Source organism: Phormidesmis sp. 146-12, assembly GCF_052939495.1.
In genome coordinates this window covers 1-86,015 of the sequence record NZ_JBJPHS010000019.1, presented here as the reverse complement: position 1 = coordinate 86,015, position 86,015 = coordinate 1, and the positions used below count along the sequence as shown (strand labels likewise).

General features: G+C 47.9%; 84 protein-coding genes and 2 pseudogenes. 39 read left to right on the top strand and 47 right to left on the bottom strand.

The features are described 5' to 3' along the window. From ACKFKF_RS11250 to ACKFKF_RS11195, 12 genes and pseudogenes are all read left to right on the top strand, one after another. Positions 1 to 457: hypothetical protein (locus tag ACKFKF_RS11250; protein WP_446867791.1), on the top strand; the 457-nt coding region annotated here is incomplete at its 5' end. A gap of 158 nt (positions 458 to 615) precedes the next feature. After that, the gene (gene ffh, locus ACKFKF_RS11245) at positions 616 to 2,109 is read left to right on the top strand and encodes a signal recognition particle protein (protein WP_446858848.1); all 1,494 of its coding nucleotides are present in this window, start codon (positions 616 to 618) and stop codon (positions 2,107 to 2,109) included. 172 nt (positions 2,110 to 2,281) lie between these two features. Beyond that, on the top strand, positions 2,282 to 2,569 hold the full coding sequence (gene rpsP, locus ACKFKF_RS11240) for a 30S ribosomal protein S16 (protein WP_446858849.1): 288 nt from the start codon (positions 2,282 to 2,284) through the stop codon (positions 2,567 to 2,569). After that, a complete protein-coding gene (locus tag ACKFKF_RS11235) occupies positions 2,562 to 2,945 on the top strand; it encodes a KH domain-containing protein (RefSeq protein WP_446867790.1) in 384 nt (127 codons plus the stop codon). Before rpsP ends, ACKFKF_RS11235 begins: the two co-directional genes overlap by 8 nt. A 265-nt stretch (positions 2,946 to 3,210) precedes the next feature. Further along, positions 3,211 to 4,164 (top strand): PhoH family protein, encoded by a 954-nt coding sequence (locus tag ACKFKF_RS11230; RefSeq protein WP_446867789.1) that lies wholly within the window; start codon positions 3,211 to 3,213, stop codon positions 4,162 to 4,164. Positions 4,165 to 4,174: 10 nt separating this feature from the next. After that, positions 4,175 to 4,966, top strand: a complete 792-nt coding sequence (locus tag ACKFKF_RS11225) for a class I SAM-dependent methyltransferase (RefSeq protein ID WP_446858852.1) — start codon at positions 4,175 to 4,177, stop codon at positions 4,964 to 4,966. Between the two features lie 137 nt (positions 4,967 to 5,103). Beyond that, positions 5,104 to 6,264 (top strand): glycosyltransferase family 4 protein, encoded by a 1,161-nt coding sequence (locus ACKFKF_RS11220; protein ID WP_446867788.1) that lies wholly within the window; start codon positions 5,104 to 5,106, stop codon positions 6,262 to 6,264. A 95-nt stretch (positions 6,265 to 6,359) separates the two neighbouring features. Continuing rightward, complete coding sequence (locus ACKFKF_RS11215) at positions 6,360 to 6,920, top strand: Uma2 family endonuclease (protein ID WP_446867787.1); 561 nt, start codon at positions 6,360 to 6,362, stop codon at positions 6,918 to 6,920. Between the two features lie 76 nt (positions 6,921 to 6,996). Further along, complete coding sequence (leuD, locus tag ACKFKF_RS11210; protein ID WP_446867786.1) at positions 6,997 to 7,602, top strand: 3-isopropylmalate dehydratase small subunit; 606 nt, start codon at positions 6,997 to 6,999, stop codon at positions 7,600 to 7,602. A gap of 151 nt (positions 7,603 to 7,753) precedes the next feature. Further along, positions 7,754 to 8,251 carry a gluconokinase gene (locus ACKFKF_RS11205; RefSeq protein WP_446867785.1) on the top strand — a complete coding sequence of 166 codons (498 nt, stop codon included), beginning with the start codon at positions 7,754 to 7,756 and terminating at the stop codon, positions 8,249 to 8,251. A 55-nt stretch (positions 8,252 to 8,306) separates the two neighbouring features. Continuing rightward, positions 8,307 to 8,600 carry a type II toxin-antitoxin system HicB family antitoxin gene (locus ACKFKF_RS11200; protein WP_446867784.1) on the top strand — a complete coding sequence of 98 codons (294 nt, stop codon included), beginning with the start codon at positions 8,307 to 8,309 and terminating at the stop codon, positions 8,598 to 8,600. Between the two features lie 36 nt (positions 8,601 to 8,636). Beyond that, positions 8,637 to 8,819, top strand: a pseudogene (locus tag ACKFKF_RS11195) (type II toxin-antitoxin system HicA family toxin); the annotation flags it as partial. Between the two features lie 39 nt (positions 8,820 to 8,858). Here ACKFKF_RS11195 and ACKFKF_RS11190 read toward each other — a convergent pair. Beyond that, on the bottom strand, positions 8,859 to 9,341 hold the full coding sequence (locus tag ACKFKF_RS11190) for a CYTH domain-containing protein (protein WP_446867783.1): 483 nt from the start codon (positions 9,339 to 9,341) through the stop codon (positions 8,859 to 8,861). Between the two features lie 80 nt (positions 9,342 to 9,421). Next, complete coding sequence (locus ACKFKF_RS11185) at positions 9,422 to 10,402, bottom strand: carbohydrate kinase family protein (protein WP_446867782.1); 981 nt, start codon at positions 10,400 to 10,402, stop codon at positions 9,422 to 9,424. A 217-nt stretch (positions 10,403 to 10,619) separates the two neighbouring features. Here ACKFKF_RS11185 and ACKFKF_RS11180 point away from each other — a divergent pair, with 217 nt between their 5' ends. The 5 genes from ACKFKF_RS11180 (at position 10,620) to ACKFKF_RS11160 (ending at position 13,952) form a co-directional block, all read left to right on the top strand. Continuing rightward, positions 10,620 to 11,987 carry a tetratricopeptide repeat protein gene (locus tag ACKFKF_RS11180; protein ID WP_446867781.1) on the top strand — a complete coding sequence of 456 codons (1,368 nt, stop codon included), beginning with the start codon at positions 10,620 to 10,622 and terminating at the stop codon, positions 11,985 to 11,987. A gap of 20 nt (positions 11,988 to 12,007) precedes the next feature. Continuing rightward, positions 12,008 to 12,166 carry a tetratricopeptide repeat protein gene (locus tag ACKFKF_RS11175; RefSeq protein ID WP_446858921.1) on the top strand — a complete coding sequence of 53 codons (159 nt, stop codon included), beginning with the start codon at positions 12,008 to 12,010 and terminating at the stop codon, positions 12,164 to 12,166. Positions 12,167 to 12,217: 51 nt separating this feature from the next. Further along, positions 12,218 to 12,484, top strand: coding sequence for a hypothetical protein (locus ACKFKF_RS11170; protein WP_446858860.1), 267 nt, complete (start codon positions 12,218 to 12,220; stop codon positions 12,482 to 12,484). Between the two features lie 293 nt (positions 12,485 to 12,777). After that, positions 12,778 to 13,269 (top strand): TspO/MBR family protein, encoded by a 492-nt coding sequence (locus ACKFKF_RS11165; RefSeq protein WP_446858861.1) that lies wholly within the window; start codon positions 12,778 to 12,780, stop codon positions 13,267 to 13,269. A 263-nt stretch (positions 13,270 to 13,532) separates the two neighbouring features. Continuing rightward, positions 13,533 to 13,952, top strand: coding sequence for a peptidylprolyl isomerase (locus ACKFKF_RS11160; protein WP_446867780.1), 420 nt, complete (start codon positions 13,533 to 13,535; stop codon positions 13,950 to 13,952). A 109-nt stretch (positions 13,953 to 14,061) separates the two neighbouring features. Here the strand turns inward: ACKFKF_RS11160 and ACKFKF_RS11155 are convergent, their stop codons facing one another. Both ACKFKF_RS11155 and ACKFKF_RS11150 read right to left on the bottom strand, forming a co-directional pair. After that, positions 14,062 to 14,343 (bottom strand): hypothetical protein, encoded by a 282-nt coding sequence (locus ACKFKF_RS11155; protein ID WP_446867779.1) that lies wholly within the window; start codon positions 14,341 to 14,343, stop codon positions 14,062 to 14,064. A 268-nt stretch (positions 14,344 to 14,611) separates the two neighbouring features. Then, the gene (locus tag ACKFKF_RS11150) at positions 14,612 to 15,313 is read right to left on the bottom strand and encodes a M15 family metallopeptidase (RefSeq protein ID WP_446867778.1); all 702 of its coding nucleotides are present in this window, start codon (positions 15,311 to 15,313) and stop codon (positions 14,612 to 14,614) included. 86 nt (positions 15,314 to 15,399) lie between these two features. On the opposite strand from ACKFKF_RS11150, the gene ACKFKF_RS11145 reads away from it, so the two are divergent. Genes ACKFKF_RS11145 through ACKFKF_RS11135 form a run of 3 tightly spaced genes read left to right on the top strand, consistent with a single transcriptional unit; the run spans position 15,400 to position 17,933 of the window. Continuing rightward, positions 15,400 to 16,155, top strand: a complete 756-nt coding sequence (locus tag ACKFKF_RS11145) for a prolipoprotein diacylglyceryl transferase (protein ID WP_446867777.1) — start codon at positions 15,400 to 15,402, stop codon at positions 16,153 to 16,155. A gap of 39 nt (positions 16,156 to 16,194) precedes the next feature. Further along, a complete protein-coding gene (locus tag ACKFKF_RS11140; protein WP_446867776.1) occupies positions 16,195 to 17,619 on the top strand; it encodes a radical SAM protein in 1,425 nt (474 codons plus the stop codon). Further along, positions 17,619 to 17,933, top strand: a complete 315-nt coding sequence (locus ACKFKF_RS11135; protein WP_446867775.1) for a hypothetical protein — start codon at positions 17,619 to 17,621, stop codon at positions 17,931 to 17,933. Before ACKFKF_RS11140 ends, ACKFKF_RS11135 begins: the two co-directional genes overlap by 1 nt. A 12-nt stretch (positions 17,934 to 17,945) precedes the next feature. On the opposite strand, the gene ACKFKF_RS11130 is transcribed toward ACKFKF_RS11135, so the two are convergent. The 4 genes from ACKFKF_RS11130 to ACKFKF_RS11115 all read right to left on the bottom strand — a co-directional run bounded on the left by ACKFKF_RS11130 (position 17,946) and on the right by ACKFKF_RS11115 (position 21,571). Further along, complete coding sequence (locus ACKFKF_RS11130) at positions 17,946 to 19,115, bottom strand: tetratricopeptide repeat protein (protein ID WP_446867774.1); 1,170 nt, start codon at positions 19,113 to 19,115, stop codon at positions 17,946 to 17,948. 464 nt (positions 19,116 to 19,579) lie between these two features. After that, on the bottom strand, positions 19,580 to 20,152 hold the full coding sequence (locus ACKFKF_RS11125; protein WP_446867773.1) for a dihydrofolate reductase family protein: 573 nt from the start codon (positions 20,150 to 20,152) through the stop codon (positions 19,580 to 19,582). A gap of 105 nt (positions 20,153 to 20,257) precedes the next feature. Continuing rightward, the gene (locus ACKFKF_RS11120) at positions 20,258 to 20,665 is read right to left on the bottom strand and encodes a hypothetical protein (protein WP_446867772.1); all 408 of its coding nucleotides are present in this window, start codon (positions 20,663 to 20,665) and stop codon (positions 20,258 to 20,260) included. Between the two features lie 33 nt (positions 20,666 to 20,698). After that, positions 20,699 to 21,571 carry an AraC family transcriptional regulator gene (locus tag ACKFKF_RS11115; protein ID WP_446867771.1) on the bottom strand — a complete coding sequence of 291 codons (873 nt, stop codon included), beginning with the start codon at positions 21,569 to 21,571 and terminating at the stop codon, positions 20,699 to 20,701. A 189-nt stretch (positions 21,572 to 21,760) separates the two neighbouring features. On the opposite strand from ACKFKF_RS11115, the gene ACKFKF_RS11110 reads away from it, so the two are divergent. From ACKFKF_RS11110 to ACKFKF_RS11095, 4 genes are all read left to right on the top strand, one after another. After that, positions 21,761 to 22,393: an FMN-dependent NADH-azoreductase gene (locus tag ACKFKF_RS11110; protein WP_446867770.1), complete on the top strand. Its 633-nt coding sequence runs from the start codon at positions 21,761 to 21,763 to the stop codon at positions 22,391 to 22,393. Between the two features lie 99 nt (positions 22,394 to 22,492). Beyond that, the gene (locus tag ACKFKF_RS11105) at positions 22,493 to 22,981 is read left to right on the top strand and encodes an anthrone oxygenase family protein (RefSeq protein WP_446858874.1); all 489 of its coding nucleotides are present in this window, start codon (positions 22,493 to 22,495) and stop codon (positions 22,979 to 22,981) included. A 238-nt stretch (positions 22,982 to 23,219) separates the two neighbouring features. Then, entirely contained in the window at positions 23,220 to 23,453 is a 234-nt protein-coding gene (locus ACKFKF_RS11100; protein ID WP_446858875.1) for a helix-turn-helix domain-containing protein, read from the top strand. A 53-nt stretch (positions 23,454 to 23,506) separates the two neighbouring features. Then, positions 23,507 to 23,713, top strand: a complete 207-nt coding sequence (locus ACKFKF_RS11095) for a hypothetical protein (protein WP_446867769.1) — start codon at positions 23,507 to 23,509, stop codon at positions 23,711 to 23,713. 111 nt (positions 23,714 to 23,824) lie between these two features. Here ACKFKF_RS11095 and ACKFKF_RS11090 read toward each other — a convergent pair whose 3' ends face one another. From ACKFKF_RS11090 to ACKFKF_RS11075, 4 genes are all read right to left on the bottom strand, one after another. Beyond that, the gene (locus tag ACKFKF_RS11090; RefSeq protein ID WP_446867768.1) at positions 23,825 to 24,166 is read right to left on the bottom strand and encodes a DUF3991 domain-containing protein; all 342 of its coding nucleotides are present in this window, start codon (positions 24,164 to 24,166) and stop codon (positions 23,825 to 23,827) included. 12 nt (positions 24,167 to 24,178) lie between these two features. Continuing rightward, a complete protein-coding gene (locus tag ACKFKF_RS11085; protein ID WP_446867767.1) occupies positions 24,179 to 24,526 on the bottom strand; it encodes a hypothetical protein in 348 nt (115 codons plus the stop codon). A gap of 96 nt (positions 24,527 to 24,622) precedes the next feature. After that, entirely contained in the window at positions 24,623 to 25,621 is a 999-nt protein-coding gene (locus tag ACKFKF_RS11080; RefSeq protein WP_446858878.1) for a DUF389 domain-containing protein, read from the bottom strand. A 163-nt stretch (positions 25,622 to 25,784) separates the two neighbouring features. Continuing rightward, complete coding sequence (locus ACKFKF_RS11075) at positions 25,785 to 25,985, bottom strand: hypothetical protein (protein ID WP_446867766.1); 201 nt, start codon at positions 25,983 to 25,985, stop codon at positions 25,785 to 25,787. A 160-nt stretch (positions 25,986 to 26,145) separates the two neighbouring features. Between ACKFKF_RS11075 and ACKFKF_RS11070 the strand changes: the two genes are divergently transcribed. After that, a complete protein-coding gene (locus ACKFKF_RS11070; RefSeq protein ID WP_446867765.1) occupies positions 26,146 to 26,466 on the top strand; it encodes a cation transporting ATPase C-terminal domain-containing protein in 321 nt (106 codons plus the stop codon). A 73-nt stretch (positions 26,467 to 26,539) separates the two neighbouring features. On the opposite strand, the gene ACKFKF_RS11065 is transcribed toward ACKFKF_RS11070, so the two are convergent. The 10 genes and pseudogenes from ACKFKF_RS11065 to ACKFKF_RS11020 all read right to left on the bottom strand — a co-directional run. Further along, positions 26,540 to 27,886, bottom strand: a complete 1,347-nt coding sequence (locus ACKFKF_RS11065) for a DUF2254 domain-containing protein (protein ID WP_446867764.1) — start codon at positions 27,884 to 27,886, stop codon at positions 26,540 to 26,542. Next, positions 27,883 to 28,875 carry a mechanosensitive ion channel family protein gene (locus ACKFKF_RS11060; protein ID WP_446867763.1) on the bottom strand — a complete coding sequence of 331 codons (993 nt, stop codon included), beginning with the start codon at positions 28,873 to 28,875 and terminating at the stop codon, positions 27,883 to 27,885. Before ACKFKF_RS11060 ends, ACKFKF_RS11065 begins: the two co-directional genes overlap by 4 nt. Before the next feature lie 86 nt (positions 28,876 to 28,961). Then, on the bottom strand, positions 28,962 to 29,537 hold the full coding sequence (locus tag ACKFKF_RS11055) for a hypothetical protein (protein WP_446867762.1): 576 nt from the start codon (positions 29,535 to 29,537) through the stop codon (positions 28,962 to 28,964). Between the two features lie 74 nt (positions 29,538 to 29,611). Then, entirely contained in the window at positions 29,612 to 30,454 is an 843-nt protein-coding gene (locus ACKFKF_RS11050; protein ID WP_446867761.1) for an ion channel, read from the bottom strand. A 74-nt stretch (positions 30,455 to 30,528) separates the two neighbouring features. After that, positions 30,529 to 31,377: a formate/nitrite transporter family protein gene (locus ACKFKF_RS11045; RefSeq protein ID WP_446867760.1), complete on the bottom strand. Its 849-nt coding sequence runs from the start codon at positions 31,375 to 31,377 to the stop codon at positions 30,529 to 30,531. A gap of 2 nt (positions 31,378 to 31,379) precedes the next feature. Beyond that, a complete protein-coding gene (locus tag ACKFKF_RS11040; protein WP_446867759.1) occupies positions 31,380 to 32,300 on the bottom strand; it encodes an S-layer homology domain-containing protein in 921 nt (306 codons plus the stop codon). A gap of 155 nt (positions 32,301 to 32,455) precedes the next feature. Then, the gene (locus ACKFKF_RS11035; RefSeq protein ID WP_446867758.1) at positions 32,456 to 32,803 is read right to left on the bottom strand and encodes a YsnF/AvaK domain-containing protein; all 348 of its coding nucleotides are present in this window, start codon (positions 32,801 to 32,803) and stop codon (positions 32,456 to 32,458) included. A 54-nt stretch (positions 32,804 to 32,857) separates the two neighbouring features. Continuing rightward, a complete protein-coding gene (locus ACKFKF_RS11030; protein ID WP_446867757.1) occupies positions 32,858 to 33,286 on the bottom strand; it encodes a PRC-barrel domain-containing protein in 429 nt (142 codons plus the stop codon). 17 nt (positions 33,287 to 33,303) lie between these two features. Beyond that, positions 33,304 to 33,546 carry a glycoside hydrolase 100 family protein gene (locus ACKFKF_RS11025; protein ID WP_446867792.1) on the bottom strand — a complete coding sequence of 81 codons (243 nt, stop codon included), beginning with the start codon at positions 33,544 to 33,546 and terminating at the stop codon, positions 33,304 to 33,306. 159 nt (positions 33,547 to 33,705) lie between these two features. After that, a pseudogene (locus ACKFKF_RS11020) lies at positions 33,706 to 33,885 on the bottom strand (hypothetical protein); the annotation flags it as partial. Between the two features lie 48 nt (positions 33,886 to 33,933). On the opposite strand from ACKFKF_RS11020, the gene ACKFKF_RS11015 reads away from it, so the two are divergent. The 3 genes from ACKFKF_RS11015 (at position 33,934) to ACKFKF_RS11005 (ending at position 35,105) form a co-directional block, all read left to right on the top strand. Beyond that, positions 33,934 to 34,065, top strand: a complete 132-nt coding sequence (locus tag ACKFKF_RS11015; protein WP_446867756.1) for a hypothetical protein — start codon at positions 33,934 to 33,936, stop codon at positions 34,063 to 34,065. Between the two features lie 85 nt (positions 34,066 to 34,150). Further along, positions 34,151 to 34,297, top strand: coding sequence for a hypothetical protein (locus ACKFKF_RS11010; RefSeq protein WP_446867755.1), 147 nt, complete (start codon positions 34,151 to 34,153; stop codon positions 34,295 to 34,297). Positions 34,298 to 34,706: 409 nt separating this feature from the next. Continuing rightward, entirely contained in the window at positions 34,707 to 35,105 is a 399-nt protein-coding gene (locus tag ACKFKF_RS11005; RefSeq protein WP_446867754.1) for a hypothetical protein, read from the top strand. 75 nt (positions 35,106 to 35,180) lie between these two features. On the opposite strand, the gene ACKFKF_RS11000 is transcribed toward ACKFKF_RS11005, so the two are convergent. The 11 genes from ACKFKF_RS11000 to ACKFKF_RS10950 form a co-directional block, all read right to left on the bottom strand. Next, on the bottom strand, positions 35,181 to 36,404 hold the full coding sequence (locus tag ACKFKF_RS11000; RefSeq protein WP_446867753.1) for a glycosyltransferase: 1,224 nt from the start codon (positions 36,402 to 36,404) through the stop codon (positions 35,181 to 35,183). Next, positions 36,401 to 37,798, bottom strand: a complete 1,398-nt coding sequence (locus ACKFKF_RS10995; protein ID WP_446867752.1) for a phthiocerol/phthiodiolone dimycocerosyl transferase family protein — start codon at positions 37,796 to 37,798, stop codon at positions 36,401 to 36,403. The genes ACKFKF_RS11000 and ACKFKF_RS10995 overlap by 4 nt, the downstream gene beginning before the upstream one ends. A gap of 28 nt (positions 37,799 to 37,826) precedes the next feature. Beyond that, positions 37,827 to 39,209 carry a thioester reductase domain-containing protein gene (locus ACKFKF_RS10990; RefSeq protein ID WP_446867751.1) on the bottom strand — a complete coding sequence of 461 codons (1,383 nt, stop codon included), beginning with the start codon at positions 39,207 to 39,209 and terminating at the stop codon, positions 37,827 to 37,829. A gap of 27 nt (positions 39,210 to 39,236) precedes the next feature. Next, a complete protein-coding gene (locus ACKFKF_RS10985) occupies positions 39,237 to 39,590 on the bottom strand; it encodes a phosphopantetheine-binding protein (RefSeq protein WP_446858899.1) in 354 nt (117 codons plus the stop codon). Positions 39,591 to 39,802: 212 nt separating this feature from the next. Then, on the bottom strand, positions 39,803 to 41,446 hold the full coding sequence (locus ACKFKF_RS10980) for a PfaD family polyunsaturated fatty acid/polyketide biosynthesis protein (protein WP_446867750.1): 1,644 nt from the start codon (positions 41,444 to 41,446) through the stop codon (positions 39,803 to 39,805). Between the two features lie 133 nt (positions 41,447 to 41,579). Beyond that, positions 41,580 to 47,510 (bottom strand): PfaB family protein, encoded by a 5,931-nt coding sequence (locus ACKFKF_RS10975; RefSeq protein WP_446867749.1) that lies wholly within the window; start codon positions 47,508 to 47,510, stop codon positions 41,580 to 41,582. Positions 47,511 to 47,560: 50 nt separating this feature from the next. After that, positions 47,561 to 49,300 carry an SDR family NAD(P)-dependent oxidoreductase gene (locus tag ACKFKF_RS10970; protein ID WP_446867748.1) on the bottom strand — a complete coding sequence of 580 codons (1,740 nt, stop codon included), beginning with the start codon at positions 49,298 to 49,300 and terminating at the stop codon, positions 47,561 to 47,563. Positions 49,301 to 49,325: 25 nt separating this feature from the next. Next, positions 49,326 to 50,066, bottom strand: coding sequence for a hypothetical protein (locus ACKFKF_RS10965; RefSeq protein ID WP_446858903.1), 741 nt, complete (start codon positions 50,064 to 50,066; stop codon positions 49,326 to 49,328). Positions 50,067 to 50,074: 8 nt separating this feature from the next. Continuing rightward, positions 50,075 to 54,922 carry a beta-ketoacyl synthase N-terminal-like domain-containing protein gene (locus tag ACKFKF_RS10960; protein WP_446867747.1) on the bottom strand — a complete coding sequence of 1,616 codons (4,848 nt, stop codon included), beginning with the start codon at positions 54,920 to 54,922 and terminating at the stop codon, positions 50,075 to 50,077. Between the two features lie 305 nt (positions 54,923 to 55,227). Further along, positions 55,228 to 55,515, bottom strand: coding sequence for a hypothetical protein (locus ACKFKF_RS10955; RefSeq protein ID WP_446858905.1), 288 nt, complete (start codon positions 55,513 to 55,515; stop codon positions 55,228 to 55,230). A gap of 626 nt (positions 55,516 to 56,141) precedes the next feature. Beyond that, positions 56,142 to 57,476, bottom strand: coding sequence for a ParB N-terminal domain-containing protein (locus ACKFKF_RS10950; RefSeq protein WP_446867746.1), 1,335 nt, complete (start codon positions 57,474 to 57,476; stop codon positions 56,142 to 56,144). Positions 57,477 to 57,864: 388 nt separating this feature from the next. Between ACKFKF_RS10950 and ACKFKF_RS10945 the strand changes: the two genes are divergently transcribed. From ACKFKF_RS10945 to ACKFKF_RS10930, 4 genes are all read left to right on the top strand, one after another. Next, positions 57,865 to 58,944 (top strand): hypothetical protein, encoded by a 1,080-nt coding sequence (locus tag ACKFKF_RS10945; protein ID WP_446867745.1) that lies wholly within the window; start codon positions 57,865 to 57,867, stop codon positions 58,942 to 58,944. Between the two features lie 146 nt (positions 58,945 to 59,090). Continuing rightward, positions 59,091 to 60,197, top strand: a complete 1,107-nt coding sequence (locus ACKFKF_RS10940) for an efflux RND transporter periplasmic adaptor subunit (RefSeq protein WP_446867744.1) — start codon at positions 59,091 to 59,093, stop codon at positions 60,195 to 60,197. 19 nt (positions 60,198 to 60,216) lie between these two features. Further along, a complete protein-coding gene (gene devC / locus ACKFKF_RS10935) occupies positions 60,217 to 61,389 on the top strand; it encodes an ABC transporter permease DevC (RefSeq protein WP_446867743.1) in 1,173 nt (390 codons plus the stop codon). 18 nt (positions 61,390 to 61,407) lie between these two features. Further along, positions 61,408 to 62,100 (top strand): DevA family ABC transporter ATP-binding protein, encoded by a 693-nt coding sequence (locus tag ACKFKF_RS10930; RefSeq protein WP_446867742.1) that lies wholly within the window; start codon positions 61,408 to 61,410, stop codon positions 62,098 to 62,100. A gap of 303 nt (positions 62,101 to 62,403) precedes the next feature. Here ACKFKF_RS10930 and ACKFKF_RS10925 read toward each other — a convergent pair whose 3' ends face one another. Both ACKFKF_RS10925 and recQ read right to left on the bottom strand, forming a co-directional pair. After that, positions 62,404 to 65,139, bottom strand: a complete 2,736-nt coding sequence (locus tag ACKFKF_RS10925; protein WP_446867741.1) for a DUF3352 domain-containing protein — start codon at positions 65,137 to 65,139, stop codon at positions 62,404 to 62,406. Positions 65,140 to 65,625: 486 nt separating this feature from the next. Continuing rightward, positions 65,626 to 67,878: a DNA helicase RecQ gene (recQ, locus tag ACKFKF_RS10920; RefSeq protein ID WP_446867740.1), complete on the bottom strand. Its 2,253-nt coding sequence runs from the start codon at positions 67,876 to 67,878 to the stop codon at positions 65,626 to 65,628. A gap of 479 nt (positions 67,879 to 68,357) precedes the next feature. Between recQ and ACKFKF_RS10915 the strand changes: the two genes are divergently transcribed. Then, positions 68,358 to 68,864 (top strand): SAM-dependent methyltransferase, encoded by a 507-nt coding sequence (locus tag ACKFKF_RS10915; RefSeq protein WP_446867739.1) that lies wholly within the window; start codon positions 68,358 to 68,360, stop codon positions 68,862 to 68,864. Here the strand turns inward: ACKFKF_RS10915 and ACKFKF_RS10910 are convergent. After that, positions 68,861 to 69,130 carry a hypothetical protein gene (locus ACKFKF_RS10910; protein ID WP_446858914.1) on the bottom strand — a complete coding sequence of 90 codons (270 nt, stop codon included), beginning with the start codon at positions 69,128 to 69,130 and terminating at the stop codon, positions 68,861 to 68,863. The two genes, ACKFKF_RS10915 and ACKFKF_RS10910, sit on opposite strands and share 4 nt — an antisense overlap. Before the next feature lie 322 nt (positions 69,131 to 69,452). Here ACKFKF_RS10910 and ACKFKF_RS10905 point away from each other — a divergent pair, with 322 nt between their 5' ends. Continuing rightward, positions 69,453 to 70,322 (top strand): hypothetical protein, encoded by an 870-nt coding sequence (locus ACKFKF_RS10905; RefSeq protein WP_446867738.1) that lies wholly within the window; start codon positions 69,453 to 69,455, stop codon positions 70,320 to 70,322. Positions 70,323 to 70,602: 280 nt separating this feature from the next. Here ACKFKF_RS10905 and bioF read toward each other — a convergent pair whose 3' ends face one another. The 4 genes from bioF to ACKFKF_RS10885 all read right to left on the bottom strand — a co-directional run bounded on the left by bioF (position 70,603) and on the right by ACKFKF_RS10885 (position 73,788). Then, entirely contained in the window at positions 70,603 to 71,760 is a 1,158-nt protein-coding gene (bioF, locus tag ACKFKF_RS10900) for an 8-amino-7-oxononanoate synthase (protein ID WP_446867737.1), read from the bottom strand. Beyond that, entirely contained in the window at positions 71,757 to 71,975 is a 219-nt protein-coding gene (locus tag ACKFKF_RS10895) for a hypothetical protein (RefSeq protein WP_446867736.1), read from the bottom strand. The genes bioF and ACKFKF_RS10895 overlap by 4 nt, the downstream gene beginning before the upstream one ends. A gap of 21 nt (positions 71,976 to 71,996) precedes the next feature. Further along, the gene (locus ACKFKF_RS10890) at positions 71,997 to 72,362 is read right to left on the bottom strand and encodes a DUF1823 family protein (protein ID WP_446858919.1); all 366 of its coding nucleotides are present in this window, start codon (positions 72,360 to 72,362) and stop codon (positions 71,997 to 71,999) included. A gap of 508 nt (positions 72,363 to 72,870) precedes the next feature. Next, positions 72,871 to 73,788 (bottom strand): cobalamin-binding protein, encoded by a 918-nt coding sequence (locus ACKFKF_RS10885; RefSeq protein WP_446867735.1) that lies wholly within the window; start codon positions 73,786 to 73,788, stop codon positions 72,871 to 72,873. 105 nt (positions 73,789 to 73,893) lie between these two features. On the opposite strand from ACKFKF_RS10885, the gene ACKFKF_RS10880 reads away from it, so the two are divergent. After that, the gene (locus ACKFKF_RS10880) at positions 73,894 to 74,169 is read left to right on the top strand and encodes an acylphosphatase (protein ID WP_446858538.1); all 276 of its coding nucleotides are present in this window, start codon (positions 73,894 to 73,896) and stop codon (positions 74,167 to 74,169) included. Between the two features lie 198 nt (positions 74,170 to 74,367). Here ACKFKF_RS10880 and ACKFKF_RS10875 read toward each other — a convergent pair whose 3' ends face one another. From ACKFKF_RS10875 to ACKFKF_RS10860, 4 genes are all read right to left on the bottom strand, one after another. Beyond that, complete coding sequence (locus ACKFKF_RS10875) at positions 74,368 to 75,510, bottom strand: restriction endonuclease, SacI family (RefSeq protein ID WP_446858539.1); 1,143 nt, start codon at positions 75,508 to 75,510, stop codon at positions 74,368 to 74,370. Continuing rightward, on the bottom strand, positions 75,453 to 76,328 hold the full coding sequence (locus ACKFKF_RS10870) for a DNA adenine methylase (RefSeq protein ID WP_446867734.1): 876 nt from the start codon (positions 76,326 to 76,328) through the stop codon (positions 75,453 to 75,455). The genes ACKFKF_RS10875 and ACKFKF_RS10870 overlap by 58 nt, the downstream gene beginning before the upstream one ends. 249 nt (positions 76,329 to 76,577) lie before the next feature. Continuing rightward, a complete protein-coding gene (locus ACKFKF_RS10865; RefSeq protein ID WP_446867733.1) occupies positions 76,578 to 77,744 on the bottom strand; it encodes a pyridoxal phosphate-dependent aminotransferase in 1,167 nt (388 codons plus the stop codon). Positions 77,745 to 78,110: 366 nt separating this feature from the next. Next, a complete protein-coding gene (locus tag ACKFKF_RS10860; RefSeq protein ID WP_446867732.1) occupies positions 78,111 to 79,193 on the bottom strand; it encodes a class I fructose-bisphosphate aldolase in 1,083 nt (360 codons plus the stop codon). A gap of 165 nt (positions 79,194 to 79,358) precedes the next feature. Here ACKFKF_RS10860 and ACKFKF_RS10855 point away from each other — a divergent pair, with 165 nt between their 5' ends. Continuing rightward, a complete protein-coding gene (locus ACKFKF_RS10855; RefSeq protein WP_446867731.1) occupies positions 79,359 to 79,730 on the top strand; it encodes a VOC family protein in 372 nt (123 codons plus the stop codon). Positions 79,731 to 80,101: 371 nt separating this feature from the next. Further along, positions 80,102 to 80,293, top strand: coding sequence for a DUF2949 domain-containing protein (locus ACKFKF_RS10850; protein WP_446858544.1), 192 nt, complete (start codon positions 80,102 to 80,104; stop codon positions 80,291 to 80,293). A gap of 33 nt (positions 80,294 to 80,326) precedes the next feature. Here ACKFKF_RS10850 and ftsE read toward each other — a convergent pair whose 3' ends face one another. The 3 genes from ftsE to ACKFKF_RS10835 all read right to left on the bottom strand — a co-directional run bounded on the left by ftsE (position 80,327) and on the right by ACKFKF_RS10835 (position 83,083). Continuing rightward, positions 80,327 to 81,043 (bottom strand): cell division ATP-binding protein FtsE, encoded by a 717-nt coding sequence (ftsE, locus tag ACKFKF_RS10845; protein WP_446867730.1) that lies wholly within the window; start codon positions 81,041 to 81,043, stop codon positions 80,327 to 80,329. Positions 81,044 to 81,047: 4 nt separating this feature from the next. Continuing rightward, positions 81,048 to 81,881 carry a WecB/TagA/CpsF family glycosyltransferase gene (locus ACKFKF_RS10840; protein ID WP_446867729.1) on the bottom strand — a complete coding sequence of 278 codons (834 nt, stop codon included), beginning with the start codon at positions 81,879 to 81,881 and terminating at the stop codon, positions 81,048 to 81,050. Positions 81,882 to 82,435: 554 nt separating this feature from the next. Beyond that, on the bottom strand, positions 82,436 to 83,083 hold the full coding sequence (locus ACKFKF_RS10835) for a hypothetical protein (RefSeq protein WP_446867728.1): 648 nt from the start codon (positions 83,081 to 83,083) through the stop codon (positions 82,436 to 82,438). A 243-nt stretch (positions 83,084 to 83,326) separates the two neighbouring features. On the opposite strand from ACKFKF_RS10835, the gene ACKFKF_RS10830 reads away from it, so the two are divergent. Both ACKFKF_RS10830 and ACKFKF_RS10825 read left to right on the top strand, forming a co-directional pair. Next, positions 83,327 to 84,676, top strand: a complete 1,350-nt coding sequence (locus ACKFKF_RS10830; protein WP_446858553.1) for a CHAT domain-containing protein — start codon at positions 83,327 to 83,329, stop codon at positions 84,674 to 84,676. A 479-nt stretch (positions 84,677 to 85,155) separates the two neighbouring features. Next, positions 85,156 to 86,015, top strand: an 860-nt coding sequence (locus tag ACKFKF_RS10825; RefSeq protein ID WP_446867727.1) for a sigma-70 family RNA polymerase sigma factor, incomplete at its 3' end; no start/stop codon positions are given.

Below are 86,015 nucleotides of genomic sequence, written 5' to 3'. Positions count from 1 at the left end.
GAATTTACTGTCCTCTCTTGCATTCCGGCTTCCTAGTTTTGTCAGTCAAGCAGGTCTATTCTCTGTTACCTTACCCGATGGAGTTCAAGATAGAGTCCGGGCGCAAAGCAGTCCGCCACAGAGCGCACTTGACAAGCTAACAGACCACTACTTCTACAGAGTTAATGTTGGGCTGAGGCGCAAGATTCGATCTGGTGATTCTATTTATATCCAGGAGTGGCAAGCGATTCAAATTAGGCTAAAAGGGAACTTGATTGAAAATGGAGACTGTGGCGATGGCAAGGTTACCTTTCAGTGGGTATTGCCCATTCGTCTGCTAGACAGTGTTGCAGATGGGGTGCTTTATAGTCGTTATCCCAATCTTAAAGGGCGCAAGATTCGAGGAGACGAGACGAGCTTGATCAGCGAATGGAACTCAATTCGTCAGGCAATCTCTGAGGTGCATCAGTGTTATTGAGCGCAATTGATACGCCTGATCCTGTGGAGGCTGTTCAAACATCTTTCAAGTTTCGGCAGCGATCGAGCAGAACACGCTAATCTAAATAAATGAGCATTTTTTACGGTTGCTCTATCGTATTCTTCTGAAAAAGCCGATCGCCTGCCCCTACTTGAATTATGTTTGACGCTCTCGCCGACCGCTTAGAACAAGCCTGGACAAAGATTCGAGGTCAAGACAAAATCTCGGAATCCAATGTAAAAGACGCTTTGCGGGAAGTTCGTCGTGCTTTGCTCGAAGCCGATGTCAATCTACAAGTCGTCAAAGATTTTGTCGCTGAAGTGGAGCAAAAAGCCCTCGGCGCACAGGTGATTTCGGGCGTTCGTCCTGATCAGCAGTTTATCGAAATCGTCTACAACGAACTGGTCGAGGTGATGGGGGAGGCGAACGTTCCCCTGGCTGAGGCGACGACCAAACCGACGATCGTTCTCATGGCAGGTCTGCAAGGAACTGGAAAAACCACCGCCACCGCCAAACTTGCTCTGTATTTGAAGAAAGAAGAATTCAAAACGCTATTGGTGGCAACGGATGTCTACCGACCCGCGGCGATCGATCAGCTTGTCGCATTAGGGAAACAAATCAACATTCCCGTTTTTGAATTGGGCAAAGATGCCAACCCCGTCGAGATTGCGCGTCAGGGGGTCGAACGAGCCAGAGCAGAAGGCTTTGACTTTGTAATCATTGACACGGCGGGTCGGCTCCAAATTGACGAGTCGATGATGGGCGAACTTGCTCAAATCAAAGAAACCATTCAGCCCCACGAAACGCTGTTAGTCGTCGATGCGATGACGGGGCAAGAAGCCGCTAACCTGACGCGCACTTTTCATGAGCAGATTGGCATCACGGGCGCAATTCTCACCAAGATGGATGGGGATACCCGCGGTGGTGCGGCCCTGTCAGTGAGACGAATTTCTGGGCAGCCGATCAAATTTATTGGGGTTGGCGAAAAGGTTGATGCGTTGCAGCCGTTTTATCCCGATCGCATGGCTTCCCGTATTCTTGGCATGGGCGACGTACTGACGCTGGTCGAAAAAGCCCGCGAAGAAGTCGATTTTGCCGAAGCCGAGAAAATGCAGGAGAAAATTCTCTCTGCCAAGTTTGACTTTACCGACTTTCTCAAACAGACTCGCTTACTCAAAAATCTGGGATCTTTGGGTGGCGTTCTCAAAATGATCCCCGGTATGAACAAACTGAGCAGCGAACAACTCCAGCAAGGAGAAACGCAGCTTAAAAAAGCAGAAGCGATGATCGGCTCGATGACTGTGCAAGAGCGCAAAGATCCCGATCTGTTGGCTAGTTCTCCCAGTCGTCGTCGTCGGGTCGCTAAAGGATCGGGCTTTGGGGAGAAAGATGTCAGCGATCTGGTGAGCAACTTCCAAAAAATGCGGAACATGATGCAGCAGATGGGTCAGGGCAACTTTTCTGGAATGCCCGGAATGCCTGGGATGGGTGGCGGAATGCCCGGAATGGGCGGCGGAATGCCTGGAATGGGTGGTGGCAATCCCTACGGCCAGGCCCCTCCTCCCGGCTGGCGCGGCTATCCTGCAATGGGCAACCCTGGCAAAAAGAAGAAAAACAAAGACAAGAAAAAGAAAGGATTTGGCAATCTGTAGCGACCCCTTGCGGGTAACTTGAAGAGATCGCTTCCCTCAAATTAAGAAACCGCGATCGGGCTGTGATAATATGGATAGTCCATGATCTTTTCAGTGCAGATTATCGAATTGCCCCAAGCAAACCGTTAATCGACTCTCAACTTAGTAATTCACAGGAGTTCACTTTCTTAGCATGATCAAACTGCGATTAAAGCGATATGGCAAAAAGCGTGAAGTCAGCTACCGGATCGTAGCCGCGCAAAGCACCACCCGACGCGACGGTAGACCCCTTGCGGAGCTTGGCTTTTATAACCCCAGAACCGATGAAACCCGGCTGAATGTCCCCGCAATTTTGGATTGGATCAGCAAAGGCGCACAACCGACTGAAACCGTCCGGAGCATTCTCAGAAGAGAAAACGTCTTTGCGACCGCAAGCAGTGAGCCAGTGAGTGAACCCGTCAGTGAGCAGGTCAGTGGCTGATAATTCTTCTATTCATCCTGACTATGCGGGGCTGGTCACGTTTTTGGTGAAGCCCTTTTTGGAGGCACCAGAGTCTCTCAGAGTAGACTGCGAAGTTGTGGCAAATCGATCGCGGGTTTGGGTTCGGTTGGCGTTTGACGGGTCGGATAAAGGGCGTGTGTTTGGTCGCGGTGGGCGCAATATTCAGGCGATTCGATCGGTGCTAGAAGGTGTGGCAAAGGCGGCGGGCTATTCTGCTGTTTTAGATATTTTTGGCAGTCAGAGCGATCGAGAGTCTGACTCTGAAAGGCCTTCAGTCGGGTCACGCGGCGAAGCTCCGTCTCGATCAACGGCTCCCAGAAGTGTGCCAAAACCTCGCCCCAAGCTGAGTGAGTAAACGCTGCTTAAAGTCGATCGACGTTCGCAAGGGCGCAACCTATAAGAATTGAAAGAAGGCACCTGAAATGTCTACATTAAGACAGAAATTCGGGTGTCTTTAACGTTTTAATTTCCGGTTTGAAGGGTTAGTACCTCATTAAGAGAGGGATGAGGGGTGAGAAAACTGCTGTCATCGGTTCAGAGATGTTAGTATCCCTCACTTCATTCCTGACAGACTAGTAGTTTGAGTTCCTATTGTCGATTACAAAACTTTTAGAATCTGCATGGTAGACACTTTAACCGTCCAATTGCCCAGTATTGAAAGCGCGATCGCTCTCTCAGGAACCCAGGAAGATAACCTGAAGACGTTGGCTCGTCAGACAGGAGCAGCGCTGGTTTTGCGGGGTCAAGAGTTGCTGATTTCTGGAACTGCTAATCAAGTGGAGTTGTGCCATCGGTTGATTCAGGCGCTTAAGGATTATTGGACTCAGGGCAAGCCGATTACCAGCGTTGATATTCTCACGGCTCGTCAGGCATTGGATACCGATCGCGAAGACGAACTGCAAGACCTTCAGCGAGATATGCTGGCGCGGACTCGACGCGGAGATGCGATCAGAGCGAAGACATTTCGGCAGCGGCAATATATTCAAGCGGTGCGGACGCATGATTTGACGTTTTGTATTGGGCCAGCAGGAACAGGAAAAACCTATCTGGCGGCGGTTTTGGCGGTTCAGGCACTATTGGCTAATGAATACGAACGGTTGATTTTGACTCGTCCGGCGGTCGAAGCGGGAGAAAAGTTGGGCTTTTTGCCAGGAGACTTGCAGCAGAAGGTCAATCCTTATCTGCGACCGCTGTATGATGCGCTGTATGAATTTGTCGATCCTGAAAAAATTGCAGGCTTGATGGAGCGAGGTGTAATCGAAGTGGCTCCGATCGCTTACATGCGAGGCCGCACTTTAAACAACGCCTTTGTGATCATTGACGAAGCACAAAATACAACGCCAGCGCAAATGAAAATGTTACTGACGCGCATCGGGTTTAAATCCAAAATGGTCGTAACGGGCGATTTGACACAGACTGACTTGCCCTACAATCAAACATCAGGGTTGGGAATGGCAGAACGAATCTTACGATCGGTGGATGGCGTAGCGTTTTGCAATCTCTCAAAGGCAGATGTGGTGCGTCATCCACTGGTGCAGAAAATCGTGGAAGCTTACGAAAAGTTTGAGAGTTAGACGGTAAATTATGGATGCGTACAAACAGCGAGTTGCCAACTTCTACAATTCCAGAACTGATTACGATAATGAGGTGACTCGCGAACGGGCCCTGCGTCTGATCAACTATGCGCCCCCTCAGCCTGGACAGCAGATTTTAGATGTAGCCACTGGGACAGGAACCGTGGCGATCGCGGCCTCTCAAATCGTGGGTGCTGATGGACATGTGATTGGGATTGACATCGCTACGAATCTGCTGAATCTAGCAAAACAGAAATCAGTTGAGTTACAGAATATTGAATGGATTGAAACGGACGCTGAGACGATCGAATTTGCACCGGATCAATTCGACGGGATTTATTGTTCATATGCGATCGTACTGCTTGCTGATATTCCGTTAGCATTACAAAAATGGTTTCGTTATCTAAAATCACACGGGGTTTTAGCATTCACCAGTTTTTCTGAAACGTCCTTTCTCACGCCTGCAATTAGTCAGGCCTGTGACCGCTGTGGTATTTCCCTTCCCAATCTCCACATTCCACTTGGAACGCCTGAAAGAATTCGTCAACTACTGGGTGAAATAGGGTTCCATGCGGTTGAAATTCATACCGAGCAACGAGGAACTTACCGGAGTCTTGAGGATGCTAAAAGTCGTTGGAATGGTCAATTTTGGCTACATCCAGACGATCCATTCGTAGCGCTAGAGTCGGATCGCATTCAACAGCTTAAACATGAATTTGATGCGATCGTCGAAACTCTCGTCACTGATCAGGGCGTGTGGGATGAAGCCACGACCTTTTTTGTGGTTGCTTACAAGCTTTAATGAAATTTTAGTGCAGTCTATGTGGTTCTTGTCCAACTGTTAGCAGATCCCTGTATAACTTCAGATAAGTAGGAGGTTCTAAAACGGCGGTTGCACGATAAAGGTTGCACGATAAAGCTTGCACTAAAGGTTGCACTATGAAAACGAAGATTTTCTTGGTTTGTTCTGGCTTGGGGAATGTGCAGCGAGGCTACGAATCCTTTGCGCGAGAATGCTTTGATGAACTGTCTAAAGAATCGTCGATCGACATCACGCTATTTAAAGGCGGCGGATCGGCGGCAAAAAAAGAAATTTCCTTGTGGAACATTCCTCGCAAAAGCTGGATTGGCATTCAATTAGGGAGACTTGTTTTGGCGATCGGAGAACGGGTAAGAGGACGACGCAACTACGACGCATACTACGTTGAGCAGGCAGCCTTTACCCTGAGTCTTTTGCCCCATATTCAACGCCACAAGCCGGACATCATTTACTTTAGCGACGATAGCATTGGCAACTTTTTGGGCGTTTGGCGGCGATTAACGAAGCAATCTTACAAGTTGATCTTTTGCGATGGCGGGCCGATGTCTCCGGCTGCTCCTCGCTGTGATCACGTTCAACGGTTAGCGCCTGCCCATTTTCAACTCGCTCTCGATCATGGTGTGCCTGCTGATACGCAAACGCTGCTTCCTTTGGGGTTCAATATTTCCCGTGATTTGTGTCTGCTGACGGCGACCGAAAAAACAACATTACGCCAGCAGTTAAATCTGCCTACTGATCGTCCTTTGGTGCTGTCTGTCGGAACCATCGATCGCTCCCACAAGCGCATGGATTATGTGATTCAAGAAGTCGCAAGCCTGCCTGAGCCACGTCCTTATTTGCTATTAATGGGGCAACAGTCTTCAGAATCCGTCGAAGTCATTCAGCTTGGAAAGCGTCTGCTAGGCGACAATTTTGAGGTGAGAACGGTGGCGTTGAGTGAGATTGATCACTACTACAAAGTTGCAGATTGTTTTGTGCTGGCTTCGGTGTCAGAGGGCTTTGGGCGAGTGCTGGTTGAGTCGATGGCGTATGGCTTACCTTGTTTGGCGCACGACTATGAAGTGACACAGTTTGTCGTTGGTAAGGAAGGCTATTTAGCTGATTTTAGTCAACGTGGAATGCTTGCCCAACAAATCACTCAAGTATTAGCAAACCAGGATTTTGAGCAGTACCCCTTGCAGGTAACTCGGAGCGACCGCCGTCATCAAAGCGTTTACGATCGCTTCTCCTGGGATACGCTGCGTCCAAAGTACCTGGAAATGTTTAATAAAGTGCTGTGATGCAGAGTTGAACGATAGAAATAAGAACAGTAATGAAGCAGAATTAGCAGTCTATTGACACGGATCAAAAGCAAAAAAAGATTGGTGAATGACATTTGAGAGATACAGAGGGTGATGTTCAGTGTGAGTATCTGATCTACGCTCGCACATCTTTGAGAGGTTATTTTCGGGAGCGATCGGATGTCTCCTACAAAACCTGGGAAGAAGGAGACAAACCGCCCGACTTTGTTCTAGAAATCACGTCGAAATCAACCCGCAGTAACGATCAGGGCGCAAAAAAAGGAATCTACGCATTCTTGGGCGTTCGCGAATATTTTCAATATGATCCCACAGGTGACTATCTCGTTCCTCAACTACAAGGATTACGGCTTGACGAAAGTAATTACTATCCCATTCCATCTAGCGTTGTTGAAGGTGATGTAATTTCTATTCACAGTGACACTTTGGGGTTAGATTTGCGCGTCAATTCTAGTGGTGAACTTCGCTTTTATGATCCAACAACGGGTCAAAAACTGATGGCGCATGAAGAGTTAGATCAGGCACTTCGAGAGACAGAAGAACGGGCAAATCAGGAAGCGGCGGCTCGACAAGAAATGGCAGCGCGTTTGGCAGAAATGGAGGCGAAATTACAAGAGCTACAGGGAGATAGTCCCTAAGTTTGCAGTTCTAACAAATGCTAAAAGTGAGAAACTAAAAGTGAGAAAATAGACAAATTGCAGCAAAGAGTGGATTATGGTTAGCGAAGTGAAGACAGTTTCAGGGCGTGGGATTCCGCTGGTGGGCAACGACATTGACACCGATCGCATCATTCCCGCTCGATTTTTGCGTTCTGTAACCTTTGATGGGTTGGGTGCAGCGGTGTTTATTGACGATCGCACTCAGGCAAACGGTCAGCATCCCTTTGATCTGCCGCAGTATCAAGGCGCTAAGATTTTGGTCGTGAATGGAAACTTTGGCTGTGGCTCTAGTCGAGAACATGCACCACAAGCGATCGCTAGATGGGGCATTCGGGCGATTGTAGGTGAGAGTTTTGCCGAAATCTTTTTTGGAAACTGTGTGGCGATGGGTATTCCCTGTGTGACGGCTGATTCCAGCGTGACGAAGCAGCTACAAGAAATTCTCACTGACAATCCGCAGGCTGAAATTAAGGTGGATTTGGAAACATTACAGGTGACGAGCGGCGAATTTGAGGGCGCGATCGCAATGGGTGACGGAGCGCGAATGATGCTGACTTCTGGAACGTGGGATGCTTGCGGTCAGCTAGTCGCTCAGAAAGATCAAATCCAGAAAACGGCTGCTAACCTGCCTTATGTGACCTGGAGCAAAATAGCGGCTTAAGAGGGATGAGGGATGAGGCAAAATAGACTTGTTTGTGAGTTTCGGTAAGGTGGTCAAGAAGAAATAATTGCCTTCTGGAAGTTTTTGCCACTCATGAGAACGAAATCGTTCACTTTTCATCCCTCATCCTTCATCCCTCATCCCTCAAGCTATGGTGATTCTTCTAGTTGGTGTAACGGCTTCTGGTAAATCGACGATCGGGCTAATGTTGGCCAACATGCTCGACTGGAATTTTATTGATGCTGACTATATGCACTCGATGGAACATATTCACAAACTGATGCGGGGCGTGCCGTTGACGGATGACGATCGCCAGGTGTGGTTAGAATGTCTTCAAGATGCAGTTGAGTATAGTTTGCGAGAAAACAGCAATTTAATTTTGGCGTGTTCGCTGCTCAAAGCCAGCTATCGAGATCGGCTACGGCTGGATAACAATGAGGTCAAGATGGTTTATCTCAAAGGGTCTACACAACTGCTGCGACAACGCTTTCGCGATCGTAAACCGCACTTTATGTCGCCTTCGATGTTGTCTACTCAATTGGCGACGATCGAAGAACCTCACAACGCTTATGAAGTCAACATCGACCAATCTGCCGAAGAAACCGCCCATCAGATTCTACTCATGCTCGACTTGTGGGATCGCAATTGATCGATTCGTTATATTCCTGGTCTTGATAGGTCGATTACAATTGTGGCAGAGGTAGTTGAAATGGTGCGGACATTCCCGCTCATGGGTCTTTATAGATCTACGCAAAACGATTACCGCCATTGTCCAGTCGGGCGAACAGGGTGGTTATGTAGCTGAATGCTCAGAGGTCGCCGTTGTCACCCAGGCTGACACGCTTGATGAGTTGGTGAGTAATCTACAAGAGGCGGTTGCTCTACATCTAGAAGACGAAGATACTGCTGCCCTTGGTTTGGTTGAACAGCCTGCTCTGGTTGTTACGTTTGAGCTACTACCAGCCTGTGCCCAAGCTCAAAAGGCTTTCAGGAACTGAGGTGATTCGCATCTTTAGCCAGTTGGGTTTGAAGTTTACAGTCAAAAGGGGAGCCACGTTAAGTTGCGTCGGGTTGGCGACGATGGCAATGAAACTTTCACAATTCCAAACCATCGAGAACTAGATGCAGGAACCTGCAAGGCTATTTTTCGCCAGGCAAGCCAGTACGTTCCTGAAGCAGAACTGTATCCGTACTTCTATAGACTAAGAGAAGACTAAGGGAAAATGAGCAGATTGCCGTGTGTGGGCGATTGTGCTTTAATCAGATGTTTTTATTGACCAGCGGCTAAAGGGATGTTTTGATAAGTTGGAATTGTAGTAGCGCGGATCGTGGGAAACGTCTTCGCCGATCCAGTCGGGACGGTCGATCGCTTGCTCTGCGTTCTGTAATTCGACTTCAGCAATGATCAATCCCTGGTTTTCTCCTAAGAATTCATCGACTTCCCAAACTAAGTTTCCTAAACTGATCTTATAGCGATATTTTTCGATTATCGGAGGTTCGCAGAGTGTGTTTAACAGTTCATTCGCATCAGTGATCGAAATCTCATATTCAAATTCTGCTCTAGCGATTCCTTTGGTATCTCCTTTGATGGTTAAGAATCCTTGATCTCCAGCCACGCGAATTCTCACCGTTCTTCCCGGTTGACTGATGATGTAGCCCTGACGGTACAACACTCCGGTGGCTAGTGTGCGCCAGCGATCGTTCTTGACTAAAAACTTTCGTTCAATTTCAACAGCCATACTCAAATGACGAGAGATAAATTATTACTGACAATCTTTAAGTTAAACAGTGATTTCTGCTTTTTGCCTCATTCATCCCTTTATTTACCTTGCATATACAAAAACGCATCGACTTCTGCGGCAGTGGGTTGGGCATCGATCGCACCCGATCGAGTGGTCGTCAACGCTCCCGCAGCACTGGCATACGCAACGACTTGTCTCGCAACCTCTGGATCACTCAAACTGTGAATGCCTCGCTGACAAAGCTGATGAACAAACCCCGCTACAAAACTGTCTCCGGCTCCCGTAGTTTCTTCGACATCGATTTCAAAAGCGGGAATTTTGCCTTCGTTGTCGCCCAGACAGTAAGCAGCACCCTGTTCGCCAGCCGTGACCAATACGCCTTCTAGCGTACCAATCCGATGAGCGATCACGCCCGGATCGGTTGTGCCAAACAGCCATTGGGCTTCTTCGTCGGCTAGTTTGAGAAAGTCAACTCGCTTGATCAATTCGTGAATCATCGGCGGGGCCGCGTTTTGATCTGACCAGAAGACGGGTCGCCAATTGACATCTAAAACCACTTTGACAAAAAATTGTTCTGCCAGTTCTAGTGCACGCGCGATCGCGGCTCGACTGTCAAAATACGCGAGTTCTAATGTGCCCAAAACTAGAAAGTCGGCTGATTCAAATAATGCAGAAGGCAACTGACTAGCTTGGAGATGCGTGTCTGCAAATTCTGCTGAGTTGCGCTGGTCTCCGAAGGCCACAAAACTACGATCGCCTGTTTCCGATCGCAACACCATGACCGTTCTAGTTGGCGCAGTCGGATGATACTGAATGCCCGTCGTGTCTACCGGAATTGAATTAAGCAACTCGACCAGCGATCGCCCCATTTCATCCTGTCCTACACAGCCGACAAACGCTGAAGGAGTCCCTAATTTTGGCAATGCACAAGCCACATTTGCCGGAGCGCCTCCCGGATATGATGTCCAAGAATCGACGGCTTCGAGCGATCGACCGGGCTGATTGGAGATGCGATCGAACAAGATTTCGCCTAGACAAATGACACGGGGATGAGTCACGGCAGTTCCTTTGCGAATAGTATTTTTATACTGTGCAACTTACTTATACAGAAGGATGAATCTTACAATCGAATTTGCTGGATTGATTTAACAAACGCCCCTCCCATAAGGTAGATTTCTCAAAAGTTTCTTGAGCCTACGAGAAATCACACAGATCTTCTTTTTCTCAGTGGTAAAATTTTTCTCGATAGGTTGTCTTTGAATCGGCGAAGAACTCATGCTTCAAAAGCTCACGGTCTCAGTGCTGTTGGTCGGTCTGCAATTGGGGTTGATGCCCGGTCTTCTCTCGGCTGCCCCAAGGCCGCGTCGATCGCCTGCTGCCCTGCCGCCTTCGAGACTCTTCATTCCTGCTAGTTCTCTCTGTACCTTGATGCGCCCGATTCGTCCTCTGAGTCTTCTCTCTTATCGAATGCCATCGCTTTTGGCAAATTCCGCGGACGAACCTTTGGCATCTGTTGCGGTGCAGTATGCTGCGATCGCGCAAGTCGATAGAGCGTTGGGGGTGATCACTTCAGTCAAAGATCCGTTTTTGAAGGCGACAAAGCTGGTCGAGATTGCGAATCTTCAACCGCCGCAAGCAGCCCGTTCTACGTTGGCTCTGGCGCTCAAAACGGCTCGATCGCTCAAAAATAATTATGACTACGATGCTGCGATGATTGAGATCGCTCAGGGCTATGTGACGGCGGGTGACTTTAAGACGGCGATGCAGTTGGCACGATCGCTCAAAGAGAATGCTTCGAGGGTAGAGGCTTTGACCCAAGTTGCACTCAAATCGGCTGCGGTGGGGCAATCCGATCAGGCAAGGCAAGCCATTCTAACGATTTCGGGCCGTGATGCTCAGGAGACAGCAATGAATCAATTGGCGCTCCAGTACGCTAAGGCAGGGGACTATGAGCAAGCCTTTAGAGTCAGTCGATCGCAGCGTGACGGTGCTCATCGTAGTACGTTGTCAGATCTGATGTGGGCAGCTTTGGATTCTGGTAAAACAAGCCAGTTTGCTCAGTTGATTGAGTTGGAACGTGATGATTGTGCGAGATACGAAGCGGCGGAAAGTGCAGCACGAGGGCGGCTATTTTTGGATAAGTCTGACAGATCTGACCAAGTCAAGCAGCGGTTGTCTTTGGCAGTGACGATCGCTCAGAGCATTCAAGACTCTAATCTTAAGGAGAATGTGTTGGCGACGATCGCGGCTGAATCTGCCAAACAAGGTCAAATCGAATCGGCACTACAAATTAGCCAAACGTTACCAGACGGGTCTCGTAAAGATCAGGCATTGGTTGAGATTGCGCGACACTACCTCAAGCTCAATCAGCCTGATACAGCGTTAAAGATTGCAAATACAATCAAGACTTCTACGCTTCTAGCGACGCTTCTTCCTGAGATTGCCAAGCGCTACACCCAAGCCGGACAACCCGAAAAAGCCTCTCCTCTCCTCTCACAAGCATTAGACCTCGCCAAATCAATCAACGCCTCCCCATTCGCGTCTCCCATTCCCTCACCTCGCATTCCCTCATTTCCCACCAATCCAATCATCTCTCCCATCCCCCCTGCCCCGTCGCTCCGAGAGTCCCCGCCCCTCAGATAGCCCCGATCAGCTTATGAAATCTGGCAGTTCTCTACGACAGCCTGAATCGACTGGATGAAGCAAAGCCCCTAATACCCAGAACCGTCGCAATTTTTGATCGTACCCTCGGACAGGATCATCCCCACGCCACAAGTGCCCATCAATGGTGGCAAGCCATTCACAACCCCAAACATCCATAAACTCTCAAACACGGCTGATACACTAAAAACATCCCTTACTGGTTCAAACTGATGGACTTCTACACCCTCGTCTTGAGACAAAGCGCAGGCCATTGGGTCGCCCTATGTCTCGAAAATGGCATCGTTGGGCAGGGAGACACTCAAGACACCGCCATTCAAAAGCTCAAAGCAGCGATCGACTCCCTTCAAATGGTCGATGAGTCAGACAAAGATATTTACTCAGAACCCGTCTCCATCAGAGCATTGCATGAGTTTCTAAACATCGGCTCTCAAGAACCAACCTCAGAAACTTATGAATTACGGGCTGTCTATGCCTAAGAACATCCCTTCACTCTACTGTCGAACCGTTGAAGACCAGAAAAGGATTGTCCCGATCGATAGTCGGTGCAGGTGAAATGTCTCCAGCTTATGTATTGAGAATCTTCAGACAATTTGGTTTCACAGACAAGGAAACCGAAGAACTGCTGGCCTAATGCTGTTTGGTTTTTGCAAATTGAATTGCGGATCAAAAGCGTTCTCTAGAAGCATCAAGAGACGAGAACGATCGCTCTCAAGATTGATGATCGCGCTGGAAGAACTCTGACACAATAACGCTGGATGGCAAAAAAGTGATGTCGTCTGTTCTTTTTGGGCTGAGAATTATGATCAAGTCGTGGATGGTCATCGGACTCGTAACGTTTTTGGTGGCGTTGGGCGGTAGTCTTCTCAGTCCCAAAGATATCAAATGGTTCAATCGCTTGCGCCGCCCTCGCTGGCTGACGTTTGAGAAGCTGATTCCTGTGATTTGGACGATTGTCTTCATTTGCGGTGCATGGTCAGCCTACAGTGTGTGGGAGCAGACTCAAAGCTGGCCCTTAATGGCGTATTATCTGCTGGTTGAGATTGCAATTATTCTCTATTCCCCGGTCATGTTCCGAACGCGCAGTTTGAAAGTAGGCACCTTCATTGGGGGATTAGGGTTTTTGCTGGGAATCCCGCTCACGCTTCTCGTATGGCAAGTTTCAGGCTGGGCTGCTTTGTTGTTAGTGCCTTATTTATTGTGGAGTCCGATCGGCACCTACACCACCTGGGAAATGAGCAAACTCAATCCTGAATCTGCTTGAGAAAACATGAATTTGATCTGGTTTTTTCTGCTTCGTTGTACAACGCTTCTGCCCCCCAACCCCCCAATCTGGGGGACTTTAAGAGGAGAGGAATTTGGAGGCAATCTAAATCTGTAATCAAAACGGAAGCTTCCTCTAATTGATATTAAGAAAGTATTGAGAAGCCTAACTCATCCCTCATCCTTCCTCGCGCAGCGGAACGCTGTTCTCCCTCATCTCTCCTTAACGTTGTAGGATCAGAAAGTGCAAAAAAGGAGCAACATATGACTCGCGCAATCATGGAAACGGACAAGGGCACTATTCATATCGACATGTTCGATGCAGATGCTCCCAACACGGTTCAGAATTTCGTCGATTTGGCCAACAAGGGCTTCTATAACGGGCTTAATTTTCACCGGGTCATTCCCAATTTTATGATTCAAGGCGGCTGTCCTCAAGGGACTGGAACGGGCGGCCCTGGCTATGAAATCAACTGTGAAATCAACAAAAATAAGCATCTGGCGGGTACGTTGTCGATGGCTCACGCAGGACGCAACACAGGCGGCAGTCAATTTTTTATCTGCCATTCGCCTCAGTCTCATCTAGACGGAAAACACACCACCTTTGGGCAAACCCAGGATATGGATGTCGTGAATGCAATTCGTCAAGGTGACAAAATTATCTCAGTGAAGATCGAAGCCTAAGAGACGCTTGGGTTTTGGAGGATGAGTTAAACCGCAGATCTCACCTTTCAGAACCCAAAGCTGATCTCCCAAACGCTAACAGCTCTCACCATTTGGTGATCCACCCATACTAAAAACCACGCTTCAAGGCGGATTCGCATTCCTGGTAGATCAGGAAGACGCGATCGAACCCCTGCCACCTGAGCCACATTCCGAACTTTGCTAAAACCTTAGCATTCAGAGTTGTTCCAGTCTTTTCCAAAAACAGCCCTATCAACGGTGCAGCAGCTTTAAAGACTAGGAGAACGAACTGCTTCGGAAGATTAAACTGTTTGAGCCGCATTAGCTTCTCATCGACCGAGGTTTTCAGCCGTTTTGTGCGCCAAACTTTGATCAATTCCCTTGCTTTCATCGGATTCCCCTGAGTGGTCTGGTAAGCAATCAGGGTTTTATATTCCAACGCATCCAGCGGATGGAATCCTTCTCCTGATCGGGGGTATAGAACAATTTCATTGTTGTCGTTCAGGTGCCCGCCATAACTTGCTTGGAGAGAAAGATTGCAGTCCAGTTTTAGCCTGCCTCACGAAGAATTAAAATAAACAAGGTGTTTTCTTGACTAAATCTTTAATATTTTCTGCGAGTTTTACGGGGTTAATGCAAAAGGCGCTTGTTCAACGTTCTCAAACTCGCCCATATTTGGCGGTCAATGGTCGGGTCGAGGTGTCTTGACCCATCAGCCATGCCCAAATCTGATCGCCGTAAGAGAAATGCCACCATTCATTCCAGTGTTGTTTGAATCCAGACGCGAGCATTACTTTCTCAAGCAGTTGGCGATGTTGATGATATTGTTGTTCTTTATAGTCAGTACTATTTGCAAAATGATTGGGGTGCGATCGCTCCGAGATTTCATCGATCGCTGAACCCAGGTCGATCGTGTCTCCTAATTCATCAATTAAAGTAATATCGATCGCGGCTCCCGTACTGTGAGGCGGTGGCATTGTGGGATCAAGGTTTGGGACTGCCCAGAATTGATAGACTTGCTGAAAAATTTCTTGACGCTGCTCATCGGTCAGGCTGGCTGGATCTAAACTTCTGGATTGCACAAGTTCTAAAAAAGTGTAATCCACCATGAATTGTTGAACCGCAACCGGACGGTAAGCATCAAAGATTTGAAGTTGCCAACCGGAATGGATTTTTTGCAGCATTTTTTGAGCCGTGAGCAAGCGATCGACCACTCCCTGACGCAGATAAAAGGGCGATTTTTCTCCATAAGGCGCACCCAATTTTTGATAAGGATGAGGCGACACAAGCGAGAAATTAGCTGGAATCGCAACTAGAGGTTCGCTGCACTCTACGATCGCAACTTGCTGATAAGGCTTCATAGAAAGCATAAAAGAGTGTGACAAGTCGGCTGCTTTTGGGTCTGAGTCGCGTATAGTTTAGCAGTCTTCTGTCATTCAAAATCAGCGTGAATTTTCCTGTTTATATCTGGGGTATTCATCCACATTTTTTGTTTGAGACGATCGCTTACAGTGTCGCTCTGCGTCTCAGTTTGCGAAATTTTCGGAAGGACATTATTCCCGCTACTCAAAGAAGTTCGATCGTCGTCGGTGGATTAGTCGGTGCATTGATCGGCGCAAAGCTGCTCGTCATTTTGCAACACATTGATTTATTTTGGCAACATCAAGAACAATTCTGGTTACTGTTGCTACAGGGTAAAACGGTGGTGGGTGCGCTGATTGGTGCAGTAGCAGGCGTTGAACTGATCAAGAAAATTATCGGGGTCAAGCAATCGACTGGAGATGCCTTCGTTTATCCGTTGATTTTGGGAACGGCGATCGGGCGCATCGGCTGCTTTTTAACTGGGTTAAGCGATCAAACCTATGGCACTCCCACCGCGCTCCCGTGGGGCTTTGACTTTGGAGATGGGATTCTCCGTCATCCCACTCAGTTATACGAGATTGCATTTCTATTCGCGTTGTTAATATTTTTGAAGTGGCGTTGCCAACGGCTCTCGCAAAGCGATGCGCGCTTCCAATCAGAATCCGGTGATTTGTTCAAGTTTTATATGATCGCTTATTTAAGCTTTCGCTTTCTCATTGACTTCATCAAACCTGATTTCCACCCCGTTCTCAACCTGAGCGCCATTCAAATCGCCTGTCTATTCGCTCTCTTATGCTACCGAGCCACGATTCCCAAGTTATTCCAATTCTCAAAACTATAACCTCCCTCATCCCTCATCCCTCATCCCTCATCCCTCATCATGCCTACTCGCCCCTACCTCTTCTACGCTTTAACCAATAGTGTTTGCTCGAAGTGTTTAACGAAAGTCGAAGCAAAAATTATTTTCAGAGATGAGAATGTTTATTTAGTCAAACACTGTCTAATTCACGGTCAAGAAGAAGTTTTAATTGCTGACGACATTGACTATTACAAACAGTGTCAAGAGTTTATTAAACCAGGAGATATGCCGCGCAAATTCAATACACCAATCCGGTATGGCTGTCCTTATGATTGTGGGCTATGTCCTGATCATGAACAGCATAGTTGTTTGACCTTGGTGGAAGTGAGCGATCGCTGTAATCTTTCTTGTCCGATCTGTTATGCAGACTCCGGGGCTGAAGAGTTTTCCTCTGCGAATCAACCGCGTCAACATCGCAGTCTACAACAAATTGAACAAATGCTAGACAACGTGGTTGCGAATGAAGGAGAACCGGATATTGTACAAATTAGCGGTGGTGAACCGACGATTCATCCAGAGTTTTTTGAAATTCTAGAAATCGTTAAGCGCAAGCCCATTAAACACTTGATGATTAATACCAATGGCGTGAGAATTGCGACCGATCGTGCCTTTTGTGAACGCCTCAGTCAATACATGCCGGGTATCGAAATCTACTTGCAGTTTGATAGTTTTGAAGCACAAGCCTTGAAAGAATTGCGAGGAGCAGACTTAAGAAATATTCGCGAGAAAGCGATCGCTAACCTCAATGAATTCAAGATTTCAACCACGTTGGTCGTCACGCTTAAAAAAGGATTGAATGATCACGAGATTGGCAAGATTATTGAATACGGACTACAACAGCGATGTGTGAGAGGTGTCACCTTTCAGCCCATTCAAGCCGCTGGAAGACTGAAGGATTTTGACCCGAAGCGCGATCGCTACACCTTGACCGAGGTTCGTCGTGCCATTTTAGAACAAAGTCCTCACTTTCAGCCCAAAGATTTGCTGCCTGTTCCTTGTCATCCGGACTGTTTGGCACTGGCATACGCGCTAAAAGTTAACGGTAAAGTGATTCCTTTAACTGGGTTACTCGACCCTACAGCGTTTTTAGAAGTGATGCCAAACTCAGTTTTATATGAACAAAATGAAGACCTGAAAAAACAGATTTTCAAACTTTTTTCAGCCAGTCATTCTCCAAGTTCTTCGGCGACAACTTTAAGACAGCTTTTGTGTTGTTTACCGATGCTGCCAGTGCCGTCAGGAATTACCTATGAGAATGTGTTTCGAGTGATTATTATGCAGTTTCTAGATCCGTTTAACTTTGACGTGCGATCGGTCAAGCGTTCCTGTATTCACATTGCTCACCCTGACGGTAGAATCATTCCTTTTGATACTTACAATATGTTTTACCGCGAAGGAAGTGTAGGTTATCCTCTCGTCTCAAATCGACTTCAGGAGCAAGTGTAATGTCACAGCAAAGCGAATTGAGAGATATTGTTGGAGGAGTTTTTCTGGCATTTGGACTCAACATTCTAGCAGTTATTTTCTTTGTAGGAATGGCAGCGCTGTTTACAAACCTTCAACTCCCTTCAATTCCAATTATTTTTGTGTACTTGACCTTTGGAATCGGATTATCTCAGTTAATTTATATTGTCCCGATCGCCGTTCGATTTGCGAGAAGACAACAATGGGGACGCATGAAAGGCGTGATCATCGGTGCAGTAATCACAGCTTTATTGAATGGGAGCTGCTTCTATATTATTGGAGGAATGCGTTTCTAAAACTGATTTCTTCTAACATTCAATTAGCTTCTTGAACTGTTCATTTTCTCGAAGCTGCTCAAAAGAAGGGTCAGTTTTTGCAACTTCTTTAGCTCTTTCTGGATTCAAATTAATGGCTTGTTGAAGACTCTCGATCGCTAACTCAACTTCACCCTGCAAGGCATAACATCTAGCCTTACCAAACCAGGCCGAAAAGAAATCTGATTTGATAGAAGTTGCCTTTTCGTAAGCGGTGATCGCTTCTCCATTCCGCTGTAGTTTTGCAAATGCAACCCCTTTTCCAAACCATGCTTCTGAGAAATCTGATTTGATTTGAGTGGCTTTTTCGTAAGCAGCGATCGCTTCTTCTATCTTCTGCAATTTTGCCAGGGCTGCCCCGCGACTAAACCAGGCTTTTGCGTTGTCAGGTTCAATCTGGATGGCTTTGTCATAAGAAGCAATCGCTTCCTCAAATCGTCCCTCAAAATAGAAAGCTTTGCCCTGCTCAATGTAGTCGTGAACTGTGAAAGAAAGCTGAGAGTTTTGTGATTTTAACCATTCAAGCTGTCTAGTTAAAGTTTGAATTTTCTGCTGAGTTTCAGGTGTGGTCGAGTCTCGAACTAGAGAAGGGGTGATTTGGGAAAGTTCTTGAATGATCTGATCTTTCTCTTTTTGAGTGTCTGAAAATAGACTTTTTAGTTGAGATAACTGATCTTCAAATTCAGCTTTTAACTTTTCAATCTCCTGTTGAAAGACTTCTGTTTGTTTCTTAAATTCTGCTGTTACTTCTGCTTCAAGCTGTTTGTGAACTTCTTCCTGAACTTGTTTCTTAGTCTCATTAATAATCTGATTGACCACACTACGACGAATGAACCAAACACCCACCGCAATTAACACAGGCAAAGCTGTTAATACCCCCAATAAAACATTCAATAAAGTTGTTGTATGTCCAAACGCTCGATCGACTTCTTCTTGAATCTGCGTCCGAATCACAAAGCTCTTTTCTAAATCATCTTCCACCAACTGTTGAAGTTGTCTGTCTTCTCTCAATCGCTCCAGTTTTTCCCAAAATGAGTTGTAAGTGGGCGACGGAGCCGTTAATTGAGGAGGCGGTGAAGACGCTGCCAACGCGGTGCCCGTCCAGAGGCAAAAAGTTAGAACTACGATCGCACAAGCTACTTCAACTTGAGCCTTAATCCTCATCACTTATCCTCAGATCGTCACTCCTTAAGATAACCTGACCGTCCATCCGATCGCTTGATTATTTTTTAGCATCTTCAGCAAAAATGCGACCTGCTCATCAACAAACCAGGATATTTTTCTGAATTCGACCATTCAAATTTCTTTTCTTTTATTAAATATCATCATAATTTCTAGCAGATGAATCCTCTAATTTTTGCTAGAGCCGCACTATGACCGCCCCTAAACTTTTCTGAGTCTCCCCGCCCAATTTCAGATTCGGCTGCCCCAAAGCGTCAGGAACAGTGCTTGCCCGATCTCAAGGAGCCACCCTCTGACGGCTTGCGATGGGTGCGGGTCGAGCAGTGGCTAGCCGCCAAATCGTTAGCAGAAAACACCAAGCGCTCCTACACGAAAGAATTGAAGCGATTTTGGCGATTGAACCAGTTGGAGCACAACCCCATTTGGAGCAGGATATAAACTTTTTCTTAATGATTTATCTGATAATGCAGCAACATGAACCCATTGTTATAGATTTGGCTGTGGGTAAGTTTTAGCGAAGTCTGTGTAACAACACCCGAAAACAGGGGAATGCCTGAGCCGAGTAGAATGGGATGCACCTTCAAAATCAACTCGTTAATTTCTGGAAAAAGTATTGTTGCTAGATTGCCACCACCACACAGCCAAATATTCTGACCTGGTTGCTGCTTCAATTTTTTGATGAATGCTATGGGGTCGGATGAGACAAGTTCGATCGCTGAGTCTGGGCTGTCTTTTAGGGTTTGAGAAATTACATACTGTTTCATCTGTGGATAAGGATTGCTAATTCCTTCTTTGAGTCCAATTTCATAAGTCCTGCGTCCCATCAACACGGTATCAAAGTACTGATTGTCAGCCGTGATGCCAAGTTTATCCCGAACGTGACCCGGAATTGTCTCAGGAAAGGTAGTCAGCAGATCGGCGACATGTTCTCCTTCCATCAGAAAAAAGTCATAGGAATCGTCTTTGCGGGCGATGAAGCGATCGACGGTACAAGCAATGTAATACTTCAGTTCACGCATTCTTAATGTCCTCCAGAAGGAAGGGTTCAAGATCTGAATTAGCTAAATATTCAGCCTTTGTCATACTACAAGATACTACAATACAGCATCCCTCTCAAACTGCTTCTAAAAAAACTTAACCTGTCGCTTTTGCCTCCCTCGTTTCTTGGTTAAGATCAGTCCTGTTAGCTGCCCTTCAAACACATCAACCGCAACAATCTGTTTGAGATAGGGATATCGATACCGTCGCTTGTGTAGGTCTGATCCCTTTAGCGAAGCCAACAGTTGGTATTCATTTGGAGCTAAGTAAAGGTTGGTAATGTGGGCGTGACGATTAGAGTCACTCATGGCTTGTTTTCGAGCAAACTTCTGCTGAATCAATTGTCCATCCGGCGTGGTAATCGTGCGTAGGCGCAGGTGAGTATCTAGAAAATAGACATCCTGTATCCGACGATAATCATGCTCTAAGCTCAGGTCGAGGGGTAAACTTTTAATCAAAAAGCGGCGTTCGCGCTCAATATAGCCATACTTCATAACCTCCCACTCCCTTTGAGATATAGCTATCCGCTATCTGACTCTGTAAGCTTTTGGTGTTATCCCAGTCGCTCGCCGAAACTGTTTACTCAGATGGCTGTGACTGTTAAATCCACACATCAAAGCAATGTCCAGAATCGATTGATTGCTCTGTTTTAACAACTGCTTTGCGCGTTCGATTCGTTGTTGAAGCAGGTATTGGTGAGGAGACGTTCCGATCGCTTGCTTAAATAAATGGCTGAAGTGAAATTGACTCATCTCTAGCAACGCCGCCAAATCTGCCAGCTTAATCGCTTGATCGAGATGATCATTGATGTAATCTAAGACTTTTAGAAGTTGCCGCTGAGGTAAGCCCCCGCTGTAAATCGGTAATGCAGGTTTGACCGCCGCATATTGTCTAAGGAGATGGACTGCCAGAACATTGGATAGCGAGTCGATGTAGAGCCTGCCGCCTAAATTGTCTTGTTGAAGTTCAGTGAGTAACATCATGCCGATCGCTTCAATCTGCGGATCGCGCGTCCGAAATTCGGGCAGCAACTCCAAGCGTTCGCAATCTCTCTCTAGGCTTTCTCTGGCAACGTTTTGAATAAATTGAGACGCAATCCGAATATGCAGGTAGTGGTCATCTCCCTCCCAACGCGCAAAAAACGGCATCTTGGCAGGCGTGATAGAAATGTCACCTTTTCCATACAGGCTCGTGTGGGTTTTGCCTCCTTTGATCTGTAGAAAGCGAACGGGACGAGTAGCAAGCGACAGACAAATCGTGTGTTCATCGCTGTAATAAGTTTTTCCTTCCCCCGGCGGATGTTGAAATTGTTCGACTAGAATGTTTTCCCAACCTTGATTTCGGCTAGATAAGAGGGGTGGGCAGCCACATTCGAGCTGAGGTGTCACAGGATTTTTCATGATGCAATCCTAATGCGTTTAGTTCTGATTGTATTCACTTTTTCAGGCTTTCCATCAAGCAGGCTGAAAACCATTTAGCGCAAAGCGCAAATCCGAAGGAACCGCAAGATTTTGATAGTGGCACAGGAATCAGATAGTCCCGCTCAAAATGATTGCCTAAGCTGAGAGAGTAATCCATCAGGAGAACCTATGGCACATCTATTGCATCTTGATTCGAGTCCTAGAGGAGAGCGCTCTCATTCGCGTAAACTCACGAGAGAATTTATCGAACAATGGAAACAAATTCATCCAACCGCTACCGTCACCTATCGAGATATCGGTCGTAATCCTATTCCTCATGTGGATGAACCCTGGATTGCTGCTGCTTTCACACCCCCTGAACAACACACACCTGAGTTGCAGAAAGCTATTTACTTCAGCGATCGGCTCGTAGATGAATTTTTAGCGGCTGACATCTATGTGATGGGCGTTCCCATGTACAACTTCAGTGTTCCCAGTGGATTCAAGGCTTACATTGATCAAATTGTCCGAGTTGGACGCACCGTTGCCTTTGAACCCGATGATCGTGCCAATGCTTTTAAGCCACTCGTGTTAGGTAAGAAAATGTTTATCATCGAAGCACGAGGTGATTCTGGCTTTCAGCCTGGTGGTCGCTACGAGAAGATGAATCATCATGACCCTTATCTTGTTACTGTTTTTGGGTTTATAGGCATCACTGATATCACCTTTATTTATGTTGAAGACGACGAATACGGCGGGCAAAAGTTGGCAGAGTCAATTGCATCTGCTCGTACTCAAATTGCTCAACTGGTTGGAGGATAGCGCAATGCAGTAACCTTTAATAGCGGCTGCGATCGCTTAATCAGATTGTTCAGCAAACGATTACTCAGTTTGAACTTACAGTAAGCCGTAGGAGAGTTTATGGAAATCCCTCACCCCTTGCTTTTTGGATTGAAGCTGTTCTCGGTGCTAGGTTGTGGACTAATCGCAGGAGTCTTCTTCGCCTTCTCAACCTTTGTCATGAATGCTCTGGCTCAACAGCCGACCGCATCCGGGATTGCCACTATGCAGTCGATCAATATCACGGTAATTAATCCCTGGTTCATGACCGTATTCCTGGGAACAGGCGCAACTTGTATTTTTCTAGCCATTTCCTCAATGTTGAAGTGGCAGCAGCCAGGGACAAGCTACTTGTTGCTCGGTAGTCTGTTCTATCTGGTTGGTACAATTGGAGTCACGATCGCCTGCAATGTTCCATTAAACGATGCCTTGGCAGTGGTCAAACCCGACAGCCCAGAAGGGACAACCCTATGGACTAAATACCTGGCTAACTGGACTTTCTGGAACCACCTTCGGACAATTGCAGCATTAGCGGCAGCGATATTGTTTACGGTTTGCGGGGTAAAGTGATTGCGTCAGACAAGCTGATATCGCTATCCCATTTGAGTTGTGAGAATTCTGTGGTTAGTCCTTAGTGATTAGTGGTTGGTCGTCAATTAATGGTTGAGAATGAATCACTAAGAACGGGCTATTTCAAGATTCTTACAACTAATTTAGGATTGCTATAGTAGTCCTAAATTAGTTGTAAGAATTCTCCAAGGAAGTTAAGCTATTGCACAGTTTAACTTCTGATGCAGCGAAGCGACCGATGGAAGAGCTAATTGCGATGATTCAAAGCAATCCAGACCCGCGTGAACTGAAGCGGGCACTGGCGGTGCAGATGGTCTTACAGGGGTACACCTATTTTGCGATTCAAGACGTGTTGCAGGTTTCAGTCGGTTTCATTAGCAAGTCGAAACAAGCCTTTGAAGCAGCGGGAGCAGATGGATTAGGGCGACGATTCAAACTTTTCAGCGAGGCGACCTTCTGGAGACACGGATGATCCAGAGTGCAAAACCACGCTATAACGTTCGTAAGAAGTAGGGAGGAATGACGATGCAAGCCCCTGAACAAGTCCGTGAACATCTCAGCCCTGAAGTCGCTCAAGCATTCTTAGACGGGTTGCCGGAAAAAATTAAACTTGGACTGATGACGTATGCAGCTCAAGTCAATTTTCCGATCGAAGCGGTGATCGAAATGGCGATCGCTGGATTTCTAGACGAAGATGCGGTGAATTTTCCAGGCTGCAACCCCGTCGGTTGACACCGTAGTTGAGTTTGACGACTTCTCTTTTTCCAAGACCGCTAGAGAGATGGCATCGATCGGGGATTTGATCAAAATCACTCGATTGACTTCGCCATTCGCTGATCGCAACTAAAACCATCCATTCTCACGAGACGAACCAGGAGCCAATCCATGAAAGGCGTGTTCTGTATAGCGTGTGCCGCGCAGACTTGCACCTGTGGCTTCATGACGTGACCAGGCTTGGTCGTTGTGTCGATCGCTATGCCGAAGAAAAACAGCATTGCGATGATCATCTGCGTAAATTAACCCTGTGTTGTGAAAGCGATCAACCCAAGTTGCAGGTAGCCCTCGTGTTTCAACAAGGTACTGTCGCACGGTTGCCCAATGGTCTTCGTTTCGGGGCGGCAATTCGAGTGGACGAGGCTCTTTTTGTACTGAAGAGGATTGAAACTGAACAGGAGCGGATAGCATTTGCCCTGAAAGCTACTGAACTGCCTCCTTGAACTCAATTTTGCGAACGTGCATGACGAGATCGATCGCACCTCCACCACCTTTATCAGCTAACCAATCCATGAATTTTCCGTCATTGATGCTAATTGTGTGACTTGCATCTTTCCACTTGTTCTTGTCGCGTCGGTCTTTCTGAAGTCCCAAACTGGCTGCTACGGCTTCTAAATCAAAATTTCTCACTTCATTGGCGAGGGCTGCAATGTTGATCGAATTTGCTTGGTTAGTTTCTGGGTGCGATTGAATTGGGGAAGCAGGAGGTATGGCTGGCTTGTTGGCAGCCTCAATTTCTGAATTGCGTTCTGTTGTATTGGATGCACTCAAGCAAGTGTTCTTGGGTAATCCGACTATCCCTCAACCTGAGTAGTTACGTTTGAAGTTCGAGAGATGCAAGGAGAACCAGACTAATCGATCGACTGCTTACTGTTCCGAACGGCGCACTTCTTCAATTTGACCGACTTCAAAAATGAGCGTGAAAGGCTGCCTCATTTCTCGACTAATAAATTCTTCTAAAAGCTGCACTTGTCGGGGAGTAACAGGTTCTCTTGCTCGTACACTCAATCGGACGATCGGCGGCTGTGAAAGCCAATCTACATCGGTTCTGAGTAGTTCGAGCCGTTGAAACGTGACAGTGCGATTTAGTAAAGCTTGCTGCAAGTTAGTCCGTAGTTGTGCTTGCTGAATCAAACGGGCAAAGCTTACTCCCAAAGGAATTAACAGAATTACGGTTAGAAGCGTTGCCCACGTTAATGCTTTTCGGGCATGGCGAAATCGGGTATAGCCTGCAATCAGAAACGTCAGCATACAAGATAATGTGATGCCAAGTAAGTTGGTCAGATAGAGCAGAGTTGCTCCAAGGCTGAGTGACCAGTCTGATGCTGCTAATCCTAAGCCAATGACACAAACTGGAGGCATTAGGGCAACCGCGATCGCAGTTCCCGCTAAACTGCCCGCAATCTTTGGTTCAACCTTGGCATAGCCACTAATGCCACCTGCTGCGACTGCAATTCCTAAATCCAGCAATGTCGGTTCTGATCGCGCTAAAATCTCGCTTCCATAGCTCGGTAAGGCAACAAGCACACCCAATAGCCAGGAAATTACAATGGCGAGTAGAGTTCCGATCGCGACTGAAATTGCACCTTGACGAAACAAAGAGAGATTTCCAATCAAGGCACCTAGCGCGAGTCCCCGAATTGGCAACATCAGCGGCGCAACGATCATCGCCCCAATAATCACAGCAGTGCTGTTGGAGAGCAGTCCAAACGTTGCGATCGCACAGGAACTGACGATCAGAATTAAGTAAACCTCATCAGACTTTGATTCCGCCATCAAATCTGCCACAAACTGCTGAACTTGCGGAGGATCACGCCGTTTACGACGAGACTGTCTAAAGCGATCGCGGATATTTTTCAGCACCATTGAATTTGCTACAAAGAGTCTGATGAAGATTAAAGGCGACCTTCCTAACATTTTTCATCTAGCATAGGTTAGATTCAAAGGAGGTACTTTTCGCAACTGCTCGGTGCCAAGCAGCGTCGCCCGCACTTGATCAACTACTGAATTGGAGTGGTCGCGCATTGGGTCAAGACTTCATCCATTCGCTTCCGGTAAAATGCTGGAAAAATCGAACCAGCGCCTGACGATATACCTGTGGATTAACCAGCAACATCAATGTCAATACGACAACAACGACGAATTCAAACGCCGCGTTAATGGAATTTGCCAGGAAATCAAATGCGTATCTTGATAAGTTTGCGACGATCGCTTGTAGTCGAGTAATCAACCAGTCGGAATCTGAAGGGTTAGGAATATGTTCAGCAACATTATTCTCAAACCAGTCGATGCTCTGCTCAAGGGCTAATTAAACGTAAGATGCCGCAAACCGCCCTCACCCAGAGGGACTTTGAATCTAGCTCCTTTCTCCTTGGGAAGAAGGGTTGGGAATGAGGGTCTTCTCTTTAATTCCACCCAGCTACTTAGTAGCAGGTCGGATTGTTTATCTGTTGAGCATTAGTCAACTAGGAGCGACTCTATTTGCGAAACTTCGAGGAAGAAAAGCACTGGCTTTCAGCGATACTCGCACCATTATTTTTGGCGTTGGGGGCACGATCGTCTTACAATTCGTCTTCAGCCAGTGGAGCATGATGAATGTGTTATTTGGAACCGCATCACTAAATCTCACGCAATGGCTGATCTGCCTTCTTCCAGCACTGCCGATGATTTCAGTGGCGCTTTTGGTGAATCGGATTGACCGATTTGATTAACAGTGAATTCCGGAAATGATGAGAGTATCGCTAGAGCTAACTTCGACATTCTGGATTCACAGGCTTCATTTCTTCAAAGTTGCCTCAGTTCAAGTTCAGTTGCTTTCGGGTCTAATGTGGCTAAAGCCTTCTGATACTGCTTTTCGACCTGGGTGCGATCGTACTCTTCAGACAGTCCTTCCTGACTTCCTCGCCAAACCATTTCCGCATGGTGACGTAAGACTATCCGTTGCTTCGGGCTTTTGGTATAGGTAGCGACTCGTGCGATCGTATCTAACAATTGAATCAACACTGTCGAATCGGATTGCCCATACTGACGAATCTGAGTAAAAGCACGATCTACTAGAAACTCGAACTGCACAGGCTCTACAATCACTCGTAAATTGCGATATTTATCATAACGGTAGGGCGAGGGAAAATCCCGTTGAACCAGTTGACTTAAGCCTGCTCCTAGACGATCGAGACAGCGAATCGCAGTGAACGGATCATTGATTCCTGGAGAAAGTGCCCGCGAAGCAATTTCTACCAACTGCTCAATTGGAAAAGCAATATCCTGCTTTTCTGTCCGTTCTTGACCCACGATAAAAGCTTTGTTGATCTGCTTCGCTAACTTAGAAGAAAGATGCTCTTGTGGGTAGATCAAAGCGAGCGGACTTCCTTTAATCAAATAACTACCAGGCTTTGCTTTTAGGCACAGTAATACATCTGATTGACACGCAATTTTCATTAATTTTTCATCGTCGATCAGTTGTAAATAGCCTTTGTGAGTCGATTTAACCAGAGTCGATCGCTGTTCAAACTGTGCTGGGATTTCTCCAGCGTGATGCTGTGAGTCTTCTAAGCTATATCCAATCTGTTGAGGAAACAATCGATCGATGGTCTGTTCTAGTTCATCACTTACCGTTGAAATTACGGAAGAAGCTTGAATGATGGTGGAAGCGTGATGAATAAAATAGATTAAAACAAGGGTACTAAAAATCGCTAATCCCATCCCAACGGTGATAGAAAGCTGCGGTAAAAACTGATCAAAGTCTTCTCCTCGGATATTTCGCAACACCAGCAGGCAATAAAGAAACGTGCCAATGAACGTTCCTAAAACAAATTGATTGCCAACATCATGCATAAAATTACGCAGCAACCGAGGGCCAAAGTTGGATGAAGCAAGCTGAAGCGCCACGATCGTAATTGAGAACGCTGTTCCTGCAACGGTTGCCATTGCTCCTGCAACAGTCGAAAGCATCGATCGCGCGCCAGCAGGACTGCCTGTGTACAACCACCAAAATCCTGGAGCCTTGCCGATCCAATCAATATAAAGCAGAATCAATGCCAGCACTGCCATGAGGACTGCAATTAACGTGGGTAGGAACCAGTAGCTAGATTGCAGCGAATCCCACAGTTTCGTTAGCTTCGTATTTTTCATGAATCTTTTGGAGGTTGATGCCCATTGGATGACTGCTGTGCAAGATGTTGCAATACACGACTAATGTTTCGAGGTTTGGGGGCTTGCTGATTTCGACCCACTAGCCAGCCTTCTCGTTGTCGAGTACGATCTCCATCCGTTTCTTCAGTTTGGTCATGAAAGAGGATTTGCTGAGTTGGATAAGGCAAATCGATCCCATTTTCAATGTATAGCTTCTGTTTGATGGCGATGAGTACCTGATCACGAGAGGTTAAGTCATCAATCCGACGAGGGGGCGAAATCCACCAGCGAACCCGAATATTGACCGCACTCTCACCAAACCCAACGACCAAAACATCAGGCGCAGGTTCTTTAAGAACTTCATTCACACTTGCGATCGCTTCTAGCATCAGTTGTTTTGCCAGATGGATATCGTCTCCGTATCCAATACCAATATCGTATTCCATCCGCCGATGCTGCAATGCAGTGTTAACGGTGACGGAATTCGTAAAGAGTTCAGAGTTAGGAATCACAATGCGGCGATTGTCATAGGTTCTAATCGTTGTTGCACGAGTTTCAATCCGTTCAACGGTTCCTTCAAAATTCTTAAAAACAATCTGATCATCAATTTGGAATGGCTCTGTCAATAAGATTAAAATTCCAGATAGAAAATTTTGTAGAATATCGCGAAATGCAAACCCGATCGCAACCCCACTAATTCCAAGAAGCTGAACAAGATCACCTGCTCTTAGCGACGGAATGACGATCGACAATGCAACAAACAATCCGACAAGAACAATAGACCCTTGCGCCAGTCGTCCTAAAACCAATCCTAGATTTCTAGCGCGGCGGCGATTTTCAGTCGCACGTCGAACAATGCGCTTGATGCTTCTACCAACGAAAAAGAAAATGGCAAAGACAACGATCGCCAGGACAATATTAGGCAGCAAAGCTAGAAAGCCGCTCACCATCTCTTGCAGCTTGCTCCAGATCGCAGATAATTCGATCATGATTGCTTGTTCAGCCCTCTCTAACTTCGCCCCGATAATAGAGTAGCAAGCTGAACTTTCCATCTATCTTTAGTTCTTCGTTAAGGCTAAGGTGCTTCTAAAACGGTTACATTGACTAGTGGAGTTACATTAAATCCTTGGTTTAGTAAGCGAGTTTGAATCGTTTGAGTTAAGCGATCGCGGATTTGCTCAGAAGAAGCAGGATTGTTTGTGTCACGCTGCACATAGACTTCAGCCACCAGCGGAGCAATCAGCATTGCAGCAACCAGTAGATAGCTCGTATTCGTGTAGAGTCCAATCCACACGACAATCCCGGCAACTGCGGCATACGCCAGAAAACTTCGCCACGATCCCACGCTTTGCAGCCCAGATAAGAAGATCTCGATCGGGCTGCGAGATTGAACATTGGTGACTTGCTGCGGAGCTTCAGATGCGGGAGGGCGCAATGCAATCACGCCCGTTGGCAACAAAGTAATATGGGCTTCTGGTAACTCTTCTAGCTGGGCAAGGAGATCTTCGACCTGTCGATTAGAGACGTGAAGGATGATTAGCTCGATCGCTCGTTCCATGCTTTGAGCTTCCGTCTTTGAAACATTGACTGCCTCACAAGACTTTGCGATTTGCAGGACTGCCTCCCCTTGCCCTTGTGGTACTTGAACCATTAGTTGGCGCATGTCACTCCTGATCTACATCTTCAGAATCCTTTCAACTCGTTTTTGAAGTAGGTAATCTAAGATTATTGTTGCGAATCGGTTTGATCACGCAATGCATTAACCACTTGATGAGTGCGAGATAAGCTTTGAATCTCGGTTCGCAGTGCAGCAATTTCTGTGTGTAAAGCTTGGATTGATTTTGTCCCAGCAATCTCAGCTTGCTCATCTTCGGCATCTCGACCGATAAAGAAGGTAGCAAGCGTAGCTGTCACATACCCAAAGATGGCAAAACCATACACTGCCAATACAAAGCACAAAATACGGCCCTCCGGCGACTGAGGAAAATAGTCTGACCCGATCGAGGTCATCAGCATCGCAGTCCACCATACAGCAGTCCCATAGCTATCTAAGCCGTTCGGGATATCTCGCTCAAAGGCATACATGCCCGCAGCCCCTATCAAAGTGACGATCGTCGTTGAAGCCACAACATAGCCAAATCCGCGCCGTCGAAAACTAGCACTCAGCGATCGCATTCCTCTCGTGGTACGAGTCATTACACCTAATAATCGCATTCCTCGCACTGCCCGCACAGATCGTAGCGCCTTCACTACCCGTACAACTCGCAAGGTGCGGAGCGCAGGTAAAACCAACGAGTAGACCGTTAACCAGTTTCGCTGAAGATAAACACGCTTATAGGGGGCTAGAGCAAACTCTAATAAAAAATTAAAAATAAACAGAATCCAAATCGTAATGCTAATAACATCGAAAAATGGATTGAGTCCCCAAATAAGTTCAACAACAAATAAAGCGAGCCACACGAAGCTTAACGCTAGCATTGGCAGATCAAGCCAAGCTTCTAGCTGTTGGAGCATTTCGCTTCGGGCTTGCGATAGAGATTGTTCTGCTGGCGGTTGTGAGGGGTTCATAATACTCTATTGGCGGTGCAACCAATTCAACAACTCTCTGTAGAGTGATCCCATCGGGGTGAAACTTGACGCGACTAATCTTCATAGCGCGCCACTTGAGCATGATTGAGCGCAGCAACCAGCGAAACTCCACCAATAATATTACCTAGCAGTGTTGGCATCAAGAAATGCCCAAAATACTGTGCCCAAGTCGCTGTGCCAGTCATGACCAAGTAAAGGACTTCAACCGATCCAGCAATGCTGTGTGGAAACTCAGCTAATCCGACTAAAGATGTAATGAGGATAATCACCCAGAACTGAGAAGCTTCTGCCGATGGCAGTAGCCAAACCATTAACGCAATTAACCATCCAGCAAAAACTCCCTGGCATAACATTTCTAGTGTTTCACCTTTGAGAGCTTCTAACCCAATTTCAGTAAAGGTATGTTGTACCTCGGTTGAAAACATATCGATGTTTCCAATCACGATCGCAAATAGCGCCGCACCCGTTAGATTGCTCAACAACACAATCGACCACAGTCGCAAAACCTGCAAAAATGCCGCTCGACTCGGTTGAGAAAGAAGCGGCAAGATTGCTGTCAAGGTGTTTTCCGTAAACAGTTGCTGGCGACCCATCACCACGATCACAAAGCCAACGCTATAACCGAAACTCGCCACGATCGTACTCCAAGACTGATCCGGCAAATTTGCCCGCAGCAAGCCTTGAGCCACCAGTGAAAAGCCCATCGATAATCCAGCCGCTAATGCAGACCACGCCAGTGCTGAGACTGGGCGACGCAGTTGATACTCTCCTTCAAGGCGAATGGTTTCATGAATCATCAACGCGCTTGGACGCAGACGTTCAACGATCCCTTGGCGCTCCCGTAGACTCAATCCGATTTCTTGCTGAAATCGCTCCTCCGCAGGTGAATTGCTAACAGTCATAATTAGCGTTGTCCTGCAATATACTGAGCGGCAGATGGATTAGAAATGGGTTCAACTCGACCCTGGCTCACTAAGGCTTGATGAATTAAAGCTGCCATTTCCCCACGAGTCGCGGGCTGATTTGGATTTAGAACTCTAACATTCGGATGATTGACTATGATTCCGGCTCGTGTTGCAGCAGCAACCTCATTGACTGCGGACTGCGGAATCTGGTCTGCATCCTGATAGTACTCATTCACTAGAGCAGAAGGTGATTGAGGTTTAGGTTGATTCGTTGCAGTTGGGGTCGCAGCTTTGATCTGAGTTGCGGCTGCCGCAGCAGGGCGAATAAACGGTGCTAGAAGCATCGTTGACGCGATCGGGAGCATGAATCCTCCTCGTCTAGCAGGTTGCGAGCGAGTTGCTTGATTCGGGGCAGTGGGAGCCGCAGATTGTTGAGGGATCTGTGCTGCCTTTTGCAATTCTAAATTTCTTGCCAGTGCAGTAATAGCTTCTACTCTAGTAACAGGCTGAGTCGGACGAAAAGTACCGTTTGGATAGCTAGAGAGAAATCCAGTTTCATACGCCTCTTTAATTGCAGACGATGCCCAATACCCTTGAGGCACATCGTTGAAATCGCTGCCACTGGAAATACTTCGTTCCTTGTTCTGATCAAACGCACTGCGAACGATCGCGGCAAATTCATCTCGCTCAACAGGACGATTTGGACGATAAGTACCGTCTGGATATCCTGTAATAATGTTACGTTCAGCTAACTGGGCAATGAAGGGTTGCGCCCAGTGGTCTGAAGTATCTGGAAAGTTTGCGTTCTGAGCCGTAGCCGAATTCGACAGCAAAGCGGCGAAGGGTACGATTGTAGCTGTTAAGACTCCGATCGTAATCGCTCCGATCTTTGCTTGGTTAGTTAACTTCAGTTTTAACATGGTATGGCTTTCACGTTTCGTTGCTTGAAGACTAGCTTCTCTTAGTAAAGCATTCCTCCATCAGTAGGATGAAGTCAATACCCTAAAAACGGATACGGTAGAGGCTTGCACTTATTCGCACAAACCCCTACGCCGATTACCCAGAAAGTCTGCTTTTAATGTTCAACGATCAGTTGTCCTTGTGTATCAACATCCAGTTGTTCACGACGAATCGGTTCTTCTGCGGTCACGGTGTCTTGTTCAACTTCTTTTCGCACTCGCACTTCTTCCTGTACAAAGCCTTCTTTGCGAATGTCAGGCGTTTCTTCGTACACATTCATGTGAGCGACTTCTCCTTCTCGGAACGCCGCATCGCTAGGGTCGATCGTGGTTGGTTGAGTTGGAGTGGTTCGAGCAGTTGTGGTTTCGACGTGCTTGCCGATCGAGACTTCTCCCGTTTTCTGACGCTTTTTGCTGGCAATCAGGCGTTCTTCGTAGAGCTTCAGTCCTTGGTGATTGCTCAAATCATATAGGTCTGCATCGTCTTCGTAGCGGTAGGTATCTGAACTACGAGGCGATCACGTTTTGGAGGTTTTTTGCTTGCTTTGATCTTTCGCGAGTCCAGGTGTCAGACCAATCAGGCGATAAACGTTTCGCACCTGTTCTTCGTAGTTGTAGCCGATCTTGTCCAACTCATCGTAGTTTGGCAATTCTTCAACTTGTTCTTTGGTCATGCCACTGACGTAGATGCGGTTGTCACTGTTGTCAACATTAGCGCGGCCCACGGGAAGTAAAACTTTTTTGCCAAACACCCAGAAGCCAGTATCAACAACAAAATAGCGGATACGCCCATCTTGAGCATCAACTAAAATGTCATGAACTGAGCCAACTTTGTCGTTTCCATCTGCGTAAACGCTAAAGTTCTTTAGGTCATCGATATCGAAACCATCGCTCGTGGATGTGCTGCGATAGTCTGGATAAAATTCTTTGAATTTCATCAGTGCCATTAGATTGTCCTCTATGTTTAGATGTGTTGCGTTAGGGAAATAGTGAATTGCACTATCTTTAGTGTTGAAAGCGAATGTGACTCGAAAGTGACAAGCTCAGAAAATGATGTTCGTAGTTGAAAAGTAATCAAATTGAGATGAGCCGGATTGCTCATTAGTTCTTTCGCTGCTATCAGTCCCGCGATACTCCAAGTTTGGTGCAATCGTGCTTTTTTACCAATCAAATGACCCGATCGACCATAGCGCTTGGATGACTGGATGACTGGATGACTGGATGACTGGATGACTGGATGACTGGATGACTAGCCAGGTGATGCTGACTACAATTCGTCCAACTCAGGAATTGTAGGACTTCTCTTAATATGCTTTTAGGCATTATTTAAGCGTTTTAGAAAACTGTCTCAGTTCAAGCAGGGTAACTACTCAGGTTGAGGGATAGTCGGATTGCCCAGGAACACTTGCTTAAGTGCATCCAACACATTTAATCCTTGCTTCTTGAGCGTGGAAATATAGCCGCGAATGCGACCAAACATTTGCGCTCCTTCGACTGAGCGAAACCCACCAGATATCTTCTGTTTCAACTTCATCATCCGAAAGTCCACCAGAAGAAATCGACCAAAAAGCCTAACTAGCATACCATTTATAGCGTGATTAGCGCAGAGCGCAACTCCAAAGGAAGCGTAGCGAGAGAAGAATTACAGCAATCTCCAGCCTTGACTCCTGAAGCTGCGATCGTAATCGAGCAACTCTGGAACCACTTCGAGCAAACCGGAACTTAGGAACTTGAGGGTGAACAGGATTACAATTTTCGGGTTGAGAACGGTTGGCTTCTGGTTGTTCCAAAGGAGCCTTCGGAGGAAGTTGTTGCGATCTAGTCGAGATGGGCAAGTCCAGTCTAGCTTTGAGCCAGAGCGGTATGGACATTTCATGGAACGATGTGCGATCGCCGCTGACAATAGTAAAGTTTCCGCTTGTGAGAAAATTAACGCCCAGCAACGAGAGTTAGGTTAGTCACTACGGATTGACTTTTTATGTTATTGATTGGCTGTAACTCTGAAGTCGGGTGCTGTCGCTCATTCTTCTTGCAGGTGATCAAAGGGGGAGAAGTAGCTTGGCAATAAACGATCTTATTTAATTCACGATCCTAAGCACCGAATTCTCACCACTCAAACAGGATTTCTATAGTAATCATGGAGAAAATGATTAGTCATAAAAAGTAGTGTCTGTGACTGACTGCTTTTAGTAATTTCTGGTAATATACGATCATAAATGCACGATGCTTATCGGCTAGTGTCGCTGACTACCTTCGGCTCGATCTACCCATCCCGAAACAACCTTTTCTCAATTTTCACCGCTCCAAAACGTTGAGTTAGCCCAATTTATTGAGCTTGATTTGGCATCCTAACTTAAGGAGATGATAATGCTCAATCGTTCTCACGGACTTCTACCTCTGATTGCCTTCGGCATTTTAGCACTGGTTGCAGCAACGATCGTTCATGCGAGTTCTAAACCTGTTGCCTCACAGTGGACTAATGAATCCGCGACTAATGTTACATCCCAAGTTAATCCACAAGCTAATCCACCTCAAACTATGAACCCAAACAACAGTTCTTCCGGCTCCTCCAACACTGGCACCACGACCTCCTCGTGGAACAATCCCTGGGGAAGTGGTCAGGTCATCACCAATCCAGACGGTAGCACAACCACCACCTGGAACAATCCCTGGGGAAGTGGCCAGGTTACAACCCACCCAGACGGCACCACAACTACTATCTGGAACAATCCCTGGAGCCGAGGTCAAACTGTTAGCCCCCGCTGACCAAAATTTGAAGTCGTCCAAAACACCATAGAGTAAAGATTCCTGATTGATTGACTGAATTTTAATCTACTAGCGTCAGCTAAAAGGAATTTCTACTTCTGTAGGTTGGGCAGCAGATTGACCAAAGAGAACCTGAATGCTTTTTGGGGCACTGATTTGATAGATGATCCCTTGCCATTTGAGTGTTTTCGTCAGCAAAGCCGCTATAAATACTCCAGTCTGAACGAACTGAGCAAAAGGAATGGCAATTGAACATCGAGCGATCGCGCCCATAGAAATACCAGTTCGTTCTCCCTTTGCCCGCACAACTCCCCGCTGCAACAAGCTAACCAACACCGCAATCATCACCGTGTAGAATGCTAACCCAGACCCCACCCAAATCAAGGCTGACCACTGACCTGTTAGCGCCGCGATCGCAAGTAGAATTATAGCTCGTCCAATCACCAGAGTATTAATCACACTGGCAATCAAAGTGCCCCACCAAGCTGAATGATAGAGCCGAACCATCACCATCTGACGAGTTGCCCAACACCAAAAGCTAGAGAACTTACAGGCTTGAGACTGAATCATCATCACCGAGGGCACAAATTGAATGCGTTGCTTTCGTTGTCGTAAAACACGATGCAAAGGCACCACATCAGAAAGCGCATGTTTCCAGATTTCTAGTAGGTTAGTTTGATCAATTAAATCAGTTTTGAAAGCGATCGACCCACTCCAGGGAATCTGATTAAAGTACATCATCACCACATTAGACGCATTCCATAAGTAGCGGAACGCATTCCCCATTTGACCTTCAGGGCTATACCAACTGTTTCCGGTCGTTGCTCCAATGCGATCGTTCTCTAAAGGAGCCACCAGTTCTCGGAGCCAGGTAGAATGTGGAATCGTATCAGCCTCAATCAGTGCCACAACTTCACAATCAGAATCGAGAGATGCGATCGCCTGAAGCAGTTGGCTACACTTGAGACTACAAGTTTCTAACCGCTCGTTGAGAACCTGTACTTGAGCGATCGTAGATTGGCTGATAATTGGCGTAATCACTTCCCAAACCGGATCAGTAGAACTTTCTACTACGATCAGCACCGTATAGTTGGGATAATCTTGGTAAAGCAAGCCTTCTAGACAGTCAGATAAGCTGCGATCAACTCCCCGCAAACAAAGAACTACCGTTACTTTAGAAGCAGATAACTCTCCTAACCGAGCAGGCTTCAAGCGTTGGACGAATAGAACAGTGAACAGAATTTGAATTAGAGTTAGAATTACTAAACTAAAAAAGACGCTAATGGCAAGTTCGGTCATAGCTGCTCACTAATGGATGCTTTGAAACGGTTTGGAAGGACAGGCTGACAGGCTTCAGATAAATAGGTCAGGGTGCTGTCAGCTAGTTGCTCAACAGTTTCTTGACTCAGTGACGGTTGGGCAAACATGAAGTTTAAGTTTATTTTGCCTGCATAGGTAGACACACTGGCGGAAAGCGATCCTGCGTAGAAGATATTGGAAACCGTGAAGTGAATATTTTCTAGCTCAAATGAACCATATTGTCTAGGAACTGTAATCTGACCCAAATTTGTCAAGAAGACAGTCGAATTAACTTCGTCAGGGTGCGATAGATAGTACTCGGTAAAGAATTTGGATGTTAGTGGAAAGCGAAAAATATGTCCCCATTTAATATTAGATTGTATGTTGCGCTTAACCTGTTGGGCGAGGTTCCAGAGAGATGTTTTAGCAGCGATCGTATGGTAAGTAATCACCGAGGTCACAAACAATCCGAGTTGGCGGTCGTCAGCGCAGTTTTTGAGTCGTCTTCTCAAGTCGATCGCAGACTGACAATTGACACAAATCGGGCGGTTGCGATCGGGCGTGATCTTTTCAGCCGCCGCTAACATCATCGCCGCCGCCAAAGCACTGTGAACCGTCGTTTTCTTCTGCTGACAGTGGTCGATAATCTTTTGAGTCAGGGCGTGATCTATCTGACGACAAATCAACCCAGTTGTGCGATCGCTCAGGGAAGTAGACTCCTCTAAGGGAATATGTTCTGGACGATGTTTGAGACGCTGAACTATCAACCCCAAGCCAAAAAGAATTGCATTCAATCTGCCCAACCAACCCCTTGTCCAGGCTGGTAGAAATGACTCCAGAGCAGGCAGTAGAGGCGCTCTAACGACTTCGATCGGCTTGCCTTCTGTGACTTTCTGGCAATAAATTAAAAGCTCTGAATGCAGACGAACACAGGATAAGCCATCTGAAATTGCGTGATGAGTGGTTGTGATCAAATGGCAGGAGTCAGCTTGTTGGGCAGATTCCACCAAAACGGCTCTCAACAATCCTTTTTGCGACTCGATCGGTTCGTTGATCTCTTCGCAGGCGATCGCTTGCCACTGCTGTTTGTGTGCACCAGTAACTACTCGTAACGGTAGCATTGAATCACCGTGATCGAAGCTTAGATTATCCAGGGAACCAACAATTCGAGAATTAAGTCGGGGGTGTTGTTGTTGAAGGTGAGCGATCGCTTGTCTCACCAGACTAGGACTAAGTGAACCCTTGATTTGGCTAATAGTAATTACATTTAGACTGCCAGAGCCTTGACGGTTTAGCATTTCCATCATTTGCTCATTGGCAGCAAGAAGCCTGGACTCAGTTCCTTCAGAGTTGCGCTTTGCGCTAAACGCGCTTCGAGTGTCAAGTGGCAGCATGGTGAACTGTTGAAATATGGTTGTTATCTCAGCTACGGAACCATTGCTTGAGTCGGTGGAAAGGCAGTAAGAGCTTTAGTGCAAGAAACCTGGAGCGTCCCAGCGTCTCAGCATTCAGAAAGTTATTCTGAACGAAGTAGAAAAGGTAAGTAGTCATCAGCTTACGATCGAAGGGAGGGCAAACAATCGAGCTTCCTGCCAAAGCTTTGAGCGTTGCTTGACAATCGAGAATCGGTGTTCTAGACCGCTGATACATCTCTGGAATGGTGAGTTGTTCGTCAGTCCACGGTTCCAAGAAAAACGGTTTCAGGGTTGATAGAGCGTTGTCTTGCGATCGCGTGGCTTCAACTAATCGTGCTTGCCACTGATCATAGGGAAGATACTCAAACAGACCTTTAGAACGACTCTGTTGCTGTACTTCAGTCACATGGACTGGGTTGGGGTTAGTTAGATGAAAGTTTTGTCCTAGAGATGTTGGCTGTTGGGAGAGGTAAGCGATCGCTTGAGCCGTGTAGTCTACTGGAGACATGCTAATCAAGCTATCTAATATCGGCCAGCATTTCATCTGAACACAGCCTTTGATCATTAGACAGGTGAAGTCCTTCAGATTCCAGGCTCCCGTCTTGCTGTGTCCAGAAATTAATGGCAAACGATAAATACAAACAGGCAAACCGCGCGATCGAGCAGACTGAACTAGCTTCTCAGCAACCCATTTTGTTTTGGTGTAGCCCAGGGCAATTCCTTCACTGTGGTCAACTGAATCTGCCTCAGCTACGATTTTACCAGCGTAAGCCGGAGACTCAAACACTGCATAAGTAGAGGCATAGTGGAGCCGTTTAACTTTGGTCTGACAAGCCAGGCGAAGGACTTCCTGCGTTCCCAAAACATTCATCGGCTTTACCACCGAGTAGGGGAAGACAAAATTGAGAGAAGCGGCATTGTGATAGATTACATCAATGTCAGCCGACAGCGTTCCCCATAGTTCAGCAGGAATGCCCATTTGTGGCTGTTCTAAATCACCCAAAACAGGAATGATTCGAGAACTAAAGCGATCGTGCCAGATACCATACTCTTTGAGATTTTGTTGAATGCGCTGTTTACCTGCTTCCAGACTGTTTGCCCGGACTAGACAGTAGAATGTAGCATGAGTTTGATTCAGCAGTTCAACCAGCAGAAACGCTCCTAAAAAACCAGTTCCTCCGGTGAAGAAAATCGATCGCGGGTGGATTGTAGTTTCAACAGGCTTACCTTGAGGAGAAATTGCTGAGTCAAGAATTGCTTCAGTTTCCAAATCCACGGCTGTCGGACTAGCAATGCGACGAGTTGTTCCCGTTTTTTCTTGAAGTCGCTGTACCAGCCGTTGTCGTTGTTCTGGAGAAAGATTTTCGATACGAGTTGAGAGGTTGGTCATGGGTAGTGTGGTACTAGAACTTTGCTACTAGGTTTGCTGCTCAATTTCTGCCAGGGCTTGAGCCAGAGTTTCGTCGTCGATCGCAGCTAATAGATCAGCATCAGAGGCAGCTTCTTCAGCAAGACGTTCTGAGAGGGCAGCGATCGTGGGGTAATGCCACAACAAAGTAGGCGAAAGTTGAAATCCCAGAAACTTTTCGGCACGGCCCGCAACGGCTAATGCTTGAGCCGAGTCTAAACTATAGTTCTCAAAGGTTTCTCGAACATCAATTTCACCCGGATCAACCGCCAACTGCTCGGCAATCTGCGCTACAAACCAGGACTGAATATTGTCTGTGGTCTTGGGGAGTTGAGCGATTGTGTCAGCACTGGACTGGTTCATTTGCACTTCTCCAAATTCAACAAAAGTGATCGTGACGATAGCTATTCTATTTGAGCTGTGAGAATTCGGTGATTAGTAGTTAGTAATCAGTCGTAACGCTAAGAACAAATGACTAAGAACCCGTTCTTTAACGTTTCTCACAAATGATTCAAGGTGGCTAGGGAGGCTGATCTTTCTAATAGTCCCCAGTTAAGCAGAGCAATCCAACTTTTTCATCCCTCATCCCTCCTCGGTCGATATCGACTATAAACAGCCGGAAAATGTAGTCCCTGAACCTTTAGACCTTGTAGACGATGTAAGAAAGCGGCTCCAGTCATGATTTGAAAGGCAACATCGACGACTCGGCGATCGCTCGGATTCTCTAAATAAGATCCTTTTACCCAGTCGTTGAAGGCTCCCATTGCTGGCCCACACCAGATTTGGTAGTCGAGTTCTCTTCCTTTTTCACCAGAGTTTGACCAGCGAGACGATAAGCCTAGATACCAGCGAAAAATTAGTGCCATCTTACGTTTTGGGTTGTCCTCGGCGCGCGTGATCTGGTCGGGATCTCGTTGGCTAAAAAACTCCACAGTACCTGCCCAGACTTCATCCAAACTACGGCGAAAGATTTGCTTTTCTAGTTGTTGTCGATCGGCGATCGGAATCTCATCAATGCTCTGATAGCGGTTGTAAATCTCGTAGAGCTTTTGTGCTCGGACTGGAAAGAGGGTGCCTTTTTTTAACACTTGTAGTTTGACACCCATCTCAAACATATCGGCTGCGGGAGCCATCATCACATCCGGCATTTCAGCCTGAGCTAACAGTTGTTTGGTGTGGGGAGAAGCCGCCGCTTCAATGCAAGACTGATTCACTGATCCAGTTACGACATAAGCAGCCCCCATCGTAAAAGCCGCGAGTGCTGATTCTGGAGTGCCAATTCCGCCCGCCGCGCCGATTCTGACGACTTGTTCGTAGCCACACTGTGCTTGAATTTCGTCTCTTAGATTAAGAATGGCGGGGAGTAGGCAAACCAGCGATCGATTGTCAGTGTGTCCACCCGAATCGGCTTCTACAGTGATGTCGTCTGCCATTGGCACTTGTTCGGCCAGCGTTGCTTGCAGTTCAGTAATTAAGCCTTGTTCGACCAGTGGCTTTAGTAGGTGAAGAGGAGCAGGTTGTAGAAACTTGGCGGCAACTTCTCGACGAGACACTTTGGCAATTACTTTGTTTTTGATCTGAATCTGATTGGCAGAATTTAGGGTTAGTCCAGCAGCCCGGTAGTAGACAATATTGGGAGTCAAATCGAGAAAGGCAGAGGCTTCTATTGTTCTGACTCGATACTTGAGAAACAGATCAACGGCTCCGCGTTCTAAGGCTGGCTCACTGGGACTGTGGATGAGATTGAAGGCATAGGGCCCGATCGGTAGCGCAAGCTGAATTCGATTAATCGCTGCCTCAATTCGAGAACGAGGAACACCACCTGCGCCAAAAGATGCCAAAATTCGCTGTCTGCCTAAAGCAATCACTAATTCTTCAGAAGCAATCCCTCCCGCCATTGCGCCTGTTGTGTAGGCAAACCGAACCCCATGAAAGCTGAGAAAGCTCGGATCGCCTAACTGTTGAAGGGTCATAGCGGGGGAAGTGAGGAGGCGATCGACCTGTGCTGTGTTGCCGTTGCCGTAAGCAAGATGTCCAGTTTGGGTAACGCCTATTTGCCCATTGATGCAGACGATGTGATAGGGGTGTTCGAGGTCTAGTAGTTTTGATTGAATGTCGATCGGGTCGAAGGTAATGTCATCAAACGCTACTTGCCAGGGTTGTGCCTGTTGGGTGAGCGCTTTGGAACTGTGGATGCCGTTGGGGGTGAGGGTGAGCATGGGGGAGGTATGAGGGATGAGGGATGAAGTCTAGTAGGGGCACTGCTTACAAAACTTGTGGTTCAAAGCATGTGCTGGGTGGTGAACTACAATTGTGTGTTTTCAGGCGTTGCCAGGTGAATCGCTCTAATACTTAATCGCTAATGGTTTGCTCGACTAGGCGAGTTCCTAGGTTTTTGATGAATGAAATGGTTTTACCCTCGAAGATGACGGAAGCATCGGCTTTCAGGTAAGGAGTGGGTTCTAGACCAATTTCTGTGATTTCTAGCTGATAGGTGAGGGTGCCAGAGGTGGGGGTGACTTGGCCACGGCTGCGACCAGATTGGGTGAGGTGCATGATGGGGTCAAATTTGGCGTTTTGGGTGCGAGTTTGTAGTCCCAGGTAGAGAGCATAGAAGACAGAAACTTGAGAGCAGCCTTCTCCAATCAGCGTACCAGGTAGACAGTAGTCGTCTTTAAAGTGACAGTTGAAGTACCAGTGTTCTGGATTCAGGTCTTTTTCGGCAACAATGAGTCCTAGTCCCCAGGCTCCACCCGTGGGATCGATCGCTACAATCCGATCGACCATTTGCGTCAAAGGTAATGGAAATCTCAGGGCAGGATTGCGATCGCGAGGATGGTAGTCGGCTCCAAAACAAGAGAAATCGCCTTCACTGAGTCCAATCAGATCAGCCTTGTCAAAGTAGGTTTTTGAACAAGGCAACAGTGGCTTGAAGGACTGTTTTTGAATTTGGTTACGGGCGGCTTTTTCTCGATCGCTCAAGGTTACCCCTTGCCCTTTTTTCAGTTCGTCGTCAGTAAAGAATCCTGCGCCTCCACGGGCTTCGAGAAACTTGCGATCGCCCACAAAGATTTCAAACTCAAAGAAGTACAGCAGCGTATCGCCACTTCTCACAAACGACGTAATCTGTACACAGCAGCGAATGGTTTCACCGGGTTGGGGCAAGTCTCCAACAAAGCTAGCAATGCCGTCCAAGGCGCGATAAACTCGTTCTCCTTTGATCTCAAAATCGATGCCTAGGTAGCTGATCAAAATCATGTTGCCCTGGCAGGCCTCGATAAACATTGCACAGGGAACGGGATAGCCTGCTGTATCAGGAAGGTCAAACTCAGTTTCGATAAAGCAGGGTTCAAAACAGCCTCGCTTTGCCTGCATTTTGGTAACGCGACTAATAAATAAGTAGGGCGGCATGGGGAGGCGCACCCGTCGAGGATAAGTATCTACGATCGCATACTCTGACCCAAACACTTTAGACAGCTTACCTTCTGCAAATTCTAATACCTGGGCTTCGTCAAAAATTAGGGGGCGATCGAAGGAAGTTGCAGGTTGAGCAGGGGGAGGCGTAAGTTTAGTAGGTTCTTTAGGGGTATGGCGAGGCGGGGAAGCTTGTCTTCTGTCTATTGTCTGTTGTCCCTTGTCTCCCGTCTCCTGTCCACTGTCTCCTGTCCTATATCCTGTGTCGTTTGGACTGCCTATCATCTGTTGCAAAGCACTGACTTGAAGTTGGATCAGGCTACTCAATTGCTGTAGTGATTCCTGGCGAGTTTGTAGGAAGGTACGCTGAGTTTGAGTTGTGAGTGTGAGGTTTTCTCTAAGCGTTTGGTAGAGCTTGGACATAGGGCGGAGAGAGGTTGAAGACAAAGAATAAAGCCGTTCTAGAGCGGGAATCGTCTGGGGTAGCGGGTCGCTGGGCTTGCGATAAGGAAAGAGTGGACTCTTAGCGGGGCTGCTCTGAGTAGAATCAGGCGACCTGTACTCCGCAAAGATTTTCCGATTTTCCTCAGTGAGAATAGCGGCTCGAATGTCCTGACCTCCCAAGGTCACAGTTTTGATCAGCGATCGAGCCTTACGATCGACGATGGGAGGATACAGAGAAGACAAATCAACGGGAATTTGATGGCTCACCAACTTGGCTAGTAGTCGCACGATCGACACCGCATCTTCAACCCCTCTCGTCACAATGGGGATCGTAGTATGAGGCTTGTGCTTCAGGGTTTCTCGAATCCAACGAGAGCAGGTGCCCCCTGGGCCGACTTCTATAAAAATTCTGGCTCCGTCAGCATAGACGCGATCGACTAGACGCGGAAAGTTCAAAGGTCGAGTTAGCGCTTCAGCAACATTGTGGGCAATCTTCTGACTATCTAAGATCGACTTGTTGTAGGTAGCAGCCGTGTAGAGATTTACGTCTTCAATCTTCTGCGTAGGCAACACCATCCACCTGGCAAACTCATTGTATTCAGACCGCATGGGTTCACAGTGCAGCACATAGTTAGCAGGTGCCCGAAAAGATTCACACTCCAGGCGATCGATCATCTGCTGACAGCTTTTAGCATCTCCAGCAACGACGACTTCATTGGGAGTATTGATGTGGGTTAGATACACGCGATCGGTTTGCTTCAAGGCTTCCAGAACACGATCAGCCTTCGTCATCACAACGTAGGTACTCCAAAAATCGTCGCTGGCGGCCTCCTGACTGGGGGGCAATCCCCAATAGTCGCGCACAGCATTTTTAGGGCCAGAAAGCCTTGTCTGAAACAATGGAGAATCATCTGCACCGTGGGCAATAGATTCTGAACTTGTCCAAACATTGAGCGAAAACATCATGCTCACTTCGCCCAGACTGTAACCAAAAGCAATTTTGGGCTGCACCTGAAAATGATCTTTGAGCATCGCCGTCGCCACCATCGTCGAGAGCGTACCAGCCATCAGCATATTGTTAGCGTCTCCGATCATTTGGAGTTCTAACGCTTCTAGTTGCCGCACTGAAAAAGCTTCTAAACTGCGGGGATACAAGGCTTGATTAGATTGGTGAGATTGCTGTTGCTGAAGGTTGGTTTCCCCAAATAAAGTCAGCTTGTCGAATAAGTTGGGAAACAATCGGTAGGCTTCTCGCCCCATACCGATGTAAGACGTAAATGCACCCGGATACACAAAGGCAACATGACCCCCTTTACCCAGGGGATTCGCGGTGAAGTAGCTGCCTAGCGGTGTTTTCCACTCTCCATTCTGCTCAAAGGCTTTGGCAATTCCACTTCGGGCCCGATCGACTTCACGCCGAATGTCTTCTTTGCTATGCCCCACGATCGCTGCCGTGTAAGTAGATCTAGACTGAGCGCGAAATGTCTCGAATGCTCTTCCAGAAGCAATGACGAGGGAGGAAGACTGATCCAAAATCTGCTCAAGACCCGCTAGCTGATTTAGAATGCTGGCGCGATCGTCACCTGCGATCGGAAATAGCCGAAACGGAAGCTGTTCTAACACCCGATTACTTCGGCTGGACTGGTTGGGATCTTCTGACAAAATTACGTGGGCATAGGTGCGATCGAGTCCCAAGCCGTTAATTGCGGCAGTGCGTTTGAGGGCGCGATCGGGCACTGACCAGGGTCGAGAATCTGTAGCAACATAGAAAGGACTGCCCTGCCATAGTTCTGGCTGTTTGGGACGTGACCAGCGAGGGGTTGCGGGAATGTAGCGGTGATAGAGACAGAGTGCTGTTTTGATCAGACTTGCCATCCCAGACGCTGAGAAGGTGTGTCCAATGTTGGCTTTGACGCTGCCGATCGCACAATTCAATTCAGCCCCCGATTGATAAGCACGAGTTAGTCCCGCAACTTCTGCTGCATCTTCTTCAGCAATCCCGCTGCCAAACATTTCTACATAGCCTACTTCATCGGGCGTAATGCCTGCTTGCTGAAATGCTTGCTGACAGGACTGATCAACAGCTTGGGGCTGAGGCGACAAAGGTAAGTTGTTAGAGCGAGTTGGCTCATCCTGTACTAGACTAATCGCATCAACTACCGCATAAACGCGATCGTCCTGAGCAGTGTCCAGACGCTTGACGACGACGGCTCCCGCTCCTTCTCCGACCATCCAACCATTGCTGGCGCGATCGCAGCCCAGGGTAGCTGTCCCGGTGTTCAAGGGAGCAATCTGGCTTCTGAGTAAAACATTCTCAACCCCACCAGTCAGGTCAACCGCTCCTACTAGAACAGCATCCACCGTATTATCAGACAGTAGCATTTGAGCAACTTCTAACGCTTTGAACACAGAATTCTCTTCAGCAGAAACCGTGAACGTCGGGCCTGTGAAATCCCAGACCGTAGAGATCCGGCTGGCCATAATGTTGCCAATAAAGCTAATGCACTGATTCACCTGCATCGGCCCCTTTTGGAAGCCTTCTTTGAGAATTTCTTCTAGTTCCTCTTTCTTCTCAGGAGGTAGAACAATGCCCACTTTAGCCAAGGCTTCTTCTCCCTGCCAGAGCCAATCACAGCGGGCTCGATGTTGGTGAGACGCAAGCTCAGTAGACATCGCCACAATCACCGCCACATTAGCTCCTTCTTCTAGCCCAGCATCGCGGAGCGCATCGTCGGCTACTTTGAGAATCAACAACTGCTGAGGAATGGGCTGATCGTTTGCGTCGGGAGGAATGCGAAAATGCAGATAGTCTAGTTCAAATTCTTTGATATAGGCTCCCAGCGGGGGTTCAGCATTGGGCAAGTCAGCATCCGTCATCAGCGATTGTAGTTTCTCAAACCCCCGCCAGCGATCGCTGGGTAGCGGAATAAACTGCTGAGATCCCTCATAGATACAGCGATCGAAGGCATCCAGACTATGACACTGACCAAAAAACGCATCCATGCCAACGATCGCGAGTTTGGGCAGTTCTACTGGATTAGTGGGAGGAAGAACTTTATTAGAAGTTCCGTGTTCTAGTACCAGGTGAGAATTGGTGCCCCCAAAGCCAAAAGCACTGACAGCAGCGCGTTTTATCGGAGTTTGGCTATTCCAGGGAGTGACAGATTTGACGATCTGTTCAGGTGCGATCACATTGTTAACAGAACTCAGTGGCTCCTGAAGATTGAGCGTCGGCGGAATCACTCCTTCATTCATACTCAAAATCACCTTGAGCATACTGGGCATTCCCGCAGCCGTCAGTAGGTGCCCAATGTTGGATTTGACGGAGCCGATTTTAGGCTTGCCGCCATATTGCCCAAAAAAGGTATCCATTGAGTTGAGTTCGGTACGATCGCCCAGGGGCGTACCTGTGCCATGACATTCGACATACTGAATCGACTGCGGATCAATGTCTGCCGCCGCGTAGGCCCGCTCAAAAGCTAGTACCTGACCTCTGGGATTTGGGCTAAGAAAGTGCTTGCCTCTGCCATCATTGGAGAGTCCCAGTCCGAGAATTGTGGCATAGATACGATCGCCATCTCTGACCGCATCACTATAGCGTTTGAGTGCCAGCATTCCCGCGCCTTCTCCCGTCATCAAACCACCAGAATCCTGATCGAGTGGGCGACTGATGCCATCATCAGAGTAAGCCTGAAATAGCGAAAACGCCGTATGCGTCATGAAGGGATCAGTGCAGCTTACGGCTCCCGCTAACATCAAATCAGCTTTGCCAGAGGACAAGTAGTGACACGCCAACTTAACTGCATAGAGCGACGACGCACAGGCGGCATCCAGTGAAAAGTTAATGCCAGAAAGTCCTAATGCCTGGGCTACGATCGCCGACGGATACCCAGCCGTTAGCCCATTCAAAATCGACATCTGATCTGGACAAGGCAGATTGTTGAGCTTGAATTGAGGTTGATTAAAGAGTTCTTGAACGGCTGAAGCAATGATGCGTTGATAGATGGGAGCAATCAGTCGATAAGAAAATCGCGTCGGTGAAGAAAGGTTACCTAAAATCACGCCACATTTAGCAAGAACAGAAGCATTTTCTAAGTAGCCGCTGTCTTGTAAAGCTTGTTTGGCAATGTAGAGCGACCATTGATAAATGCTGTCTAAGCTTTGAAGAATTTCGGGAGCAATGTGATAGCCTGCGGGGTCAAGCTCAAAATTCTTAATGTAGCCACCCTTCATGCAGTAATACTTTCCCGTTTTTCCCGTTTTTCCCTTGACTGGATCGTAAAAGATTGCCGGGTCAACGCCCATTTGTTCTGCGGTGGAAAGCGAAATAGAATCGGTTTGATTGATTAAGTTTTGCCAGAACTCAGCAGGGCTTTTGGCATCGGGAAAAAGGCAAGATAGCCCAATAATCGCGATTTTCTCCATGATCAATCTCCTGATACGATTCCCTGCTTTCAGGGATGGGCAACTTGCGGCTAGACGGTTGTGGTCGAGGACGATCGCTCAAAAAGCTGGTTAAGGCGATCGCTGATAATCATTTTGACTCCAGACAGACGGGCGTAGACTTCATTCTCCTGGTCGTAGGCGGTGATGTTGGCTACGATTTCGGTTTCGGTTTTGAGTTGCAGTTCCATCACGGCGTAAAAGCGCTGCTCAAAGGCGATCGATTTGAATTGAGTAATCTGCTGAATTTCTAACGGCAACGCCCCGGTTTGATGGAAGTGTCTCAACCAAATCAAAATACTTTGAATGCCCACATCTTGAATGTAAGGATTGAACATTTCTGCTTGAAATTGTCCTTGATCTTTTGCCGCAATTCCAGGTAGAAAACACTGCATGATTAAGTGTTTTGAAGTGATATTCAATACCTGCTCAATTCCTTGAAAAGAGGCTCCATGAAACAGCGTTTTATCTTGATAATAAGACTGTCCAGAAATGACGCTGCCAGACTCATTGTTGAAAGCATTGTAGATGGGTGCGGGTAGGGCTTCCCGGCGCAGTGTCACCTGACCACTGTAGTGAAATCTCAGCTTTTTGAGTTCTGGCTCACTCCAGATTCTCACATCAAACTGAATCTCGTTATAGAGTTTGGCAACTTCTTGCACATCGACAATAAACTCTTCTGGCTGAGTCCGATCGAACACAATGCCTTTGAGAACTTTGAAGGTTTCCAGACCAAAAAAATGGTAGCCAGGATAAAGATGTTCACAGGTGCTAATCATCCAACCGGCCGCGCACATCGCAGGTAAAACGGGATGTCCCCCAATGACGTGATGCTGTAAAAAAGGATTGCGATCGCTCGTCAGGGTACGATGAATCCGATGTGTTTTGAGTTCTGTATCCAGAGGGTTAGCCTGTCGAGTCAGAGGACTCCCGATCACAACTTGAGCCGCTGTGTGAGCCGTTACCTCTTCCACAAACAGTTGTGCCCCGACCTCTAGCGGAATGACTTCTATTTGGCGTGCGGCAAAGGCTTGTTTGAGTTCGGGTGTGACCATGCCGCTATCCCACGGGCCCCAATTGATCGAGACAACGTGACATTGAGGATGGTGTTGTCGAATCAGATGAGCCGATTTGTTGAGAATTTCGTTAGCGATCGCATAGTCTGACTGTCCTGCGTTGCCGTAAAATCCAGCTACTGATGAGAACAATACGAGATGCTGAAGTTGGTTTGGAGAAACGCAGCTTAATAGATTTTCTAGTCCCTGGACTTTGGCAGCATAGACTAACTCAAAATCCTGTGCAGTTTTGTTCTCAATTAGCTTGTCGGCAAGGTTTCCAGCGCCGTGAACAATGCCTGTAATTCGTCCCAGTCGATTTACGACACCAGACAACTTTTCTTGCAGGGCGGGTCGATCAGTCACATCTACACTGAGATATTCTGCGGATCGATTTAACTGGGCTAGTTGTTGCAAGGTAGCCTCGATGTCGCGTCGGGCAGTCAGTGCCGTGAGTTGTTTCTGAACTTTGACGGGAGTTGGTTTCTCGCCAGTTTCGAGCAGTGCGGTCATTGCCCGTTTTTTGAGTTCAGCTTCGTCAAAACAATTCTCTGCCCAGGTAGGCTCTGGTGTCGCGATCGACGATCGTCCCAATAAAATCCACTTACACGGATACTGTTGAGCGAATCGGAGTACACATTGAGCCGTCACGCCCCTTGCTCCACCACTGACTAAAAACACGGATTCTGAATCGATTTGAGCAATCACATTAACCATAAGTGCCCCGACTCCAAGCTAGTTGTTAACTCATTGTGCTGACTTCTGCAATCAGCGTGGCTCTACCTTGCTCTCCGTAAGCGACTTCAGCAATCCCCCGATCGGGATCATGTAACTCAGCAAGAATACACTGGGCGGATTGACCAAAATCTAGACGGGGGCTAAGGTCGATCGCTCGACAAAACACCGATTCCCATTCAGCATTTAGCGTTTTGGTGAGTCCAAACAATCCCGCACTGATTGCACTAAACTTGAGCCGCTGACTTAGACCAAATGCGCCATCCAGTCGAGCCACTGTTAGAAAACAAGCGCGACCCACAGACCGGGGTTGAGTCAGCGATTTTTTGAGATGTTTGGCGATTAAAAAGACCTGCTGAACGATCGCTTTGTCTACTTCGGGAGCCTGGATTCCAGCATTCTGATAGTCCTCTAGACTGGGATTTAGGTGAATAAATGCACCGATCGGGCCGTAAGTATCTGCGATCGTGTTGAGTTGCCACTTTAACTGATCTTCGCTCCAGCCGTCCATTACGACTCGATTGATTCCCTCTGCAATGGTTGGTTTGGTCACCAAAGCGTGTGGAAAGCTCAGGACGACGACCTTCCAACCTTGCTGGATGAGAGACTTTGCGACTTTCATGGTCATCGGGGAACCCTCATCGGTCAGCAAACAAATCTGGTCTTTGGGCAAGGCAAAATCGAGGCGATCGGGATCGGGCAAAAATTGCAGTCTTACAGTCTGACGACGAATCGCATGGTTGGGCAACGGTGAACTCAGGCGGGACTGTTCGCTAAAACGGGTGCCTGAATGGTTTTTTTTTCCGTCCCAGTTTGTTTCATCTGCTCAACGATTTGTCTTAGCGTCCGCAACTCGCCCAAGTCTTCGGGGTTGGCCACCGGATAGTCAGGAAACTGCTGCTGCATCGTGCCCATGATTTCGACTCGCTTGATCGAGTCAATCCCCAAATCAGCCTCCATGTCCAGGTCTAACTCCAACATTTCTGCCGGATAGCCTGTCTTTTCGCTGACAATCTCTAGTAGCGCATCCACCAGAGCTGAGAGATCGTCTAAAGTCGGGTTATCGGGGTCAGAAACAGTAGGCTCGACCTCTTTGGTCACAACTACTTTGGCAGACTCTACTTCTAATACTCCAGTGTGATTGTTAATCGCTGGTAGGGAAGTTTCCTCTGATTTTGTATCTGATTTTGTAGTTGTCGGCACTGCAACCAAAGCAACCTGACGCATTTGTTCGATGATTTGTCCCAGCGTCCGCAACTCGCCCAAGTCTTCGGGGTTGGCCACCGGATAGTCAGGAAACTGCTGCTGCATCGTGCCCATGATTTCGACTCGCTTGATCGAGTCAATCCCCAAATCAGCCTCCATGTCCAGGTCTAACTCCAACATTTCTGCCGGATAGCCTGTCTTTTCGCTGACAATTTCTAGTAGCGCATCTACCAGAGCAGCCATTTCATCTGTTTTAGGCTCAGACGCTACCTGCTGTAAAACTTCGACTTTTGGAACTTCGACTTTGGGAACTTCAGCTTTAGCGACTGTAGGCTGGACTACCTTTGGAATGTCTTGCTGAAGCGATTCAACAGTCGTCACAACCTTGAAAGACTCAGCCGCACTAACCTTGAGAGCACCATTTTTGGCAATAGGTTGAGCGATCGCTTCCGGCTGTCTCACTGGGGGAACTGCCTTTGGTGTAATGTTCGCAGGTGTCGCGATTTCTTGTGAGTAACTTGCAGAGATGGTATCTGACAACACCGCTACTTTTTCTTGTAGAACCTTTGCCCCATTGTGTCTAGAAGGCTGTTCTGATGCAACTTCCCCAGAAACCAGTCCAGAATACTGATAATGCAAAACCTCAAAGAAACTGCGAGTGTGGTCTGCTTGATGTTGTAGCGTACGATCGTGAACCCGCAGCGTCTCGCCATGATGTTGATGAAACTGCGTCATACTGCGTTCCAGACTTTCGGCTACCGTCGTCTGAGCCTGGGGAGTCACAGTGTCTGAATTGCCAAACAAAGCATTCTGCTGCTGAGTCAAATCGAGAAAAGCTTGGGCATAGTCAATATGCTGCTGCAAATACTGTTCGTGTACTTGCAAAATGTCTTGTTGGCGGTGGCTAAATTCCGTCAGACTAGACTCCAAACTCTCTAAAATGCGTTGGTAGTGCAAAGGTAAGTTTGACATAGGGAGTCCCTTGGGTTCAGAAGGTGGCTGAATGGAAACAGGTTCAGGCTTGGAAGTCATCGTTTTGGGCTGAGAATGCTGGGGAGCAGAGTGATCGAGCGGTACAGAGTCAACCATTTTTTGAGTCACTTTTTGAGCGACCGCTTCTTGGGCGACCGCTTTTATCGTCTGGGCTGAATGTCCGTTTTGCGACTGCTCTTTGAGCGGCTCATCTTTTGGCGGCTCATTGCGCGCATGTCCGTTCGTCGCATGTCCGTTTGTCGAATGTCCGTTTTGCGACTGCTCTTTGGGTGCGGGTTTGGTAGATTGCAAAACTTTTTTTAAGTTTAGGTCAGCTTTGCGGCTGGAATCTGTGGTGGAGACAACTTCAAGGGAGCGATCCATCACGATCGCCTCTGGAATCGCCAATGTCACCTTATGCCCATCTTGCAGCGCCATGTCAAACGCCATTCTCGTCTTTTCGCTGATGTAGTTGGTCGCTGTTAATCGCACATTCAGCGCTTTGGCTCTGGGACTGACTTCAGGCGTGATTCGCTCTAGCGGATAGGGGTCAAAATCTCCCAAGGGTAGCCCCACAACCCGCAACTGCACCGCCGCCTCACGTAATTGACGATCGCTATCTTTGCGCCAGTTTGCATTCAGAGCGATCGCTTCATGGGGTTGGTCTGCCAAAATCTCTTTCACCAGATTGGTCAGCACATTTTTGGGGCCAAATTCCACAAAGCAAAAACCGCCATCCGCATAGATCGCCTCGATCTCCTGCCTGAAGTAGACCTTGTTGATCAGATGCTCCTTGAGAATTTTTTGAATCGTCGGCGCATCCAGGGGATACTGCTTGCCCGTCACATTGGTGTAAACCGGAATTTTAGGATTTGCAAAGGTCACCGACTCAACCGCTTGAGCAAACGGCTTTTGAGCATGGGCAACTAAGGGAGTATGAAACGCCGCCGCCACGGGGAGCGCGATCGCAGAGAGTCCCTGTTCTTGCAAAATCGTCTGCACTTTGGCAATTTCTGACTTGGCACCCGCCAAAACGACCTGTTGAGGAGAATTCAAGTTTGCGATCGTCACCTGGGGAAACGGTTGAATCAGTGCCTCGATGCGGCTGACATCCCCCTTCACCGCCAGCATTCCTCCCGCGTCGCTATTTCCTACGGGAGTCGCCATCGCCTGCCCTCTTGCCTTGATTAGACGGTAGTAATCCCCATCGCCCAACACGCCTGCTGCCCACAGTGCCGTCAATTCTCCAAAGCTGTGTCCTGCTACAAAATCAGGCTGAAATCCGGCTTGCTGCAATAGTTTGTAAAGTCCGCTGCTGAAGATCCCGATCGCGGGTTGGGCGTAGTCCGTTCGCTGTAGGGCTGCCACTTGATCTTGCTGCGATTGGCTCTCAAAGGTGGGTACAGGAAACACGACTTCTGACAACGGGGTTAGCCCATCCTGAATCATCAGCCGATCCATCTCGCCCAGTCCTTCTCGCAAGGTAGGAAAGTTGAGCGTGAGTTCTCGTCCCATTTCGAGATATTGCGATCCCTGCCCCGAAAACAGTGCCACTACTTTGCCTACCATGCCGCTTTTGCGGTAGTAGATACCTTGGGGATGGTTCCATCCATAAATCGTCAGGTTTTTCTGCAACTGCTCAATGCTGATTTGCAACAGATTACAGGCTTCGCTGCGTGACCCTGCCACAAATCCCAATCGAGCGGCATTTTGTTCAAGCGTCAGGTGTTTAGAAGCGTTTACGATCGCCAAATAGTCTCGATCGCCGCCCTCAGATTGCAACGTCTGCAAAATCGTTTGACAGTGCTGCAACAATTTTTCGGGAGTCGCGGCCGTCAAGAGTAGCGTCTGAATCGTACTGTGCAATCGATAAGACTGTTGATGTTCGGCTTGGTATTCTTCCAGCACGATGTGAAAGTTAGTGCCGCCAAAGCCAAAAGAACTCACGCCTGCGCGTCTGGGAGGCTCTCCAGCAGGGCGAATCCACGGTCGAGTGCGCGTGTTGAGGTAAAAAGGAGACGTTTGAATGCTCAACTTGGGATTGGGAGATGTGATGTTGATGGTCGCAGGCAGGATTTTGTGATGGAGTGCCAGTACTGCTTTGATCAAACTGGCCGCACCCGCCGCAGCTTTGGTATGTCCAATCTGTGACTTGACACTTCCTAATGCGATCGATTGCTGCTCCGCATCGGCTTCTCGAAACACCTGATCCAGCGCCGAAAACTCCGCCGGATCGCCTGCTGCGGTGCCTGTTCCATGCGCTTCGATCAAGCCCACCGTGGCTGGAGAAAATCCCGCTTCTTCGTAGGCTCGTCGCAAGGCTCTGGCTTGCCCTTCTGGGCGAGGTGCATAAATGCTTTTGTAGCGTCCGTCACTAGAAGAACCAATGCCTCGAATCACCGCATAGATGCGATCGCCATCCCGTTCGGCATCCTCCAATCGCTTCAGCACCAGCATTCCCACGCCTTCGCCAACCAGCATTCCGTCAGACTCTGCATCAAAGGGTCGGCTTTCCTGACGTTTGGAAAGCGCAGGCGTTTTACTAAAACAGAGATAAGTGACGATCGAGTTGTCAATATCAATGCCCCCGGTCAGCATCAAGTTGGCGCGGTGTTCGCTCAATTCACTGACTGCCATCTTGAAAGCGCTGAGAGAACTGGCACAGGCGGCATCGATCGCGCAGTTAGTGCCTCCAAAATCAAGCCGATTGGCAATCCGTCCCGCGATCACGTTGGTCAACATGCCCGGAAACGAATTTTCTTCCCAGTCGAGGTAGGCGAGTTTGATTTTTTGAACAATCCGCCGCGTGTCTTCATCTGATAAACCACTGTTTTTAAGAACTTTTTCCCAGACGGGGTATTGCATTCGGGCAGTTAACGGGCCGCTCAACGGCCGTCCAACAGCAGCACCGAGAATCACACCAGCCTGATCGCGATCGAACTGCCGAGTCTCCCCATAGCCCGCATCTTCCATCGCTTTTTTGGCAATCACCAGCGACACCAACTGCGACACATCCGTAAATTCCAGAATGTTGGGAGGTAGCCCAAACTCCATCGGATTAAAGTCAATATCTGGGATAAATCCGCCCCGCTTACAGTAGGTTTTGTCTTGTGCTTTGGGGTCGGGATCATAGAATTCATCGACATCCCAGCGAGACGACGGAACTTCGGTAATACAGTCCACCTCGCGCATGATGTTGTCCCAATATTCCTGAAGATTTTTAGCCTCCGGAAAGAGAGAAGCCATACCAATAATGGCGATCGGGGTGCTTTTGAGCTGCCGATTGGTCTTGTTGATGTCCACCAATGTTTCAGACCTCGCTTTTTTTTTGTTTTTACTCTTTATTAGCTCTAATAGCGCCTTCTCAAAGTTGCCAACTTCGCTGTGTAGCTGTGCCAAGATCGGGTCAATCCTAGAAGTAGACATAGACAAACCCTTATTCGTGATGGATGAATGCTTGCGAAATAACCGTCGCGATCGGAGATCAATAGCTCACTAGCATAAGCTTCGCCAAAATAGATAAACTCACTTGATCGGTAGAGGTTATTCAATTCGCTTTACCAACTAACGTCGTGATTAACCTGACTGTCGAGAGTACACACAGTTAGCCCACCAACGGCAGGTGGGAAGGTCAGGGGGTGTGAGCCGCCCTACCAAAAATGCACGCTCTATAATGACTGGGTTAATCAGTGAAAGCTAGTGTTGCCCTAACTTTTAATCGATCGAGAGAACTATGAGTTAACACACGCAACTGAATAATAAGAACTGGGCAGTAGATCAATGACATTGTTGAGACTACTAAAGTAGGTTCTCAAGGCCACCGCCTTTTTGCCAGTAAATTCAAGCCATTCGTAATGGTGAGGACTATGAGAAATATCTTCCTTCCGAGCCAACGGGAACTTGGGAGTCACCATCAAAATCGCTACACTGTCTTCTCCAGAGGAAGTATGGCTTTCAAGGTCAACGGCAGCAATGTAAGCAGTGTTGATGACAAGACTGTCAACTCTGATAAACGCCATAGTAGTAGATCCCCCAAAATTAGAGCAAGACTTGATACTAGAAATCAAAGCCTCAAAACAATCAATCTTTCGGGCTTGTGTCTGCTTAAATCAAATCTAGAGTAGGAGCGATAGTCACTTAGTAGTCAACCCTACATTATTGGTCAAGAAATTGAAAAGATTTACCTTCGGGAGCCAGATTTAAGCTTTGTGTCCAAGTTCTTTACGCGAATCACCCATCTGTTTTACCTTGCCAGTTGGGTCAGAAGTGGGCTGTACAGACCTTTGCCAGCCATACTGTTTACGTGACTTGAGGAACTGCTAACGGTGTGAGTCAGACCATCCGGGACTTACTCTGCCACTCTTGAGAAGAATGACAGGATTCAGAAGCGTTCAAGACCAGCAATTCAGAGCGTAGAAATCTCAGGTCTCTTAACTTCGGTGGAAGGTCAGAGATGCGATTTCATTTGCAGAAAGGTTATCACAGGCGGTATGGAAACTTCCAGTAAATTAACGGAATCTTCATCAAAAAAACACAATACCCCGGAGTTAGAAAAAGAGGTCTGAGGTGCGTAGTTGTCGCGAGTCTTGAGGTTTTTTCCGTTTCAGTCCCCCACTTTTTCGCTCAGTGTGCCAAAAACCACCCCTCACCGTTCAGCCCCTCCTCCAAAGGTTGCCTGTTTTCCGGTGAAAGACTGCCAGTTCGCGATCGCCCGCTCGATACAGTCTGGCTCCTGATCCCCCACAAAACAAATGCGCCCCATCCGCTCACAGACCATCAACACTTCACCGTGACCCATAAATGGCGCAATCACAAAATTCCCAGGTTGGGCGTAAGCACTGATTAGATAAGCCACGATTCCTTCAACTCCGCGCACGGCGATCGCTGCCTGGGGTTTGGAGATCGTCTGACGAGAAAAAACCGCCGCATAAAGGTCGCCCAGCATCCACTCAAACTGAAAGGGCATCTGATGTTGATGACAAAAGTCGTGAACGGTTCCCTCAGAGCGCAACACCACTACTACCCTGGCTTCATCGATCAGATAATCGTGGTGCCAATCCGCCGAAAGGGTCGCGATCGCAAGCGCTGCATTAGAGGGCAAGCACTCGACAAACTGAGAACTGGTCGTATCGCCGCAGTAGACAAAATGGCGATCCAGGTTCCATTCGTCCCCAGCCTGAACGTTGGGCGTGATTGTAGAGAAGTCTGAATTTGACAGTCGCTGACTTTGTTTGGCAATAGATTTGGCTTCTTTTTCGGCAGCGATCGCGTTCAGCGCTACAATTTGTAACTCTTTTTGTTTTGCCCTGGCCGCCGCAGCGAGTCTGGTCAGTTTGTCGCTCTCTGCGTGCTGCTTTTGGTCACGAGCGATCTGGGCGGCTTGTTCGGCTTGTTCTGCCTGCTGACGCTCCTGGCTTCCGGCGCGGGCCACTTTGAGTAAGGCGGTTGGGCTACTAGCCAACTCAGTGGTTCGCAAGATTTCTTTGACTTCTGGAACAATGCTCCGAGCGATCTGTTTGCCGTGCTGAAAGGTACGATCGGTGTAGCCTGTTTCTTTCGCGAGTTCTAGAGTAGTTTTGAGCAAAGGTGAAACGGTTTCACCCCCTTTTGAGCGATATTGATTTTGTCCCGGTTTGGCTCTTAGCCCCATTTTGTCGAGGATACGATCGCGCTCTAGCCAAAGCTCCGATCGCTCTAGGGCATTTAGCTCACTGCGGATCAGGTTTTCATCAATTTCTGCTAATCGACTATGGTTGGCATCTTCACAGGTAATGATGGTACACTCAATTTGAGTCAGCCCAATCAGCTTACAAGCGGTGAGTCGGTGAAGTCCGGCGACCAAGTTGAAATTTTGGTCTATAGTAATAGGATTTAGTAGTCCATTCGCCTTGATGGACTCCATTAGTTCAGCAACTTTCTCATCTTTGATAGGTCGGCGGTTAAGCCCAACGCTGACTTGATCAATTGCGATAGTGGGCATAAGTTTAGAATCTTGTGTTCAACTTTTAGATATTGGCTATTCCAACGCTCTTCTCGCTCACTGTTTGATGACTGTATCATATCTCACATTCCCCTATCCTGGGGCTGTGCCAAAAATGCTACTTCAAGACTGAGTTGGTTAAGTTTTTCAGCGCAACAAATCTTTATTTCCTCTCATCACTGTATCAGTGTTTGCAGCCTTTTTGGGTAGGATGGCCAAAATCTTGAGTAAAAAGCTTGCATTCTGGTGTGACCAGGGAGAGTTGTTTCGCAGTGTTGGTACTTACAAGCGGGTGTGATCGTACTTAGATTGATTCTCTTGATGCTCGATCGGGCATTCATTCTATAAAACCTTAAACGCTCTTGTTGTCCCTCTTTAAGGATTTTGTATGTCGCTTTTTTCACCCTTTGGACAATTGACCCTGCCCTCACTGAATTGGATTCCGTTACTTCCTCCGCTCAATACGGCGATTGTTCCGGCAAATAGCACAATTTCTTCTTGGAATGGCCCTTACAGTAGTGGTCAAGTCGTGGTCAATCCAGACGGCAGCACCACCAGCACCTGGAGCGGCCCTTACAGCAGCGGTCAGGTTGTCGTCAATGCGGATGGAACGGTTAGAACGAATGACAGCACCAGCAGTTGGAGCGGCCCTTATAGTAGGGGTCAGGTCGTCGTCAATCCCGATGGCACCACTAGCACGACTAGCACCTGGAGCGGCCCTTATAGTGGTGGTCGAGTCGTCGTCGATGCGGATGGCGCGGTGACAACGAGTGGGGGCACCAGCAGTTGGAGTGGCCCTTATAGTAGGGGTCAGGTCGTGGTCAATCCCGATGGCACGACTAGCACGACTAGCACCTGGAGCGGCCCTTATCGTGGTGGTCAAGTCATTGTCGATTCGGATGGGGTTAGCGATGACAGCACCTGGAGCCGTCCTTATCGCGATGGTTTAGTGAAGGTTGATTTGGGCAAAGGCACCTCAACTGTTTGGAATTCAGCAGACAGCAGTGGCAGAGTGATTGTCAATCCTGCGGGTGGCACCGTCAGCACCTGGAATGGCCCCTACAGTAGCGGTCAGGTTGTGGTCGATTGGGGAGGCGATACCGTCGTTTCCTGGAATGATGGTCAGGAAGTTGTGGTCAGCCCAGAGAGCGGCACCCTGGTTAAAGATCGGAGCAAAGCAACCTCAGTTTTAGTTGGCTCGACGATCGATCTAGGGCCAGGTCGGGTCACAGTAGGAACCGATGGCAGCACCACAATCACTTGGGAAGGCAGAGAAATCGTCGTCCAGCCCAGCTTCACCAAAGTGAACTATGGAAGTGGCATCGTTGTAGACATTCAAAGCGAAAAGACCCGCGTCGATTATGGGTTTAGCAGCACGATCGTTGGTCTTGATAGGGGGGCGATCGTCAGCTCCGATGAAACCGCCACCGTAATTTCTTTGATCAACAAGCTGTTTCCAGTCCAATAGAGTTCTTGAGTGAGGAGTGAGGTGTCAACAATCAAGAGCAAGTTGCTCAACCATCCCTGAACTCAAACCTCATTTTTTCCTCCTCCTTGCCAAGCCAAGTTCTCCCTCCTCCCTCCTCCCTCCTTCCTCCCCTTGAGGCCCCTACGATGGTACAAAAAAAAGTCGAACAGTATGTTGAACCAATTAGTCCATTTACCCAGCCCAAACGATCGTGGATCTTTAACCTTGCTGTTGCAGTAATGCTGGCGGTGGGGGCGAGCGGTGGGTATCTGCTCATTCAGAAGCGATCGGTTACACAAACTCCTGCACCTGTAGTTAAAGCCAGTGCCAAACCTGCGATAAGGGCCGTTGCTGCGTTGGGACGCTTGCAGCCAAAGGGTGAAATTACTCGCTTGTCTGCATTCAACTCATTGGAGGGGGCGCGCATTGATCAACTGTTTGTCAAAGAAGGTGATTCCGTTCGGGTAGGTCAGATTGTCGCAACCTTGACAACTCGCTTAAGCCGTGAGGCATCGTTGGTTAAGGCTCAAAAACAAGTTCAGATTGCTCAGGCTCAGTTAGCTAGGGTCAAAGCTGGAGCCAGAACCGATGATATTAATGCTCAAAAAGCAGCGATCGATCGACTGCAAGCAGAAGTTAACAATGCTCAACTAGAGTATCAACGCAATCAGACTTTGTTTACAGAAGGAGCGATTTCTGCTTCGGTGCGAGACAGCAAACAATTGGCAGTAGAAACCCTTCAGGCACAACTCAATCAGGCAAAAGCAAACCTGGGCAGTGTCGTAGAAGTGCGTCCAGTGGATGTAAATGTGGCAGAGGCGGAAGTGGCTAATGCGATCGCGGCGGTCAAAGCGGCCGAAACGGATTTAGAGTTAACCAATATTCGATCGCCTATCTATGGACAAGTACTAAAAATTCACGCGCGATCGGGAGAAATTGTGGGCGCAGAGGGGATTGCTGAAATCGCTGACAATGACACGATGTACGCAGTGACAGAAGTCTATGAAACAGATATTAAAAAGATCAAAATTGGTCAACAGGCGACGATTACTAGTGATGCGATCTCAGGAGAACTTAAGGGTACGGTTGCTGAAATTGGGCTACGAGTTGGGTCACAGGATACGTTTAGCATCAATCCACTTGCCAAAACAAATCGTAGAGTGATTGAGGTCAAAGTTGAGTTAACGCCAGAGGATAGTCAGCGAGTTTCAGGACTAACTAATTTGCAGGTTCAGGTGATTTTCAAGAAATAGTTTGAGAGGAAAAATAACCATGCTGTCTATTCCGATCGCTTGGCTACAACTTACAAGACAAAGAGTTCGATTTTTGGTCACGTTGGCGGGGGTTGCGTTTGTGGCAATTCTATTGTTCATGCAGCTTGGCTTTCAGGATGCGCTATATGAGAGTGCGGTTAAAGTACATCGTAGTCTGCGAGGTGATATCTTTTTAATTAGTCCTCAATATGCGTCGCTTACCTCTCAACAAAGCTTCCCTAGAGAACGATTATATCAAGCATTAGCGTTAGATGAAGTGGAATCTGTAAATTCACTCTACCTGCAATTTGGCAAGCTCAAAAATATTAAAACGGGTGAAAAAAATTCGCTATTTGTGTTTGGGGTTGATCCCGCTAATCCTATTTTTACAATTCCCGAAATTAACGAGCAATTAGATCAACTTAAAATCTCCGATCGTGCTCTTTTTGATCGAGCTTCTCGTCCTGAGTTTGGCCCGATCGCTGAAACGTTTAACCAAAACAAATCAGTGGATATTGAGATTTCACCGTTCAACGAATTGACTTTTTCTAAAGCCTTAGAAGTTCGAGGTTTGTTTACGTTGGGGCCGTCTTTTGGCGTAGATGGCAACTTGATTGTCCCTTATTTAACTTTTGGAGAAATGTTTTTAGAACGAACACCCGAAGAAATTGATGTGGGAGTAGTTACCTTAAAAGCAGGTCAGGATAAGTACCGTGTTTTGAAAAAATTGAAGGCGAGGTTACCTAATGATGTAAGAATTTTTGACCTGAATGGATATAGTCAACTAGAAAAGAAATACTGGGCAGAACGAACCCCGATCGGCTTCACGTTCACCTTGATGGTGACAATGGGATTTATTGTAGGAGTCGTGATTGTCTATCAGATTCTCTATAGCAATATTGCTAATCATCTCGTTGAGTTTGCAACGATTAAAGCGATCGGCTATAGCAATAATTACTTGTTCATAGCAGTTTTTCAACAGGCTTTTATTCTAGCGACATTAGGATTTATTCCCGGATTTGCAATTTCTTTGCAATTGTATGATCTGGCAAAAAATGCAACTCATCTTCCTGTAATTATGACACCCAACCAGGCAATTAGTGTATTAACTTCGATTTTTACCATGTGCCTGATTTCTGGTGCGATCGCCGTCAACAAACTACGATCGGCAGACCCCGCAGATATTTTTTAATGAACAGGTCTATTGACTATGTATTCAGACTCGATTCTTTCTATTGAAAACTTGAATCATCACTTGGGATCAAGGTCATTACGCAAGCAAGTGTTATTTGATATCAACTTAAAGATTAGACCTAGAGAAATTGTCATCCTGACAGGGCCCTCCGGTTCAGGGAAAACGACTTTGCTGACCTTAATTGGTGGACTGCGATCGATACAGTCAGGCAGCCTCAATTTTTTAGGATTAGAACTACGCGGAGCTAGTCAATCTCAGTTAGTGCAAGTTCGTCAACATATTGGTTATATCTTTCAAGCACACAATCTGCTGAGTTTTTTAACTGCTCGACAAAATGTTCAGATGGCTGCTGAAGCTCGCCGCGACTTTTCAAAACGGGAAGCAAGATCGCGATCGGAAGCTATGCTGCAAGCTGTCAAACTAGGCGATCAGTTGAATAAATACCCTCAGACTCTTTCGGGTGGACAAAAACAACGAGTTGCGATCGCCCGCGCCTTAGTCAACCATCCCAAATTGATTTTAGCTGACGAACCAACCGCCGCCCTCGATAGTAAAACCGGACGCGATGTTGTAGATCTCATGTATCGGCTAACTCGTGAGCAGGGTTGCGCTTTGTTAATGGTGACGCACGACAATCGAATATTAGACATTGCCGATCGCATTATTCACTTGGAAGATGGTCAGTTAATGACCAAAGCATTGACTTAGATGTAATAAAACCGACCCTTGCGTAGGGTGTGTTGAGCCACGCGAAACGCACTAATTGCAACCATTGGCGGTGCGTTTCTCTATCGCTCAACACACCCTACAAAATTCGGTATTATTCAATTCTCATTCCTTAGACGGATAGGGTGATCGATCGCCCAAAATATGACTTGCAATCTACTGAGACTTTTTACCTGACCCGTCTTCTGCTTTTGCCTCCAAGCGACAACGCGACGACTCCTTGAAGCGTGAGTTCACTGCCCTCTCTTGCATTCCACCTTCTTCGTTTTGTCAGTCAGGCAGCCCTCATCCCTTCAACTTCTGAATCGCTTTCTCAACTCGCTGCTGTGCTGTCACGTTGCCCTGCGTTTGATAGAGTTCAGCCGCTCTTTGAAGATCCTCCAGGGCGGATGGCTGGTCTTTGAGGGCGGCGTGGGCCAGTCCGCGATCTTCATAGAGAGAAGGGTTTTCGGCATCCAGTTCTAAGGCAAGATTGCAGTCTTCTAGCGCTTTTTTGTTGCCTAAGTTGGCTCGAACATAACAGCGACTCGCCAGATTATTCTGTGATTCAGAATCGAGGACGATCGCTTTCTCACAGTCGGGCAACGCTCCCTTAAAGTCACCCAATCCACGGGCGCGGGCATAACAGCGAGTGTTGTAAGCCAAGCTATTTTCAGGGTCGAGACGGATCGCTTGATCGGCATCGGCGATCGCGCCCTTAAAGTCTTCCAAAAATCCGCGCACTCCGGCTCGTGAAACATAAAATTCGGACTCGTCACTCTGGAGTTGGATTGCTTGATTCCAGTCCGCAAGGGACTTCTGATAATCAAAGAGAGACGAATAAGCGTTGGCTCGTCCCTGGTAGATTTCGGCAGTTTTGGCATCGAGGCGAAGGGCTTGCGAATAGTCTTCAACGGCTCCCTGACCATCGGCAGATTGTAACCGGGCACTGGCACGATCGCGATAAGCCTGGGCATTTTGAGGCTCAAGGTTGAGAACACGGGTGAGATTGGCGATCGCGCTTCCAAAATCATTTTCGGCGAGTTTCTTTTGTCCCGATTCCAGCAGTTCACTGGCGCTGATCGAAGTTGTGCGCGTCGTTGCCAAAGCCAAAAAACCATCTGATTGAATCTTGTTTGACCGAATAAAACTTGCGCCACTCACACTCCGAATGCTGCCCAATGTTGCTTTGAGTTCGTCGATGAAGGGAACGCTGCCTGTCTTCTGGCGACCCATAAATACAGGCAAAATTGCATTGTTCACCAGCGACATCACTGCGCCTCCGTTGACGTAGAAATAGCCCAGATTGTCATCCGAGAAGGGAGCGATCGCCGCCTTAAAGTTGGAGGACTGAGGTAAAGTTCTCGCAGGTTTGGGACTGAATTCTGTGACGGCTCCGCCACCCATCAATAGCAAAATTGTGTCTTCGTCAACCCAACTGTGCGACAAAAAGCTGGTCGGTTTGCCCATGAGCGGGCCCTCCCAAACGGTGACGGGTTGCCCCTGAAGTTTGCGAGTGTTAACAATATCTTTGCCGATGCGCGTTCTGGCGATCTGATCGAGCTTTTTGAAAGCCGCCTCAGCCGCGGGACGATCGCTCGTTTGCACCATCACGCCAAACCCCAGATCCACGTTAGGAAACACTGCTGGAATAAAGCCCTGACGAGTCGGATAGAGAAACGTCACATACTCACCCGTCATCCAGGGAAAAACGTCGCGATCGTCCAGTCCCAAATTCTTCTGACTCAACTGCCGAAACTGCTCTAAGCCTTTCTTTAACGAAGGTTCGGCTTCTAGTCCCGTTGTCAAAACCTGCCAAAACAGCGCGACATTTTTGCTGTTGGCGACGACATAATTGACCTCTGGCAATCGTCCGAGAATCTGGTTAGGAGTCGCGATCGCGTCGATCGTCGCCTGGGGCACAGGTTCCTTAAAGTGAACGCCGACCTCCATGTGCATTCCGTCTGACTCTGCCCAAAGGTAGCCGTCTACCGTGTCGTAATATTTTGCCAACATGTCGATTTGATTGGGATCAATTTTGGGCATGGGGAACCCCGGCGGCAAATTTTTGAACTGCTCTTGATTAAATTGTGTAGAAGCGGCAAAAAGCTTCATGTAGTCGCCGTATCCCGTCATCAGCGCCTTTTGAAACTGAGGTTTTTGAGCCGTCCGTTGAAAGGCAGGATTATCGGCTAGTTTGCCTTCGGTTTGGGCATCAATGAGTTGTTCGATCGCTCCCCCATTCGTCGCAGTCACCACAAAATTAGGGAGAATGGCGATCGCAAACCCTGGCAGCGTATAGGGAGCAACCTCGGTAGGAGCAGTTTTGTCTGATGAGGTGGGCGGTAAAGGCGGTAAAGGTTTGGTCAAAAGAGGGGCGGTTAGCGAATTGATTGCCCGACTGAGCGGTTGATCTAATGAGCAGTCGGCTTTGAGTTTTGAGGTTTGGGCTTTGAGAGGTTTGGTCTTTTTGGGCGCAAAGGTCACGGTTTCTCCGTCTGCTGGAGCAGGTTCGCAGGGGGCGACTTTTTCAGGTTCCCATTCCAAAATGGTGATGCCTTTGTATTGACGCTCGACCCCTTGCGGGTATCTCGAAGCGATCGCTGCTTTCTTTTTGCTGGCTTTGAGGCGTTCTAAATATCTGGGAATTTGGGTCGCGTCTTTGACTGAGGAGATGATCAGCGATTGGTTGGGCGCTTTTTGTTCACGGGCGGGCAGGAGGGCGATCGCAACTTGATCTCCTAACCACGGCTGAACGTCGGTATAAAAATTCATGCCCGTCCCTACCGGATAAAACAGTCCCGGAAACGACATATCTTTAGGAAACAAGCCAAACCGACTCAGTGCTTCCCAGGATTCTGCATTGGTGTTGAGCAAAAAAACGCCCGGTGTATTAGTCGGCAGCAGATTCGCTACCGAGGACGCTGGCAAAGCAGGAGAGGCGGCAGGCGCAGGAGTCGGCGTGACCGTTTGAGCAAGCACTGCCCCAGGCATCAACACAAAAGCAGAAAGAGTCGGCAACAGAATTCGGCGCAAGAACATAATTCAGGTGAAGGTTGAAGGGCAAAGATGGTCGAAGCAGTCTTAATAGATACCTGGCTTTTCCTACCAGTTACCGGAAAGTTTACCAGGAGATTTACTTAAACTTCGATGCCCAAAGATTGCCCAAACCCCGTCCACCTCAAACAACGTCAGTTCGACAAAGTTTTTTCGTTGTTTAGCCCTTCTGCCCCCAAGCTGCCAATTCTGAGGGACGGCGTTGCTGAATCAGGGGATGAATTGCCCCAAAGCGGCGGGAAACCCAAGGTTCAAAGTTCCCCAATTTTGGGGGATTTAGGGGGCGAAAAGATGGACACTTCCCACAGAGTCATCCCTCCAATCAGCAACGCCTGAGAGACTTTCAGACGGGATTTTCGGTTCAAGATTACTCGTGAAGGATTTAGAATTTCCTCCCTCCTCCCTCCTCCCTCCTCCCTCCTCGCGCAGCGGATTACCCCCAAAGGGAGAACAGATCATCGAAGTTCTCCCTCATCCCTCATTCTCCCGTCGCCACCAAGCCCGCACCAGCCGAATCTCGTCATAGCCATACACTTCGCCCAAATAATCGCGCAGTTGCGTTAGGGAATCATCGCCTACTTTTTCGATCGCTTTCAAAATTCGAGTCTTGCGGTCTGAGGCGACGAGTTGATCGAGTTCCACCAAATAGCCCATTTCCAGCAGTTCGGCGAGGTGAGTGGTGACGGTAGAGAGGCGAATGTTGCGCTGTTCGGCGATGTCGGCGGGCTTGATGCCTTTGTGGTGCAGTTCGAGCGTGTATAGCTGGGTGTAGCTGGCCTCGTTTGAGGGCGTTGAGGGCGTTGGAGGAGGTGGAGAAGCCGCAGGCGCAGAGAAGGTTTCAGTCTGAATCGATAAGCCGTTTTCTGATCGAAAGTCGCGAATCTCCGTCAAAAACACGTCGCCGTATTGAGAAAGCTTGCGATCGCCCACGCCAGAAATTTGCAGAAACTGTCCGCGTGTTTGAGGTTGTTGTTGGGCCATCAGTCGCAAACTGGCATTGGAAAACACCACATAAGGCGGAACGGATTGTTCATCAGCGATTCGCTTGCGGAGTTTTTGCAGGCGATCGTAGAGTTCTTCGGCTTCAGCAGTATTGACGGGCGCGATCGTCGTAACGGTGACTCTCGGCTTAATCTGACTAACCGCAATCATTACGGTTCTTTGTTTTCGCAGCACTTGCCAACTCAGGTCGTTGAGCTTGAGAACGGAATAGCCGTCGGTGGCTTCGTCGATCAGCCCCTGGTGAATCAGCGATCGCCCCAGCATTTTCCAGTCTTCGGCGGTGCGATCTTTGCCGATGCCATAGGTTGAAAGATGGTCGTGTCCGTTGCTGAGAATGCGCTTTTCTTTGGAGCCGCGCAGCACGTCGATCGTGTACATTAACCCAAAGTGCTGATTTTTTTGAGCAAAGCGAGCAATGCAGGAGAGAAACTTTTGAGCTTCGATCGTCCAGTCCTCGATCGGTTTGGGAAATCGACAGTTGTCACAGTTGCCACAGTTGCCGGGAAAAGTTTCGCCAAAATACGAGAGTTGAATCGTGCGGCGGCATTCGGTCGCTTCGGCGTAGTTGATGACTCGACGCATTTGTTGGGTAGCGATGCGCTGTTCATCTTCGAGCGGCATTCCTGTATTTGGATCGACTTTTTGACTGATTAAGAACTCGATCGTTTTGATGTCACCTGTCCCGAAGTAAAGCGTACAGTGCGACGGTTCATTATCTCGTCCTGCTCGGCCTGACTCCTGGTAATACCCTTCAATGTTGCGCGGTAGATCGTAGTGAATCACAAATCTAACGTCTGGCTTGTTGATTCCCATTCCAAACGCCACGGTCGCCACCATCACTCTCACGTCATCTCGAATGAAGCGAGTTTGGTTGTCAGTCCGAGTCTGATTGTCTAGTCCAGCGTGGTAAGGCAGTGCAGAAATTTTGTCTCTTCTCAGCTTCTCAGCAATTTCTTCGACTCGTTTGCGACTGAGACAATAAATGATTCCAGAACCGGGCGTTTGGCGAATCTGTTGAACGAGTTCTGCATAGCAATTTTTGGTTTTGGGACGAACATCGTAGTATAGGTTGGGACGATTGAAACTGGCGACATGAACAATCGGCGATCGCAGTTCCAATTGTTTAACAATGTCGTCTCTGACCCGTGGCGTGGCGGTTGCAGTCAGAGCCAAAATCGGAACGTCAGGATAGCGCTGCCGCAAATAATTTAACTGCCGATATTCAGGTCGAAAGTCATGCCCCCACTCAGAAACACAGTGAGCTTCATCGATCGCAAAGGCAGAAATTCCCACGCGATCGCGCATGTGTGGCAAGACGGAATTTAAATAATCTTCACTCAGTAACCGTTCTGGTGCAACGTAGAGGATTTTGATCTGACCATTGAGAACGGCCCGACCGCGCGATCGCAGTTCTTCTGGATTCAGACTGCTGTTGAGAAACGTGGCAGCAATGCCATTATCGCGCAGCAGTTCTACCTGGTCTTGCATCAGCGCAATCAGGGGCGAGACGACGATCATCAGTCCCGGTTGCAGCAGGGCAGGCAGTTGAAAACACAGCGATTTGCCGCCGCCCGTGGGCATGATCACCAACTGGTCACGATTTTCTAAAGCCTGCTCAACAATCTGACGCTGGCCCGGCCGAAAGCTATCGTAGCCAAAGTAATGTTTGAGCGCCTGCTCTAACGAAATCGAGTCAGTGGTGGCAAAGGGACTGGCTGACATTAAACTCACTGGTAATGCGCGATCGTCATGATTCCCGACAGGTTACCAGATGACCCCAGAAGGAGCCAACAGGTAGAGGAATTATCGTATCAGTTTCTTGGTTTTTCGGGGCGATCGTAATACTTTTGATCTAGATTGGGTGGGGCTGAGTTGATTGGCTCTGCTAAGGCGTGCGACTTTCAGGAGATTTGAGAATTTTTAAGTATAATTCCAGCACTGCTACTTTGGAATGAAATTTCTCAGTACGTAAAAGAATATCGCCCTCACCTCTCTCAAACTCTTCAGCAACTTAATCGAGTTGACTTGGACAAACTTAAGACTCGCGAAATCATTCCTAGAGGATGTTTTAAAAAGGCAGCTTGAGCCTCAACTGCAACTGATGCAACTGAGAACAAGTCTTTTGTAAAAGTTGGGATTTTTGTTTGCCCAGGGGCTCAAAACAGCGTGCGAAAATATGAAAGCTGTGTCAGGTGGGTCATGTGATCAGTCAAGGAAACAATGAAGCAACTCCCAAGCGAGTGAAATGGAAGCCTGATATTGGCTATTTGCCCACGCCTGCCGAGGTCGTCGAAGCGATGTTGACTTTGGCGGAGGTAACTTCAGACGATATTCTCTATGACTTGGGCAGTGGAGACGGTCGAATTTTAATCACAGCGGCTCAAAGATTTGGCACTCAAGGAGTGGGCATTGACATCGATCCTAAGCGCGTTCGTCAGGGATTTGAAAATGCTCAACGATCGGGTGTTGGCGATCGCGTCACTTTTCTTCAACAAGATCTATTTGAAAGTGATTTTAGTGAGGCGACGATCGTCATTCTATATTTACTGCCGCATCTAAATCTAAAACTTCGTCCTACCTTACTGGCTCAACTTTCTCCCGGTACGCGCATTCTTTCACACGACTTTGACATGGGAGACTGGCAGCCAGATCGTGTGGTTGAAGTGCAATCAGAAGATCCGGCAATCTTATATCTGTGGAGAATTTAGACGAGAACAGATTGAATCAAAGCTTCGGTGCTGGTTTCATATTCTCGATCGCTAATCTGAGTGTTTTCTCGCCATTCTTCGACGACTTCTAACAGCGCCCGCACTGCAATTTCTCGCTGAATTAAATCAGTGATGGTATCCCAGGCCAGAGTCGCAGTTGGGAAAAATCCCATTTCAATTTTGTAGCCTGCCCAGTGCCACCAGATGGCCACCCAGCCTGCACTTTGTTGAGCAAGTTCGATCGGTTGTCCGAGATGGTTCATCATAAGAGTTGCTGATAAGTAGAGGGTTAAGTTGGTCTTTTTCTCGATAACATCAGAATAGGTGAAAGCCCTCGATCGCACCTCTACAAAAAGAGAAGTTTGGGGATGTCAATGTCTCACTCTCTGGGTGCAGACTAATGAGGTTCTCTCACAACTCCAGTTCCTTCTGTCAAAGATTAGGAAGCCAATCACTTCAGTCGATCGCAAATTAAGATTATTTTGTTGATTGCCAAGTTTCGACCCCAGAGGCTGGCGAGTTTGTATATCATCACCAAAAATTTTTCTAACATCCTCTAAACTAAAGGTTGCTGCTCACCCATTCATCATGACGAGTGCATCCCATCAGCCTAAAAAAGATGATGCTGTATTAGGAGGTCAAGCGATCGCTAGCGCGCCGCCTGGCAGTCTGGTTTTGGGCGGATTTGCAGGCATTGAGCGCAGATTGACAAGTCCCCATGTAGACCAGAGAATCGCGGCTCTGTGGGAGTTGCAAAAATGGAGCTTACAAAAACCAGATCAGATTAGCTTGAAGTTGCTAATTGGGGCGCTTGAGGATTCGTCAGTACGAGTGCAAAAAGTGGCGTATTGGCTGCTGCGATCGCGCTCAGATCATCAGGCAACAGAAGCTTTGCAGCACTACAGTTTTTATCGTCTATTTGAATGCCTTCACATTTTGACAGGGCATCAGGCAGGAGTGACGGCGATTGCACTTTCGACTCGTCATTTTCGGTATCGCGATGATCAAGAGATATTAGTCACTGCCAGTCGAGATGGCGTGATCAAGGGATGGGATTTGCATACGCGAGAGGAGTTGTTTACGCTAAATGCGGGTACGACTGTATATGCACTTTTGCTAGAGGCAGATCAAGATATACTAATTGCTAAATGCAAAAATCAATTGATCAAAGCCTGGAGTTTAAAAACAGAACAAAAGATAAAGCCGCCCGAAAAACAAATTAAAGGTATTACTTCGGTTACGGTAGATGGCAAACATCTAATCAGTAGTAGTCAACGCAACATCAAAATTTGGGATTTACAACAAGGGCGAGAAGTCTGTCTTTTGCAAGGACATTCCAGTCTTGTAACAGCAGTGGCCGTGAGTGAAGATCAATCTCTCGGAGCCAACCATAAAGGATCGCTTCTGATCAGTGGCAGCGAAGATAAAACGATTAGAATTTGGGGCATTGAGTTTTGAGTAAGTTTCTTTTGTTCTTCTTGAATTAAAACGTTCTAAAGAGTAGACAATAAAGATATCCCAATTTGTACAAGCCCTGCCGTTTGCCTGTATTGACGACGGAATGCGAAACACGACATCGGTAAGGCTTGCTCACCAGAGCGATTGGTCGATTTCTTTACCCCACTCAAATCTCTCCATCCGTCAAGGGGGTTGAGCAATTACCACAGGGGAATGGTATCAGATCGACCCTGAATAAATGGGTCAAGCAACGAAGCGAAAAAATCTGTCAAACCTGACATCAAATTAATTCCAAAGCAGAAGCCAACTGCTGAATCTGATCAGACGTGTGGGTTGCCATAAGGGTGATCCGAATGCGGCTAGTGGGCACCGTTGGCGGACGGATCGCTGGGGCAAAAATTCCACAATCTTTCAGAGTTTGGGCGGCTTTTAGCGCAGTTTTGACATCGGGCAACTGTATGCAGAGAATTTGAGAATTGGATGGCAAAAGTTTTAGATGCGGTTGATCAGAGATTAATTTTTTGAGTAACGCTACGTTGTTCCAGAGTTGTTTTCTACGTTGTGGCTCCTGTTGTACCAGTTCGATCGCGCTTATCGCCGCCGCCGTATCCGCAGGTGATAACCCAGTGGTATAAATCCAGCTTGGCGCACGATTGCGAAGAAAGTCAATTAGCGTTGCCGATCCTGTAATATATCCGCCCAGACTTCCGATCGCTTTACTGAGCGTTCCCATTTGGATCAGCGATCGTCCTCGACAGTCCAATTGTTCGACACAGCCCGCCCCTGATGAACCCATCACCCCCGTCGCGTGCGCCTCATCGACTAACACCATACAACCAAATCCGTCTGCCAAATCTAACAGTTCGGGCAACGGACAAATATCACCATCCATACTAAAAATAGTATCCGTGAGAATCAAACAACGTTGAAATTGAGAACGCTGCCGCTCTAAGTGATGTCTTAAATTCTGCATGTCAACGTGATCAAAATCGAGAATCGTGGCACCACTGACGATCGCGCCATTTCTCAAGCTCGAATGATTGTATTGGTCTGACAAAATTAAATCTCGTTTGCCTGTCAGAGCGGCGATCGCGCCCAAGTTTGCCAGATATCCAGAACTAAACACCAGCGCATCTTCGGTTTGTTTGAGATTAGCGATCGCGTGTTCGAGTTGACGATGTAAGGTTCGATGTCCCGTCACCAGTCGAGAACCTGTGCTGCCTGTGCCCCATTCTTTTGTTGCGTCAATCGCAGCTTGAATCAGGCGATCGTCTCCTGCCAATCCTAAATAATCATTGCTGGCAAAGTTGAGATACGATCGCCCCTCAATCTCGATCACCGCCCCCGGAAGACTGTCGATCGCTTGCGTCGATCGATGCCAGCCTGCGCGATGAATGGTTGCCAAAGACTGCTCAATCCAGGCATAGGGATCAGTCATGCTGCGGGCGGTTTTTCAGGCTCAATTTCTTCACTTTTGCCGCGCACGGGGGGCAGTCGATCGACCAGTCCCATATCAAATGCGACATCGGGCAACTCGCCAGCAATATACTTTCCGGGTTGATATAGCTTGCCGGGAGTAAAGCACATTTGCCGTAGCTGCACCTCTTCGCCAGGGAGAAACATCAGCCGAGACATTCTACGTTCGATCGCCATTTTGACCTCCAAACTAACCGCTTAAATGCTAACGCCATTCGTCTGCATGTAGCTCAACAACCAGTTTGCCATCGTCGCCCGTCGCGTTTTGCGAGGAATCAATTCATCCACTTTGTAACCTGAAAAGCCAAGTTTTTCTTTGAGAAGCTGCTTATTTTGGGGAGGAATCGATCGCGTCAATTTCACTGTTGCCGGACGACTCTCAATAAAATTGGGCGGTTCTGGGTAGGCGGTTTTCCATTCGACATCGACTTGAGAAGTGTCCCATTTTTCGACATCGCGATAGCCCAAATAATGCCACACCAAACGATTAACGGTGTCGTCATCGATCGTATCATTCAAAATCGCCCAAATCGTCTCTGTATTCAATTCTGGTAATGCAGCCATAGAATATTTCTTGACTAGTTGAAGAACGAAACTTTAATAGGACGTGAATTCGATGAAATCCCTCGCTGTGGCGATCACTCCAGGCAGCCCCCTAAATCCCCCAAGTTTGGGGGACTTTGAGCAAGAAATCCTGTCCGAAAGTCCCCTAGGGGGGGGGTGGGGGGCAGAAGCGTTAAATACCGAAGCGAAAAAACTCTATCGAATTCACGTTAATAGGAAACAAACACGAATTTAATGAAATTCTTCCCTTCGATTACAAATTCCTCAGCCCCCTAAATCTCCCCCAAGTAGGGATTTTGAACTAAAGCTAAACCAAAATCTTTAAATCAAAACTCTTCTCCTAAAGTCCCCCAAATTGGGGGGTTGGGGGGCAGAAGCGCTCAAAAACGAAGCAAAAGACCCAATTCCAAAAAATCCAAAACGCCCACAGAATAATTATTTCATCCCTCCTCCCTCTTCCCTCTTCCCTCTTCCCTCTTCCCTCTTCCCTCTTCCCTCCTCCCTCTCTTCATTCCACCAACAGTCTCCACCCCGACCAGTGATAGCCAAAATTAAACCGTTTGGGATACAAAATTTCTGCCAAAATCTCTAACGAATCGACGAGACGAGGGCCCGATCGATTGAAGTATTGATTACCATCGGTCACATAAACTTGATAGGTTTGGGCGGCTTTGAGCGATGACCATCCGGGACGATGCGCCAAAACTGCGGCTTCTTGTTGAGTTCGCAAAATGTCTAATCCGCAGGGCATAAAAATGATCACATCGGGATCGGCTTTCAAAAAAGTATCCCAATCCAGCCACGGAGAATGCTTGCCGACTTCGCCAAACAACGGCCGCCCTCCGGCCAATTGCACCAGTTCGGGCACCCAATTTCCCGCAGCCATCAGCGGCTCAGTCCACTCAATGCAAGCCACCGTCAGACGCTCATCTTCTGGCAAATCTTGAGTCCACTGTTGGCAGGCAGCAATCCTCTGGTGAAGGGACGCGATTGCCTCATCTGCCGACACTTCCAACGCATCGGCGACCCGCTGAATATCTGCCCACACATCCGCCAAAACGTTGGGCTGGAGCGAGATAATCTGGGGATGGCTCTGAGTCAGGTTGGCGACAGCCTTTTCGACATCTGCAAGACTGACTGCACAGACTTCACACTGCGCCTGAGTGAGAATATGCGTCGGTCGCACGTTCTGCAACATTTCTGTATCGATCTGATAGACACTCAGCGCCGTTTGCAAAATGTGGTTAACTCGATCGTTGATCTCTCGGCTCGTCCCAAGCGGATTAAACTTTGGCTGCGTACAGATCGGCCGATTTTGAATATCTAGCGGATGGTCACACTCATGCGATCGCCCCACCAAATAATCCTTGAGTCCCAAAAAGTTTACAATCTCAGTCGCACTTGGAATCAGAGAAACTAGTCTCATTCGTTGTCCCTCATCTCACTCCACGTCTAGTGTAGAGGAATCAACTCGGAGAAAAGTAGAAGATTTAGCAGAAGATTTATATCTATCGTAATTTGGAAAGAAGGGATGGAATTGATTCGATCGCACGTTTTCATTTCTGGGCAAGTCCAGGGAGTCGGCTACCGTTTTTCTACTCAAAAGATAGCCACTCAATTGGGGCTAAACGGCTGGGTTCGCAATCTCCCCGATGGGCGCGTCGAGGCCGTCTTTGAAGGCGAAAAACAAACCATTGAGGCGATGCTGAAGTGGTGTGAAACTGGGCCGAGAATGGCGATCGTCCAGCATCTCGAAGTCCATTCTGAATCACCCGAACATCTCCAAGGCTTCCCGATCAAACGATGAGTGACGCTGAATAAATGTCGAATTTAGTGAATTCTGCGCTCCGGTTACAAATTCGGCAGCCCCCTAAATCCCCCACGAGTGAGGGACTTTGAGTAAAACTCTTGTCTTAAAGTCCCTCAGAATTGGCAGCTTGGGGAGCAGAAGATGTGAACACCGAAGCCAAGAAACTTCATCAAACTCACACTTTCTACTCATCCCTCATCCCTCATCCCTTTCCTCCAATCCCGTCTCTGCTGCTTGCCTCATTGCCAAAAAAGCCTCCTTGATGGGCTGGCTTACAGCACTTTGCGGTTCTGATAAAATCAGTGCTTGATAAGCTTCAAGAAAGCGACTCCTCAACCGATGAAACAGGTGTAAAAAATGCCGGATGAAGCTGATACAGTCCAGAATGACAAACTCAATGCCTCCAGTTTCATGGTACAAAGACCGCGCGTAATCTTGAACTTCCACATTGGCTGGCTCAGTTGTGATGAAAATGTAATTGTTGACTCGTCTGCCGCTTAAAAGCAATTTCTGTAGGGCGCGGTCTACATCCTCACGAGTGACTCGCTTATTTTTCATTTCATAGCTGGTGATGATTTCATCCTCTGTGATAAGAGTAATTTCAACATCCCCCAAAGCACCCGTCTGTATATCAGCAGCATTGTGCGCTCTCAACGTGAGAACTTTTTCTCCGAGAAACTCTTCAGCAGATTGATAAGCAGCGGTCACCACAAGGACAGAGAGACGGCTGGTTCCTTTGAGGCTCATGTGTTTCTCAATCAAGTTGACAATATCCTCAGAAGACAAAGGCACCGCATCTTCGGCCGTATTCAGCGTTGCAACTAATGCCTCAATCCGTTGTTGCCGTTCATCTCGATCGACGACCAATAATCTGATCACCTCAGCTATTAGAGTATCCGCTGGAACGCGACCAGAGTAGACCGCATCCAGAAGATTGAGAACAGCCTGATACAGTTGTGGTGGTTTACCGACGAGATTTACATCTCTGGTTAGCGTTGTATTTCGGTTTCGTAGCGCGGGTGTGAGAAAAGCGGTTGTGCTGTTGCACGGCAAATTGTGTTCATTGATAAAAGTTGTAATGTAGCGCTCATCGTAAGTTCGACCCGAGAAAGCATCAGCATCGCCAATTTCTGTATATGGTTTTCTGATATCAATATCAGGGCGATGAAGTTTTGCCAGCAAACAAGCCATCAAAAGACGCACGCCTGCCCGATTTTTAAGATTGCGGGCAACATAGTTGGTGTATTCTCTGATTTGCTGATCCTCAACGAGTGAGTGGTCTACGTTTGCGTTAGCGAGTCGAAGAGCGGCATTGAGGATTTCAACGGGTTCTGCCATTCGCTCACCTCCCTCGGAACATCATAGTTAGTCCAAAGTATCTCTGTTCGAGGTTGTTTGACGGATAGACATTGTTTTGGCAGAGATTCGATACAATTCCAGTCTTTGTAGAGCTGATCTAGCAACTCACAACGATAGCCAGACAGCGCCACTTTCCCTTTGAGGTTGGTCAATACCTCAGCGAGTTCTCGGTGATCGTTGTCCGTCATTTCATAGCCGTAGGCATGACTATCGCCCCGTGAATCATGAGGATAGGGAGGATCACAATAAAATAGAGTTTCCTCACTGTCGTACCGTTGAACCACTTCGATCGCACGCGCGTTTTCGATCTGAACCCGCAAAAGTCTTTGCACAATTTCAGATAGCCCTTCAACACTCCCAAGCCACCGAGAAACTGCTCCTGCCATCCCCGCTCGGCTCGTGAGTTTGCAGTTTGCCCATCTTCCAACACTAGCAGTTTGTGCAAGACCCGTTCTCACTTGACGGGCACAGACAAAGAACCGACGCGCTCTTTCTAATTCTGAAAGATTATCAGTGGCTTCTTCAACTGCAATTTTAAGTTCTTCCCTGGAAAATGGAGTTAGCCCGATCGCTCGAATCAATTCTTCTGGACTATCCCGCAGAGCCCGAAAAAAGTTGACAACTTCCCCGTCAATATCATTGTAAGTTTCAACGGGGGAAGGTTCTCGGTTGAGCAGTACGGCCGCAGAGCCTGCAAATGGCTCACAATAATGAGTGGTTTTGGGCAACAAAGGGAGAAGCCAGTTTAGATGATTAAACTTCCCGCCATACCACCCAAAAGCGATAACCTTGCCCATTTTCTTGCCCAACGTTGACTCTGGACAAGAAGTATACACGAACTAGTGTCTTCGAGTCAGAGATCACTTGAAGATTGTGTTTTCAACCGATCTCTTCGGCCACCGTACTGTCGATCGCTCAAAGTCAACCAAAATTTCAGGCGTTACTGACGGACGAGATGCGAATCCTCCCGTACTGCCTTCAAGCATTCAGACATCCATTGCCTCTACAGGGATTTTGATTACACGGTCAGCAGCGCCTATCCTTCCCTATAGCTTCGATTTGACAAACGTTGCTAATCGCTCTAGACCTCGCTCGATCGTCGTCATATCGGTCGCGTAAGACAAGCGAATATGGTCATCGGCGGCAAAGGCAATTCCTGGAATCACGGCGACTTGCTGTTCGTTTAATAACCCATCACAAAATTCAAGCGAAGATAGTCCCAGCTTGCTGATGTTGATGAATACGTAGAAGGCACCATTAGGCTTTACACAGGTCAAACCGGGAATTTCATTGATCAGCCCTAAAATCGCGAGGCGGCGTTCTGCAAAGGCGAGACGCATCTGTTCGACACAATCCTGGGAGCCTTCAAGCGCGGCGATCGCCCCATATTGAGCAAACGTACAAACATTTGAGGTGCTGTGTCCCTGAATCTTGGTCACGGCGGTAATGAGTTCTACGGGAGCCGCCAAATATCCAACCCGCCAGCCTGTCATTGAGTAAGCTTTGGCAAATCCGCTACTGATGATCGTGCGATCGAACACCTCCCGACTCGCCGCCCCAATGCTCAGATGTTCTGCCCCGTCATACAGCAGCTTTTCGTAAATTTCGTCCGAGACGACAAGAATATCGTTATCAACGACGACTTGAGCGATCGCTCTAACTTCATCAGGTGTATAGACAATGCCTGTCGGATTTGAGGGCGAATTGAGTACCAGCAGCCGAGTTTGAGACGTAATCGCATTTTGCAACTGATCGGGCGTGATTTTATATTGACTTTCTGCCATCGTGGGCACGATTACCGGAGTTCCGCCTGCCAGCTTGACCATTTCGGGATAGCTCACCCAAAAGGGCGCAGGAATAATCACTTCGTCACCCGCCTCGATCAGCGCCATCATCAGGTTATAGAGCGAATGTTTGCCGCCGTTGGTGACAATGATGTTTTCGGGCTGGTAGTTGAGGTGATTGTCGGTTTGTAGCTTGTGGGCGATCGCTTCTCTCAGTCGGGGTTCTCCTGCTGCCGGGCCGTAGCGTGTTTTGCCCTGTTTGAGTGCGGTTTCTGCTGCCAATTTAATGTGTTCGGGCGTATCAAAATCGGGTTCTCCAGCGCTAAAACTGCAAACATCGATTCCGTCACGCTTCATGGCCTTTGCTTTTGCATCGATCGCTAAGGTCAAGGAAGGCGTAACTTGCCCCACACGTCCTGCCAATTTCATGTCAAACCTCAAAAAGTTACTGCGTTTTGCGTCCTGGTGTCTCAATAAAAATTCTCAAAGGCGCTGCACTCGCCCAGCCTTACCAAGCCCCAATTGGACTAAGCAAGAGGTCTTTTATGAAGTGTAGTCCAAGACTGAAATCTACGGAAACGGCACGATCGCAAAAAAAATGAGAAGGAGCCAGCTTTAAGTCTGAAGTTCATGACTTTACCGGATGCCTTCCCATTTTTATCAACCTGATCCATAGCGATTTCCTGTCAGTCTCAGTCTGTTTTTATCAAAGTAAAACGATACTCCGATAAGCGACCCGTGAGTTTTATTCTGTAATCAGGTATACCTCAAAACGCTTAACTCTGCCGCTCGTTGTTAGGCGATCGTGACATCTGGCGAGAGATAGACATCTTGAATCTGATGAAACAACTTGATCCCTTCTCCCATTGGCCGCTGAAATGTTTTGCGACCTGAGATCAAGCCAGTTCCACCCGCTCGCTTGTTGACGACAGCCGTCCGAATCGCTTCCGCAAAGTCATTCTTACCCGATGCGCCCCCTGAATTGATCAGCCCCATCCGTCCTGAGTAGCAATTTAGCACTTGATAACGAGTCAGATCGATCGGGTGATCGGTCGTCAGGTCAGAATAAATCCGGGCGTTGGTTTTGCCGTAGCTGTGTCCCGTTGCTTGGGCGATCGCGCCATAACCATTGTTCACTTCGGGTAGTTTTTGTTTGATGATGTCGGCTTCGATCGTCACGCCCAAATGGTTCGCTTGACCCGTTAGATCACCCGCCAGGTGATAATCTTTGTCTTGCTGAAACGCTGGATTTCTCAGATAGCACCAGAGAATGGTTGCCATTCCCAGTTCATGAGCGCGGGCAAAGGCTCGACTGACTTCTTGAATTTGGCGGGTCGATTCGGGTGAGCCAAAGTAGATGGTTGCGCCGACTGCGACTGATCCCAGATTCCAGGCTTGCTCGACCGAAGCGAACATAATCTGATCAAACTGATTGGGATACGTCAGCAACTCATTGTGGTTGAGCTTGGTGATAAAGGGAATGCGGTGAGCATATTTGCGAGAAACACTGCCCAAAACGCCCAACGTCGTCGCAACTGCATTACAGCCTGCCTCGATCGCCAGTTTGATAATATTCTCGCTATCAAAGTAGATGGGATTGGGCGCAAACGAAGCCCCAGCAGAATGCTCAATCCCCTGATCAACGGGCAAAATCGAGAGATAGCCAGTATTGCCCAACCGTCCAAACGAGTAAAGTTGTTGGAGACTTCGCAACACCTGGGGAGAACGATCGCTGATACTAAAAATGCGATCGACAAAATCGGGGCCCGGTAGATGCAGTAAATCTTTAGAAACTTTTGCCTTGTGGGTCAGCAAATCCTCGGCTTCATCACCCAGCCAGGACTCGATCGACTGAGGTGCAGAGAGTGTAGCGGTCATTGCACAAAACCTCAATAGAAGGGATGAGGGATGAAGGAGGAGGGATGAGTCCCCAAAAGATTAGTCCTTCAAGCCTTCTTTAATTTAGCGTTTGTCTGGAATTTCGCTTGTGTCTTTAGTCAGGAAAACAGCCAAGATAGAAAGATTCGGTTTGGGGTTGTCTTGATGAAGGTGCGATCGGCGTGGGTGACTTTAGCGGCAACAGATTTTGAGCGATCGCTTCAGTTTTACCGCTCTCTTTTGAATCAAGATCCGATTTCTCAGATTGCTAACACTTACGCTGAGTTTGCGATCACAGGCTTACGACTCGGAATCTACAAACCCAGACCTAAAGAACTGTTGTTGTCAGAAGTAACCGATCGCTCCTTTCCCATTCTCAGCTTTTGTTTGGAGGTTGAAGATTTGCAAGTGGCGATCGCCCATTTATCTGAGTTGAATTGTCCCCTTGGAGAAGTCATCACCGCCGCCCACGGGCAAGAAATTTATGCTTACGATCCCGATGGCAATCGCTTGATCTTCTTTCAGCCTGCTGCATAAATTCCGAAATCAAGACTGATTAATAAGAAGGATCGAGAACGGTGCGACTTCTGGCAGGTAACTCGAAGAGATCAATCTATTCTTTTAACGTGAATTCGATGGAAGTTTCTTCGCTTCGTTGCCAAGCTTCTGCCCCCCAAGCTGCCAATTCTGGGTGACTTTAAGACAAGAGTTCTGGTTTAGGTTTAGAGTCGCCTGCTTGAGGGAGATTTGGGAGACTGCGAATTTGTAACCGAGACGAAGAAGTTCATAAAACTCAACGCTTCTAATCTCTAGAACCTACATCCTGAGAAGGATTTGAAGTTTGTGAGAAATTGTTACATAGATTAATACTCGTTTAATATAGTCTTTGAGAAGGGTGAAAAAAAATTATGGAACAAACCACACGACTCGATTTAGTCACATTCTTAAAAGAAGAACTCGCACTGCCTGCCCCCGCGATCGACCTTGCTCTGCGCCAATCTCAGCAAAATACAACCGTGCTGCCGATGATTTTGTGGCAATACGGTTTGGTCACGCTAACTCAGCTTGATCAGATTTTTGATTGGTTAGAAAAGCTTTGAGCTGACGACTCAGACGACTTTACAATTCAAGCTTTAATAATTCACCGAATACATCCGCCCATTGCGAATTTGCACGACGGGATGATTTGACAACCGAATCAAACTTTCGTCATGAGTCGTGACAATGACTGTAATCCCAATTTGATTGAGCTTTTTGAGAATTTTGATCACCTGCCAGGAGTTGTCAGGGTCAAGGTTTCCGGTTGGCTCGTCGGCTAAAAGAATGGGAGGCGTGCCCACGATCGCCCGTGCAATACTCACCCTTTGCTGCTCTCCGCCCGACAACTCTTCAGGAAAACACTCCGCTTTGTGCGTCAGCCCCACCATTTTGAGAGCAGGCTGTAGCCGTCGATGAATTTCCTTGCGCGTGTAGCCCTGCGCCCAGAGAACAAACGAAATATTCTCCGTCACCGTCCGCCGTGGAATCAGCTTGTAGTCTTGAAACACAATCCCAATCCGGCGGCGCAAATGAGAAAGCCGATCGCCCCGCAGTTTGGTCAGCGAATCTTGATCCACAATCACGTCACCTTGCGAAGCCCGCTCCTCTCCATACAAAAGTTTAAGCAAGGTTGACTTTCCAGAACCAGACGGGCCCGTAATGAATAAAAAATCGCCCCGCTTCACAGTCAGATTGACCTCGATTAGCGCTTGACTGCCGTTGCGATAAAGCTTGCTGACATTGCGTAATTGAATAATGCTCTCAGCCGTCTGAGTCTGGCTAACGGGACGATCGCTCAAAACCTGTGTCATAAAATCATTGCTCCAGTTTCTTGCTGACCGGATTTTTTTGGGTAAATCGATAGACGATCGCTCGCCAAGCAAACTTAGGTAAAGCCAGCATTCGTCGCCAGCGCCAGGGTTCTTGATAGAGCCGATAGAGCCATTCCAGGTGATTGTCTGCTAACCAGGCAGGGGCGCGCGATTTGGTGCCAGCCCAGATATCAAAACTGCCGCCCACACCAACCCAGACCGCATTTGGGCAGAGGTGACGATGTTGAGCAATCCACAATTCTTGACGTGGCACGCCCAACCCCACAAAGATTAAACGAGGTTGCAGCGTTTGTAACATTTCCAAAAAAATCGGCTCATCTGCGGGGGTGAGATAGCCGTGTTGAGTGCCCACGATCGCTAATCCTGGCATCTGTTTTTGTAGAACTTGGGCCGCTTGCTCTGCGACACCCGGAGCGCCTCCATAAAAGAAGACTGACCAATGGGAGGAGGGAGGAGGGAGGAGGGAGGAGGGAGGAGGGAGGGATTGGAGGTCAGTGTTGAATCGGGCGGATTGTTTAAGCAGAGCTTCTGATAGCTCAATACCTGGGCAGCGGGTGACTTGTTTGCCGTGAAGTTTGAGATAGAGCACCACACCGGCCCCATCGGGGATGACCAGTTCTGCATGGTGAATGATCTCGGCCAGCGGGGGATTGTATTCGGCTTGCATGGTCATCTCAGCGTTGAGCGTTACCACATGACAGCCTTTTTGTTGATGTAGCCGATCGACCAACCACCCTGGATAGTCATCTACTAAATGAATTGGCAGACCCAAAACCGATAGTCCGGCTGGCATTGTTTTGCTCACGGTTTTGCTCACGATCGTGTCTCATCTCAGGCTTCTCAGGCAATGGATTATAGCCCAAGATCAGAGTAGAACGATCGCTTTGTGGTTGAAGGATAAAAGATGGTGAGAATAGCTTCTATCAATAGAGCAAAACTAGAGCAAAACGATCGAGGGATTCATTGAGCGATCGACGTAAATTCAGACGTGAATTCAATAAAAAAATTTTGCTTCGGTGTTGAAATCTTCTGCCCCCACCCCCCCAATTCTGCTACCGTGTACACACAAGTCGTTGTCGCTTCGTTTCAGGCGGCTTCAGCCCCCTAAATCCCCCATTCTGGGGGACTTTGACCAAGGAAAGATTTCCAAAGTTCAAAGCCATGACGACGGCTCAAAGTCCCCCATTTTTGGGGGATTTAGGGGGCGAAGGATCTCAGCAATGACAGATCGATCGACGTGTGTACACGGCAGCAATTCTGGGAGACTTTAAGGCAAGAGCGGTTCATTTCAAAGTCCTTCACTTGTGGGGAATTTGGGGGGCTGACCCGATTCACAACCGAAGCGAGAAATTCCATCCAATCCAGACCTGACTAAGGATCACAGGTTGCCGGAACTATGGATGTATTGGGTTTGGTACACAGTGGCCCCAGACCAGCCGGAAGAATGGGACGAGTGATAAATGATAGAGGGCCAGCTTTCTGTTCGCCGTTGAAGGGAGTCGGTTTAGACGGGTCAAATCCACAGTCCTTAGCGTCTTCGGGATTGTTGAACCAGAACCCTAGATGAAATGTTTTGGTCGGTTTGAGACCAACCGCAGAATCAAACCCAAAAATCTGATCCAAAAGAATTGTCTTAACTGTCGTATTGCCAGGTCGCAGATCTGACTGATACCAGACGAGTCCAAAGCCTTTGAAGTTGGGATCGAGACTACCGTCGGCAAGTTGTAGACTGTTCTCAAGCGAAAACAAATCAAATTGAAGACCCGGCTTAAAGCCTTTGAGCGTCACTTTCATCGTGTCGTTGCGACTGCCCCGTGTCACTGCCACATCAACAGTTGGAGTCACGTAGGGATCAGCCGCCATACACTTCACAAACTGCTGGACTGGATAAAGCTGAAACTTGACCTCTGGCACTTCTTGAGCCTGAACCTGGTAACTTAGGGTCGTAGCAGCGATCGCCAAAAAGCTAGTCGTCAAGGCAGCCGTTCGTCTCAAAACCGGGGCTAGATGCTGGGACATAGAAACCTCTTAGAATGAGTTGAATTGGTCGATTTGATTTCACTGACCAGAGGGTTACACGTCCGCCATTGAGCGCTTATGCAGCAATTTGCTTGACAAAAATAGTTTTCTTTGTTTTCGGAATTGGTAGCTTGAAGGATGAGGCATGACAGAAGAGATGAGGAGAGATGAGGGAGGAATCGGTCTTCTACCCTGATTGGCCTGATTGGATTGATCCACCGCTCACAAAGAGGGACACACGCAATGAAAGTATTTAGGCGAATTCTGTTGTTTTTGGTGACGGTCGGCTTGCTGATTGGGCTGTATTCACCCTTGCGGGGATGGGCGGTGCAAAAAGTTACGCCTCGTCCCAATCCACAGGAATTAAAGCAGGCCCTCGATCGCAAAGACATCCCAGCGGCCATTCGACTCGTAGAAACAGGCTGGAAACAGCAGTACGAAGATTATTACCAAGGGCGATTGACGAGCCAACTTTTAGAAGCCGACGCGATCGCTCGCACATTAGGCAGACTTTCGAGTGAAACGGGCAAACGATCGGCGCTCTTTTATATGATTCCGACTCCGACGGCTCTGGAGTTAATTTTGGTATCACCGGGGGCGGCTCCCATTCATCGTCGCGTTTCGGCTGCCAATCGCACAGTGTTGCTGCAAGTGATGCAAGAGTTTCGGTTGGGTGTGGTCAATCGTGAGAGCGATCCGGGTGACTATCTTCCGGCGGCTCGTCAACTTTATAATTGGATGATTGCCCCACTAGAGTCCGAATTAAGGGCACAGCGCATCGATCACCTGATCTTCTGTTTGGGAACTGGTCTGCGGAGTGCGCCTTTAGCAGCCCTGTATGATGGACGACAATTTCTGATTGAGAAGTACAGTTTGGGGATTATTCCGGCGTTTAATCTGCTCGATCGTCGGGCCGCCTCCCTAGCAGGAACTCAAATCTTGGCGATGGGTGCATCAGAATTCAAAAATCAAGCGCCGCTGCCTGCTGTACCAGTTGAGCTTTCTGCCATTACGGGCAATCTTTGGCGAGGTAAATCGCTGCTCAATCAAGACTTTACGCTGGCTAATCTCAAAGCCCAACGCGCTGCGACTCCCTTTGGCATCATTCATCTCGCCACTCATGCAGAATTTTTGCCCGGCGAGGCAGACGAGTCTTATATCCAATTTTGGGATTCTCAACTGAGAATTGATCAGGTTAGGTTTCTCAATTTGCGCGCTCCCGCCGTGCAGTTGTTGGTGTTGAGTGCTTGCCGAACGGCATTGGGCGATCCGCGGGCAGAGTTAGGGTTTGCGGGGTTTGCAGTCCAGTCGGGAGCGCAGGCGGCGATCGCCAGTCTCTGGTCAGTCAGCGATGCGGGGACGCTGGTTTTGATGAGTGAGTTTTATCGTCATCTCAAGACGGCCCCGATCAAGGCCGACGGTTTGCGGCAGGCTCAACTTGATTTGTTGAAAAAGCGGGTAAATCTAAAAACGAGTGTGGCAATGCAGGCGAGAGGCGTGAGGTTGCCGTCTGAGCTAGAAGGGTTTGCGACAACCGATTTGTCTCATCCTTATTATTGGGCAGCGTTTACGGTAATTGGGAATCCGTGGTGAGAGAGATGAGCTTCGATGATCTGTTCCCCCTTTGGGGGTAATCCGCTTCGCGAGGAGGGATGTTATGCCGGATTCTCTCTGCCCCCGTTAATAACGACTACCGTGTACACACAAGTCCGGAATCGCTTCGTTTCAATCGGCTTCAGCCCCCTAAATCCCCCAATCTGGGGGACTTTGACCCAGAGAGATTGCCTAGCATTCAAAGTCCCCCAATTTTGGGGGATTTAGGGGGCGAAGGGTCTCGGCAATGACAGATCAATCAACTTGTGTGTACACGGTAGGTTAATAAACAGGGGGAATCAAGAGTTTAGTGCTTTCTTCTTCAAGAAGAGTTTAGTTCCTCCTTTTAAGGGAGCTAGGGGGATCTAAAGATGGGCTAATCCATTAGGAATTGTGCTACATGCTCATCACCGTTGAAGTTTGGGCTTTAGCGTAGTAAGTTTTGAGGTTGATGACCTTTAGCGAGGGGTGTTCACATCATGCAGCCGCGTCAAAGCGTCACTGATTTGTTTTCGGCGTTTCTAAAATGGGCGACAGATGGGGTGGGGGGCTGGACGATCGACCCTCGGCTTCACCGCAGTATTCGAGCTTGTCTGGAGCGGGTGCCCGAAGCAAAGTCTGAAAGTTATTGGGCGATCTACTGGCACAAGGTTTGGTTAGAAGAACGCAATTCAAAAGCTCTGTTGGCTAGTCAAACTGTGGTCAGTCAAACTGTGGTCAGTCAAACTGCAAAACTATCTGAGGGACATTTGTCTGCCTATTTGCAGGAGGCTTGTTATTGGAGTGCTTATAAGACGATCGCTCGGTTGTCTCATTCGCAGTTTGGGGTGGCTGATTGTTTTCAGGTGGCGATCGCAGAGGTGCCAAAAATTCTCAAAGCCTGTGATCCAGAACAGCGGGCCAGTCTCAAAACGTATGCGAGTACAGCATTTAGCAACATTATTCGCGATTACTTACGGCAACGTCGAGAAATTGATTTTTGTACCGATTGGGGATTGCTGCTAAAACTTAGTCGCAAACGCTTGATCGAATCTTTAGAAAACGCTGGAATTAATAGCGAGGTAATTGAAAATTACACACTGGCATGGACATGTTTTACGTCGCTCTATATTCCTAAAAAATCACCTGAGTTACGAAAAAGTTCTCCCCCCGATCGAGACACCTGGATCGCAATTACCAATCTCTACAATTCCCAAACCCAACGCGCTAAAGCGACTCCAGAATCACTCGAACGCTGGCTGACTGTGTGTGCGAGTCGATCGCGAGACTATTTGTATCCCTCGGTGACCTCGCTCAATTTGCCCAAATCTGGAGACATGACGGGTGAGCGCCAAGATGA

Excerpts from the sequence above, each read along its gene's own strand:
- ftsE (WP_446867730.1), bottom strand. The coding sequence starts at position 81,043 with ATGACACAGGTTTTGAGCGATCGTCCCGTTAGCCAGACTCAGACGGCT.
- ACKFKF_RS11190 (WP_446867783.1), bottom strand. The coding sequence starts at position 9,341 with ATGGCTGTTGAAATTGAACGAAAGTTTTTAGTCAAGAACGATCGCTGG.
- ACKFKF_RS11065 (WP_446867764.1), bottom strand. The coding sequence starts at position 27,886 with ATGAAAAATACGAAGCTAACGAAACTGTGGGATTCGCTGCAATCTAGC.
- ACKFKF_RS11095 (WP_446867769.1), top strand. The coding sequence starts at position 23,507 with ATGCAAGCCCCTGAACAAGTCCGTGAACATCTCAGCCCTGAAGTCGCT.
- ACKFKF_RS10885 (WP_446867735.1), bottom strand. The coding sequence starts at position 73,788 with ATGAGACTAGTTTCTCTGATTCCAAGTGCGACTGAGATTGTAAACTTT.
- ACKFKF_RS11090 (WP_446867768.1), bottom strand. The coding sequence starts at position 24,166 with ATGCTATCCGCTCCTGTTCAGTTTCAATCCTCTTCAGTACAAAAAGAG.
- ACKFKF_RS10995 (WP_446867752.1), bottom strand. The coding sequence starts at position 37,798 with ATGCTGCCACTTGACACTCGAAGCGCGTTTAGCGCAAAGCGCAACTCT.
- ACKFKF_RS11155 (WP_446867779.1), bottom strand. The coding sequence starts at position 14,343 with ATGAAAGCAAGGGAATTGATCAAAGTTTGGCGCACAAAACGGCTGAAA.
- ACKFKF_RS10850 (WP_446858544.1), top strand. The coding sequence starts at position 80,102 with ATGGAACAAACCACACGACTCGATTTAGTCACATTCTTAAAAGAAGAA.
- ACKFKF_RS10990 (WP_446867751.1), bottom strand. The coding sequence starts at position 39,209 with ATGACCAACCTCTCAACTCGTATCGAAAATCTTTCTCCAGAACAACGA.
- ACKFKF_RS11105 (WP_446858874.1), top strand. The coding sequence starts at position 22,493 with ATGGAAATCCCTCACCCCTTGCTTTTTGGATTGAAGCTGTTCTCGGTG.
- ACKFKF_RS11055 (WP_446867762.1), bottom strand. The coding sequence starts at position 29,537 with ATGGTTCAAGTACCACAAGGGCAAGGGGAGGCAGTCCTGCAAATCGCA.
- ACKFKF_RS11205 (WP_446867785.1), top strand. The coding sequence starts at position 7,754 with ATGGTGATTCTTCTAGTTGGTGTAACGGCTTCTGGTAAATCGACGATC.
- ACKFKF_RS10880 (WP_446858538.1), top strand. The coding sequence starts at position 73,894 with ATGGAATTGATTCGATCGCACGTTTTCATTTCTGGGCAAGTCCAGGGA.
- ACKFKF_RS10875 (WP_446858539.1), bottom strand. The coding sequence starts at position 75,510 with ATGGCAGAACCCGTTGAAATCCTCAATGCCGCTCTTCGACTCGCTAAC.
- devC (WP_446867743.1), top strand. The coding sequence starts at position 60,217 with ATGCTGTCTATTCCGATCGCTTGGCTACAACTTACAAGACAAAGAGTT.
- ACKFKF_RS11045 (WP_446867760.1), bottom strand. The coding sequence starts at position 31,377 with ATGACTGTTAGCAATTCACCTGCGGAGGAGCGATTTCAGCAAGAAATC.
- ACKFKF_RS10950 (WP_446867746.1), bottom strand. The coding sequence starts at position 57,476 with ATGCCCACTATCGCAATTGATCAAGTCAGCGTTGGGCTTAACCGCCGA.
- ACKFKF_RS10895 (WP_446867736.1), bottom strand. The coding sequence starts at position 71,975 with ATGGCGATCGAACGTAGAATGTCTCGGCTGATGTTTCTCCCTGGCGAA.
- ACKFKF_RS10910 (WP_446858914.1), bottom strand. The coding sequence starts at position 69,130 with ATGATGAACCATCTCGGACAACCGATCGAACTTGCTCAACAAAGTGCA.
- ACKFKF_RS11050 (WP_446867761.1), bottom strand. The coding sequence starts at position 30,454 with ATGAACCCCTCACAACCGCCAGCAGAACAATCTCTATCGCAAGCCCGA.
- ACKFKF_RS11040 (WP_446867759.1), bottom strand. The coding sequence starts at position 32,300 with ATGTTAAAACTGAAGTTAACTAACCAAGCAAAGATCGGAGCGATTACG.
- recQ (WP_446867740.1), bottom strand. The coding sequence starts at position 67,878 with ATGTCAGCCAGTCCCTTTGCCACCACTGACTCGATTTCGTTAGAGCAG.
- ACKFKF_RS11100 (WP_446858875.1), top strand. The coding sequence starts at position 23,220 with ATGGAAGAGCTAATTGCGATGATTCAAAGCAATCCAGACCCGCGTGAA.
- ACKFKF_RS11030 (WP_446867757.1), bottom strand. The coding sequence starts at position 33,286 with ATGGCACTGATGAAATTCAAAGAATTTTATCCAGACTATCGCAGCACA.
- ACKFKF_RS11120 (WP_446867772.1), bottom strand. The coding sequence starts at position 20,665 with ATGAAGTATGGCTATATTGAGCGCGAACGCCGCTTTTTGATTAAAAGT.
- ACKFKF_RS11125 (WP_446867773.1), bottom strand. The coding sequence starts at position 20,152 with ATGCGTGAACTGAAGTATTACATTGCTTGTACCGTCGATCGCTTCATC.
- ACKFKF_RS11110 (WP_446867770.1), top strand. The coding sequence starts at position 21,761 with ATGGCACATCTATTGCATCTTGATTCGAGTCCTAGAGGAGAGCGCTCT.
- bioF (WP_446867737.1), bottom strand. The coding sequence starts at position 71,760 with ATGACTGATCCCTATGCCTGGATTGAGCAGTCTTTGGCAACCATTCAT.
- ACKFKF_RS10945 (WP_446867745.1), top strand. The coding sequence starts at position 57,865 with ATGTCGCTTTTTTCACCCTTTGGACAATTGACCCTGCCCTCACTGAAT.
- ACKFKF_RS10970 (WP_446867748.1), bottom strand. The coding sequence starts at position 49,300 with ATGGTTAATGTGATTGCTCAAATCGATTCAGAATCCGTGTTTTTAGTC.
- ACKFKF_RS10955 (WP_446858905.1), bottom strand. The coding sequence starts at position 55,515 with ATGGCGTTTATCAGAGTTGACAGTCTTGTCATCAACACTGCTTACATT.
- ACKFKF_RS11165 (WP_446858861.1), top strand. The coding sequence starts at position 12,778 with ATGTCGTCTGTTCTTTTTGGGCTGAGAATTATGATCAAGTCGTGGATG.
- ACKFKF_RS11140 (WP_446867776.1), top strand. The coding sequence starts at position 16,195 with ATGCCTACTCGCCCCTACCTCTTCTACGCTTTAACCAATAGTGTTTGC.
- ACKFKF_RS11220 (WP_446867788.1), top strand. The coding sequence starts at position 5,104 with ATGAAAACGAAGATTTTCTTGGTTTGTTCTGGCTTGGGGAATGTGCAG.
- ACKFKF_RS10960 (WP_446867747.1), bottom strand. The coding sequence starts at position 54,922 with ATGTCTACTTCTAGGATTGACCCGATCTTGGCACAGCTACACAGCGAA.
- ACKFKF_RS10890 (WP_446858919.1), bottom strand. The coding sequence starts at position 72,362 with ATGGCTGCATTACCAGAATTGAATACAGAGACGATTTGGGCGATTTTG.
- ACKFKF_RS10925 (WP_446867741.1), bottom strand. The coding sequence starts at position 65,139 with ATGTTCTTGCGCCGAATTCTGTTGCCGACTCTTTCTGCTTTTGTGTTG.
- ACKFKF_RS11080 (WP_446858878.1), bottom strand. The coding sequence starts at position 25,621 with ATGGTGCTGAAAAATATCCGCGATCGCTTTAGACAGTCTCGTCGTAAA.
- ACKFKF_RS10870 (WP_446867734.1), bottom strand. The coding sequence starts at position 76,328 with ATGGGCAAGGTTATCGCTTTTGGGTGGTATGGCGGGAAGTTTAATCAT.
- ACKFKF_RS11135 (WP_446867775.1), top strand. The coding sequence starts at position 17,619 with ATGTCACAGCAAAGCGAATTGAGAGATATTGTTGGAGGAGTTTTTCTG.
- ACKFKF_RS11150 (WP_446867778.1), bottom strand. The coding sequence starts at position 15,313 with ATGAAGCCTTATCAGCAAGTTGCGATCGTAGAGTGCAGCGAACCTCTA.
- ACKFKF_RS11115 (WP_446867771.1), bottom strand. The coding sequence starts at position 21,571 with ATGAAAAATCCTGTGACACCTCAGCTCGAATGTGGCTGCCCACCCCTC.
- ACKFKF_RS10980 (WP_446867750.1), bottom strand. The coding sequence starts at position 41,446 with ATGCTCACCCTCACCCCCAACGGCATCCACAGTTCCAAAGCGCTCACC.
- ACKFKF_RS11000 (WP_446867753.1), bottom strand. The coding sequence starts at position 36,404 with ATGACCGAACTTGCCATTAGCGTCTTTTTTAGTTTAGTAATTCTAACT.
- ACKFKF_RS10905 (WP_446867738.1), top strand. The coding sequence starts at position 69,453 with ATGACGAGTGCATCCCATCAGCCTAAAAAAGATGATGCTGTATTAGGA.
- ACKFKF_RS11230 (WP_446867789.1), top strand. The coding sequence starts at position 3,211 with ATGGTAGACACTTTAACCGTCCAATTGCCCAGTATTGAAAGCGCGATC.
- ACKFKF_RS10830 (WP_446858553.1), top strand. The coding sequence starts at position 83,327 with ATGAAAGTATTTAGGCGAATTCTGTTGTTTTTGGTGACGGTCGGCTTG.
- rpsP (WP_446858849.1), top strand. The coding sequence starts at position 2,282 with ATGATCAAACTGCGATTAAAGCGATATGGCAAAAAGCGTGAAGTCAGC.
- ACKFKF_RS10975 (WP_446867749.1), bottom strand. The coding sequence starts at position 47,510 with ATGGAGAAAATCGCGATTATTGGGCTATCTTGCCTTTTTCCCGATGCC.
- ACKFKF_RS11005 (WP_446867754.1), top strand. The coding sequence starts at position 34,707 with ATGCTCAATCGTTCTCACGGACTTCTACCTCTGATTGCCTTCGGCATT.
- ACKFKF_RS11160 (WP_446867780.1), top strand. The coding sequence starts at position 13,533 with ATGACTCGCGCAATCATGGAAACGGACAAGGGCACTATTCATATCGAC.
- ACKFKF_RS10835 (WP_446867728.1), bottom strand. The coding sequence starts at position 83,083 with ATGTCCCAGCATCTAGCCCCGGTTTTGAGACGAACGGCTGCCTTGACG.
- ACKFKF_RS11180 (WP_446867781.1), top strand. The coding sequence starts at position 10,620 with ATGCTTCAAAAGCTCACGGTCTCAGTGCTGTTGGTCGGTCTGCAATTG.
- ffh (WP_446858848.1), top strand. The coding sequence starts at position 616 with ATGTTTGACGCTCTCGCCGACCGCTTAGAACAAGCCTGGACAAAGATT.
- ACKFKF_RS11130 (WP_446867774.1), bottom strand. The coding sequence starts at position 19,115 with ATGAGGATTAAGGCTCAAGTTGAAGTAGCTTGTGCGATCGTAGTTCTA.
- ACKFKF_RS11170 (WP_446858860.1), top strand. The coding sequence starts at position 12,218 with ATGGACTTCTACACCCTCGTCTTGAGACAAAGCGCAGGCCATTGGGTC.
- ACKFKF_RS10855 (WP_446867731.1), top strand. The coding sequence starts at position 79,359 with ATGAAGGTGCGATCGGCGTGGGTGACTTTAGCGGCAACAGATTTTGAG.
- ACKFKF_RS10860 (WP_446867732.1), bottom strand. The coding sequence starts at position 79,193 with ATGACCGCTACACTCTCTGCACCTCAGTCGATCGAGTCCTGGCTGGGT.
- leuD (WP_446867786.1), top strand. The coding sequence starts at position 6,997 with ATGGTTAGCGAAGTGAAGACAGTTTCAGGGCGTGGGATTCCGCTGGTG.
- ACKFKF_RS10930 (WP_446867742.1), top strand. The coding sequence starts at position 61,408 with ATGTATTCAGACTCGATTCTTTCTATTGAAAACTTGAATCATCACTTG.
- ACKFKF_RS11070 (WP_446867765.1), top strand. The coding sequence starts at position 26,146 with ATGAGGGTCTTCTCTTTAATTCCACCCAGCTACTTAGTAGCAGGTCGG.
- ACKFKF_RS11060 (WP_446867763.1), bottom strand. The coding sequence starts at position 28,875 with ATGATCGAATTATCTGCGATCTGGAGCAAGCTGCAAGAGATGGTGAGC.
- ACKFKF_RS10865 (WP_446867733.1), bottom strand. The coding sequence starts at position 77,744 with ATGAAATTGGCAGGACGTGTGGGGCAAGTTACGCCTTCCTTGACCTTA.
- ACKFKF_RS11225 (WP_446858852.1), top strand. The coding sequence starts at position 4,175 with ATGGATGCGTACAAACAGCGAGTTGCCAACTTCTACAATTCCAGAACT.
- ACKFKF_RS10985 (WP_446858899.1), bottom strand. The coding sequence starts at position 39,590 with ATGAACCAGTCCAGTGCTGACACAATCGCTCAACTCCCCAAGACCACA.
- ACKFKF_RS10940 (WP_446867744.1), top strand. The coding sequence starts at position 59,091 with ATGGTACAAAAAAAAGTCGAACAGTATGTTGAACCAATTAGTCCATTT.